The sequence below is a fragment of the Cytophaga aurantiaca DSM 3654 genome, assembly GCF_000379725.1.
Taxonomy (GTDB): Bacteria; Bacteroidota; Bacteroidia; order Cytophagales; family Cytophagaceae; genus Cytophaga; species Cytophaga aurantiaca.
This window is the reverse complement of record NZ_KB903623.1, coordinates 1-115,343: the sequence shown is the minus strand read 5'-3', so window position 1 is coordinate 115,343 and position 115,343 is coordinate 1. Positions and strand designations below refer to the sequence as shown.

The 115,343-nt window shown below is 36.5% G+C and carries 95 protein-coding genes and 1 tRNA gene; 46 read left to right on the top strand and 50 right to left on the bottom strand.

All coding sequences use genetic code 11. From position 1 onward, the window contains the following. The first annotated feature begins 142 nt into the window (after positions 1-142). The 7 genes from A3EE_RS0103950 to A3EE_RS0103920 all read left to right on the top strand — a co-directional run bounded on the left by A3EE_RS0103950 (position 143) and on the right by A3EE_RS0103920 (position 5,184). The gene (locus A3EE_RS0103950) at positions 143-670 is read left to right on the top strand and encodes a dihydrofolate reductase family protein (RefSeq protein ID WP_083921241.1); all 528 of its coding nucleotides are present in this window, start codon (positions 143-145) and stop codon (positions 668-670) included. A gap of 155 nt (positions 671-825) precedes the next feature. Then, complete coding sequence (locus tag A3EE_RS0103945; RefSeq protein ID WP_018342137.1) at positions 826-1,131, top strand: ArsR/SmtB family transcription factor; 306 nt, start codon at positions 826-828, stop codon at positions 1,129-1,131. Positions 1,132-1,135: 4 nt separating this feature from the next. Then, the gene (locus tag A3EE_RS0103940) at positions 1,136-1,939 is read left to right on the top strand and encodes a sulfite exporter TauE/SafE family protein (RefSeq protein ID WP_018342136.1); all 804 of its coding nucleotides are present in this window, start codon (positions 1,136-1,138) and stop codon (positions 1,937-1,939) included. A gap of 2 nt (positions 1,940-1,941) precedes the next feature. Continuing rightward, positions 1,942-3,327 carry an MBL fold metallo-hydrolase gene (locus tag A3EE_RS0103935; protein WP_018342135.1) on the top strand — a complete coding sequence of 462 codons (1,386 nt, stop codon included), beginning with the start codon at positions 1,942-1,944 and terminating at the stop codon, positions 3,325-3,327. Positions 3,328-3,349: 22 nt separating this feature from the next. Further along, positions 3,350-3,646, top strand: a complete 297-nt coding sequence (trxA, locus tag A3EE_RS0103930) for a thioredoxin (protein WP_026209578.1) — start codon at positions 3,350-3,352, stop codon at positions 3,644-3,646. 240 nt (positions 3,647-3,886) lie between these two features. Then, positions 3,887-4,321 carry a transposase gene (locus tag A3EE_RS22055; protein ID WP_018342133.1) on the top strand — a complete coding sequence of 145 codons (435 nt, stop codon included), beginning with the start codon at positions 3,887-3,889 and terminating at the stop codon, positions 4,319-4,321. A 23-nt stretch (positions 4,322-4,344) separates the two neighbouring features. After that, positions 4,345-5,184, top strand: a complete 840-nt coding sequence (locus tag A3EE_RS0103920; RefSeq protein ID WP_245553801.1) for an IS3 family transposase — start codon at positions 4,345-4,347, stop codon at positions 5,182-5,184. A 130-nt stretch (positions 5,185-5,314) separates the two neighbouring features. On the opposite strand, the gene A3EE_RS0103915 is transcribed toward A3EE_RS0103920, so the two are convergent. Next, a complete protein-coding gene (locus A3EE_RS0103915; RefSeq protein ID WP_018342131.1) occupies positions 5,315-7,240 on the bottom strand; it encodes an OmpA family protein in 1,926 nt (641 codons plus the stop codon). 67 nt (positions 7,241-7,307) lie between these two features. Here A3EE_RS0103915 and A3EE_RS0103910 point away from each other — a divergent pair, with 67 nt between their 5' ends. Beyond that, positions 7,308-7,586, top strand: a complete 279-nt coding sequence (locus tag A3EE_RS0103910; protein ID WP_018342130.1) for a hypothetical protein — start codon at positions 7,308-7,310, stop codon at positions 7,584-7,586. Positions 7,587-7,674: 88 nt separating this feature from the next. Here the strand turns inward: A3EE_RS0103910 and A3EE_RS0103905 are convergent, their stop codons facing one another. Then, positions 7,675-8,724, bottom strand: coding sequence for a PorP/SprF family type IX secretion system membrane protein (locus A3EE_RS0103905; protein ID WP_018342129.1), 1,050 nt, complete (start codon positions 8,722-8,724; stop codon positions 7,675-7,677). 139 nt (positions 8,725-8,863) lie between these two features. Here A3EE_RS0103905 and A3EE_RS0103900 point away from each other — a divergent pair, with 139 nt between their 5' ends. Then, positions 8,864-10,471, top strand: a complete 1,608-nt coding sequence (locus A3EE_RS0103900; protein WP_018342128.1) for a PD40 domain-containing protein — start codon at positions 8,864-8,866, stop codon at positions 10,469-10,471. A 68-nt stretch (positions 10,472-10,539) separates the two neighbouring features. Continuing rightward, positions 10,540-22,125 carry a T9SS type B sorting domain-containing protein gene (locus A3EE_RS0103895; protein WP_083921240.1) on the top strand — a complete coding sequence of 3,862 codons (11,586 nt, stop codon included), beginning with the start codon at positions 10,540-10,542 and terminating at the stop codon, positions 22,123-22,125. Between the two features lie 77 nt (positions 22,126-22,202). Here A3EE_RS0103895 and A3EE_RS0103890 read toward each other — a convergent pair whose 3' ends face one another. Both A3EE_RS0103890 and A3EE_RS0103885 read right to left on the bottom strand, forming a co-directional pair. Further along, the gene (locus A3EE_RS0103890) at positions 22,203-24,095 is read right to left on the bottom strand and encodes an AAA domain-containing protein (protein WP_018342126.1); all 1,893 of its coding nucleotides are present in this window, start codon (positions 24,093-24,095) and stop codon (positions 22,203-22,205) included. A gap of 6 nt (positions 24,096-24,101) precedes the next feature. After that, positions 24,102-24,674, bottom strand: coding sequence for a DUF3109 family protein (locus A3EE_RS0103885; RefSeq protein ID WP_018342125.1), 573 nt, complete (start codon positions 24,672-24,674; stop codon positions 24,102-24,104). A 98-nt stretch (positions 24,675-24,772) separates the two neighbouring features. On the opposite strand from A3EE_RS0103885, the gene A3EE_RS0103880 reads away from it, so the two are divergent. Genes A3EE_RS0103880 through A3EE_RS0103855 form a run of 6 tightly spaced genes read left to right on the top strand, consistent with a single transcriptional unit; the run spans position 24,773 to position 32,540 of the window. Then, positions 24,773-27,022: an ATP-dependent helicase gene (locus tag A3EE_RS0103880; protein ID WP_018342124.1), complete on the top strand. Its 2,250-nt coding sequence runs from the start codon at positions 24,773-24,775 to the stop codon at positions 27,020-27,022. 27 nt (positions 27,023-27,049) lie between these two features. Next, positions 27,050-27,784 (top strand): DUF4290 domain-containing protein, encoded by a 735-nt coding sequence (locus A3EE_RS0103875; protein WP_018342123.1) that lies wholly within the window; start codon positions 27,050-27,052, stop codon positions 27,782-27,784. Next, positions 27,784-29,091: a UDP-N-acetylglucosamine 1-carboxyvinyltransferase gene (gene murA, locus A3EE_RS0103870; protein WP_018342122.1), complete on the top strand. Its 1,308-nt coding sequence runs from the start codon at positions 27,784-27,786 to the stop codon at positions 29,089-29,091. Before A3EE_RS0103875 ends, murA begins: the two co-directional genes overlap by 1 nt. A gap of 7 nt (positions 29,092-29,098) precedes the next feature. After that, positions 29,099-29,497, top strand: a complete 399-nt coding sequence (locus A3EE_RS0103865; RefSeq protein ID WP_018342121.1) for a hypothetical protein — start codon at positions 29,099-29,101, stop codon at positions 29,495-29,497. A 45-nt stretch (positions 29,498-29,542) separates the two neighbouring features. Beyond that, complete coding sequence (locus A3EE_RS0103860) at positions 29,543-30,976, top strand: M48 family metallopeptidase (RefSeq protein ID WP_018342120.1); 1,434 nt, start codon at positions 29,543-29,545, stop codon at positions 30,974-30,976. 16 nt (positions 30,977-30,992) lie between these two features. Continuing rightward, positions 30,993-32,540, top strand: coding sequence for a DUF6770 family protein (locus A3EE_RS0103855; RefSeq protein ID WP_018342119.1), 1,548 nt, complete (start codon positions 30,993-30,995; stop codon positions 32,538-32,540). Positions 32,541-32,568: 28 nt separating this feature from the next. Here A3EE_RS0103855 and A3EE_RS0103850 read toward each other — a convergent pair whose 3' ends face one another. From A3EE_RS0103850 to gldA, 6 genes are all read right to left on the bottom strand, one after another. Beyond that, positions 32,569-33,057: a cupin domain-containing protein gene (locus tag A3EE_RS0103850; RefSeq protein WP_018342118.1), complete on the bottom strand. Its 489-nt coding sequence runs from the start codon at positions 33,055-33,057 to the stop codon at positions 32,569-32,571. 102 nt (positions 33,058-33,159) lie between these two features. Then, entirely contained in the window at positions 33,160-34,284 is a 1,125-nt protein-coding gene (dnaN, locus tag A3EE_RS0103845; RefSeq protein WP_018342117.1) for a DNA polymerase III subunit beta, read from the bottom strand. Between the two features lie 81 nt (positions 34,285-34,365). Continuing rightward, positions 34,366-35,322, bottom strand: a complete 957-nt coding sequence (locus tag A3EE_RS0103840; protein ID WP_018342116.1) for a DUF4340 domain-containing protein — start codon at positions 35,320-35,322, stop codon at positions 34,366-34,368. A gap of 7 nt (positions 35,323-35,329) precedes the next feature. After that, positions 35,330-36,994, bottom strand: a complete 1,665-nt coding sequence (gene gldG / locus A3EE_RS0103835) for a gliding motility-associated ABC transporter substrate-binding protein GldG (protein WP_245553800.1) — start codon at positions 36,992-36,994, stop codon at positions 35,330-35,332. Between the two features lie 5 nt (positions 36,995-36,999). Then, the gene (gldF, locus tag A3EE_RS0103830; RefSeq protein ID WP_026209576.1) at positions 37,000-37,728 is read right to left on the bottom strand and encodes a gliding motility-associated ABC transporter permease subunit GldF; all 729 of its coding nucleotides are present in this window, start codon (positions 37,726-37,728) and stop codon (positions 37,000-37,002) included. A 9-nt stretch (positions 37,729-37,737) separates the two neighbouring features. After that, positions 37,738-38,655, bottom strand: a complete 918-nt coding sequence (gene gldA / locus A3EE_RS0103825) for a gliding motility-associated ABC transporter ATP-binding subunit GldA (RefSeq protein ID WP_018342113.1) — start codon at positions 38,653-38,655, stop codon at positions 37,738-37,740. Between the two features lie 194 nt (positions 38,656-38,849). Here gldA and A3EE_RS0103820 point away from each other — a divergent pair, with 194 nt between their 5' ends. Continuing rightward, entirely contained in the window at positions 38,850-39,422 is a 573-nt protein-coding gene (locus A3EE_RS0103820; protein ID WP_018342112.1) for an outer membrane beta-barrel protein, read from the top strand. Between the two features lie 78 nt (positions 39,423-39,500). Here A3EE_RS0103820 and A3EE_RS0103815 read toward each other — a convergent pair whose 3' ends face one another. The 8 genes from A3EE_RS0103815 to holA form a co-directional block, all read right to left on the bottom strand. Then, positions 39,501-39,896 carry a hypothetical protein gene (locus tag A3EE_RS0103815; protein WP_018342111.1) on the bottom strand — a complete coding sequence of 132 codons (396 nt, stop codon included), beginning with the start codon at positions 39,894-39,896 and terminating at the stop codon, positions 39,501-39,503. 19 nt (positions 39,897-39,915) lie between these two features. Further along, the gene (gene trmB / locus A3EE_RS0103810; RefSeq protein WP_018342110.1) at positions 39,916-40,581 is read right to left on the bottom strand and encodes a tRNA (guanosine(46)-N7)-methyltransferase TrmB; all 666 of its coding nucleotides are present in this window, start codon (positions 40,579-40,581) and stop codon (positions 39,916-39,918) included. 3 nt (positions 40,582-40,584) lie between these two features. After that, on the bottom strand, positions 40,585-41,874 hold the full coding sequence (locus A3EE_RS0103805; RefSeq protein ID WP_018342109.1) for a bifunctional folylpolyglutamate synthase/dihydrofolate synthase: 1,290 nt from the start codon (positions 41,872-41,874) through the stop codon (positions 40,585-40,587). A 3-nt stretch (positions 41,875-41,877) separates the two neighbouring features. Further along, entirely contained in the window at positions 41,878-42,708 is an 831-nt protein-coding gene (locus tag A3EE_RS0103800; protein ID WP_018342108.1) for a hypothetical protein, read from the bottom strand. Positions 42,709-42,752: 44 nt separating this feature from the next. Then, positions 42,753-43,820 (bottom strand): HU domain-containing protein, encoded by a 1,068-nt coding sequence (locus A3EE_RS0103795; protein ID WP_018342107.1) that lies wholly within the window; start codon positions 43,818-43,820, stop codon positions 42,753-42,755. Next, entirely contained in the window at positions 43,821-45,455 is a 1,635-nt protein-coding gene (locus tag A3EE_RS0103790; RefSeq protein WP_018342106.1) for a TonB-dependent receptor, read from the bottom strand. It lies immediately after the preceding gene. Beyond that, complete coding sequence (locus A3EE_RS0103785) at positions 45,448-48,495, bottom strand: tetratricopeptide repeat protein (protein ID WP_018342105.1); 3,048 nt, start codon at positions 48,493-48,495, stop codon at positions 45,448-45,450. Before A3EE_RS0103785 ends, A3EE_RS0103790 begins: the two co-directional genes overlap by 8 nt. Positions 48,496-48,573: 78 nt before the next feature. Next, the gene (gene holA / locus A3EE_RS0103780; RefSeq protein ID WP_018342104.1) at positions 48,574-49,608 is read right to left on the bottom strand and encodes a DNA polymerase III subunit delta; all 1,035 of its coding nucleotides are present in this window, start codon (positions 49,606-49,608) and stop codon (positions 48,574-48,576) included. Between the two features lie 113 nt (positions 49,609-49,721). Here holA and tyrS point away from each other — a divergent pair, with 113 nt between their 5' ends. Both tyrS and A3EE_RS0103770 read left to right on the top strand, forming a co-directional pair. Further along, entirely contained in the window at positions 49,722-51,011 is a 1,290-nt protein-coding gene (gene tyrS / locus A3EE_RS0103775; RefSeq protein ID WP_018342103.1) for a tyrosine--tRNA ligase, read from the top strand. Positions 51,012-51,020: 9 nt separating this feature from the next. Further along, a complete protein-coding gene (locus tag A3EE_RS0103770) occupies positions 51,021-51,605 on the top strand; it encodes an SET domain-containing protein (RefSeq protein ID WP_018342102.1) in 585 nt (194 codons plus the stop codon). A gap of 189 nt (positions 51,606-51,794) precedes the next feature. Here the strand turns inward: A3EE_RS0103770 and A3EE_RS0103765 are convergent, their stop codons facing one another. Continuing rightward, on the bottom strand, positions 51,795-52,133 hold the full coding sequence (locus tag A3EE_RS0103765; RefSeq protein ID WP_157446876.1) for a heavy-metal-associated domain-containing protein: 339 nt from the start codon (positions 52,131-52,133) through the stop codon (positions 51,795-51,797). A gap of 122 nt (positions 52,134-52,255) precedes the next feature. Further along, positions 52,256-52,684, bottom strand: coding sequence for a hypothetical protein (locus A3EE_RS0103760; RefSeq protein WP_211208917.1), 429 nt, complete (start codon positions 52,682-52,684; stop codon positions 52,256-52,258). Positions 52,685-53,029: 345 nt separating this feature from the next. Here A3EE_RS0103760 and A3EE_RS0103755 point away from each other — a divergent pair, with 345 nt between their 5' ends. Beyond that, positions 53,030-53,308: a hypothetical protein gene (locus A3EE_RS0103755; protein ID WP_018342098.1), complete on the top strand. Its 279-nt coding sequence runs from the start codon at positions 53,030-53,032 to the stop codon at positions 53,306-53,308. 55 nt (positions 53,309-53,363) lie between these two features. Here A3EE_RS0103755 and A3EE_RS0103750 read toward each other — a convergent pair whose 3' ends face one another. The 4 genes from A3EE_RS0103750 to A3EE_RS0103735 form a co-directional block, all read right to left on the bottom strand. Next, positions 53,364-53,972: a hypothetical protein gene (locus A3EE_RS0103750; protein WP_018342097.1), complete on the bottom strand. Its 609-nt coding sequence runs from the start codon at positions 53,970-53,972 to the stop codon at positions 53,364-53,366. Between the two features lie 124 nt (positions 53,973-54,096). After that, on the bottom strand, positions 54,097-54,735 hold the full coding sequence (locus tag A3EE_RS0103745; protein WP_157446874.1) for an outer membrane beta-barrel protein: 639 nt from the start codon (positions 54,733-54,735) through the stop codon (positions 54,097-54,099). A gap of 55 nt (positions 54,736-54,790) precedes the next feature. Next, entirely contained in the window at positions 54,791-55,630 is an 840-nt protein-coding gene (locus A3EE_RS0103740; RefSeq protein ID WP_018342095.1) for an MBL fold metallo-hydrolase, read from the bottom strand. Then, positions 55,627-56,580, bottom strand: coding sequence for an acetyl-CoA carboxylase carboxyltransferase subunit alpha (locus A3EE_RS0103735; protein WP_018342094.1), 954 nt, complete (start codon positions 56,578-56,580; stop codon positions 55,627-55,629). The genes A3EE_RS0103740 and A3EE_RS0103735 overlap by 4 nt, the downstream gene beginning before the upstream one ends. A 208-nt stretch (positions 56,581-56,788) precedes the next feature. Here A3EE_RS0103735 and A3EE_RS0103730 point away from each other — a divergent pair. Next, positions 56,789-56,862: transfer RNA gene (locus tag A3EE_RS0103730), tRNA-Asp, on the top strand. Between the two features lie 145 nt (positions 56,863-57,007). On the opposite strand, the gene A3EE_RS0103725 is transcribed toward A3EE_RS0103730, so the two are convergent. Next, positions 57,008-58,333 (bottom strand): DEAD/DEAH box helicase, encoded by a 1,326-nt coding sequence (locus tag A3EE_RS0103725; RefSeq protein ID WP_018342093.1) that lies wholly within the window; start codon positions 58,331-58,333, stop codon positions 57,008-57,010. A 295-nt stretch (positions 58,334-58,628) separates the two neighbouring features. Here A3EE_RS0103725 and A3EE_RS0103720 point away from each other — a divergent pair, with 295 nt between their 5' ends. The 7 genes from A3EE_RS0103720 to A3EE_RS0103690 all read left to right on the top strand — a co-directional run bounded on the left by A3EE_RS0103720 (position 58,629) and on the right by A3EE_RS0103690 (position 65,731). After that, positions 58,629-60,146 carry an OmpA family protein gene (locus A3EE_RS0103720; protein ID WP_018342092.1) on the top strand — a complete coding sequence of 506 codons (1,518 nt, stop codon included), beginning with the start codon at positions 58,629-58,631 and terminating at the stop codon, positions 60,144-60,146. A gap of 498 nt (positions 60,147-60,644) precedes the next feature. Beyond that, complete coding sequence (locus A3EE_RS0103715) at positions 60,645-61,172, top strand: hypothetical protein (RefSeq protein ID WP_157446873.1); 528 nt, start codon at positions 60,645-60,647, stop codon at positions 61,170-61,172. Positions 61,173-61,373: 201 nt separating this feature from the next. Next, positions 61,374-62,273 carry a hypothetical protein gene (locus A3EE_RS19970; protein ID WP_018342090.1) on the top strand — a complete coding sequence of 300 codons (900 nt, stop codon included), beginning with the start codon at positions 61,374-61,376 and terminating at the stop codon, positions 62,271-62,273. 198 nt (positions 62,274-62,471) lie between these two features. Continuing rightward, entirely contained in the window at positions 62,472-63,014 is a 543-nt protein-coding gene (locus A3EE_RS0103705; RefSeq protein WP_018342089.1) for a hypothetical protein, read from the top strand. Between the two features lie 217 nt (positions 63,015-63,231). Then, positions 63,232-63,720: a hypothetical protein gene (locus tag A3EE_RS0103700; protein ID WP_018342088.1), complete on the top strand. Its 489-nt coding sequence runs from the start codon at positions 63,232-63,234 to the stop codon at positions 63,718-63,720. 242 nt (positions 63,721-63,962) lie between these two features. After that, positions 63,963-64,796 carry a pPIWI-associating nuclease domain-containing protein gene (locus tag A3EE_RS0103695; RefSeq protein ID WP_211208916.1) on the top strand — a complete coding sequence of 278 codons (834 nt, stop codon included), beginning with the start codon at positions 63,963-63,965 and terminating at the stop codon, positions 64,794-64,796. A 188-nt stretch (positions 64,797-64,984) separates the two neighbouring features. Next, on the top strand, positions 64,985-65,731 hold the full coding sequence (locus tag A3EE_RS0103690; protein WP_018342085.1) for a tetratricopeptide repeat protein: 747 nt from the start codon (positions 64,985-64,987) through the stop codon (positions 65,729-65,731). 447 nt (positions 65,732-66,178) lie between these two features. Here the strand turns inward: A3EE_RS0103690 and A3EE_RS21770 are convergent, their stop codons facing one another. The 6 genes from A3EE_RS21770 to alaS all read right to left on the bottom strand — a co-directional run bounded on the left by A3EE_RS21770 (position 66,179) and on the right by alaS (position 73,305). Then, positions 66,179-66,436, bottom strand: coding sequence for a hypothetical protein (locus A3EE_RS21770; RefSeq protein WP_157446872.1), 258 nt, complete (start codon positions 66,434-66,436; stop codon positions 66,179-66,181). Between the two features lie 199 nt (positions 66,437-66,635). Further along, on the bottom strand, positions 66,636-67,250 hold the full coding sequence (locus tag A3EE_RS0103675; protein WP_018342082.1) for a hypothetical protein: 615 nt from the start codon (positions 67,248-67,250) through the stop codon (positions 66,636-66,638). Between the two features lie 177 nt (positions 67,251-67,427). Continuing rightward, entirely contained in the window at positions 67,428-68,012 is a 585-nt protein-coding gene (locus A3EE_RS0103670; protein ID WP_157446871.1) for a hypothetical protein, read from the bottom strand. A gap of 4 nt (positions 68,013-68,016) precedes the next feature. Further along, the gene (locus tag A3EE_RS0103665) at positions 68,017-69,186 is read right to left on the bottom strand and encodes a TlpA disulfide reductase family protein (RefSeq protein ID WP_018342080.1); all 1,170 of its coding nucleotides are present in this window, start codon (positions 69,184-69,186) and stop codon (positions 68,017-68,019) included. 6 nt (positions 69,187-69,192) lie between these two features. Then, the gene (gatB, locus tag A3EE_RS0103660) at positions 69,193-70,650 is read right to left on the bottom strand and encodes an Asp-tRNA(Asn)/Glu-tRNA(Gln) amidotransferase subunit GatB (protein WP_018342079.1); all 1,458 of its coding nucleotides are present in this window, start codon (positions 70,648-70,650) and stop codon (positions 69,193-69,195) included. A gap of 21 nt (positions 70,651-70,671) precedes the next feature. Beyond that, complete coding sequence (gene alaS / locus A3EE_RS0103655; RefSeq protein WP_018342078.1) at positions 70,672-73,305, bottom strand: alanine--tRNA ligase; 2,634 nt, start codon at positions 73,303-73,305, stop codon at positions 70,672-70,674. 279 nt (positions 73,306-73,584) lie between these two features. On the opposite strand from alaS, the gene A3EE_RS0103650 reads away from it, so the two are divergent. The 5 genes from A3EE_RS0103650 to tnpA all read left to right on the top strand — a co-directional run bounded on the left by A3EE_RS0103650 (position 73,585) and on the right by tnpA (position 80,697). Beyond that, positions 73,585-73,923: a MerR family transcriptional regulator gene (locus tag A3EE_RS0103650; RefSeq protein ID WP_026209573.1), complete on the top strand. Its 339-nt coding sequence runs from the start codon at positions 73,585-73,587 to the stop codon at positions 73,921-73,923. Positions 73,924-74,185: 262 nt separating this feature from the next. Further along, positions 74,186-75,280 (top strand): DNA-processing protein DprA, encoded by a 1,095-nt coding sequence (gene dprA / locus A3EE_RS0103645; protein ID WP_018342076.1) that lies wholly within the window; start codon positions 74,186-74,188, stop codon positions 75,278-75,280. A gap of 199 nt (positions 75,281-75,479) precedes the next feature. Continuing rightward, entirely contained in the window at positions 75,480-76,691 is a 1,212-nt protein-coding gene (locus A3EE_RS22155) for a DnaJ domain-containing protein (RefSeq protein ID WP_018342075.1), read from the top strand. A 3-nt stretch (positions 76,692-76,694) separates the two neighbouring features. Further along, the gene (locus A3EE_RS0103635; protein ID WP_018342074.1) at positions 76,695-79,916 is read left to right on the top strand and encodes a M1 family metallopeptidase; all 3,222 of its coding nucleotides are present in this window, start codon (positions 76,695-76,697) and stop codon (positions 79,914-79,916) included. A 331-nt stretch (positions 79,917-80,247) separates the two neighbouring features. Continuing rightward, entirely contained in the window at positions 80,248-80,697 is a 450-nt protein-coding gene (gene tnpA / locus A3EE_RS0103630) for an IS200/IS605 family transposase (RefSeq protein ID WP_018342073.1), read from the top strand. A gap of 72 nt (positions 80,698-80,769) precedes the next feature. Here tnpA and A3EE_RS0103625 read toward each other — a convergent pair whose 3' ends face one another. The 9 genes from A3EE_RS0103625 to A3EE_RS0103580 all read right to left on the bottom strand — a co-directional run bounded on the left by A3EE_RS0103625 (position 80,770) and on the right by A3EE_RS0103580 (position 90,716). Next, complete coding sequence (locus A3EE_RS0103625; RefSeq protein WP_157446870.1) at positions 80,770-81,663, bottom strand: zinc-dependent peptidase; 894 nt, start codon at positions 81,661-81,663, stop codon at positions 80,770-80,772. A gap of 24 nt (positions 81,664-81,687) precedes the next feature. Beyond that, positions 81,688-82,467, bottom strand: coding sequence for a zinc-dependent peptidase (locus tag A3EE_RS0103620; RefSeq protein WP_018342071.1), 780 nt, complete (start codon positions 82,465-82,467; stop codon positions 81,688-81,690). 187 nt (positions 82,468-82,654) lie between these two features. Continuing rightward, positions 82,655-83,098 carry a hypothetical protein gene (locus tag A3EE_RS0103610; RefSeq protein WP_018342069.1) on the bottom strand — a complete coding sequence of 148 codons (444 nt, stop codon included), beginning with the start codon at positions 83,096-83,098 and terminating at the stop codon, positions 82,655-82,657. A 22-nt stretch (positions 83,099-83,120) separates the two neighbouring features. After that, a complete protein-coding gene (locus A3EE_RS0103605) occupies positions 83,121-83,591 on the bottom strand; it encodes a DUF6495 family protein (protein ID WP_018342068.1) in 471 nt (156 codons plus the stop codon). A gap of 64 nt (positions 83,592-83,655) precedes the next feature. Further along, a complete protein-coding gene (locus tag A3EE_RS0103600) occupies positions 83,656-84,399 on the bottom strand; it encodes a (Fe-S)-binding protein (protein ID WP_033417516.1) in 744 nt (247 codons plus the stop codon). 31 nt (positions 84,400-84,430) lie between these two features. After that, positions 84,431-85,300, bottom strand: a complete 870-nt coding sequence (locus A3EE_RS0103595) for a hydroxymethylglutaryl-CoA lyase (protein WP_018342066.1) — start codon at positions 85,298-85,300, stop codon at positions 84,431-84,433. Then, the gene (gene metF / locus A3EE_RS0103590) at positions 85,300-86,256 is read right to left on the bottom strand and encodes a methylenetetrahydrofolate reductase [NAD(P)H] (RefSeq protein ID WP_018342065.1); all 957 of its coding nucleotides are present in this window, start codon (positions 86,254-86,256) and stop codon (positions 85,300-85,302) included. The genes A3EE_RS0103595 and metF overlap by 1 nt, the downstream gene beginning before the upstream one ends. 735 nt (positions 86,257-86,991) lie before the next feature. Beyond that, positions 86,992-89,685 carry a methionine synthase gene (metH, locus tag A3EE_RS0103585; RefSeq protein ID WP_018342064.1) on the bottom strand — a complete coding sequence of 898 codons (2,694 nt, stop codon included), beginning with the start codon at positions 89,683-89,685 and terminating at the stop codon, positions 86,992-86,994. Between the two features lie 17 nt (positions 89,686-89,702). Further along, the gene (locus A3EE_RS0103580; RefSeq protein ID WP_018342063.1) at positions 89,703-90,716 is read right to left on the bottom strand and encodes a homocysteine S-methyltransferase family protein; all 1,014 of its coding nucleotides are present in this window, start codon (positions 90,714-90,716) and stop codon (positions 89,703-89,705) included. Between the two features lie 304 nt (positions 90,717-91,020). Here A3EE_RS0103580 and A3EE_RS0103575 point away from each other — a divergent pair, with 304 nt between their 5' ends. The 10 genes from A3EE_RS0103575 (at position 91,021) to A3EE_RS0103530 (ending at position 97,765) form a co-directional block, all read left to right on the top strand. Beyond that, positions 91,021-91,959, top strand: coding sequence for a Ppx/GppA phosphatase family protein (locus A3EE_RS0103575; RefSeq protein WP_018342062.1), 939 nt, complete (start codon positions 91,021-91,023; stop codon positions 91,957-91,959). A 6-nt stretch (positions 91,960-91,965) separates the two neighbouring features. Continuing rightward, complete coding sequence (locus A3EE_RS0103570) at positions 91,966-92,601, top strand: DUF4337 domain-containing protein (RefSeq protein ID WP_018342061.1); 636 nt, start codon at positions 91,966-91,968, stop codon at positions 92,599-92,601. 122 nt (positions 92,602-92,723) lie between these two features. Then, entirely contained in the window at positions 92,724-93,638 is a 915-nt protein-coding gene (locus A3EE_RS0103565; RefSeq protein ID WP_018342060.1) for a TolB family protein, read from the top strand. Between the two features lie 86 nt (positions 93,639-93,724). Then, on the top strand, positions 93,725-94,180 hold the full coding sequence (locus A3EE_RS0103560) for a DUF1569 domain-containing protein (protein WP_018342059.1): 456 nt from the start codon (positions 93,725-93,727) through the stop codon (positions 94,178-94,180). Between the two features lie 30 nt (positions 94,181-94,210). Beyond that, the gene (locus A3EE_RS0103555) at positions 94,211-94,621 is read left to right on the top strand and encodes an iron chaperone (RefSeq protein WP_018342058.1); all 411 of its coding nucleotides are present in this window, start codon (positions 94,211-94,213) and stop codon (positions 94,619-94,621) included. Positions 94,622-94,662: 41 nt separating this feature from the next. Then, positions 94,663-95,457: an SDR family NAD(P)-dependent oxidoreductase gene (locus A3EE_RS0103550; RefSeq protein WP_018342057.1), complete on the top strand. Its 795-nt coding sequence runs from the start codon at positions 94,663-94,665 to the stop codon at positions 95,455-95,457. 5 nt (positions 95,458-95,462) lie between these two features. Continuing rightward, positions 95,463-96,170 (top strand): hypothetical protein, encoded by a 708-nt coding sequence (locus tag A3EE_RS0103545; protein ID WP_018342056.1) that lies wholly within the window; start codon positions 95,463-95,465, stop codon positions 96,168-96,170. 421 nt (positions 96,171-96,591) lie between these two features. Beyond that, positions 96,592-97,002 (top strand): VOC family protein, encoded by a 411-nt coding sequence (locus tag A3EE_RS0103540; RefSeq protein ID WP_018342055.1) that lies wholly within the window; start codon positions 96,592-96,594, stop codon positions 97,000-97,002. Positions 97,003-97,013: 11 nt separating this feature from the next. Continuing rightward, on the top strand, positions 97,014-97,304 hold the full coding sequence (locus tag A3EE_RS0103535; RefSeq protein WP_018342054.1) for an RNA polymerase alpha subunit C-terminal domain-containing protein: 291 nt from the start codon (positions 97,014-97,016) through the stop codon (positions 97,302-97,304). After that, complete coding sequence (locus A3EE_RS0103530; RefSeq protein ID WP_018342053.1) at positions 97,301-97,765, top strand: OmpA family protein; 465 nt, start codon at positions 97,301-97,303, stop codon at positions 97,763-97,765. Before A3EE_RS0103535 ends, A3EE_RS0103530 begins: the two co-directional genes overlap by 4 nt. Here A3EE_RS0103530 and A3EE_RS21765 read toward each other — a convergent pair. The 3 genes from A3EE_RS21765 to A3EE_RS0103515 are packed head-to-tail and all read right to left on the bottom strand — an operon-like array spanning position 97,760 to position 100,341. Further along, on the bottom strand, positions 97,760-97,939 hold the full coding sequence (locus A3EE_RS21765; RefSeq protein ID WP_157446869.1) for a hypothetical protein: 180 nt from the start codon (positions 97,937-97,939) through the stop codon (positions 97,760-97,762). The two genes, A3EE_RS0103530 and A3EE_RS21765, sit on opposite strands and share 6 nt — an antisense overlap. A gap of 28 nt (positions 97,940-97,967) precedes the next feature. Further along, entirely contained in the window at positions 97,968-99,650 is a 1,683-nt protein-coding gene (locus tag A3EE_RS0103520; RefSeq protein WP_018342051.1) for a L,D-transpeptidase family protein, read from the bottom strand. Between the two features lie 22 nt (positions 99,651-99,672). Next, positions 99,673-100,341 carry a murein L,D-transpeptidase catalytic domain family protein gene (locus tag A3EE_RS0103515; protein WP_018342050.1) on the bottom strand — a complete coding sequence of 223 codons (669 nt, stop codon included), beginning with the start codon at positions 100,339-100,341 and terminating at the stop codon, positions 99,673-99,675. A gap of 175 nt (positions 100,342-100,516) precedes the next feature. On the opposite strand from A3EE_RS0103515, the gene A3EE_RS0103510 reads away from it, so the two are divergent. Further along, a complete protein-coding gene (locus A3EE_RS0103510; RefSeq protein ID WP_018342049.1) occupies positions 100,517-103,216 on the top strand; it encodes a cation-translocating P-type ATPase in 2,700 nt (899 codons plus the stop codon). 74 nt (positions 103,217-103,290) lie between these two features. On the opposite strand, the gene ppk1 is transcribed toward A3EE_RS0103510, so the two are convergent. From ppk1 to A3EE_RS0103475, 7 genes are all read right to left on the bottom strand, one after another. Next, positions 103,291-105,429, bottom strand: a complete 2,139-nt coding sequence (gene ppk1, locus A3EE_RS0103505; RefSeq protein WP_018342048.1) for a polyphosphate kinase 1 — start codon at positions 105,427-105,429, stop codon at positions 103,291-103,293. An 84-nt stretch (positions 105,430-105,513) separates the two neighbouring features. Then, positions 105,514-107,472, bottom strand: a complete 1,959-nt coding sequence (gene gyrB / locus A3EE_RS0103500; protein WP_018342047.1) for a DNA topoisomerase (ATP-hydrolyzing) subunit B — start codon at positions 107,470-107,472, stop codon at positions 105,514-105,516. Positions 107,473-107,559: 87 nt separating this feature from the next. After that, a complete protein-coding gene (locus tag A3EE_RS0103495; protein WP_018342046.1) occupies positions 107,560-107,919 on the bottom strand; it encodes a CoA-binding protein in 360 nt (119 codons plus the stop codon). Positions 107,920-108,062: 143 nt separating this feature from the next. Beyond that, positions 108,063-109,649, bottom strand: coding sequence for an NAD(P)/FAD-dependent oxidoreductase (locus A3EE_RS0103490; RefSeq protein ID WP_018342045.1), 1,587 nt, complete (start codon positions 109,647-109,649; stop codon positions 108,063-108,065). Positions 109,650-109,737: 88 nt separating this feature from the next. Further along, positions 109,738-110,220, bottom strand: coding sequence for a hypothetical protein (locus A3EE_RS0103485; protein ID WP_018342044.1), 483 nt, complete (start codon positions 110,218-110,220; stop codon positions 109,738-109,740). A gap of 58 nt (positions 110,221-110,278) precedes the next feature. Further along, entirely contained in the window at positions 110,279-112,147 is a 1,869-nt protein-coding gene (locus tag A3EE_RS0103480; protein WP_033417497.1) for a toxin-antitoxin system YwqK family antitoxin, read from the bottom strand. Next, the gene (locus A3EE_RS0103475; RefSeq protein ID WP_018342042.1) at positions 112,148-113,140 is read right to left on the bottom strand and encodes a tryptophan 2,3-dioxygenase family protein; all 993 of its coding nucleotides are present in this window, start codon (positions 113,138-113,140) and stop codon (positions 112,148-112,150) included. Positions 113,141-113,332: 192 nt separating this feature from the next. Between A3EE_RS0103475 and A3EE_RS0103470 the strand changes: the two genes are divergently transcribed. Together A3EE_RS0103470 and A3EE_RS0103465 are read left to right on the top strand one after the other, a co-directional pair. Then, positions 113,333-114,511: an acyl-CoA dehydrogenase family protein gene (locus tag A3EE_RS0103470; RefSeq protein ID WP_018342041.1), complete on the top strand. Its 1,179-nt coding sequence runs from the start codon at positions 113,333-113,335 to the stop codon at positions 114,509-114,511. Positions 114,512-114,611: 100 nt separating this feature from the next. After that, positions 114,612-115,244: a MarC family protein gene (locus A3EE_RS0103465; protein ID WP_018342040.1), complete on the top strand. Its 633-nt coding sequence runs from the start codon at positions 114,612-114,614 to the stop codon at positions 115,242-115,244. Positions 115,245-115,343 lie beyond the last annotated feature (99 nt).

Sequence of the window (115,343 nt, the reverse complement as noted above, 5' to 3'; positions counted from 1 at the left end):
ACATCTTTCTGATTAAACAATATTGCAAAACGCAATGTATACAGGAAATAAAATATACAAAAAAAGATCCCTATAATTATCATACACGTAATTTACAAAACAACAGTCAACAAGATATTGTATTTCAAAATAAATTTAAATCATGAGTCGAAAAGTTATATTGTATATCGCAATGAGTATAGATGGATATATTGCTAAGCCCAATGATGATCTCAGTTTTTTATCCATCGTTGAAAAAGAAGGGGAAGATTATGGATACGCAACCTTTATTAAGACGGTTGACACGGTTATTTTGGGAAGAAAAACCTACGATTGGATAATGGCCCACGTACCAGAATTTGTCCATGCAGATAAAGAAACCTTTGTAATCACACGAACAACAAAATCCAGTATAGACAACACGCATTTTTATACAGACAACTTAAAAGAACTTATTCATAAACTTAAAGCAGCGCAAGGCAAAAACATCTTCATCGACGGAGGTTCAGAAATTGTAAACGCTTTACTCAAAGAACAACTCATTGATGAAATGGTTCTTTCTATAATACCTGTTGTATTGGGCAGCGGTGTACGATTATTTAATGATAACAATCCGGAACAGCAGTTCTCGCTTGTCTCCTCTCAAGCATTCGATAAAGGTTTGGTGCAATTGCATTATTCGTTCATTTAATATAAACCGTTTATTCCCAAAAGTATATTCTTCAAGAATCACTTTTTATAGATCATTAAAATAATTTATTAAGGGGAAAAATAATTATTTTTTTAGTATTGGAACTATTAATATATGAATGTATGTTCATATATTAGAATATTAAGAGAATAATCATGGCAATTAAACATAAAATATCACCCGAAAAATTAGAGAAGGCTGCTTATATATTAAAAACAATTGCACACCCATTGCGATTATCAATAATAGAACACCTAACAATAAAAGAAGAATTATCAGTAACGCAAATTTGTGAATTATTAAATGCAGAACAATCCCTAATATCACACCACTTACAAAATTTAAAACTCAAAGGATTACTTGTTTCCAGAAAAGCGGGTGTTTCCATAATTTATTCTTTAAAAGAAAAGGGATTAATCGAAATCATTCGCTGTGTAGAAAAATGTAACTGTAACATGTAACATTATGGAAATTATAGGCATTGTAGGAATATTAATCATGGGTGTGGTAATAGGTTTACTGGGCAGTGGCGGATCAATCATAACATTACCAGTATTGGTATATGCATTTGGGATGCCGCCACTATTGGCTACAACCTACTCTTTAATCATTGTAGGAGTTACAAGTTCATTTGGGGCGATAAGCTATATAATTAAAAAGGAATATGATATAAAAATAGCTCTTCTGTTTGCTATCCCTTCATTAGTAATTATATTCCTTACTAGAAGTTATTTAATGCCAATGGTTCCTGAGACAATAAATTGGGGAACACATGTCAACATTAGTAAAAGCAATCTAATTATGCTCTTATTCGGTATATTTATGGTTGCAGCATTTTATAGTATGATTACAAGTAATGTACATAACTATAAGCAAACCGATACAGATAAACACTTAGGATTTATTCCATTTGAGGGAGGTCTGGTCGGATTTATTACTGGAATAACAGGGGCCGGAGGTGGCTTTTTAATTATTCCATCATTGGTTATTGCAAATAAAACACCAATCAAAACCGCAGTCGGGACATCATTACTAATTATTAGTATAAATTCAATCATTGGTTTTGTAAGTGATATAAACAGCATACATATAGATTGGATTAAAATAATCAGCTACTCCATATTTTCAATCATTGGTGTTACAATTGGAAGCAGATTCAATCATTTAATATCACCAGTAAAATTAAAATCGCTATTTAGTTGGTTCATTCTTTTAATGGGCATAGCGATTATATACAAAGAAGTAATAACACATCAATCCATTCATTAAATATGAAAATCGAACAATTATATACAGGATGTTTGGCTGAAGCAGCCTATTACATTGAATCGGAAGGTGAAGCAATCATAATTGATCCATTACGCGACATACAACCTTATATACAAAAGCTTGAACGTAATCATGTCAAATTAAAATTTATTTTAGAAACGCATTTTCATGCAGATTTTGTTTCAGGACACATTGACCTTGCTGAAGCAACAGGTGCCATTATTGTATACGGACCTAAAGCTGCAACAACGTTTAAAAGTCACATCGCTCATGACCGTGAAAAACTTACTGTTGGCAAACTGACAATTGAAGTATTGCATACACCCGGCCACACTCCTGAATCAAGCTGTTATTTATTATATGACGAAACAGGAAACAAGCATGCAATTTTCACAGGCGATACGTTATTTATTGGCGATGTAGGAAGACCCGACCTTGCCATTAAAAGCGATTTAACCAAAGAAGATCTAGCGGGTATGTTATATGATTCACTGGAAACAAAAATCAAAACACTCCCCGACTCTATTCTTATTTATCCTGCACATGGAGCAGGATCAGCTTGCGGCAAAAACATGAGTAAGGATACCTTCGACACCTTAGGCAATCAAAAGCTTACGAATTATGCGCTAAAAGCGAAAGATAAAGCGACGTTTATTAAAGAAGTATTAAAAGACCTACAACCTGCTCCTTCTTACTTCAGTGTAAATGCATTGATGAATAAAGAAGGGTATAAAAATACCGCTGAAGTGATCAAACAAGGAAGCATAGCACTTGATGCCGATGCATTCGAAAAAATGCAACTACAAACGCATGCACTATTGCTTGACACAAGAGATCCTGTAACGTTTAAAGAAGGTTTTATTCCTGGCTCAATCAATATTGGTCTTGATGGACAGTTTGCGCCATGGGCAGGTGTATTGATAACAGACAATACCCAACCCATCTTACTCATCACCGAGCCGGATAAAGAAAAAGAAGCCATAATCCGTTTGGCACGTGTAGGCGTAGACAATGTGATAGGGTATTTAAAAAGTGGTTACACAACATGGGAAGTTGCAGGAAAACCTGAAGATCGAATTGAAAGTATAACACCAAAGGAATTTCTAAGCAAAACAGGTGATACACTTGCAATTATTGATGCAAGAAGGGCGTCTGAATATGAAAGTGGTCATGTAGATGGAGCAATTAACCTGCCATTAGACTACATAAATGATTGGACAAATTCACTTGATAAAAATAAAACCTATTATGTGCATTGCGCTGGCGGTTACCGTTCTGTAATTACAGAATCAATTTTAAAATCAAGGAACATTCATAACGTAATTGATGTTGCAGGTGGATATGGTGCAATTCAAAAAGAACTGCAAGAAAGTAAAAACATTAATTAATAATTACATAAACAATACAGCTATGTCATCATTTAAAGAACTGATCAATTCTGACAAACCCGTACTGGTTGATTTCCATGCAACCTGGTGCGGCCCATGCAAACAGCTATCTCCTGTGATTGAAAAGGTCGCTTCAAAATTTAGCGAGCGATTAAAAATCATAAAAGTGGATGTAGACAAAAATGCATCTGCTGCACAAGCCTATCAGGTAAAGGGTGTACCGACTATGATCTTATTTAAACAAGGAAAGATTGTTTGGCGCGGGTCGGGTTATATGGATGAAGGAAAATTGAGCAAGACCTTGCAAGCGTTCGTTTAAGACTACGTAATGATAGACACCAGTCCACGCTTCGCTAAGACTGGTTCCAGTGAATGAAGGGAAGTTGAGCAAGACGCTGCAGGCGTTTGTTTAATTATTAAATTATGAGTTATAAATTATGAATTGTTTGGCCATTTAGATTTGCAACAACAACCAAAAAAAAAGGTTCCGCGATTTGCAGAACCTTTTTTGTTTATAATATGTCTCGTCCTGAAATAGCGATACATAAAAAGTAACGTTATGAAAGAAGAATCAGAGAAACAGTATGTTAGAAGAAGTTCAAAAGACTACAGCTATAGCTTTAAATTAGCTGTAATTCAGGAAATTGAGCAGGGTTTAATAAGTGTAAAAGAAGCCCACGACAAGTATGGAATTCAAGGTAGCCACACGGTTGCAACATGGTTGAAAAAATATGGTAACTTTGACATGTCCAATAAAAGCGACTCAGTTATGCCTAAATCTAATGAACAAAAACTTTTAGAACTAGAGCAAAAGGTGCGCTTACTTGAAAAGCAAAAAGCAGCATTAGAACATCAATTAGAGCGTAGTGATAAGAAAGCGATTTTCTTTGATATGATGATTGATATTGCCGAAGAAGAATTCAAAATCCCAATCAGAAAAAAGCTCTCGCCCGAACAATTAGCCGATTTAGAGAAGAACAAAAAGAAACCTTAACGGGTACTTGTGAATTGCTCGGGATGAATAGGCAAGTTTATTATAGATCAGTTAAATCAAAGCAAAAGAGCCTACAGGTAGCTTGTAAAGTTGTTTCTATGATAAAAGCCATACGATTGCGTATGCCTCGAATCGGAGGTAAAAAATTGTATAAAATACTTTACATAAACCTCAATGAACTTGATGTAGGAAGAGATAAACTGTTTGCTATAATGAAAGCAAATCATTTGCAAATAAGACCTAAGCGACAATATCATGTCACAACCAATTCGCATCACAGATTTAAAAAACATAAAAATTTAATCGAAAATTTATTGATACATAAGCCTGAGCAGGTTTTTGTATCTGACATCACATATATTGGAACTAGGGCATATCCGATGTATTTAGCATTGGTAACAGACGCATATTCTAAAAAGATTATGGGGTTTAATGTTTCCAATAACTTGACAACTGCAGGTGCATTTGCAGCAATGACAATGGCAATAAAGAATCGTTTTTATCATCATGCTGATTTAATACACCACTCCGATAAAGGACTTCAATATTGCAGCAATGAATATCAAGAGCTATTAATAGGCAATAATATTAGCTGCAGTATGACTGAAAAATATGATCCTTATCAAAATGCTGTTGCAGAACGCGTGAATGGTATACTTAAACAAGAATTCTTAGAGGGAATAAGCATTAAGGATTTACAGTTAATGCGTTTATTGGTTGCTGAGTCAATTGATATTTACAACACGGAAAGACCACATTATTCAAATTATTATGAAACGCCTCAACAGATGCATAATCAATCTAAAATCAAAATGAGAACATATAAAAGCAAAATAGCATCACAAAAATGTGATGCTATTTAATAAATTGGTATCCTTGTAAAACTGTATCGCTATTTCAGGACGACACACTATATGAAATGCAATTCTCTTTATACTAAGAACTCTATAATCACTGGTCTAGCACCTAGCAACTGGCACCTAGCACCTATCCTTAATTTGCAAGAATCTTAATTTCAGTTCTTCTATTCAATTGTTTATTTTCAGGGGTGTCGTTTGGAACAACAGGCTTGTCTTCACCATGTCCGATATAAATGATGCGATCCGCACTGATGCCTTTAGCGATTAAGTAATTCATTACAGCGTGTGCACGCGCATCAGATAAAGTCAAATTAGCTTGAGTCTCACCATCACTGTCTGTGTGGCCGGACACTTCAATTTTAATTTTAGGATTCTTACTTAATATATCGAATAATTTATCCAACTCTACCTCTGATTCTTTTCTTAATGTAGCTTTGTTCACATCAAAGAATACGTTGTTCAATACAATCGTTGAACCAATATCCATTTTCTCGAGACAGATTTCATCGTCGATCTCTTTAAAATTTTCCAGCTTGGGAATATCTATATTTTTAGAATGGAATAAATATCCTTTAGCTTCAACTGCAATCGCATAATTCTTTCCTGCCGGCAGGGTAACAACGAACTTGCCAGTAGAACTATTTGAAACATATTTCCCAATCAGTTTACCGGATTCAATATCGGTTACGTTAATATTTCCTTGAATAAACTCTTTCGTTTTACAATCAGAAACGGTTCCTTTTAGCAATACCAATGCAGCCTTGGCTTCCGGACGTTCTAACAAATAAAGATCCTTGTCGCCCAATCCTCCTTCACGGGCAGAAGAAAAGTATGCACGTTTATTATCCGCCGACCAAACAAAATAAATTTCATCTCCTACTGTATTAATCGGGTATCCTAGATTCGTTGGCGGAGAAACAATCAGCACAGGTGTAGTTGACCAATCAATTGTTGATTGAAATATATCAAAACTGCCCATTGAATTATGTCCTTGTGAACTGAAATAAAATGTTTTTCCATCAGCATGTAAGTAAGGTGAAAATTCATCTTCAGCAGTATTTACTTCTTTGCCCATATTTACAGGTGCTCCCCAGGTACCATCTGCGTTCTTCTTAGACCAATATATGTCGGTCCCACCAAAACCTCCTTTTTTATTTGAAACAAAAAACAAATAATTCCCATCCGGCGAAAAGTTGCCGCAAGGTTCCCAACCATCCGTATTAATGAACTTCCCAAACGAAACCGGTTTACCCCAGGATGCACCTGTTAATTGACTATAGAAAAGATCTCCGCCGCCATCATCCTTATATATGATCATAGTTTGTCCTTCAGAGGATAAACCAACGCATGCATCGTGATTTGCAGAGTTAATTGTTTGATCCAGTTGCGTTCCTTCTTTCCAGGTATTGTTTGCTAGTTTATTGGATATGTAGATATCTTCGAAATAATGTCCATCCATTTCAGATACCAAACCTCCTGTAGAATTGGGTCTTCTGGAAGTATAAATAATCGTCGATTCATCTACACTGATAGCCGGATTATAATCAGGATAGGCAGAATTGATTGTTTTACCCAAGTTGCTAATTTTCATTACAACAGGTTTACTCATTAATAATTTTGCATTTTCACAATAACGCAGGTAACGATTCGTCTGAGCTAATAATTCTTTATCCGCCGGTCTTAGTTTGGCTTTAAAGGATTGTAAATTTAAAATTGCCTCGTCAATCTTGGCATTTGCATGATAAGATACCCCTAAATAATACTCAAGCATTGGATCTTCAATACCTGCTTTTTTAGCTGGCAACAAATATTTTAAAGCTTTATCGTAGCTGTAGGTATTTATATAGCATAAAGCAATCGAATAATTTATCCCAGGATCTGTTGGCACAAATGCATAAGCAGCAAGGTATTCATCAAGCGCCTTGAGGTAATTTGCTTGATCGTAATACATTTTGCCTTCTTCTAAATGATTGCGCGCCTCCTTAGGAATGGATTGTGCAACTGCCAAATTATTACTCGCAATGAGTATAATTGCTAAAATATAAATGTACTTATACATCGTTTTTAATTTGTAAGAAAAACTTATTGTGCTAATTTGCGTTACATATACAAAAACGCATTTGTGAATGAAAAGGTTATTGATTGGAAGTCTATTGTTAGCATCTTTAGTTTCTTGCGCAGGTAAGAAGCAATATTACATGAGTAAGCAAGAAAAATCAAATCAAAAAGGCTACCATGCAAATAGTGCGAATAAAGTAGTAAACGAGAACGCAAAGAATAAAGCTGCAAATCAAAAAGCTTCAGAGAAAAACAGACAGCAAACAAATGCTGCCGCTGCAGAGAAGGCTAAAACAAATGGTAAAGCTAAAAAGCATAGCGGTGAGTTTAAATTCTATTTCCATTAATTCGTTTATAATATACACATACAGAGCATAAAAAAAGTCCCACGTTTATAACATGGGACTTTTTTATGCTCTGTAATCAGATAATGATTTAGTGTTTATAGAAACTCGGACAAGGTAAGCGTCTCATTGGTTTATGTTTCTTAACCGGTTTATGAATGTACGTGATGTTAAATTCATGCGATCCACCAGGGCCTGCTGCCGTCAACTTAGAGATTGTTAAGTCATAGCTATATCCAAAACTCCATGTTTTATACATCCATCCTACCAGAAAAACCACAGACTCTCTATTCGGTATCTTATAATTGTTATCGTAGTGCTTAACAGGTATACCTCTATACCAAACGCCCGCCATTAACTGATTGTACATACCATAAAGTCCCAAATCTAATTGATCCGACTTGCCTTGAGATTTATAATGAAATGTAGGAGTAATACTTATTTCCGTTGCATCTTCTGTATAAGCAAGATACTTTCTTTGTGAAAGAGGTATTTTATAGCCCCCTGTCAACTGAAAATTCATTGGTAAATTATCTTTTGTTGCTCCTGCAAACGATTGAACAGGCGTGTTCAAATGCTCTACAGAAAAACCACCCCAGATGCGATCTGAATATACAACGGTTCCAGCACCAACATCTGCATATAATTGACTTTGAATACCTGTAGGATGAGTTCCACCGCCTTTGTAACCATTCGGATCATCAAATTGGCTTGGGTATCTTAAGCCTGTATAGTCGAGTGTACGTTGAATGCCGGATGCTTGTAAGCCTAATCGAGCGGTAAACTTTTTAGAAACAGGAATTTCGTATGAATATAAAAAAGAGAATTGTGTTGAAGCATATACACTAGAGCCCTGAATATCATGTAAAACTTGAAAACCAATGCCACTTTTGTATTTATCAAGATATGTATCTCCAGATGCATAATATGTTTTATAGTTCGCATCTAAGCCAAGCCATTGTAAACGGGTATGAACAATTCCCCGAGGTGCATGTACACTACCTGCAAATGCTGGATTATGATACAAGGGAACTGCGTAAAACTGAGAAAATTGAATATCTTGTGAATAAGCATTATTATACCCAAATGAGGTAAATAATGCCGTTAATATGAATATACGTAAATAAATTTTACTAAACATGAATATTATATTTAGAATGAATCACGACCAAATATACGTAAATATACACCCGTAAACCTCAATACGAAATTTATTGAGAATAGTTTTTTTAGAGGTTTAGTTTCTGTTAATTTGTAATACGTCTAAAATTTCGAACATAATGTTTTCAAAGAAAATCGGTTCAATATTTATACTTATCATAAGTATTGCATTATTCAGCACCAATGTTTTTTCTCAAACATCTCTTTCCAGGGTTGAATTAGAAACAAATGCTGATTATACATTCAAAAGCAAAGATTATTACCATGCATTGCCCTTGTTTTTAACCCTCGATAGTTTATATCCTAATGTTCCTAAGTATATATTTCCACTTGGGGTATGCTATATTAACACAACTGGTGATCAGAAGAATGCATTGAAATATTTAGAACAATGCAAATTAAAATCAAGCCAATATCCTCCTACATTACATTATTATCTTGGAAGAGCCTACCATCTTTCTCATCGTTTTGATGATGCCATTGTTGAGTATGAACTTTGCCTTTCTCATTTATATAAAAAGAAGAAACAATATGCCTATATAATAAAGGATATATATAGAGAAATTGAAATGTGTGAAAATGGCAAGCAATTAATCAAAGATGAATTGATAATTGACATCCAGAATTTAGGCCCGAAAATCAACAGTAATTATCCTGAATATGCTCCCGTTTTAACATTAGATGAGAAAGAATTAATCTTCACATCCTGCAGACCTGAAACAACGGGTGGTTTAATTGACACGGAAGACGGATTGTATTTTGAAGATGTTTACATCTCTTCAAAAAAAGATTCGAGCTGGTCTACAGCAATAAATATGGGCTCTTCAATAAATACTATAGGGCATGACGCAAGTGTTTCCTTAACCCCGGATGGCCAGCAATTATTAATTTACCGCTATGAAAATGAAGCGGGTTTTCTTTTATCAAAATTGGATGGAGTAACATGGCTACCTGCAGAAGAATTGTTGGGTGAAGTAAACTCAAAATTTTATGAGCCATCAGCATGTCTGACAAAAGATGGAAGTTTTTTAATTTTCAGTAGCAACAGGCCAGGTGGTTATGGTGGACTGGATTTGTACATTTCAAAAAAACTAGTAAATAATGAATGGGCCAGACCTATCAACCTTGGGCCTGTCATCAATACAAAATACGATGAAGATTCACCTTTTCTTCATTCCGATGGACGTACATTATACTTTAGTTCTAACGGACATAACTCGATGGGAGGTTTTGATATGTTCGTTTCAAAATCGTTGTCTGATTCAACAATATCATGGGATAAGCCTGTGAATGTTGGCTATCCATTAAACTCAGCGCACGATGATATCCACTTTAGTTTGTCTGCTGATGGCAGACGTATTTATTTTGCATCTATACGTCCTGAAGGATTTGGAGATCGGGATATTTATATGGCTACGATTGAACAAACAAAAGTATTGGATGTATTGGTAATTGTAGGTGTAATTCAGGATTCTATTTCTAAACAGCCAATTAGTGCATCTATTGAAGTTGTAGATACTGGCAATAATTCAATTGTTGGTATATATCATTCTAATAAAGTAACAGGAAAATACATTATGGCATTGCCAGAAGGCGGTAAGTACAGAATATCAATACAATCTCCGAATTACAAAGTTTGTGATGACGTAATTACAACAAAAGAATTGAGTGGATATCAGGAACGTGAAACCAACATTAATCTCTGTCCCGACATCATAAAAGAATGATTTCTCACAAAAAAGGAACATTTTCACTCACATTCTCGTAAAGTAACACAAACTAGTACTACGTACTTATGAAGACACTATATACTACTTCCCAACTTCAAACCAAAAATATCCTAAAGGCGCTTTTCCAAATTCCGTTGCTATTTATAAGTGTGTTTGCTTTTGCAGAAGGTACTGCACAGTTAACACCTACCTTAGCTTCTGATAACCAGGGTGTATTGCAAATTTGGGATAACGGTGATGTTACCAGAAATTCATCTACGTTTGGCTGTCCAGGAACAAAACGTTTATATTTTAATATTTGTAATCCTGAAGAAGCTTATTTTGGGATGAACTATGAAACAGCAGATTTAGCTGCTCCTGCAACACTTTGGTATAGAATTATTTCTCCAAGTGGTACGATTGTTTTCCCAACTTCAGGCACAGGTTGGCAACAAGTAACAAATGCTGGAGCTGGTTCAATTTCAAGTTGGGCACAAGCAGTTGCAGGTCCAAACAATATCGCTGGTGGAACGGGTGGTTATACACCTTTACATTTTACACCAGGTGAACAAGGTGACTTTTACATAGAATTTTACAGGAAAAGTAATGCAGGGATGCCTGCAACTAATAAAGTTTTTGACGAATCGGTAGCATTAACTGCCGCCGATATAGCACTAATAAATGGACAGCAAAAATCAAAAACCCGTATTCGTTTTTTTGATTTAACTGTATCAGACCTACCTTCCCCTACAGCTGCACAGCTTGTGGCTGGTTCAGGCTTAGGTGGAAATAGAATTCTTGGTAGATTATTCTCAAAAACATGGGATATAAATGTGAATGCCGGAGGCAACCCATTTATCTGTAAAATGTTTGTATACTCAACGGATGGTATTGTAACGGGTCTTGATTTTAATAGAATCAGGCCTTTTGGGTTTGCAATTTCATGTAACCCTACAGGTGTTGCGCCAACAGGACCTACCGCTACGATTAGAAGGTCTGTTGCAGGGAATTCTACTTACGCGGATTATAGGATATTTCTAAACAATCCAGATATATGCTCTTTCCCTACAGGGATTTTTGGTGATATCCTTAATAAAAATAATATTACCGTCACGGGTTGTGATGTAAACAACCGATGTATAAATATTGTTGTTGATAAAGCCGGTGGTACAGAATTACTATTAAATTTTAATGGCGTACCGGGATATCAATTTGGTACAAGCGATGTACTGATTAAACAAACCTTGGTTGTTGGTGCAAACTGTATTCCGTGGGATAGCCGCGATGGATTAGGAAATTTAATTACACCAGGTACAGCGCTGGATATGCGACTTGATTATTTCAATGGTATAACACACTTACCTTTATTTGACGTAGAAAATCATCCATATGGATATATTGTATCTCTGGTAAGACCTGCCGGCCCGCCACCATTGCTTTTCTGGGATGATACCGGTATAGGCGGAGGAAGTAATCTTGCTGGTTGTACAACAGGTATCCCAACAGCAACTACAGGCTGTCATGGTTTTGGTTCTGTTACGGCAGGTGCTATGCCTCCATCAAGTAATCCAACTACAGCAAACTGGGGTGATAATAAAACCGTCAATACCTGGTGGTATGCTAATTACATAAATGTAAATGCTACCTATAATGTACCGGGGAGTATAAGTGTTGATGCAAATACTACAACTCCTGGCACTGGTTCTGCAAACGATATTAATAGCTGTACAAATGCCGACCCTATCTCTTTGAATGGTGCACAAACCGGTGCTGGTGGGGCTACATGGTCTGTTAAAGCTGGTGTTACAGGAACTTTTGCAAGTGCAACTTCTCCTGTAACAACGTTTACTCCTTCTACTGCTGACTTAGGTAAAGCATCTATATATCTATACCTTACATCAACAGGTAACGGAGCCTGTCCAGCCATAAAAGATTCCATCAAAATTACATTTATAGGTGGCCCAACTGTTACACCAGGCGGTCCGCAATCGGCCTGTGCCAACAATCCAACCATGACATTAGCCGGTAACTTTACGGTGGCTCCTGGAATTATCTGGACAGGTGGTGCAGGTACATATGTACCAAACAATACAACTAAAAATGCAACTTACACTCCTACTGCTGCAGAGATAAGTGCAGGTTCAGTTACATTAACAATAACAACAACCGGTAGTACATTATGTCCTGAGGCATCCGGTACTGTAACTTTAACATACACGCCTGCACCAACAGTTAATGCGGGATCACCAGTAATAGTATGTGTTAACAATCCTGTTGCAACGGTGACTGGTACAGCTACGAATCAAACCGGCGTTACCTGGACCGGAGGAACCGGAACATTTGGAAGTCCTGGAGCTTTAAGTACTACGTATACTCCTTCTGCTGCTGAAAAAACAGGAAATCCTAAAACAGTAACTTTAACATTAACTGCAAGTAAAGTCGGCTGTAATTCTGTAACATCCAATGTGAATGTTACTATCAATCCGTCTCCAATTGTTAGTGCCGGTATAGACAGAACCATTTGTAAAAATGATTCTGTAAATCTCGCAGGTACAGTTACCAATGCAACCGGTGGTATCTGGTCTGGCGGTACAGGTAAATTCACACCGGATAATACGACACTTACAGCAAACTATAAACCAAGTGCTGCTGAATTAGCAGGTTCAAGTGTTGTTTTAACACTTACATCAACTGGGAACGGAACTTGTAATCCTGTAACAAGCAACATGACCATCACGTTAAATGCGGCTCCGACAGCGGTTATTACTGCTCCGGCTTCCGTATGTGATAACAATCCTTCCTTTAATTTATCAGGTACATTTTCGGGAGCTACAGGTATAAAATGGATAGGTAATGGCGGAACATTCTCTCCGAACACAACTGTCAGCCCTGTTACTTATACCCCTTCTGCCGGTGAAATTGCAGGTGGTCTTACAGGTGTTGTTTTGCAAACAACAGGAGGTATTTGTCCTCCAACTTCAGATACTGCCCTTGTCAGCTTTAACCCTGCTCCTACTGTTGACGCAGGTTTGCCAATTTCAATTTGCGAAAACAACCCTACAGGAAAATTAACGGGATCTGTTGTAGGTATATCAACTGTAACATGGTCATCACCAACCGGAGGTTTATTCTCCGCACCAAGTAATCCTGTAACAAATTATACAGCTACAGCAACTGATATTACTAATGGATCGGTAACATTAACGGTTACTGCTAATAAAGCCACCTGTTTACCTGTTGTCGATCAGGTTGTGGTTACAATTACGCCCAAACCTACAGTAAATGCAGGACCTTCAAGAAGTGTTTGTAGAAACAATCCAACAGCTACATTTAATGGAACAGCAACCGGACCTACAGGCTTCGGTGTTAAATGGACTACCGGCGGAGATGGAACATTTGGCACATCTACTTCTGTAAACACAACATATACAGCAGGTCCAAACGATTTAATTGCAGGAACTGTTACGTTAACGTTAACTACAACCAATAACGGAAATTGTTCACCAGTATCCGCAACGACTACAATGACGTTTACTCCTACTCCTGTTGTAACACCGGGAACTTATACGGTATGTTCAAACAATGCAACAGTTAGTTTAAATGGTTCAGTTACTGTAGCATCAGGCGGACAATGGGTTGGTGGCGCAGGAACCTTCACACCAAGCAGAACTGTATTGAACCCTACCTATACTCCTACTGCAGCTGAAATTTCAAGTGGATCTTTAAATTTAACTTTACAATCAACAGGAAATGGTAATTGTACTATGGTTTCAGGAACTGCAACCATTACATTTACAGCTTCACCTACCATAACACCTGTAACACCTGTAAATGTCTGTGCAGATGCTCCGACAGCATCTATCTCTACAACAAAAACATTGGCAACAGGTGTATTGTGGTCTGGCGGTTCAGGAACTATTACAAGTCCTACTGCTTTATCTACCACATATGTACCAACTACTGCAGAAGTAAATGCGGGGTCTGTATCATTGACTGTAACAACTACAGGTAATGGAACTTGTTCACCCGTATCATCTAATGTACAAATACTAATCGCGCCAGCACCTACTGTAAATGCAGGATCAAATCAGATAGTCTGCGGTACGGTTGCTACAGTCTCTAATTTAACAGGAACTGTTACAGGTGCAAGTGGTGGAACATGGACAAAAGTATCCGGTACAGGAACGTTTGGAAATGCGAACAATACATCAACTACCTATACACCGTCAACCTTGGATGTAACAAACGGATCTGTAACATTGAAATTAACAAGTACAGGAAACGGATTATGTCAACCGGTATCTAATACCATGACAATTACTTACACTCCGGTACCTTCCATTAATGCAGGAGCCAATCAGATTGTATGTTCAACAGAACTTCCAATAAATCTTTCTGCAACGGGCTCTCCTGCTAGCTGGGCTACAAGTGGTGGTACGTTTGGTAATGTCAATTCATTAACAACTACGTATAATCCATCTGCTGGAGAGATCTCTGCAGGTACGGTTACCTTATCTATCAGTACAATTCCAAGTGGTGCATGTCCAACAAAGACGGATCAGATCACCATTACAATCCCGGCAGGTCCTATTGTAAATCCAGGTGCTGCAAGTCAAACAATGTGTGGAAGCTTAGCTGCTTACCCATTAAATGGAACTGTTACAAATGCAACCGGTGGTATCTGGACAACAAACGGCACAGGTTCATTCACTCCGAATGCCAATACACTTAATGCATCGTATACACCTTCCACTACTGACAGAACAAATGGCTCTGTGCAATTGACACTGACATCAACTGGTAATGGTTTCTGTCAACAGGTTGCTAAAACAATTACCTTAACAATCACGCCAGCAATTGTAGTAAGTGCAGGCCCTAATCAAACACTTTGTGCAGATGTTTCCGGCATTACATTGAATGGATCTGTTACAACAGCAACAGGTGGTATTTGGTCTATCACTTCTGGAGGCGGCTCAATAGCTTCTCCGACAAGTTTGGTTACTACCTACACTCCTACAGCAGGAGACATAACAACAGGTTCGGTATCCTTCTTATTAACTTCAACAGGAAATGGCGGCTGTCCTGCTGTGACAAGTACCGTAGCCCATACCTTAACACCAGCACCTACATTGAATCAAGGTGGAAATCAAACCATTTGTGGTGATAGTGCTTATGTACAATTGGGAGCAACGTTCACTATTGCAACCGGCGTAAAATGGACAAGTAATGGAACAGGAACATTTTCACCTAACAATGTAACTGCCAATGCACATTACATCCCATCTGCTGCAGATAGATCTAGTGGAAGTGTTACATTGACCGCTACTACTACTGGCAACGGTACATGTAATCCGATTGTAAAAACACTTACAGTGACAATTACTCCTATTGTGACAGTATCTGTTCCTTCAACACAAACAGTTTGTGAAAACAATTCTACTGTAACTCTTAATGCAACGATCGTGACAGCAACTGCTGTAAACTGGACTACATCCGGTACAGGCACATTTGCGAGTCAAACTTCCGCATCAACAACTTATGCACCATCTATAGCTGATATTTCATCCGGCTTAGTAACCTTGACTGTAAAAACAACTGGTAATGGAACATGTAAAGCTAAATCAGCTCAGGTACAGGTAACAATTGCGCCGGCACCAATTGTTGATGCAGGTTTACCGCAAACTGTTTGTTCAACAACATCTGCTATTACATTGAACGGTACAGTACAAAATGCAAGTGGTGGTACATGGACTTCTAATGGTACCGGTTCATTTGCCAACGCAAATGCACTTTCAACTACCTATACACCAACTCAGGCTGACACAACAGCCGGATCCGTAATCTTTACATTAACTTCTACCGGTAACGGAACATGTACACCTGTTAGTAAAAATGTAACGATTACATTTAAGAAAATTGCAATTGTTGAGGCTGGCCCATCTCAAACTATTTGTGGAGATAGTGCTTATGTACAACTTGCAGGTTTAGTTACAAATGCCGGTGGTGGTATCTGGACTAAATCGGGAACAGGTATTTTCTTCCCAAGTACAATAGATCTAAATGCTGTATATTCTCCAACTGCTGCAGATAAAACAAGCGGTTCTGTTACACTTACATTAACATCAACAACTAATGGTGTTTGTCCTCCTGTATCAGACAATATGGTAATTACAATTACTCCTGCACCTGTTGTTACAATCAGTTCAGATCAAACTGTGTGTGCAAATAGTGCTGTTACAAGTGTAACAGGTGGATTCACTCCGGCTGTTGCTGCTTCAGGTGTTAAATGGACAACTTCAGGCTCTGGTGTATTTGGAAGCCCTACTTCAACGACAACAATTTACACACCTTCTGCCATTGATAAAGCGGCAGGATCTGTTGTATTGGCTATAACTACTACAGGTAACGGAACATGTAAACCTGCACAAGGCTTCTTAACATTAACAATCACACCTGCTCCAATATTAAATGCAGGCTTTGATAAAACAATCTGTGGTGATAGTTTAGGTGTTAAATTAGATGAGGCTACAGTTACGACTGCTACAGGAGTACTATGGTCTACAAACGGCAGTGGTGTATTTGGACCTAATAATACAACAACTCAACCTACCTACTTCCCATCTACTGCTGATAAAACAACAGGCCTGGTTAAACTTGCTGTAGTAACAACCGGTAATGGTTTATGTTTACCTGTGCGCGATACAATTCAGATAACAATAACACCAATACCTACAGTGAATGCAGGTTCAGATATATCTATATGCGCAGATACAAATGGCGTTAAATTGTCTGGAAGCTCTACCATTGCCGGTGGTGTTAAATGGACAACATCTGGGTCGGGTATATTTACACCAAGTGCATTGGTAACAGGAGCTAATTACATTCCTTCAAATGCTGATACAACTGCAAAATCCGTTACATTAACATTGACAACAACCAATAACGGAACATGTAAAGCAGTTCATGATGATATACTAGTATCAATAGCACCTAAACCTGTAGTTGATGCAGGTGTTGATAGAACAGTTTGTGCGGATGTCGATCAATTACTTTTAGGAGGCATTGTTAACAATGCAACCGGAGGGGCATGGACAACTAGCGGTAGCGGTAGCTTTGCACCTAACAACTCAACATTGAATCCCAACTACTCTCCTTCTACTTCTGATTTAACAGTAGGAACCGTTGTATTGACCTTAGTTTCAACCGGGAATGGTTTATGTAAACAAGTCTCCGACAATGTTACATTGAAATTCAATCCGGTAGCTACAATTTCTGCTGGTAATGATCTTCAGGAATGTAATAGTGTTACAACTGTGAACATCAATGGTTCATCAACAAATATTTCCAGTGTAAGCTGGCAGATCATATCCGGAAACGGTTCTCTAACTACTACTACAAATATTGCTACTTCATATAATGTTTCCCCAGCTGATGTTATAGCAGGAAGCGTTACATTAAAAGTAACAGGTACTGCATTCAGTGGTTGTTCAAACGTTTCAGATATTGTTACAATTACGTTTGTTGCCGCTCCTCCAATAGATGCAGGAAATAGCAAATCGGTTTGTAGCACAGATTTCCCAATTGCATTACAAGGATCAGGTTCATCTGCACAATGGTCTGGATATACGGGAACATTCAGTCCAAATGATCAAACATTAAATGCTCTCTATACACCAAGTGCAGCAGAAGTTACGGCAGGAACTGTTACATTAACCCTTACTACAACAAACAATGGTGTTTGTACACCAGCTGTTGACAATGTAACATATACTATTTTAGATGGCCCGGTAGTTGGTGCAGGTACTGTAGCACAAATCTGTGCAAACTCTCCTTCTGTTAATTTATCAGGCTCTACGAATGGAGTAAGTTCAACAGGTGTAACCTGGTCTACTTCCGGTTCTGGTACATTTACAAATGGAAATACTATTAGTCCAACTTATACTCCATCCCAATCTGATAAAAATGGCGGAGAAGTTGTTTTAACAATTTCATCAAGTGGAACAAATCCTGCATGTAAAGTAGCAGCAGACACTGTACACTTATTAATTGCACCTGCTCCTAAAGTAACAACAGGTGTAGATCAGATTGTTTGTGGAGATGCTGCAACTGTAAATATCAGTTCAATATTCTCTAATGCAACAGGCATACAATGGTCAAATGTAACAGCTAACGGTACGTATAGCAGTACAACTTCAGCAAATACAACATACAATGTTGCAATACCTGCAGATACGACTGCCGGTTCGGTTACAATACAAGTATCAACTACCGGACAATTAGCAGGCTGTCCTGCAGCGACTGACCAGATGCTGATTACATTCACGAAAAAACCTGCTGTTTCTGCAGGCTCGCCGATTACAGTTTGTACAGATACAACATCTATTCCATTACACGGCTTGGTTTCCGTAGCAACAGGCGGAACATGGTCATCGCCATCGGGAGGAACATTCACACCAAATGCAAACTCGTTGAATGCTCAATACATTCCTTCAGCTTCAGATAAATCATCTGGTAATGTTACGCTTACTCTGACTACAACGGGTAATGGTACATGTAATGCGTATACAAACGATGTTGCTATAACGTTAAATCCAAAACCAACAATCGGAGGTTCTGTTCCGCAGGATTCAATCTGTACAGGAAATACAATTACTGCTACAGCGAATGTAACCAATACAACTTCACTGATCTGGAAAACAACAGGTACCGGTACATTCAGTACAACTACGGGTTCACCAACAGTCTATACACCATCTTTAGCTGACCAATCAAATGGTGGCGTTATTATATATGCTTCTACTGTCGGATCTAATCCATGTAAAGAAATTGAAAAATACTTCTCTATCACGATTCTTCAATCCCCAGCGTCTCTTGTAAATGCAGGCTTTGACCAAACGGCCTGTGCGGATGCCCTTTTCTACCCTCTTAATGGAATTGTAGGTGGACTTGGAGGAACAGGTATTTGGACAAGTTCTACCGGTCGTGGTACTTTTGATCCAGATCCTACAGATTTAAATCCGACTTTCATTCCGGATCCATTAGATATTGCTGCAGGAGGTATAACAGTTAGATTAACTTCTACAAATAATAATATTTGTGCTCCAAGCTTCGATGATATGGTATTGACAATAACACCAACACCTACAGTTAGTGCAGGTACACCATTGCCTCCATTGTGTGCAGATACAGCTTACATCCAATTAGCTCCTACTATTACAAATGCATTGGGTGGTGAATGGTCAACATCGGGTACAGGGATATTTTCTCCTAGTATTTCAGACTTAAATGCGGTGTATGTCCCATCTGCGGCAGATAGAAAAAAAGGAAGAATAACGCTAACCTTAGTAACAACAGGTAATGGAACATGTAATGCGTATTCTAACTTCTTAGATCTACGATTTACTCCAAAACCAACGTTATCTCTTGGACCGGACAAGCTTGTGTGTGCAGATAAATCCGTTAACTTAACTGCAGCAACAACTGTGGCTACCAGCGTTAACTGGACTTCTTCAGGTTCGGGTATTTTTTTCCCTGCAGCAGGACTTAGCACACAATACCTCATGTCGAATGCGGATACAACAAATAAAGTATTCAACGTGTTTGCTAAAACAACAAATCAGGGTTTATGTAAACCGGTTTATGACACCATAAAAATTACTGTACAACCTGTACCGGTAGTACTTGCATCAGCAGATCAGGCTATATGCGCAGACGCAGGTACCATTCAGGTAAGCGCAGATATTAACAATGCTACAGGTGTATCATGGACAACTAACGGTACAGGAACATTCTCTCCGAACTCTTCAGGAAATCCGGTATCCTACAATGTATCTCAAGCAGATGCAACAACGGGTACAATAGAATTATATGCTACTTCAGCGAATTCCGGAATTTGTAGTTCAAGAACGGATACGTTAATTGTATCCATTGCTCCTATTCCGGTTGTTTCTGCAGGTGCTCCTATTATATGCGAGACTGCTAAGGGAGCTGCATTAACAGGTACGGTTACAAGCGCATTGACAGGATCAACTACATGGTCAAGTTCAGGTGCAGGCGTGTTTGCAGTAAATAATTCTACATTAACTGCTACATACTATCCTACAGCTGCCGATATCACTGCAGGTAGAGTAACCCTTACTCTTACAGCATCTAATTATGGAACATGTAATGATGTAACAAGCAATGCAATATTATTGATTGAGCCACTGCCGATTGCAAATGCAGGACAGGATCAATTCTCTTGTGTTGGTAGTCAAATCACTGTATCTGCAAATAATACGCAGGCTGGTGTAAGTTATGCATGGACAGATAATACAGGTACGATTGTACAGCCTGCAAACTCTAAGTCACATACATTTACTGTTGGCGGCAATACACAACGTATTCTTGAAGCAACAGATCCGAAAGGTTGTGTATCCAGAGATACAGTAAATATTGTAACATTCACATTGCCTTCGTTCACCTTGTCACCAAATCCGGCATGTTACAGTGAGAATTTATTAGTTCAATCTAATCCTGCTCCGCAACCAACTGTACCTGGTATATATCAGTGGTTCAACAACGGAAGTATTATGACAGGACAAAATAAAGACTTCTTAATTGTACCGGATACTGGCACATTTAAAATTGAATTTGCTTTTGCAAACTGTAGTTCAACCGGTCAGGTAAAAGTGAATCCTGTTCCAATTATTAGTAAGAAAGATATTATTGCCTGCGGAAATGGTGTCTTTACGGCGAGTGCATTCCCTGCGAATGCAACAATCACCTGGAGTTTAAATGGAGCTCCATCGGGTGCAGGTAATACATTAAACATTGTTTCTGTACCGAATGACACAATCAAATACGACTTGCAAGCACAGAATCCAATTACAGGCTGTATCGCACATGATAGTGCTTATGTTATAGGACTTCCAATACCACAAATGGTGTCACTTGATTCTACTTCTTGTCAGGGATTGACGGTTAAATTAACTGCAAGACCAACAAACATCCCTAACTTAGATCAATTCCTGCAATTGAGCTTTGATTGGAGAAAAGATGGAGGAGCAATCTTTGCAACAGATTCTACCATTATTGTAAATTCACTTGGTACATATAGAGGTGCAATTTCAATCGATCAATGTAAAGACACTTCAACCAATGTAATTGCCTTTGCAGCGTATCCTACCTCAAGTTTGCCGGATCAATATACATACTGTCCGGATACGGATCATACTGTAACATTAGATGCAGGTACTCTTCCGAATACAACTTACAAATGGAACAGTGAATCACCTGTAACTACAGGAATTAAGATTGCATCACCAATAGAGGATACAATTTATGTTGTTCGAATCACAAACCAATTCAATTGTTCTATAACAGACAAAACAACTATATTCTCAATATGTGCACCACACATTGATGTACCTACAGCATTTACACCTGGAACAGCTGGTGGCGATCAGTTCTTCAGAGGTTTTGGTAAATACGAACAAAACTACAAGATCATGATCTTTAACAGATGGGGTGAAGTAATCTTCATGTCAACGGATAAAAATGCAACATGGGATGGTAATTATTTAGGTGAACCAATGCCATCCGGAACGTATCCATGGATCGTGACATACGAAGGTAGAGCTCAATTCAAAGGACCTTACAAACAAACAGGTTCGGTAACAATTATCAGATAATAAATATCGATCAGATAAATAATAAAAAAGGTCTCGTTAATAGCGAGACCTTTTTTATTAAATGAAAGTAATAATCATCAACTGATATATTCCCAAGCAGAATGATATCCATCATGCATTTCAACATACTCCTGAAAGCCTGCATAAAATTTTGAAGTCGATAAAGTAGAAGAATCACCAATAACAATAAGCTTTTTACGGGCACGTGTAATTGCTACATTCATTCTTCGTAGATCTTTAAGGAAGCCTATCTCCTGCTTTCCATTAGAACGAACAAGACTGATAATAATGATATCCTTTTCCTGTCCTTGAAATCCATCAACAGTTTGTACCTGAATATTTTTAGAAGTAATGCTTTGTTCTATTAATTGCTCACGCAAATATTGGATCTGTAATTTATACGGACTAATAATACCTATACTCGCATGTTTATACTCATTTACTATTGATTGCAATATTGTCAACACCAGATCAGCTTCTTGTTTATTACGAATCCCAAAAGGAGCTCCGACCAGTTCTTCTTCATATCCGGTGCCGGCGGTATCTATAAATTGAACGACAGCTTCATCTAATTGGTGATCTTTAACACTAGCATGTGCTTCTAATTTATTTTCATAAAACCATTGTGAAGGAAACTGCATGATCTTCGTATTCATCCGGTATTGGATCGCCAGCATTTCAGAAATACTTTCAATAGGCATTAATTTTTCGAGTAAACTAATTGCCAAGCCTTTCTTTGCGGCATCTTCGGATTTTACTGTTGGGGGCAGTTGTAAATGATCACCGGCTAAAATGACTTTCTTTACTTTTTGTATAGGGATCCAGCACATAGGTTCCAGTGTTTGTCCGGCTTCATCAAAAATAAGTGTATCAAATTTATCCTTACCTATTTCTCTGTGCATTGATACAACAGGCGTACATGTCACCACTTGATTTTTCACAAGAACATTCTGCTGTAAAAATTGCAGATGATCGTCTGCTTGTCCTCTAAGATTTTTTGCTTCCTTTAAAATAGCTTTACGTTGTTCACGCTCTTCCCGATCAAAATTTCGTTTATATTTATTTGCCATACGAAAGAATTCTTCCGCACGTTTTTTTAATTCTTTTACCAAGCCAAATTGTGCATGAGTTGTAACCTGTCTCTCCAAACAATATTGAAGATTTTGTTCGGTAATTTTAGATGGATTGCCCAATCGAACCACCGGAATACCTCTATTAGCAATACGTTCAGTAAGCACATCTACCGCAGCATTACTTGATGCACATACTAAAACCCGCTCACCCTTTTCTACCAGAGTCTTTACAATTTCAACAATAGTTGTTGTTTTTCCTGTGCCCGGTGGGCCGTGAATGATCGCTATATCCTTTGCCTGAATGGCCTTGAGCCAGGCTTTCTTTTGAGAATCATCTAAGGTTGAAGGAACAGGATAATCCTCTTTTTCATCAAAATCAGCTTCTTTTTCACCCAAAATCACATCTCTCAAACGAACAGAATCTTTGGTCAATCCTTGCTCCCCGCCCCAATAATCAAGCGTTGAAAGCATCGTCTCGTAACTATGCTTATCAAAAAGTTTATCCATTCCGATCTTTCCATCCGAAAGCCAATCCGGCGCCTCATCTTTCATTAATTGAACCGTAACCTGATTACCACCCGAAGCAGTAATCACACCATCAACAAAATCTTCTTTTGAATTGCTGTGCTGATGATTGGAAAAGATCCGGACTTTATCGCCTGAATAAAAAACATTGGGTGTATCAAACTCATACTTTCGTTCAACCTCAATATGTAAGCGCTCTGCAAAGCCGTAATATTCAGATTTTATAAATAGCGGATACCAGGTAATGCCTATTTCTTTCCGTTCCTGAATGGATTGCTTTGATAATTCCTCTTCGTAAATCTTAGCATCTTCGTTCATTTCTATTTTCAAAACATTTTTCAATGTTTGAAAATATTCCTTCGCTATACTCATTATGATTTACTTTTTCTTTTCATCAATGGTCTTACATAACTCTGCATACCATGATTCACCGTACTTACGGATAAGAGGCCCTTTTAAAAATTTATAGATTGGAACACCTAATTCTTTTCCGTTTGAACATGCCGGTTTACAAATACTCCAGCGATCATAATTCAATGCATCAAACTCATCGTATTTTGTAATACGGATCGGATATAAATGACAGGAGATCGGCTTTTGAAAATCAACTTTCTTTTCAAGATATGCCTGCTCAATCCCACATTTCAATATGCCTTTCGGATCATAAATGGCGTAAGCGCATTCCTTATTATTTCCGATCGTTGGCGTTACTGGCTCTCCTTCTTCATCCGTTACGGAAGTTCCTTGCTTTTCAATTGCTTTAATTCCTTCTTTGGATAAATAGGGCTTTACAATCGGGTAAATTTCTTCCAAAATCAATGCTTCTTCTACATCCAACGGTGCGCCCATATCTCCTTCCACACAGCAGGCTCCTTTGCATTTGATTAGATCACAGACAAAAAATTTATCAACGATATCTTCGCTTATAACCGCATTTCCTAAAGAAATCATACAATTTTATAATTTATCAACATATCAATACTATACACAAAGATAATGGTTTTAAAGGGGATTAAATCGTAAATTTATCCATTAAATAAATTGAATAAATGAGTTATCTGGATTCATTAAATGAAGTTCAACGACAGGCAGTTGAACAGACCGAAGGACCTGTAATGATCATTGCCGGTGCAGGATCAGGAAAAACACGTGTTTTAACATACCGCATTGCTCATTTAATCAAAAAAGGTGTCGAGCCTTTCAATATATTATCTTTAACATTTACCAATAAGGCTGCCAAAGAGATGCAGCACAGAATTCAGACCGTTTGCGGCAGTGAAGCCAGAAACGTTATGATGGGTACATTCCACTCTGTCTTTTCGAAAATTCTGCGTGTCGAATCCAGTCGCCTAGGCTTCCCTAGTAACTTCACGATCTACGATACAGAAGATTCAAAAGGTTTACTGCGAACCATATTAAAAGAACAAAACTTAGATGATAAAGTATATAAACCGAATACGGTTTTCAACAGAATCAGTGCTGCAAAAAACAGATTAATTTCCTATACAGAATATATTGCAAATCCAAATTTTACAGCAGATGACAGAGCAGCGTTGCGACCGGAAATGGGTAAGCTTTATAAAACCTACCAGGAACGTTTGATCCGTGCCGGCGCAATGGATTTTGATGATTTATTATTTTACACGTTCAAATTATTCAATGAACATCCGGATGTACTGAACAAATATCAGCACCGCTTCAAATACATCATGGTGGATGAGTTTCAGGATACCAATATTGCACAGTACAGCATTACAAAAAAACTTGCAGCAATGAACCGCAATATTTGTGTGGTTGGTGATGATGCACAAAGTATCTACGCATTCCGCGGTGCCGACATTCAGAATATTTTAAATTTTGAAAAAGATTATTCAGAACTAAAGGTTTTAAAACTTGAACAGAATTACCGTTCAACAAAAACAATTGTTGAAGCAGCTAATAATGTTATAACTAAAAACAAAGCACAGCTAAAGAAAGATGTATGGACATCCAACGAATCTGGCGAAAAGATTCATCTATACCGTGCTGCCAGTGACAATGAAGAGGGCCGCATCGTTGCACAAGCGATCTTTGAAAGCAAAATGAATCTGCAATTGCGTAATAATGATTTCGCAATTTTATATAGAACAAACTCTCAATCCAGAAGTTTTGAAGAAGCGTTAAGAAAACTGAACATTAATTACAAAGTGGTTGGTGGTATGTCTTTTTACCAACGTAAAGAAATTAAAGATGTATTGGCGTACTTGCGTTTTGTCTTAAATGATCAGGACGAACAAAGCTTTAGGCGCATCGTTAATTTTCCAAAACGTGGTATTGGTGATACAACCATTGCAAAAATATTTGTGATTGCAGATGAACAGGGTGCAAGTGTTTGGGACGTTTTGTGTAATGCAAAAAGTGTAATGACTGGTCGTTTGACTACCGTGTTTGAAGGTTTTGTTGATATGATCAAATCATACAAAATTTTAGCTCAGACAAAAGATGCATTTGAAGCAGCTAATGAAATAGCAAAGCAATCGGGTTTATTAAAAGAATTGTATGAAGATAAAACAGTTGAAGGCATTGCGCGATATGAAAACGTACAGGAACTTTTAAATGGTATCAAAGAATTCGTTGATCGTCCGGATCAGGAAGACAAATCACTTGGAACGTACTTACAGGAAATTTCTTTATTAACAGATACAGAAGATAAAAATGAAAAAGATTCTGTAACCCTCATGACCATTCACTCTGCAAAGGGGCTAGAATTTAATCAGGTTTTTGTTGTTGGTATAGAAGAAGACTTATTCCCTTCTGCAATGATGTTGAATAGTCGTGCAGATCTGGAAGAAGAACGTCGTTTATTTTATGTTGCAATTACACGTGCAGAAAAAAGATTATCCTTAAGTTTTGCAACTTCCCGTTATCGTTTTGGACAATTAAAGAGTTGCTCACCAAGCCGCTTTTTGGAAGAAATAGATCCAAGACATTTACAGATGACGAGCATCACAGCCAATTCTATAAACAGTCAGGAGCAATCGCCGGCATTTGTAGGTATAAAACCTAAAACAACAACTGCCACAGTAATACAGACAAAAGCAAAAGCAGCACCTGCCTATACCCCTTCAGCGGATTTTAAACCAAGTGACACAAGTAATTTAGCTGTTGGAATGAAGGTAGAACACCCGAAATTTGGGTTTGGGGAGGTAAAAAATATACAATCTAACGGTAATGACCGTAAAGCATTGATAGATTTTAAAAATTTAGGAGAAAAAACGCTAATTCTTAGCTTCGCAAAACTGAGAATTCACGAATCTTAGTTAACTTGAGGGATTAATACTACACAAATGACATTAATTAAAGGAGAACCGGGAACGGGTATCGTATTAAAAGAATACGGCAAAAACATACAAAAAATTGTAGACTGGATTTTAACGATTGAAGACAGAGATCAACGTACCAGATATGCAAATACATGTGTTGAATTGATGCGTCAATTAAATCCCGGCGTTAGAGATACTGACGAGCAAACAACAAAGCTTTGGGATCATCTTTTTATCATGTCTAATTTTAAATTAGATGTTGATACACCACACCCAATGCCGGATCTTGCTGTATTAGGTAAGAAGCCAGATCGTGTACCATACAATCACAACAACCTTCGCTATAAACACTATGGCAAGAATATCAATCTATTGATTGACCAAGCGATACTAAAAGAGGATGGTGTTGAAAAAGACGACGCGATCATTTACATTGGTCGTTTAATGAAACGTCTTTACAGTACATGGAACAAAGAAAATGTTGACGATGAAGTAATCGTTGAGCATCTATCAGAGCTTTCTAAAAAGAAACTACAAATTGACATTGCGAAAGTAAAAGCAGAACGCTTGTTTGATACCGTTGGCGGAGTTGTTGCAGATAGCAGAATCCCTAGCAGCTCAAGCAGCCAATCAAGATCAAGTAACAACTCTCGCAGATCAAATTCAAATGGCAACGGCGGCAACGGCTATTCCAACAATAATGGTGGTAATGGCAGCAGCAATAGATATCAACAAAATAAACCAAGAAGAAGAAACTAATGGCATCTTTTGAAATTACGGGCGGCACCAAATTACGCGGTGAAATCACTCCACAAGGAGCTAAAAATGAAGCATTACAAATACTTTGTGCAGTTCTAATATCTCCTGAACCAATTGTTATTCATAATGTGCCAAACATTATTGACGTTAACAAACTCATAGAATTATTAAATGATATGGGTGTTTTAGTTACAAAAATAACTTCTTCATCTTATCGCTTCGAATCAAAAGATATCAATTTAGATTTTTTAGATACGGAAGATTTTAAAAAGAAAGCTTCTGCCCTACGCGGTTCGATCATGATCATTGGCCCATTGCTTGCTCGTTTTGGGAAAGCAAAAATGCCAAAACCAGGTGGAGATAAAATTGGAAGAAGAAGATTAGATACACACTTTATTGGTTTACAAAAGCTAGGTGCATCATTTGATTATGATTCAAACGACAGTTTCTATAACATCAGTGCATCTGAATTAAGAGGTTGTTATATGTTATTGGACGAAGCTTCCGTAACAGGTACTGCAAATGTTGTATTGGCTGCTGTAATGGCAAAAGGCGAAACAACGATATACAATGCAGCTTGCGAGCCATACCTGCAACAATTATGTAGCATGTTAAATCGAATGGGTGCCAAGATCAGCGGTATCGGCTCAAACTTATTAAAGATTGAAGGCGTAGATTACTTGGGAGGAACAGAACATACGATTCTTCCTGACATGATTGAGATCGGCAGTTTCATTGGACTTGCTGCAATGACAGGTTCTGAACTAACGATCAAAAACTGCAGGATAGATATGTTGGGTTTAATTCCTTCTGTATTTCAGCGTTTAGGTATCAAATTAGAAATCAGAGGGGATGATATTTATATTCCGGAACAGGAATATTATGAGATCGACACATTTATTGATGGTTCTATCTTAACTGTTGCAGATCAGATCTGGCCAGGCTTCACTCCTGATTTATTGAGTATCGTATTGGTTGTAGCTACACAAGCAAAGGGTTCTGTATTGATCCACCAGAAAATGTTTGAGAGTCGATTATTCTTCGTAGATAAATTAATCGACATGGGTGCTCAAATTATATTATGTGATCCACACAGAGCAACTGTAATTGGATTAGGCAAGCAAGTATCCTTACGCGGTATTTCAATGAGTTCACCGGATATCAGAGCGGGTGTATCTTTATTGATCGCTGCGATGTCTGCGCAAGGAAAATCAACCATACACAACATCGAACAGATTGATAGAGGTTATCAGAATATTGATGAAAGACTAAATGCACTAGGTGCAAAAATCAAACGTTTAAACTAAAATTTTTATGAGCACTTTTAAGAAAATTGTCGGCATAGTAGTTTTATTAGGAGTATTATTTTTAGCATTTATGATGTTCGGTTCTTATGGCGAAGGCTATAGAGCGGGTGCATTAACTAAAGTGGCTAAAAAGGGATTCATTTTCAAAACCAATGAAGGCGAAATGTATACCGCTACCGTAATCAACAGCAGCGGGGAACCGGGCGATGCAGACGGAAGTGGTGTGATCAACAACATCTGGTACTTCTCAATTAAAAACGACGATGCGCTGATTAAACAATTAGAAGATGCTTTATTAAACGGACACAGAGTAAAGCTACATTATCATCAAAAATTCTGGAAGCTATTCTGGGTTGGCGACAGCAAATATGTGGTTGACGGTGTCGAAGTGATTCAAAGTAAATAATACTCCTGATATTAAAATTACCCCTAAATTTTAAATTAGATTTTCATGCGAATATTTTTAACAGCATTAGTCATTCTTTTTTATTCAGGAATTGCGAATGCTCAAACAACATACATTCCGCTCAAAAGTGATACGAATGGAGTTTATGCATTAAAAAAACAAATATTGGCAGCAAAAGATGCCGATATCAAAGCTATTGTTGATGTTAAAAACAAAGTTGAACTTCAAAAAATTTATACCGAACGGGCAACAGAAACAATTACTGAGCTTGACAGCAATTATATCTTACTAAAAACTCCTGTTAATTTATACGCTAATATTATTTTCCAGGAGATTCTTAATAAAAATCCTGAATTAAAAGCGCGCAAACTTCGTCTTTTTATAAATAAAGATGCAGAAGCCAATGCCCTATCAACGGGTGATGGGACAATCGAAATAAACCTTGGACTGATTGCAATGCTCGACAATGAAAGTCAGTTGGCCTTTATTATCTGCCATGAAATCTCTCATTATATTTTAAATCACTCCAATTCAAGTATTCAGGATATTTTGATAGATTATAATTCAAAAGAAACCCAGGATAAAGTAAAAGCGATTGCTAAAAATAAATACAACCAAGCTACAAAACTTGACGAGTTACTTACCAGCATTACATTAAAGCATAGAAAGATCAGTCGCTTTCATGAAAAGCAAGCCGATTCATTGGGCTTTTTATATTTATCCAAAACGATCTATAATGAAGCTGAAACATTGTCAGCTCTTGCTATACTTGATCACATAGAAGACGAAGAAAATAAAGTTCAATTGGATTATTCAAAAATCTTCAACTTTACTGATTATCCTTTTAGACCGGAGTGGTTGAATGAAAATGATATGATAACCATATCACAAAAGAAAACGGACAAACAATTACTGTTAGCAGATTCGTTAAAAACACACCCGGACTGTAAAATCAGAATTGTTTACATTCAAAAAATGTTACTGCAGCCGCCGGTAAATAAAAAAGTTTTCTATCAGGACAAAGATTTGTTTTATCGGATAAAAAATATTTGCCAATATGAAGTAATAGAATATTTATTTTATTCCAGACAGTTGAGCGAATGTATTTACAGATCATTAAAATTACAACTTCAACACCCCGATGACAGTTATATAGCAACTCAAATCGGAAAAAGTATGAACATAATAAATGCTGCTAAAAGTACGCACGAGGTTGGTAAATATGTTCCAACTGTCTCAAAAAAATATTATCCGAATCTCTATGATTTAACAACACTTTTAAAAGAATGGCGCACAACAGATATTACAAATATCAACATGCGTTTTATGCTTCAATACTATGAAAAATTTAATGACGAAGAATATCTGTATACGTCCTATTTAGCGGCCAAATCCAACTACGATACAACAACTGCTGATTTAATTAAAAATGATTATTTAAACAAATACCCAACTGGTACTTATTCTACTAAATTTTAACCCCTAACAAATACTTATGAGAATTTTAGCTTCCCTGTCCCTTTTATTTGCTTTATCGTTATGCAGTTTAGCACAAACAAAAACGATCAATAACATTAAAAAAATGCAGTCTTCAGCCATTAACTACATCATGAAAGACAATGTAGTTAGCGGGTATGTAGTATTGTACAAAGTAGACAAAGTAGATAAAGTAAATTCAACGTATCTATTATCAATACTTAATACAAATCTTGAAGAAACCGCTTCCAAAACACTGGTTGAAGCAAACGCACTTTTCTTAGCAGAATCAGATTTTAATGGCGAATCGATTATGTTAAAATTTGTAGACCCTAAAAAGAAAATAATAAAATATTACTGCTATGATTTGAATGCAGAATTACTTTTCCAGAAAGACGAAATCATAACTTCTACATGGGAACTCTATTCATTACAGGCATATGCAAATTCGGAATCAGGTATCGAAGTTTCAACATTGGTTGGAATCGAAAATTCAGGATATGTGAACTATGGTATTGTGGATAATAAAAAAACGGGATATCAGATCTCATACACTTCAACAGACGGTAAAAAAACATGGAAAGTCGGAAGTGATGTAGCTTCTAAAGATATGATATTTGCTTCTTTTCTTGAACAAAATGAAAACATCTTATTATCAACAATTGTAACAAAACCTTCTTTATTTTCCAATGATTTGAAGTACACTGTCTCAGGTATCGATATAAATACAGGAAAAGAACTATTTAATGTATCACTTGATGATGCAACGCACAAAGCTCAGCCTTTGGAAGCTTTTTTTGATAAAGCTGCAAACAAAATCAGAATTATGGGTTTGTACTTCGACCCAAAAGATAATATGGTCAAAGATTTGAGTAAAGGTATGTTTAACGTTTCTATCAGTTTAGATGGTAAAGTAACATCTTCCGCATATATCGGCTGGCAGGAAGGCTTAAGCAAATATTTCAAAGTTAAAGATAATGGCAAAATTGAAGATATCGGGTATTTCTTTTTTCACAATATTGTTAAGCTAAATGATGGTTCATTCTATGCAATCACTGAACAATACAAAAAGAAATTAGATGGTGTAGGTATGGCATTAGCAGCAGGTGGCAGCAGCAATGGAATGCCATGTAATATTGTTATGGAAGATATGTATATTATGGAGTTTACATCAGACTTCAAATTAAAGGAAGTTACAAAATTTGATAAAACCGTATCTAAATTTTACTTTGACAAAGAAGGAATGATGGATGCGCAAACACTTGCATTGTTTGTTAAAGCAGCTGGTGGATTTGATTATCAGTATACACTTATCAATAAAGATGACTCTCGTTTCTTCGTTTCTTATCTGGATTATGTGAAAGACGAAGAAGATAAAAGATATGGCTACGAATTATGTTACATCGTTAAAGGAATCAATGAACCTTTCACAACAGATAAAATCAAATTAACGTCTAAAACAAAAACAATCCGTACACTAGCTGCTAAAACTGGTTATGTGATGATTTATGAATACGACAAAAAATTAAAAACAGTTGATTTGAGATTAGAAAAGATCAACTACTAATTTTATAATGTGTATTGAATAAAAAATTTTATTCAATACACATTTCTTTTAACAAAGAATCATAAGCCGGGAATTCCCGGCTTATTTTTTTATATAAAGCCAATTCAAAGTCTCCAAAATCAAAACCCGGCGCTACCACACAGCTTACCAATACAAAGCCCGCCTGATCTTTAACACGCGAACCAAACCATGCTCCTGCCGGCACTGTAATATGTAACGACTCTCCTTTTTCAATATTTGTACCGAGCAATTTTATTGAAAGTTTATTTTCATGCAGAATAATTATCTCCAATACAGTCCCTCCATGATAGAACCATTGCTCATCTGATTTAATGCGATGCAGATGCGACTTTTCATTATTTTTCAATAAGAAATAAATAGAAGTTAAAACACTTCTTACTCCATCAAATCCTTGCACTAGTATCTGTTCACCTGAACGATACATTTCCTTATAATAGCCGCCTTCCGGATGTGGCAATAAATTCAATTGTTCAATATAATATTCAGCTGTAAGCATGTGATGAATTATGAATTATGAATTATGAATTATGAATTATTTAAATAAAAAATCCCGACTATTTTCATAATCGGGATTTAGTTATTAATTTTTTAATACTTATTACGCGTAGCTGTTTAACATTACAGGCATAACAAGCATCAATACATCTTCGTGTTCGTCTTTATCTGCAGGAGTAATGATACCTGCTCTGTTTGGAGCAGAGAAATGCATTGAGATCTGAGGTGTATCTAAGTTACTTAACATTTCAACTAAGAACTTTGCATTAAATCCAATCTCCATATCCTGACCTTCAAACTCACATGACAAACGTTCGTTTGCTTCGTTTGAGAAATCTAAATCTTCAGCAGAGATCTGCAATTCGCTTCCTGCTAATTTCAAACGCACCTGATGCGTTGTTTTGTTTGCATAGATAGAGATACGCTTTAATGAGTTCATCATATCTGTTCTTGCGATTGTAAGAACATTCGGATTGTCTACCGGAATTGCGTTTTCGTAATCCGGGAAACGCTCATCAATCAAGCGACAGATCATTTTAATATTATTGAAACTGAAGAATGCATTTGAAGCATTGTATTCAATTTTAACATTTGTATTTTCTGAAGGCAATGAAGCTTTTAATAAGTTCAATGCTTTTTTAGGAATGATCAATGTATTCGCCATTTCAGATACAATGTCTGTACGTCTGTAACGAATCAAACGGTGACCATCTGTTGCAACAAACGTAGCATTTGATTCTGTTAATGAAAGGTAAACACCTGTCATTGCCGGTTTCAATTCATCGTTACTTGCAGCAAAGATTGTTGAAGAAATTGCACGATTCAATATCTCAGTTGAAATATCTACACTGTAGCCATTCTTAACACCTGGTACTTTAGGGAAATCTGTAGCATTTTCACCAGACAATTTATAACGACCGTTATCAGAGCTGATCTCAATACTGTATGTTTCAGGATCGATTGTAAATGTTACAGGTTGTTCCGGTAAGCCTTTTAATGTATCCAATAAAATTTTAGCCGGTACTGCAATGCTGCCTTTTGCTTTCGCTTCAACTGCAATTTCAGTAATCATGGATGTTTGAAGATCAGAAGCTGAAACAACAAGCATTCCATCTCCTATTTCAAATAGGAAATTCTCTAAAATAGGTACAACTGGATTAGTTGTAATAACGCCGTTGATAGCGGTTAATTGCTTTAGTAAAGCATTTGAAGAAACGACAAATTTCATCCTTGAAAGTTTTTATAAATAAACCAAAAATATTAGTGTAAAAATAATTAATTGTTAACGAAAATTCTAAGGAAAAATGGCTTATTTATCCATAAACCATTGTTTCCTTACCAATAAGCGATAGAATGTTTCCGGGTTCAACGTTACCAACTCTCCGTTATCCACAACCTTCGCATACAATAATTTTGTTCCTGGAAGTGCTTTATATATCTGAATGGTTTTTGACTGTGTTTTATCGTGATCGACAATAGAAAGCGTTACTTCAGCACTCTGAGTTTTCAACAGGAATTCCACAGAGTCTTTCTGCTTATCCACAAGGATATTATCAACATTTACACGTTGAAACAAGCTTAAATAAGTATATAACTTTGTGGAATCTACCGATTTCATGTCTACAACTTCGTAGCTGTTCATTTTTTGTTGAATAACAAACCCATCTTTAGGAGAAGAAGCATATTTTAATGTAACCTCCTGAATGCTGCCAGGTATATTTCTAAAGAGCGCTTTATTTCTCCAGTCTCCGGCCTTTATCTTAAACAGATCTGTCAGATCACCTGTAAAGCCCGGCACGTAGATAATATAAGGCTCGGCATCCTTTGAACTGATGTAATAGGAACTATTATTATCATTATCATTTGTAAGCACCCAAAACTCTTTCGTTGCTTCTTCTGTACTCACTGTTACATGTACCCCTTCAGAAAGCAATCTCTTGCGTATTTCATCCTTTACTTCAGAAGCCACCGGCATCTTAACATCCATACGCCCCAAACCTAACTTCATCGTTGTAATGAAATCCTTACGCACGTCGTACTTAGAATCTATAAACCATGTATTGTTTGTTTTAGGTGCCACATAATGCGTTTCGCCATTTGCAGTAAATTCTACTTTTACCAGATCTGTTGTATCAATAGCAATAAACTCCGCATACACAGGTTTGCCCGATTGATCTTTACTTACAGAAGTCCAAAATGCTAAAGCTCCTGTTACTACAGCAACTAAAAACAATACTTTTACGCGCGTTGTAATTCCTGATAACATATAATTATTATTGAGCGTTGCGTGGAGTTCCGTATTTCTTTTTGCGCCAGATAAAGCGACCAATACCGTATAATAAAACCAAAAGAATTGGCACAAGAATATTTACTACCTGCCAAAACTTTTTATCATTTTTAATTTTCTGAGCATCTAACGGACGCATCACTACCTCTTTCTCACGAACGAGTAACAGTTCTTCTTCCATTAAATAATCGATTGCATTCAATACAAATTCTTTATTGGAGAATATGTAGCGCATATCACGATCGTAACCCAAAGGGACAGGCATATCACGTTTTGCATCGTAATCGTTGCGTATCATGTCCAGATCAGCACATACAACAATCTTAGATGGTGCAGATGTAGCTGCTGCAACAACGCCTTCAAACGGAGCAGGTTTATTTTTATACAACGACGTAAATGAACCTTCCAACAGGCAAACAACAGGTTTGCTGCCGCTTGAGAATGATTCCGGTACTAGATCTTTTTTTAATTCATCCAGATCGATCTGAAAAGGAACCTGTACCTCTTTGGTTTGTGCTGAAGTCTGTACTAAAATCGTTTTCTTTATACCTACCGCTTTAACTGTATCAATAGAACCTGCAAAGCGAAGAACTACTGCATCCATATTTTTAACAATCGGGTGCGAACCAAATTGATACACGACCGGATAATACGGAAAATTAATTGCTTGAACTTCTCCGTTCAATCCTGTTTGAATGACAGTCTTTGCACAGTTCATATCTTCTACAACAGACTGATTCATGCGTACACCATACTTAAACAGCAGATCGTCCAGATTTACATTTTTGCTCAAGCCAAATGTTTCTCCATTCTTCAAACTATCTTTACGGATATCAATGGCATCATAAGCAAAGAATGCTTTACCTCCCGAAGTAATGAACTGATCCAGAATGAATTTCTCTTTTTCAGTATATGCTGTTTTCGGTCCGATCACCATTGCCATATTCACACCTTTCAATACAGACAAGCTATCCAGCCGAACACGTTTCACAGCATAGAATTCATTAAGCGTACTTACAACATCTTCTAAATTTTCTTTTGCAGGTTCACCATGTCCTTCAATAATGGCGATTGTTTTAAACTCTTTTATGCTAAGTTTTCGGATTGCTTTCAATAATTCAAATTCAACACCTTCTACAGCCTGATTCAACTGCTCTTCATCCGATTGTACTTTATTACCTTTTAAAAATTGAACCGGGGTTTCGTTTTGCTTATAACTTACAATTGCACCAGGGAAAATAATCTTCTCTGTTTTCTGTCCGTTCTTTTCATCCAGAAAATATTTAGGCTGAACACCTCGCTGTGCAATCAGCGTAAATCCACGATCACGCATTTGCTTGTCTTCTTCAGCAGACGGATCAATAAAACGATAATCTAATTTTGTATTTGAATATGCTTTAAACTGATCAAGTTTTTCTTTAATGGATTTTTTTAGTCGATCGTACTCCGGACTTAATTCTCCATCTAAAAATATCTCTACGTATACATCACCATCCAATGAACTCAATACTTTTTGAGAAACTGGAGAAATGGAATAACGTTTATCCTGTGTAAAATCCAGTCGAAAGAAATGTTCCGACAAAATAATATTTACAAATACCAATATGGCAATCAGAAATATATATTCGAGTATATCGTTTTTTTTCTTCACGTTGCTTACCACTTTCTACTCCCTAAAATTATTTTTGTCGATAAAAGCATAATGCCGATTACCGTCAGAAAGTAAAATACATTTCTGGAATCAACAACACCTTTACTCAATGCATTGTAATGATAATCTAACCCCAAAGGCAGTAAGGATACTGCAGAGCCTTCCCAAAGATCGAGGCTTGCCAAATGATTAAATCCATTATAGATCAAATAGCATAACAAGAGAGCTACAATAAATGAAACAATCTGATTGGTACTTACAGATGAAGCAAAGATACCTGCGGATGTATACACACAACCTAATAAAAACAAACCGATGTAAGAAGAACTCACAGCAGCTGAATCAATATTACCTACGGGCTTCCCTAATTTATATACGGAGATGTAATACAGAATCGTTGGAATTAACGCAAAAGCAACAAGCGCGCATGCCGATAAATATTTCCCCAACAACAATGACCAATCACTGATCGGCTTGGTTAATAAGAGTTCAATCGTTCCATCTTTTTTTTCTTCTGCGAATGAACGCATCGTAATTGCAGGAATCAACAATAAAAATGCTAAAGGTCCGTATGAAAATAAGGTATCCATTTCAGCATAACCATAATCCAGTATACTGCTTTCCGGCAATACCCACATGAATAGACCTATAAAAGTCAGGAATACTAAGATTACTAAATATGCAATCAGGGAATTAAGAAAAACGGCTATTTCTTTTTGAAATATAGTCAACATAGAATTCAATTATATTTTTGAAGTCAGTTCTCTGAACACACTTTCTAACGACTGCTCTTCTACCTTCATTTCTATCAGTGTCCAGCCTTTGTCAGCACAAGCCTTAAATATCAACGGACGTGTATCTGCATCAGTTGTTACAACAAGTTCATACACATTCGCCTGAATATGTTTTGCATCTGAAACAAATTCAAATGATCTGAACTGATTGATATCAACCTGCTCTGTAAATTCAATTCGGATAATTTTTACAGTTGTATTCAGATTGCGAATTTCTGCAATTGTTTTATCTGCTACAATTTTACCTTTATTAATGATGATCACCTGATCGCACAAAGCCTGCACTTCCTGCATGATATGTGTAGAGAAGATTACTGTTTTATCTTTCGCAATACTCTTGATCACTTTACGTATCTCAAGAATCTGATTCGGATCCAGACCTGTTGTGGGTTCATCTAAGATCAATACCTGCGGATCGTGAATCAATGCCTGCGCCAAACCAACACGCTGACGATATCCTTTAGACAAGGCGCCTATTTTTTTATACTGCTCAACCGTTAAGCCACACAGTTCAATCATATCAGCAATACGTTTTTGTAAAGCAGCACCTTTCATGCCGTACAAACCACCTGTAAATTTCAGGTATTCCTGAACGTACATATCAAGATATAATGGATTGTGTTCCGGAAGATATCCGATCTGTTTTCTTACTTCAATTGGTGAAGTCACAACGTCATACCCGCACACTTCAATACTACCTTCAGTTGGTGGTATGAAACACGTGGCAATCTTCATTGTTGTTGACTTACCGGCACCATTAGGACCTAAAAAACCGGTTATCTGTCCTTTGGCTGCAGTAAACGATATTCCATCCACAGCGCGCTGTGTTCCATATATCTTAACTAAGTCTTTTACCAACACCGACATACTATAGGGATTTTTTCAAAAATACGCATATTTTTCGAGTTTATCCGTGTTAAAATCAAGCATTTCTTAACATTGATTTGATCTGTTAAGAGACATGTGGTAAAGAGCTATTATTTAACTTAAAATAATGCTTTTAACCGATTTTATTTACGCGAAATTCTATATCTTGACTTATTATTTATTCCATAAAAATCATGAAACAGATACTTTTATTATTGGTCGTATTTGCAGTTATCAGCAATGCCAACGCTCAAAAAATTTTCACATTCGGACCGATGGTAGGATATACAACTTCTACGCTGGACAATTCGACCTTTACAAACAACAGTGCCGGCTCAGGTTATGCATTGGGTGGATTCCTACGGTTTGATATTAAAAAATGGTATCTGCAGCCCAATGTCTATTACTTAAGTAGTTCTTCTTCGTTTGATCATAACCAATCAACTACAGATGCGCATTTAAAATCTGTAAATGCAGACCTTTTATTGGGTTATCGTATTTTCAAATTTACTGATTTAACTTATATACGTGTATTTGCAGGGCCGAGCTATTCCAATATAAACTCATTAAAATATAAAAACGGTGATCCAACATTAAACCCAAATTATTCCTCAGACAATGTCTTATTGAATGTCGGTGCAGGTATTGATGTGTGGAAATTCACGTTCGACTTAAAATATCAAAGAGGCCTAACCGATATTGACAACACATCTAACAGCATGCATACAAATGCATTCCTGATTACGGCAGGATTTAAGATTTTGTAATTGAACTTTAATCCATAAAAAGGAAGCCTTGAAATAAGATATTTCAAGGCTTCCTTTTTATGGAGAATTTATAAGTTATTATTCTACTCTAAATATAAACGTAATGGTTCCCTTTGAAATAGATGCTGTAGAAGTATTATCTCGATTTTTAATGAAATCCATTTCAAGAATTTTATCTTTACATTTTCCAGCAAGCTTATCACTAATTGTCTGCTTAAGAACTTTAAGATATAATAAATCACCATCACTATTAATTCTTATTTCATAACAGATCATACCTGTCTCCTTATCCGCATTTACAACACTTGGTTGGCTCTCAAGATGCCAACCATCCATTGATAGTGGCCGTCCAGAAGTATCAACCGTCTCTGAATAATTATATTTTGGCTTATCAGTAGAATTATGCTGAGCATAAGTGTGAATAGATATAATACTAAAGAAAATGAACAGAAACAATCTAAGAATACTCTTCATGATAAAACATATTTAGCAATTACAATGGTAAGAAATCAAACTTCAAATAATTGATCGATACTCCTTGGTTCAAATAGGTTTTTTCATAGGTTGTCTGAATGCCGTAATGTTCAGCTAACAAATCAGACTGATATAGATCGTGTGTAAATACCAGGTTTGAAATTTTAAGACTCGGTTCCTTTAAAACTTCTAAGGTATGATCAAACAATATCCTGTTATCGGTTTTAAAAAACACTTTACCTCCTTGCGGCATTAATCTACGGTAAATATTCATAAAGCGTAAGCCTGATAAACGTAACTTCGCTTCACTCTCCCTAGGCTTTGGATCCGGAAATGTGATCCAGATTCCTTTCACTTCACCTGGTTCAAAAAACTCTTCCAGATTTTGCAATTTCGTTCGAATGAAAGCTGTATTGGTAAGGCCTGCTTCAATTGATAACGAACTTCCTTTCCACAATCTGGCGCCTTTAATATCCAAGCCTATGTAATTCACATCCGGGTTCAATGCTGCCAAGCCCGTTGTGTATTCTGCTCTGCCGCAACCAACTTCCAATACAATCGGATTCGTATTTTTAAAATACTCTTTCCAATTTCCTTTGTAAAATTTATAGTTATCTTTTTCAGGTTGAAAAAGATTATGTACTTCATCGTTCCATTTGAAACGCATTAATTTTTTACGTGCCATTATTTAATTCAATGATAATTCTCCCAATACATATAAGCTCCCGCCTACCCAGATCACATCGTCTGCATGAGAGGCATTCTTTGCTGCCAACAGGGCCTCATTCACATTCGGTATCGTAATACCGGAAAGACCTTGCTGCTGCGCCAACTGTTGCAATTCTGTTGCTGATAGTGCGCGTGGATTATTTGCCTGACAGAAATAATAAGATGCGGATACAGGAAGTAATGATATAATGTGTGACACATCTTTATCTTTAACCATACCAATTACTATATGTATTTTTTTATTTAATGAATTCAATTGATCCATAGAAAGGATCATGCCTGCTTCGTTGTGCGCTGCATCAAGGATCACAAGCGGCTTGTCCGATACAACCTGCCAACGCCCTTTAAAACCAGATTGCTTTTGCACCTGTTTTAGTCCTTCAAGAATAGCTGTTTCAGAGATATTCCATCCACTGTTTTTCAATACATCCAGCACACTTAATACACCAAGTATATTTCTGCTTTGATAAATTCCCTGCAGATCTGTTTTAACATCCATACTTTTTTGAGTAGGAATATTTTTAATTTCCAAAACAGATGCACGTCCAACATTCAGCAGATCACTACATTCATAATACTCATACGCCTTTATTAACGGAGCATTCAGACTTAAAGATGTATTTTCAAAAACTTCTATAATATCTTGCTGATATTCTGAAACAACTACAGGTGTATTCTGTTTAATGATACCTGCCTTTTCTGATGCGATAGCTGTAAGTGTATTTCCTAAAAACTGTGTATGATCCAGACTCACGTTCGTGATCAAGGAAACTTCCGGGTGAATGATATTGGTAGCATCTAATCTACCCCCCATACCCGTTTCAACAATAGCAATATCAACCTGTTGTTTTGCAAACCAGTTAAATGCAAGTATGGTCGTTATCTCGAAGAAAGAAGGTTTGAATTGTTCGAAAACAACAGTGTTATTTTCAACGAAATTGACAACTTCGGCTTCGGGAATTTCAACACCGTTGATGCGGATACGTTCAGTAAAGCGATGTATGTGTGGAGATGTATAGAGACCTACTTTATAGCCTGCAGTTTGTAAAATAGCAGCTAGCATACTAGAGCTGCTGCCCTTTCCATTGGTACCTGCAACATGGATAGACTTGAATGCGAGATGTGGATTATTGAATGCTTCTGAAATACCAAGGACATTATCTAAACCTGGCTTATAAGCTAAACCTCCTTGTTTTTCAAAAGCCGGGTATTGGGTGTAAAGAAAATGAATTGTTTGGTTGTAATCCACGTATTAGTTCACTACGAATACAAAGGTAATTGTGCCGGTGTAGGTGGAATTTTCGTCAGAATTTGTATTGTCTCTATTTTTAACGAATTCCATTTTTTCCTTAATTTCACTTTTGCATTTTTCAATCAAGGCTGCATCGTTAATGGTTCTAGTTTTAATTACGACACCTACCACATCACCTTTTGCATCGATTTTAACAGTAAAAACAATATTGCCACTTTCTTTATTGGGATTCGCAACTTTAGGATCCGCATCTAAATGCCAGCCAGCCATATTCAATGTTCCGTTACCTTTGCCGCCAGTACCTTCGTTGTAATAATTCTGACTATTCAGACTCCCGGTTTGACTGCCTTGATTACCTGGTTTACCTGTAACGCCATCACCACCGTCAACACCAGGCTTATTCAATGCCCCCATCTGTGCATTCGGATTGGTCGCTGGTTTTGTAGTTGGTGTAGGAGTAGGTTTAGTTGTAGGTGTTACTGGTGTAGAAGCTGCAGGCTTTTTAGTATCGTCTACTACCGTCTCTGCATTTGGATCTGTTGTTGTAAGATTTGCGTCGTCTGTTGAAGCCTCTTGAGGTTCCTGTGCTTCTTGGGGTGTTTGATCTACTTGTGTAGTAACCTGATCCATGGAGTTATTATCTCCAGACCCAATTTCATCAAAACCGAAATTTACAATCTCACCCGGTGTTCCACCACCTGCTTCGGTATTCACTTTTTTAAGAACAATCCAGAAGAAAAAACTGACAAGCAGAACAGCATGAAAAATCAGCGCATAAATAAGGCCTTTGCGTTCGTATTGTTTGTCTTCCTGTTGTGAAATTGCACTCATGGTTTAAAGAACGAAATGTGTTCAGATAAATTATTACAATGCGATTAATATTTTTTCACCCAGATACCGCTATACGTACCTTGAAGATTCGTAAGTTCAGCATTGGCAGCTTCTAAAGATTCAAACGACCCTACTGCAACCTTATAAAAGCCTGCAGCATCTAATGGAAGTTTTGCTGCTGCTTTGTTTTCCGTTTGCAGTTTAGAATATAAGTTATCAGCATTGCTTTCGTTTTTGAAAGCACCTACAATGATGTAATATTTACCAGCTGTTGCTTCAGATGCAGCAACAGTCGCAGGCTTTTTATGCTTAACTTCTTTTACCGGAGCAGCTTCTATCACTTCCGGAGTAACTTCCGCTACAACAGTATCTACAGCAGGCATTACTTCTTCGTTGCTAACTTCAGCTACTGAATCAACAACAGCGATTGTTGCAATAGAATCAACTACAGCAATTTCTTTTTTAGACCCTAAAGATCCAAAGATGTTAATTCCGCCAAGTGAAACATCCGATTGTTGATTGTATACCACAACACCTGCAGCACCTATTAATACAACCAAAGGCATTAATATAAACAGAACTTTTGCTAAAACAGTTGTTTTGCTTTTTGCGCCTTCTTCAGATTTCTCTTTTGAAGAAACTTCTTTCGCCTTGCGGTGATTTGGAGAAGTAGTCATATCGAATGTGTTGCGATCTATTGGTTTAAAAATAAAATCCGTTAAGCCAAAACTGTCTGATGAGAAATTAATCGTAAAATCGGGTTCAAACTCTAATTTGCCTCCAACATTGTAAAAGAAACGACCAATGCCGTTGCAGTTGTAGTGTTTAAAAACAGAAAGAGAGGTATTAAACTGCTTTACATATTCATCAATCATAGCAGTTGCTTCCTGAAAAGAAATGCCTTCTTTACGTGAAATCTCAGCAGCTAACAAGCCGTCATTCACTTTAATTTGAGCATTAAAACTCAGTGTACGGCCCGGAGCTGTAAACTTATGGGTAATGGGATGTATATCTGCTGAAGTAGCTAAGGCAACAAACGCACCTAAGCCTGGGACAATCACACAGTCGTGATTACCAACCAATTCAGCTATATATTTTTCTATATTGATCATTTAAAAGCTATACGTCAACCCAGCTAAAACGTTGAATCCTTTTACCTGGTAATATAAATATCTTTGGTATTTCTGTGACAAGATATTATTTAATTCTAAGAAAGCCGAGAAAGTATTCGAAAATCTATATTCGGATTTCAGACTCAAATCGGCAATATCACTCAATTTAACAGTGCGATTGCTCTCTAAATTACGACCTTGTATGCCACTAATGTAATACATTTCGGCATTAAAGTATATTTTTTTCTGCAAATTATACTGAATTCCTAAAGAAGATTGAAAAGCCGGACGGTGCCAAGCCTCTGCTTGCACGTCTGTTTTCCATGCATTGTACAAGACATTTGCTGAAACTCTCCAGTCTTTATGCAGGTCATAAAACAAACCTCCGTCAAAAGAAAATAGATTTGCATTATCGTACAAGGCAGTAAACTGGCTTGAATCAGAGTTACTGTTTGTAAGGAAGTACTGGTTTCCGAACGTCTTATAACTGATCTGAACTTTATAACTGACATTATTATCAATATTTCCTGAAGAACCTGCATACAAATCCAGTTTGCAGCTGGTTTGATGCAGAGGTACATCCGAACCTAAGTACGGATTTTGTTGTACCAGCGTACGGTAGGTATTTTTATTCATACCACCGCCAATTCCAGCAAACACTGTCACCTTACCCGGAAGCAAGTTGTAATTACCATGTATGGCCGGATAGAGATGGAAGCCATTTGATCCCTTCAAGGTATCCGTTGAATAATTTACGGTTGCACCAACTGTCAGATCCCATTTCTCTTCGATCAATTTATACGTTGGCTTTATCATTAATAAAAAACGGTTGGTAGTTGACGAATCTACACGGTTTGCATTTGAAATAGAAGCTTCAAGTGAAGCCGAACGTATATCATTTATTTTGTATGTTCCTTTTCCGTTCCACATCAATTCCAGCTCATTTGCTTTGCGTTTTGTCGTAAGATAATATACATCAAAGCCTGTATTGTATGTAAACTTATCTCCTACAACTGTTTTATTTGTATTGATCCCGGCATGAAACAATTGATAGGTTTGTTTGATCGAATCTTTGTTGTTGATCGAATCTGCTTGCGGCAAACCATAATATCTGTAACGATCATTGCTGTAAGACACATGCCCGTTCCAGCTGTTAACTTTACCGTATTTGCTACCAAATACTTCAAGTAAATCATGACCATTACCGGAATTCATAAGTGAACCTTTCGAAGATGATAAATGCTTCCCATGTGCACCATACGAATAGGATTTACTTCTCTTATTTGTCAGATAAACTTCACCCAATACGGTACCATAATTACCTGCACCAAGTTTAGCATAATTTGCTAAGATCGGAGCTAGTGAATCTACAGGCATGGTTGGTATTTTAACCTTCGCATCAAAGCGAGGTGGGTTGATAGAGTAATCTTTCGTATCGTATTGTTGCGGCTTCGGATCCTGTTGCGGCTGCAAATCCTGATTCTGTTCGAAGAAACGGTTAGCCGGAACCAGATCTAATTTCGCTTTATCTTCGGTGGTAAATACCGTTGGAGGAATGATGCCATCCGTCTGAGCAAATACACACAACGATGTATTTAAAAGAACTACAGTTATTGCAAGTTTCAGCTTATTCATTGCCCGCTCCCTCCTTCGATTGATTTTTAATAGCCTCTGATGCATTTAATTGATCAAGCCTTTCCTTTGCCAGTTTTTTTATCTCTGCATTTGGCGACTTCTCTACAACAGATGTAAGTGTTTCTTTGGCCTGAAACACTTCATCCTTCGCAATAAAATTCTCGGCAATAAGTAAGAACGACTTACCCAACCAAAAATCATAACTGCTGTAGGTATTATTGAAATCATATAAGGTTTCAATGGATTGCTTGTACTGCTTTTTATCGTATTGAATTTTTGCCAATGAATAATGTGCTTCCGCAGCACTTACGTCCTTCGCACCATTCATACACAATAGGAAGTAATCCTGTGCGGCATCGAAATCTTTTTTCGCATAGGCAACTTTACCCTTATACAGTTGTGCCTTATTCTGTGCGTCAGGTGCAGCCGAACCATGACCGATTACTTTATCCGCATATACATTGCAGGAATCCAACTGATTGGAATCATAAAATGCAGCCATCAATCCAAGCCAGGATGCAGTCTTTTCTTTATTGCTTGATGCTAATTGCTGAAGCTCCGAATAATACTTGATGGTATTCGGAAGATCATTTTGCAAATACGATATATCTGCAATGCGTTGAATTGCTTTTTTATAATTTTGATTTTTAGTTTCTGCAATTTCAATATAAAGTGCTTTAGAAGCTTTGTAATCTTTTGTTCTGAAGTAAGCATCCGCTAAATAAAACTTTGCATCGTCCACTTTCGGATGATCCGGATACTGCTTAATAAAGGAATTAAATGCTGGAATTGCCGCTGCATATTTTTGTGCATTATAAGAAGATTGTGCACTCAAAAACTCAACTTCTTTTAAATCCTGTCCTTCGGGATTTGCTTCTTTATATTTTGCTAATATCGGCGCGAAACTATCCGATTTTTCCTGCATATCAAGAATCTCCTGTATACGCAACAAGGAGTTGTACGCCATGGTAGTTTTAGGATTCTCATCAATTACCTGCTGATAATCTTTGATTGCGTTATCGTATTGCTGCAAATTAAAATAAGATACAGCTCTTTTTTGCAAGGCCACAGGTTTCAATCCATTCAGATCATCCTTCTTATTAATGATTCTTGAATACCCTTCAATTGCAAGCTCAAACTTACTTGCATCCAGATCCAACTGACAACGTTGCATTAACGCATTATCGTAATAAGAAGAATTCGGAAATCTATTTGTCAGCTGTGTATACATGGTATACGCTTCGCTTGTTTTCTTTGTCAGATAGTTGATTGTTGCTTTTTGAAACAAAATATAATCTTCGTCTTCTTTTCTTTCCTGCAATGCCAGATCATAATATTTCACAGCTTCCGGAAAGCGTCTTGTAACAAAGTACAGATCTGCCAATCTCAATTCTGAATCGCGATAATAAATATCTCCTTTACCTTTTTTGTCAGCTTGTAGTGTAATGAATTTCACAAACTGCGGAACAGCGTTATCCCAATTCTTTTGATAATAATATGCATAACCCAATCCATAATATGCTTTTATAACATTTGAATTTTCAAGCGTGCTACCTTTTTCAATTGCTTCTTTGTATGCATTCTCTGCCTCTGCATATCTTTTTTCTAAAGACAGACACTCACCTTTCCAATAAAAAGAATTGATATATACCGTCTTATCAAAACTGTATTTAGAAGATTTATCAAGCACCGTTATAGCACCTGCATAATCTTTTTTATTCATCAATTCAACTGCTTTATAATAGGCAATGCGCTGATAGGTTGTATTGATTCTTGAATTCTGATATTTTAAATTTTCAATATAGGCAAGAGCCTCATCGTAATTTCGGGAACCTAAAAAGGATTCACTCAATAACTCTGATACTTCATGTAAATGCGTGCTTTTAGGATATAACTCCAGGTATGATTTCAATGTTTTTGTCGCATCTGTAAAACGCCCCAACTCTACAGCAATTTTTGCATATAGAAATTGTGATTCTTCTTTTATCGGCGCGCTGAACGAAGAACGCTGCGCCAACTCAAATGCAAGGATAGCCGAAGTCTTATTGTTCGACTTTAAATAACTCAAACCAAGTATATACGCAGATGATTGTCCAAGAGAATCTTTATCGCTTGAAATCGTTTGCAACAGATCAATAGCCTGTTTGTAGTCGGAAGATTTATACGAAGAAAATCCGATACGGTATTTCATATCCGCAGAAAGACTCTTCGCACCTGTTGATGTTAAATAATCTTTGAACAATGGAGTGGCTTTCGCAAAGTTCTCTTTGAAAAAATATGCATCAGCTAAAATAAGTTTAATGTCATTGGTATTGGGACCGGCAGATTTATCAGCAATTACTTTTTCTGCATAAGGAATCAGTTCATCGTATTTACCTTGTCTGTAATATACATTTGCAATCAATACTGCAACCAAGGGCTTGTATTCATTGCTTTCTGCTGCCTTATTCAGATCCGCTAAAGCGGCATCAAAGTCTCCATTTTTAAATTCAATATACCCTGCATAATAATTTGCAGCCGGCATATATCTATGCTTGCTTCCTTTACACTTATTAAATTTCTCTAAGGCAACCGTAAAATCCTTTTTAGTAAAACTGGAATAACCCGATCTGAAATTATATTCATTTGCTTCATCAGACGATAGTTTTGACTCATCTACCATTGCATAATATTCAATGGCCTTATCATACTTTTTATTATTGTAAAAAAAATTACCCAGATCATATCCTGCTCTACCCGATTTTACATGGTTGGGATATTTTTCAATAAAATTACTGAACGCGAATTCCGCATCGTCATTAAAAAGATTTAATGCGCAAAGTGCAACATAATATTCACACTCAATCGACTTGGGATCCTGTGGATTTTCCTGTATGTATTGCTGAAAAATTGCTTTGGCAGCAACATACTTTTGTTTGTCGTACAATTCCATACCATCATAATACTTCCTATCAGAAGCATTATGCGTAGACGTATTCTGAGCATGCACAACCAAGAGCTGCACCACTGCAAAGAATACCAAAATACTTTTTTTAATCATAAATCTATATGAATTATTATCGATCAATACTTTTTAACGCACCAGCGAACAGATCTTATACATCTGTTGTGATTTATTTTAGTGAAGAAGTTTAAAAACCAACTCCTTCAAAATAAATCCATCGCTGACATTCACTACGGTATAGCCTTTAACCATTTTATCTGCTTCGCGAATAGCACGGACACAAGATATACACTTATTAATATCGTTAATTTTAGACGAATTAATATACTCTTTTACAAAAAACGGATGCACACCAACTACTTTAGCCAAACTCGCTTCACTTTTATCGGTAGCGGCATGAATGGCAAGGATCTTTAAATAATACGAAAACAAACTCGACAATACCATTACAATCGGATTGGCCTTCGGATTGGAATCAAAATGATTTACAATCTTATTTGCCTTAATGATGTCACGGATGCTTATCGCCTTCTGAAGTTCAAATACATTGTATTCTTTACTTACCCCAACATATTTTTCGATCAGATCTTCCGTAATCATTACCGAAGAATCTTTGACATTGATCAGAAGTTTATCGATCTCATTGGCCATTCTGGAAAGATCCACACCAATAGATTCTGACAATAAAATAACTGCCTTCGGATCAATTTTATAATTCTTTTCCCGAACGTAATTGTTGATCCAATCCGGAAGTTTGTTGTCGTATATTTTTGAAGATTCAACAAACACCGCATGTTTCATTAAGTGTTTGGTAATTTTCTTCCGTGCGTCTAGCTTTTTGTATTTGTGACAGAAAACTAAAATGGTAGTAGGCAATGGATTTTCCAGATATGCCATTAAAAATTTTTCAGTAGAATCTTTCGTAAGATCCGAAACGTCCTGAGCTTCTTTTATCATTACCACCTGACGTTCAGAAAACATCGGATACTTGCGGGCATTTTGCAGAATGGTAGACACATTGGTATCCTTACCGTATAAGATTGTTTGATTAAACCCTCTTTCCGATTCAGGCAAACAATTATTTTCGATGTAGCCGGAGATCAAATCAATAAAATACGGTTCTTCGCCCTGTAAAAAATATACAGGTGCATATTTACCTTCTTTAAGGTCTTTCAGTACTTTATCCGGAGCAACGCTAGATTCAGCCATAATACCAAAATTACTAACCTTTATGTGGAAACTAAACCAATGTGAATAAATACTTGAAATTTCCGCTTTTGAGGATATAACGTATATTTGTACCTATATAAAATACATGATTCGTGAAAAATTTTGTTGAAGAGCTTAAATGGAGAGGTATGTTGCACGACAGCATGCCCGGGACTGAGGAATATCTGCTTAAAAATCAAACTACAGCCTACGTTGGCTTTGACCCTACTGCAGCGTCGTTAACAATAGGCAATCTTGTTACGATCATGATGCTGGTGCATTTTCAGCACGCAGGACATACACCTATGGCATTGGTTGGCGGTGCAACAGGTATGATCGGTGACCCTTCAGGAAAATCCGAAGAGCGAAACTTCCTTTCAGAAGAAACCCTACGTCTGAATCAGGAAGGCATCCGAAATCAATTGACGAAGTTTTTAAATTTTGATTGCGGTTCAAACTCCGCAATTCTTGTTAATAATTACGATTGGTTTAAAGGCATTGGCTTTCTGGAATTCCTTCGAGACGCAGGCAAAAACCTGACTGTAAACTACATGATGAGTAAAGATTCTGTAAAGTCACGTATGGACAGCGGTACAGGTATCTCTTACACGGAGTTCTCATACCAGTTGCTTCAGGGCTACGATTACTACCATTTATATAAAAACAACAACGTTCGGTTACAGATGGGCGGTTCGGATCAATGGGGTAATATTACCTCAGGAACTACGCTTATTAAAAAAATGGCGGAAGGCACTGCCTTTGCTTTAACAACGCCATTGCTTACCAAAGCGGACGGTACTAAGTTTGGCAAGTCTGCCGGTGGTAATGTGTGGCTGGACCCCAATCTTACTTCGCCATATAAGTTCTACCAGTTTTGGCTGAACAGTGCAGACGAAGACGTAAGCCGTTTCATCCGCATCTTCACGTTATTTTCTAAAGAAGAGATCGAAGCGTTGGAAGCAGAGCATGCAAAGGCTCCGCATGAGCGACTGTTACAAAAGACATTGGCAAAAGACATTACTATTCGTGTTCACTCTGAAGAAGATTATAACATGGCTATTAAAGCCTCTGAGATCCTTTTTGGAAAGAGTGTGATCGAAGATCTTCAATCACTGAATGAAGCTACCCTACTGGCAGTATTTGAAGGTATTCCTTTGATCGAGATTTCGAAATCTATATTAGCTGACAAGCCAACTGTTCTGGATCTTTTAAGCACAATTACAAACTCAGAGGTTTTCCCTTCTAAAGGCGAAGCCCGCAAAATGATTCAGGGCGGTGGTGTAAGTATTAATAAAATAAAAATAAATTCTTCGGAAGAAATTGTAAATTACCCATTATTGCTCGACAGTTATTTACTGGTTCAAAAAGGCAGAAGAAATTATTACATACTTAGATTTAATTAATTTTTGAATATGACTCAAATCAACCATTCGATTGTTGTAAAAAAACAATGTGCCTATAAGGATGAAAAAGGCAAGCGTTGTAAAACAACTTGTACATTAACGCACCCGTATTGCGAAGAACATACAGCATCTGAGCTTTCATTTAAAGTTGCACAATCAACGGTTCCTTTTGCAGGACTTGGTTTGTTCACCTTAAAGAAAATTAAAAAAGGTGCTGTAGCTTTATTGTATGAAGGTGAAAAGTTAACGGTAGATCAATACAACAAACGCTACGACAAATCAGGGCATGGCGAATATGGTATGACCTTGGGAAAGAAACATGTGATTGATGCTCGTGAGACGTCTTCTGGATTGGGTAGATTTGTTTGTGATTATACCGGCTCTGGTAAAAAGGCAAATGTTGAATACCTTGACAATGAAGGTGTAATAGAAATCACTGCAAAAAAGAAGATCAAAGCAGGTGAAGAATTATTGGTTGATTATGGAGATGAAATGCGCGCTGCAATGGGCTTTCAACCTGAGAAACCGAAGAAAGACAAAAAGAAGAAGAAAAAAGATAAGGATAAGGATAAAAAGAAGAAAGATAAAGCATAAAAAAAGTCTCCCGTTAATTAACGGGAGACTTTTTTTATGCTTTACACACAATTTTAATTCTAAAACCTCTTCGCAATCCAAACCGTTGGCTAAAGCCAAACGGCAATGAAAGCCGAGCAGAACTTTATTAAATGTTCTGCTCGGCTTTCATTGCCGTCACATTTATGTTACGGATAAAATAAGAAAAGATCAATGCATTTCTTTTGCATGTTCCTGACAACATTCAGGCAATGCCTTATGTGCAATCGAATCCATTGCTACGCCTTTGGTAGCATGACCAGTAGCAGCAATCGCTTTTTCAATAGCTATACTGGAAGTCTGAGTGGAATCATACGCAACTTTTAAGACACTGGTCTCTTCGTTCCAATCCGCACTACTTACACCTTTTACAACAAGGGCCGTTTTATCAATACGTTCTTTGCACATGTCGCAATTACCGCGAACATAAAATTCAGCTTCAGCGTTGGGTTTGCTTGTACACGCCATTATCATAGAGGCTATAAAAACAATTAGTAGTATTTTTTTCATGATGAATTTAATTTGTTAAGAAAATATGAATTTTATGAATAGTGAGTTGAATCATCTTTGACAACACCACAATTTAAGTAATCTTTGTGAGATTTGGATCTTCATCGAATTTCAACTAAACATTAATGCAATGGAATAAGTTGCTTTTTAGATCTGATCCTTGTTAAACCTTCAACCTTAATTGTATCAGCAAACACGCTATTACCAACCGAATAATCCAAATAAATATACAATTCAATCTTGTCGCTAGTTGGACTTCTTGGATATTCAAAAAAAATGGTTTTATACGGATTAGATTGGCATTCACTAGGAATTTTCTTAAAATCCCTAACATGAATCGTTTGTCCATTACAATCATTTAAAAGTAATCCAGTACAACCAATAATTGTATCTTCTACGATAGAAATATCTAAATTATTTATTACTACAGAATCCGAAAACATTTCAACATTAGTGGCAATACTAAAAAGTGTAAATCTTGTTTCTTCTAATTTCGCTATCAATTGAATATCCTTATTTGAAAATAAAATATTTTGACGAGCAAATTTCATCTTAGAAGAATCATTCAAAAGCATCCTCTTTTCATCTGAAAACCTGTAATAATCATAACCGCTCACACACGAAAATAACAAGAACATTAAAAGAAATGAAATACAAGATGCTTTCATTATTACAACTATCCAATATACAATTAACTATTTTCTGTTACTTTAGACTAACCTCTGTCATTTATCTGAAACAATTATAATACCTTTGTATTATAGATCGAATACTGTAATACAAATCAAGAAAATAATAAATGCGAGAATAAACGTCCCATACATTATGAGATCTGTCTTCATGTATTCTTCATACTTTCTATAGAAATCGCGAACGGATTTTAACCACTGTATCATATGAGCAATGTTACGCTAAATATTGAACTGTTACAAAAAGAATTTCCAAAAACATGGAAAGATTTTAATGAATTTCAGCTGGAGATCAGTGAAATAAAGGATCTGACACACCTTCACTTTGACTCCCTCCCGTTTGACTGGCAGCTTGGCGTGTACCTGCACTACTTTCTGGATTCGGGCATTGACCTGGATATCAGCAATGCGGGTTACGAATATATTCCGGGATTGATTATTGAGGCATTTCGGATACAGGAGAACAATATCAGTCATTTCTCATAAAATAAAAAACCTTCTTCACCATGATCTATGGTACACAGACCATGGTGAACTTCCATTAAGATTTCTCTAAAAGCTTGATTACTCCCTCAGGATATTCATTCTTTTCAGCCAAACCTTTAATAAAACCGATCACTTTTTTCTTATTTTTCGAAAACGTTTTCATTGTATGAACAATATTTATAATCCTATATATGCTTCTCCAATCATTAGTTTTTTCAATTGACACAAGCAACATTTCTATATATTTGCCCTCATTTTTATTATGAAGTGCTATCAAATTCATCAATACTTGGTTGTAAATAACTTTATAATTATTCGTTGAAATAAGTTTTAGCATCATCTTTTCATAAACCACTTGATTACCTTTACGCTCAAGTGAGGAATCTAACAAATAATCTAAAGCAGCCAGCTTTACTACATAATGACGAGATTCAAATAAATAAGAAAAATATCTATCATATAGTTTTTTATCGTAAAACTTTAACCATGCCGCTAAATCTATTAGATCAGATAAGTATAAATGATTTTTAATGTTTAAGGCTTGCAAAATAAAATTGTGATAATAATCACGATAATTATCCTTAAAATCATACTCTTCAATAAAATCCATTCTTACATCATAGCTACGATTTTCAAATTTTAATATTATTTCGTCTAGCTTCATTAGTCAGAGTTTCTGTTTTTTACCTTCTACAAAATAATGTACTTATATTTTCATTAAACTAATTTCCTCATAAAATAAAAAACCTTCAATAAGAAGGTTTTTTATTTTATGAGGACGAATAATTTTACAGTTCTTTCTTTCTTCCAATACTGTAACCAACCGTAAATAAATAGGTTTGATTAAACCATTGCGTCTGCACATTTGTAGTTGAATTCTTTTCATACACAGATGTAAAACCATGCGTCATCCGAACACCTAAGTTCAATCCAAAATTAAACTCGTATTCAAAGCCTGCCATAATACCTAAATCATAACGATTAAGGCCATCCATTTTATTATCGCTTATCTTCTTTACTTGTCCTGCAATAAGCGAGTCTCTTTGAGATGCAACAATCAATGACACACTCGGCCCTGCAAAAAGCTGAGCGCCTTTATAGTGAAACGTTGGAGTAACCGGATATACATCAATACAATAATAATTTGTACGCAACGTCTGTCCAGATTCCTTATGTGTATATCCTCTATTCACATAGTTAAATTCTGTTTTGATCCAGAAGTAATCATTTACTACAGAGTTTACATAAAAACCAACAGTGGGAGTCCATATATTCTTGATAGACATACTGTCTTTAACATCCTTAAAATCGCTGCCGTAATAATTAGGATTAGCGGCACCAGCTCTAAATCCGAAATATGCTTTTTGTGCCATTGCTGTATGTGCCAACAAAGCAATAACAATCAATACAAGTAGATTCTTTTTCATACCAGTCAACATTTATATTCTTATCAACTATTAAAACAATTAAGAAAGCGTAGGGTCATCCAATCAAATCTTTTAGCAAAAAAGCTTCATTCAAACGTACTCCTTTTTCTGTCATTTTTAGATTCACACATTCATTGTATACATCATGTTCTAAAAACACCGTCCAGTTTTCTGCTAATGCTCTATTAAAGATACTTTCTTTTTCCTGCATAGACAATAACGGACGAATATCGTAACTCATAATATACGGCATAGGAATATGGCCTGCAGAAGGCAACAGATCTGCTGCGTATAAGAGCTTACCATTAGCTGTAGATATCAATGGCAGCATCTGCTGTTCGGTATGTCCATCTACAAATACAAAATCCATCCAACTGAAAGGCGAAGTATTATTCTCAATAAATGAAAGCTGTCCGGATAATTGCAGAGGCAATAAGTTTTCTTTTAGAAAGCTTGCCTTCTCACGTGGATTCGGGGTTACAGCCCAATCCCAATGACGGCTATTGCTCCAGTATCGTGCATTCTTAAAAGTAGGAAGAATTGAATCTCCTTCTTTCTTTAATGCAGCACCAACGTGATCAAAATGTAAGTGTGTTAAAACAACATCGGTAATATCCGACGAATGAAAACCGAAAGGTTTTAATAATGTATCCCAGGTTTGAGGAGCGTCTCTGTAATAGTGCTTAAAAAATGATTCGTCCTGTTTATCACCTAAGCCAGTATCAATCAATACCAGATGTTTCTCATGTTCGATTAACAAACAACGAGTGGCCCAGGTGCACAGATTATTGGAATCTGCGGGGTTTAACTTATGCCATATAGACTTGGGAACCACGCCAAACATGGCTCCCCCGTCTAGTTTGAAATTTCCTGCGTTGATCGCAAAAAGTCTCATGCATTATCTACGACTACTCCCATAGAAGAGAATTTCTCAATACGTTCAGAAATTCTTTCTGCAGGAGACTGCTTGTTTAATTTTGCTAAGGTTTCAGAAATAACCTTTTTCATTTTTGTATACATCCACTCCGTATCCTGATGCGCACCGCCAAGTGGTTCTTTAATGATATCATCAATCAACTTGTTCTTAAGCATATCATCAGCTGTTAATCGTAACGCTTCTGCAGCCTGCTCTTTGTAATCCCAGCTTCTGAATAAAATAGACGAACATGACTCTGGAGAAATAACTGAATACCAAGTATTTTCAAGCATCATTACTTTATCGCCGATCGCAATACCTAAAGCCCCGCCAGAAGCACCTTCACCAATGATGATACAGATTACAGGAACTTTAAGCATGAACATTTCTTTCAGGTTACGCGCAATTGCTTCACCTTGTCCACGTTCTTCAGCTTCCAATCCCGGGTATGCACCTGGTGTATCGATCAATGTTAAGATCGGACGATTGAATTTTTCAGCCAACTTCATTAAGCGTAATGCCTTACGATAGCCGTCCGGATTGGCCATACCGAAGTTACGCACCTGACGCTCTTTGGTTTTACGACCTTTCTGCTGACCAATGATCATGAATGATTCGCCGTTGATCTCACCGAAACCACCTACCATTGCCAAATCATCTTTCACACTGCGGTCGCCATGCAATTCCACAAATGAGTCTGTGATACCCGCAATATAATCAAGCGTATACGGTCTTTCCGGATGGCGTGACAATTGTACACGTTGCCATCTTGTTAAATTTCCGTAAATATCTTTTTTCAGAGCTTTTATTTTTGCTTCCAATTCTTTCACAGCTGAACTCACATCAACTTCACTTTCAGATGCTACTTGTTTCATTTCAGCCAGATTTGTTTCTAAATCGGCAATTGGTTTTTCAAAATCCAAATACATGTTTTTACATATAATAGTTTAGACTGTAAAAATACTAAAACAAACGGTTTTTGTTGCTAGCAGGTAGGAAAGAATTAAAATGTTAATAAAATTCAAAAATAGGTTTGGAGTATATCATATAAAATGCTACCTTTGCATCGCAATAAGGGGAAATGCTCCTTAGAAATGCTCAAAAATTGAAATAATCAGAATAAATATATTAACCTTTGGAGTTGTAGTTCAGTTGGTTAGAACGCCTGCCTGTCACGCAGGAGGTCGCGGGTTCGAGTCCCGTCAATTCCGCTTAAAGCCTTAGAGAAATCTAAGGCTTTTTTGTTTTATAGGGGTTCATGAGCGCATCATTTTGTGTGCAGCAAACAGCCATTAAAAAAGGGTTACTGAAAATATCAGTAACCCTTTTTTATATTCTTCAATTTAGCATTTTCAGTTAGTCGTTACGGCGTTTACTCTTCTTCCCCGCCATCTTGCGCTTGTCTTTATAATTGTAATTATAATCTTTTAAATTACTTTCTTTCTTGGCATGAAAAGCTGCTCCCGGAATATATTCTTCCGCTGAAGTTGTAGTTTTTTTTCTTTTGATCTCTACACCATCTTCTTCTTTACCTGCACGATTTCCTTCGATAATCAAATCCTCCGGCAAATCCATAATTTGCATACTATGTCCAACACCCAATTCAACTTTACGAACCATATTCAATTCAATATCGGTTGAATACGTAATAGCTATGGTATTTGGCAATTCATCAACCTGCTTGCGCTCTACACGGTTAATCATCACATTGCGTTCTAAAGGCAGATCAAAATGAAGAATAAATTGTATGTCATCGAAGTTAACCAACGCTTCTTCTTCATTAGAGATTAACAAAACACGCAACTCTTCATCCTGTTTAAATTGCTCGAATGATGTTACGCCTTTTTGTCCGAATGATGGATTCAATATAGCAACAGCAGATTCAATCCTTTTCTCTAAACTTCTCAATAATTTATCCGCTGTGCTCTTTGTGTTCGTAAATACAACAACCTTTTTATAGGTATCGTAATCACGCATCATCAGGTTTAATAAATTCAATTTCGTTTTATAATTCGGCACTTTGTACAACTGCAATGGAACCGTATCTACCACTGCCAACGAATCCAAATCTACTTCAATTGTTGTTGGATACAGCAAAAAGAAATCTACCAGTTTTTGTAGTCTTTCATGTATGATCTCAGTAAAGACAATATGCTGACACTTCGGTAAACTTTCAGCGATATTTTTAACAACTGTTTGCAAGCCTTGTTTCACGATCAGATCAGCATCATCCAAAATGAATGATTTGATCTGGGATAAATTAATTGCAGACTTAATATACATACCCTCTACCCGATCCGGCGTACCAATAACTACATCAATCCCCTCTTCAAGGAGTTCACGTTGTCCTTCCATACCCATACCCGGATATACACCTAAAACACGTATATCAAGATTTCTTCCCAACAATCTGAATTGTTCCTCTAATGCTTCCCCATTGGTTCTGTTTGGAACCATGATCAATACACGCGGAGCTATTTCGAAAGCAAATTTTAATTTCGCCAATACACCTAAAACAAGCGCTGTTGTTTTACCACAACCTTCCGGACCTATAATTACCAGATCCTGTCCGCCAATAATGCGAGACAACGTTTTTTCCTGAACTTCTCTTGGACTTGTAAATCCAAGATCAGCCATTGCTGTATTTAATTGCTTATTTAATTTTAAACCTTCTAAAGACACGGTATTATATGTTTAATGCGAATAATTTCTCCGATACACATCATTCTGAATATCTTATTTAAAATGATGATTTTACAAAAATACGAAATATTTAGCGGAATAAACGCTGTGCATTCGCTTCATTGCTACAGCTTAAGCCTTTTTATTACATTCACCGACGAATTAAGTGATATATAATTAAACACGGCCCATATTAAGTTGTGATAACGAATCTAAAAACAGCACTACTTTTCATACATTTTATGTATCTTAATTCAGTATAATACGTTCATTTTAGTTCAAAAAACACTACCGTATGAAATTTTCACATGTATTACTTATTGCTTTTTCATTTTTTTCACAAGCACTATCCGCACAGGTTGTTGTATTAAAGAATCCGATCAACACCTCTATGTCAGATGATTTTAATCCAACTGTAAGCGGGAATGGAAAAACATTGATCTATGAAATGGTTTACTATAACACAAACAAAGCAGATGTAATGATCTCGTACCAAACCAATGGCGTTTGGTCTGTACCTGTTGTAGTACCTGGTGTAAATACAGCAAGTGAAAAATTAACGAATGGCGGTTACTTTATCAATCATGCCGGCACAATGATCTTATTTCATTCAAACAGATACAAAGGCATTGGAGGTACTGATATCTGGTATGTTGAAAAGAATGCAACCGGAGGCTGGTCTGCACCAATGAATTTTGGAAAGCCTATCAATACAACGGGTAACGAGCTTGACCCATCTATTTCTCCGGATGGTAAATTTATGTATTATACTGTATTGAGCGACAAGAAAACAGCAGGTGGATTACCTTGCGGAAAAATCATGATGGTTGAACGCATCAGCTCTACGTCATGGAAAGAGCCTGTAGCATTGCCGGCCCCAATCAATGGCGATTGTGAATGCGGAGGAAAATTACTTTCAGATAATAAAACATTCTTATTTTCCTCGGCACGTGCAGGTGGAAAAGGCGGATACGATTTCTACAAAAGCACCCGTGAAGAAAACGGAACCTTCAGCACACCCATTAATTATGCATTCATCAATACAGCGAATGATGACAAGTACATTTCCATTGCAGCCGGAGGATCTATGTTGTATTCGGATGCACCTGGAAAAGGAAAAAATGAACGTGACATTATCATCTCTAAAGTACCTGAAGACATGCAGCCCGGTATGGTAAAATTATATCAGGGAAAAGTAACGGACATCAATACGAAGAAACCATTAGCAGCTCAGATTACGGTAACGCATATTAAAACTGGATATACAATGACATACAGAACAGCTGCAGATGGAAGCTTCTCTGTACCTGTCCCCGCTTCCGATGATTATGATGTTGGAGTATTCCCTGCTTTGCCGGGTTATGAATACATTTCGTTTTATGATCCCAAATCTCCTGTATACAAATACGAAGAGAAAAATGTTTCGTATGAATTGAAACCTGCAGTAAAAGGCAGTGAGATCGTGCTCACTCCTATTTCAATAAATGATGATTTTGAATTGGATACGAAGTCTGAACTTGAGTTGAACCGGGTAAAGTTATTCTTAAAAATGAACCCGACACTTAACATTCACATCAGAGCCTACACCGATGCTATCCTGATGGATAGTGTACAACATTCAAACTTCGATAAAGAAATAATCAACACAAGCGACTCAACTGTTTCTTATAGCAACGATTACACTGAGGAAGAAGCCGGAGTGATTTATAATTACCTGGTAAAAGCCGGAATTCCTGCAAGCAGAATTACTTTCAAAGGAATGGGATTGAATGGAGAAGAACGAAAAAAGAAATATGTATTGACGGTACAGTAAGAGATTAAAAAACCAGATTGAATAAGGTTGCAGCGCTGCTTGTGTTGCAACCTTATTTTTTTATTTTGTAATGAGGAAGTTTTTTGGCCTGAATAAAACTATTTCAAGGTATGAACCAATTATATTGACATGGATTATAGGCGGATTGTAGGCGGATCATACCCGGAACATCTATGGGATAAAGGTGGGACATAGGTGGGCTAAGGGTGGGATAACCATGGGGTAACCATACTTTAAATGCTACTATGAGCTGTGTGTTACCTTCCTAAACCTGAGTGATTCATCCAGACTATTTTGATTTATTCTAAAAAGAATGGATATTTAGACGCTAGCTGATTTTTGAAAGAATAAATGTTTTTTTGTTTTTAAAAATTCAAAATTTGGTAACCGTTTTATAAACGTTTATTAAACGGATAGTAAACGGTTCGGCTAGAAACATATGAAATATACATGCAAGTAGGTGCGTGTATATACTAGTTAGCACCAATTAAAGTAAACATGAAAAACAATTTTAGATTTATTTATTTCTTATGCTTATTGCTTAGTATAACTAATTGTAATGGACAGAATTTAAATAAACAATCAGACTTTAAAACAAAAATCGACTCTGTATATAGTAAAATACTTAAAGACTCAACTCTTGTAACGGGTTGGTATTATATTAGTGATACTATAAATGGTTATGAAAGACAATTGGACAAATCTGATGAGGTATATTATATTGTCCCTATGCCAATAGTTATTAAGGATAATTTTTATAGTGTGGAGATTTTTAAAACTAATTTTAAAGGATTATATCCTGATTATGTAGGTCTTGAAATAATGCTTGATGAATATGGAACAAATGTCTGGTCCATTGCTACAGAAAATGCAATCCATAAAAGACTTGCCTTGATAATTAACAATAAATTAGTTCATGCTCCAAAAGTAAATGCCCAGATTCCAAATGGGATGACTACATTGAACCGTGCTGAATATAGTTTGAAAAATATTAAGGAATTTAAACTGTTAATTGATAAAGAATAAACTGGTGCTAACAACAGCTAGTAATTAGTGCAATTCCGTTTGTTAGGAAACATCAGTGCATTACAACCGCATAAATAATTTGTAAATTAAGGCATGCTTTCAGTAATGGTGTGGAAACTGAAAAGCATTAACATTTGCACCAATTATAAGCATAGACGTTAGCAACAATACTAATGCAATAAATAAACCAAAATAAAACACATGGATACATCTTTAAAATTAATAAAGCAGCAACTACAAAATATACTTACTCGACTAGTGTGGAATTCTACAGCCGCAGGTAATGGACAAACAATGACCTTTTCTGGACTGAATAATATTAGAACTGTAGTAAACGATATGAAAACTCTAAATATTTTTGACGGAATTGTTGAGTCACTAAGCAATTCAGTTATTTTTACAACAGCCAACGATCAAATGACTGTTCAGATACAAGAAGGACGTGATATAGTTAATAATCTCTCATTATTAAAGACCCTTAGCTTAAATTTTTTCAATGTGCTACTGACAACTGTTCCTGCGGAAGATATTAATTCAATTAATATAAAATTACCACCAGTTAACGATTTTGACGAATTGTCAAAAGTTTCAAGAGAGATTCATTTAGCATTAACACAGGTAATTTTCAATGATGACATTAATGGACAAACTAAAATTGTAAGTGTTGAAAACGGTTCAATTTGGCTTAATGTTTTTGTTGGGGCATCTGCTGTAACTGTAATAGCAAGTCTAGTTTGGGCGTCAGCTGTCATTTATAAGAAAATTTTAGAAGGGCAAATGCTTGCTCAACAAATTAGAGGACTTAAGGTTAAAAATGACAGTTTAGAAGATATATTAAAAGCTCAAAAGGCGGAAACCGATTTAATGATAGAAGCAGAAGCTGAACATATATCATCTCAACACTTTCGAGAAAATACACCAGAAAATATTGAGAGAATCAAGAATTCAATTACCACATTTGCAGAACTAATAGGTAAAGGTGCTGAGATACATCCAGCACTTATTGCACCTGAAAATGTATCGAATCTATTTCCAGACCCAAGTAAACTAATTGGTGTTGAATCTAAAATCAAAAGAATTGCAAACCTTGGAGACAACTAGAAGTAATGTTGCTAACAATAGCTAGTAATTAGTGCAAGTCCGTTTGTTAGGAAACTTCTGTGCCTTACAACCGCATAAATAATTTTATATTAATGCATGCTTTCAGTAGTGGTGTGGAAACTTATAAGCATTAACATTTGCACCAATTACCAGCAACACCGTTGTAGGTAATTTTAGATAACTCTTACATTTAAGAATATGGGGACAGTTACTGGTCTAATTGCGAAGCATAACAATAAGATTTGCTTTTTAAAAGGCATTTATATTACGGATACAGATTCATTACTATCTGAACACTTTAAAAATATAAAGTCTTATTCGGAATATTTTCAAACAAATTATGAGGGAAATGTAGACAGAAAAAATTGGTTAAGATTTTCAGATAAAGAAATCAATGCTTTAAATGTTAATTATGTTTCTGATTTTGCAGTTGACCAAATAAATAATTCAAATACTTTAAACGAAAGTTTGCCAGATAATTTTTATGCTATTGGATTAAATTATGACTGGGAATATGATGAAAAATTTATTAAGTACGAATCTTGGTCTACTTATAGAGAGTTTAGTGAAGCGCTTGATAAAATAGCAGTTATGAGTTCATTAAATATACACACCAAATCTAACATATCTGAATACGATTTAATTCTGCATGAATTAATTATGAAATTTATTGGAATAAAACAATCAATATATACTATCTACAATCCCTCTGAAATTGCAATAATTTCTGGCCCATATTAAAAAAAAACCTACAACGTTTAACATACAATTTATAGCGGTTCGTTTGTTGGGAAAAAGTAAGGCTCTATCCTACTCCGCCAAATTCCTGCGGAATTCTGATGGTAAAATAGATTATAATTTTCCGCAGCAATATTTGTCTACTCTGTTCCTTTAAACTTCTTATCTTTAAATACCGCTACAAATTGCATGTTAAACGTTGTAGCACATTTGAGAAAATATGAAATGGTTCAAGTTAAATAAAGAAAAAAAACAGTTTCCGCATATGATTGCTATTTACCTAAGCAATGAATATGACAAGATTCTAATAGCTCCCTTCTTTATTGATGAATCATGGGTGCATTATGAGCAAGAAGAAATTGAAATCTTGAAATTTGATGTCAATGATGAAATTCTTGGTGAATCAATCAAGCGAAACCTAAATAAGTTTGAACAAAAAAATGCCGACTTTACTAGTAGAAATAAGAAAGATTGGCCAGCTTTTAAAGCAAGTAATTTAAAAACAGTAAAAGAATTTGAATCTAAATTTTTAAGAATTTCAATTTCAGGACTTAATGAAGCGAATCTAATTCTAGCATTTGATGCTGAAACTAAATCTAAAGATGAAATTGACTTTAGAACAACTATTTCGGCTTATGCGGACAACAGTGCATTAGGTTATAGATTACGTAAACTGTTTAAAGCTCAACTTGAAAGAAAAATTGAATAAAAAAACGTGCTACAACAATACATACAATTTATAGCGGTGCGTTTCTCAGGAAACAGTTGAGCTCTTTCCTACTCCACCAAATTCCTGCGGAATTCTGATGGTAAAATAGAATATGGATTTCCGCAGCAATTTGTCTACTCTGTTCCATTAAACTTCTTATCTTTAAATACCGCTACAAATTGCATGTTAAACGTTGGCAGTAATGCTAGAAAAACACTTTGGATAAAATCAAATTGACAGGAATGAATTCAACACTAATTGAAATGGCTAAAATTGCCGACAGATTTTCATTACCTGAAAGTGTTCGACAAATTATTGAGACACAAAACAAATTCAAAGCTCTACTTCCAAAAATTGATATACCAACTTATAATTTCCCTAAGTTTGATATCACAGAGTTTAAGCCATTTTTAAATTCCGAGTTACTTGAGAATTTAAGGAGAATTGGAAATATTGGCGAAAGGTTAAAGAATAATCCAGAATTACAATTTGGATTTATAACAGACCTCGAAATTCTGAATTTAAAATCTGCTGAGGAATTTAAAGAAAGTTTAGTTTCTGATTTAACAGATGAAGATATTAAAGCCAAAGAAGAAATTTTAAGTGAGAATCTGGTTCCCTATTTGAAAGAACTTGGACTTGAAAATATTTGGTATGGTGCAAATTTCGCACTTGAAAATGATTCAAATCCTGACCGATTAAGGCATTGCCTAATTTCTTTGCGTACAATTTTGGAGCATTTAATTGACGACATTCTTGCACCAGTTGAGAAATTGAAAAATGCAGAAATGTTTGAGAAAGAATTTCGTAAATATAAAATTGGTAAACAAAAGCTGATTCACATACGAATAACAAGAGAGCAGAAAATTGAGTTTTTTACATCGCAAATCAAATTTGGAATGTTGGATGATTTTACAAAAAATGAAATAAAATATGTTTGTGATTGTTATTCTATTTTGTGCAATGTTCACCAACCAAATGTAGGAATTACAGAAAATCAAGTTAGAAGCTTAAAAGTTAAAACAGGAATAACGATTTGGTTATTGGTATACATGAATGAAATAATAAACGAATAAAGCAATACACACAACAATAGCTAGTAATTAGTGCAAGTTCGGCTTCAAGGAAATTTTAGTGCGTTAAAACCGCATGAATAATTTGTATATCAAAATATGCTTTCAGAAGTGGTGCGGAAGCATTCAAGGATTAACATTTGCACCAATTACAAGCACAACCGTTACAGGCAATTAAAGTCATAAACAAAATGATCAATCTGATACTTATTTTTATCTTAATTGTTGTTCCAACTATTTCAAATGGACAAGAACTATTTGAAGAAATCTCACCACTCCCTCCCTTATCAGATGAATTTTGTACTTCATTTAAGTATAATAAAAATTTTTATCATACAAATTACTATCTAAAACCTGAGGTTGTAATTAACAAAATAGATTCACTTTTTAATCTATTTACACATGATAATTCTTTAGATCATTGTGATTCCGTAAAAATGTCGGAACAATTAATTCAAAAGTCCTTTTTATTAAATCAAACAAATAAATTGCAATTATCATTTCAAACGTTGTTGATAGTAAAAACATATAATTTAAACAGAGAATACCTTCAATATGCTTATGGTAACTATTATATAGCAAAAGGAGATAGTAAATTAGCTGAGAAATATTTAATACCAATCTCAATTGATTCAGCAAATAAATATTATAATTCAGCAAACGAAAGTCTCGCAGATTTTTATTTTTCCAAAATGAAATATGAAAAATCTATAAAATGCCTTGACAAATCACTGAATTACTTTGAAAATGATTATCTCAAAAATAATGATATGCCTGTATTACCTGAATATATTATTTATATTATATTGAGAGGTGATTGCTACTATAAACTAGGGAAAACAGAATCAGCTTGCATGGATTGGAAAAAAGCTGCTACCTATGATACTTATAAATTATTCGAAGAAGAATTAAATAAAAAGTTATTAGAATGTAAATAAAAACATGCCTGTAACACTAGGTTGTAGCAATTTTATAAAAAACATATTCGTCCTATATGCTTCGACAAATCCTACTAATTACGACAATGTGTGCTGCACTGAACGTTTTCGGTTGGGATAATAAAGGTCGTAAGAGCAGTAAACATTGGAGTAGCTGGTCAGTTGATACCGCTTCCTATAAAGATGGTATGGAAATAATAAAAAAACGGCAGCGATATTTAAGGAATCAACATAGTTGGAGTCATCAAACAATAATTTTCAAATATGATTTATGTAATCATTTAATACAAAAAAGTAAGGAATATTCTGAAGCGAAATGCTTCAGTGGAAATTCTAAAATGATTTATGATAGACATTATAAAAGAAATTGTTCAAAGTGATAGACAGAAATTAAAATATACTAACAATAAGTAACATTTATTCCGCCAAGGTTGATAAATAAAAATATCAATTATCCTCTTTAGCAGCATTAATCCTTCGCACCAACTCCTTTGTCTTCTCATTGAAGGTATACGAGAAATATGTAATATATTCATGCAGGCCCCAATTATAACTTTCAAAATACTGTTTTTTAGTATCGTCTTCAATTTCGATGCTATATAAATTGCGGGCTACGAGCTTCACTCCTCTTATATCTTGCAGCTTTATTTTTTTCTTACCGAGATATAAATATTGATCGTCAAATTTTGCCGGATACGAAATCATAATATGAAAAAATTTCCGTAAAACTAACAAGGGGAATCCTATAAAAAAGACGAAAAATAAAAATACTATATTAAAAGATGTTACGAAAAACAACACAATCAACAAAATAAATATAACTGACAATATGATCCAAAATACTTTTCGAATAACAGCAAAAATTGAAGATAGATTAACAAGCATATAACTATTTATTAAAAAATTAAATAAGCATAGAACATTTCTTAATCAATTCAACAAAACACACGACCAAGATAAACATTAAAATATTTTTTTTATTTTCTGAATACTGCAACCACAAATTCCTTTTTCTCATAAGTAATATAATAAGAAAACCGAACGCCAAATACCAACCCATAGAAAAATCAGGAATAATTACATTTACACTATAAAGTACTTCTAAGCATAGAGGAATTAAGAAAAGTACAATTAAAAGAATCTCTGCTAATTCCATATTTCCAGACTCTTTATTATGCTTTGCCTCTATCCACAAAGCCAATGCAGGAAACACATTTGACAAAATTGCTACTACAGAAAAAATCTTAATAAACATATAAAATACCTCATTCGAAATATTAATACTAAAGCCAATTAAAGTTAATCTTTGAACAATAAACAATATAAACGTTAAAAAAAACAAATCTTTTTTCTCTGAAATGATTGTATAAAAAACAGCTAAACTTAATATGAACCCATGTTGAAAAAATATAACCAACCCATCACGTGACCCTAAAATGGGTAAAAGCGCTGTAAATATAATTGCGCCAATGATACCATATGATATTTTGTCTTTTATTTCTTTTTTCAACTTCAACATAAAATATTCATTATAGGTAGAAGAAACTCAGCATGTCTGTCTATTGATATGAATAAAATAAATTCATATCCTTTTCAAAAACCAGCGCCCTTAAATTGGCTGTCGGCCGTTGGCACAACAGCGGGTAGATTTGTAGTTGTGGTAAGAGTGGAAAATTATAACAGCAGTAAGAATATTTTAAAACGAAATAAACTTCGCGCTCACCTGGATCACATCCACAAACGATACAACCAGCAATAAGATCAACAGCTCTTTCTCTGAGTCTTTGTAACGCATCCAAAGATTGTTGTTGTAGATCAATGTTGAAATCAGAAAGCAGGTACCAAACGAGTAATACATAGAGTATTCTGTAGTAACTGCATAGCGGGTTGATGAGATCAATAAAAACAACACCAGCAAAAATTCCAGCATTTCAAAAGTCTTGAATTCTTTGCTGTGTTTATACGCCAACACACCAAAAGCAATGGCCGACAATAAAAAAGGCAATGCAAACAAGGCTTTGATATAGGATACATCTATACCGGGAGCCAACAACTGTACAGCCGATAATGCAATAAAGGACGCAAAAGTTAAAAAGAAAAGATCTTTCGATTCTGCCGTAACCAAATATAAACCTGCCAATAAACCCACAAACAGCGCACGCAACGTAATAAGTAATCCCGTATCAACTGTTGTTACAAGCGGTACAATTGCTGTCAACAAAATAGCGATAATTAATCCATAGGAGATCTTATCTTTCAACTCTTCGTTTATTTTCATCATAGCCTTATTTCAATAACTCCTGTAACTTTTCTTCCAATGCACTTCCGCGCAAATCTCTCGCAACTACAACACCGTTGGGATCTAATAAAAACGTTGCCGGAATTCCTTCTACCTGATACAAACGTACCACAGAAGATTCCCATGCTTTCAGATCGCTTACGTGTGTCCACGTTAATTTATCTTTCTCAATTGCACTGAACCACTTCTCTTTGTTATCGTCCAGTGACACACTTAAGATATCAAATTTCTTTCCTTTAAATTTTTGATATGCCTTCACAACCGTTGGAGACTCCTGACGGCATGGGCCGCACCAGGAAGCCCAGAAATCAAGCAATACATATTTACCTCTAAAAGAAGATAAACTTACCATCTTCCCTTTTGTATCCGGAAGAATAAACTCTGGAGCTTCCTTCCCTATTGCTGCAGGATTACCTTTTTCTTTCGCAACTTTTTGCTCCAGATAGGTTTTATACTGCGTTACATTTGTAACCAGACTTGCAGTATATTTATATGTCGGTTGCTTTTGTTTAATAGCCGTAGTGACTGTTTCAATAAATGGAAAATCATTTTCCCAATCTGCATAACTCAACATACTGAATACAATGGGAGAACCTGTATTCGCAGTGATAGACTCCTGTATGTATACTTTCATATCTGCTTCCGTAGCCTTGATCTGATTCATGCAATTGGTTGCAAAGATCGAAGATGTATTCACTTCTTTCATTGAATCCAACATAGCAGACAATTCACTATGTGTTTTAGTGAAGGCCATCATTTTTTTATTAAAATCAGCAAAGGTTGAGTTGTCTTTACTTCCTGTATACACAACTGTTTCAAGCAGATCATTTGCATCTGCTGTAAAAACAAGCGGATCTGAATTTACAATCAATGGCAAAAAGCTCTCATCTGCAAATCGAAGTCTGTAAATATCCACTTCATCCGCTGAACCTTTAAATTCAAATTCTCCAGCCTTGCTTAATTCAACAGAATCAATAGAAATCCAGCGTTTATCGCGCATTTCTTCTAAATGTACATATCCACCTTTGCTATGGCTTACGGTACCTTTAATAGAATATTCAAAACTTCCCGGCTTTGTTGCTTTTTCTTTTTTATCTGAACATGAAACAGTCCAAACCAATACAAGCAACAGATAAACGATTGAAATTCTTTTCATACTGAATTATGCTTCTAATACTTGTTTAATTAATTCGGTAGCAACTTTAGGATCTGCTTTACCTTTGGTAGCTTTCATCAGATCTCCCATAAACATAGACAGGATACCTGTCTTGCCGCCTTTATATTCTGCTACTTTAGCCGGATACTTCGCAATAATTTCCTGAATCAATGGAATCAATTCATCTGTATTGCTTTGCTGAACAAGGTTCAATTCTTCCGCAATCTGTAACGGTGTTTTTGAAGTTCCTTTTAATAACTCAGGGAAAATAGATTGGTTGGCAATCGTGGTATTTACTTTACCGGATTCAATCAAATCCACCAACAACGCAATTTGCGTCGGAGCAATTTTTAAATCTTTTACGTGTAAAGCCAATTCATTCAAATGTGATTTCACTGCACCGGTAACCCAGTTAGAAGCCAGCTTGTAATTCTTTGTATGTTTACACACTTCATCAAAATACAATGCGATCTCTTTGGTATCTGTTAATACCTGTACATCGTATTCGGATAATTTATATTCACCTGAAAACTTTGCATATAATTCCTGTGGCAAGGCAGGCAAGGTTGCTTTGATCTCTGCCAACCAGGCATCACTTACTGACACAGGTTGTAAATCCGGCTCAGGGAAATAACGGTAATCGTTTAATTCTTCTTTGGTACGCATACCATGTGTAGAGCCGTCTTCTGCATCAAACTGACGGGATTCAGAGATTATCTCCTCTCCTTTTTCAATCAATCCAATCTGACGTATAATTTCAAAATCAATTGCACGCTGCACGTTACGTACAGAGTTCATGTTTTTAACTTCTACTTTCTTACCGTATTCTTTTGCACCTTTCAACATCACGGAAACGTTTGCATCGCAACGCATAGAACCTTCTTCCATGTTGCCATCGCAGATCTCCAGATAACGAACCAGTTTTCTAATCTCAGACATAACAGCGTATGCTTCTTCCGATGTACGGATATCCGGTTCTGTAACAATCTCGATCAATGGTGTACCTGCACGGTTGTAATCCACAAGCGTGTCAACTTCGCCTGCAAGGTGCATGTTTTTACCAGCATCGTCTTCCATGTGAATACGATTCAGACGAATGGTTTGCTGATCGGTATTTTTTAATTTTATTTTAATATTTCCCCCAATACAGATGGGCGCGCTATCCTGCGTTGTCTGAAAACCTTTTGGAAGATCGGGATAGAAATAATTCTTACGATCGAATGACGTATAGCGATTGATTTCAGAACCACATGCCAAACCCATTTTGATCGCATACTCAACTACCTTCTTATTCAAACGTGGCAATGTACCCGGGTGACCAAGTGTAATAACACTTACGTTTGTATTGGGCAAACTTCCAAACTCTGCAGAATCTGAAGCAAATATTTTACTCAGCGTAGACAACTGCGCGTGAACTTCTAAACCAATAACCGGTTGATATTTATCTATAATTGACTGATCCATAATTCTTCTCTATCTAAACAATTAAGCATTCACCTGAATAAGATCCTTTGCTTTCGCAATCACTTTATCCAAACCATTAATTTCTTTACCGCCGGCAGTAGCGTAGAATGGCTGTCCGCCGCCTCCACCCTGAATTTCTTTCGATAATTCACGGATCATTTGTGATGCATTCAATCCTTTGTCTGCAACAAGATTATCCGAGATCATTACGGCAATGTTTGGTTTACCATCTACATTTACAGCAAGCACCAACAATAAATTATCTACTGTTTGTTTCAGATCGTATGCCACCTGACGCATGGCATCCACAGATGGCAATACAAGCTTCGCACGAATCAGATTAATATCGCCAACTTTTTCAACGGTATCTTTTAATGACTTCGCAATGGCTTTTGATTTCTCTGCCTGATATTCGTCTAATTGTTTTTGCAACACAACACGTTCTTCCAATAAATCTTCCAGCGACTTCACTAAGTCTTTTGGATTCTTCATCAGTTCCGTAATCTTAGCAAGTGTTGTTTGCTGTTCGTCCACAAATACTTCCGCAGCAGTTGCAGTCAATGCTTCAATTCTACGCACACCAGCAGCAACCGATGATTCACTTGTTATCTTGAAGAAACCGATCTTACCTGTAGAAGCAACGTGCGTACCACCGCATAATTCACGAGAGAAGGAATCATCAAACGTGATCATACGAACATACTCACCGTACTTTTCACCGAACAATGCCATAGCTCCAAGCTTCTTCGCCTCTTCGATTGGTACATTGCGTCTTTCGTTCAATGAAATATTCTCACGAATTTTTTCATTCACGATCAATTCTACTTTCTTCAATTCTTCTTCTGTTACTTTAGAGAAGTGTGAAAAGTCAAAACGCAATACCGATTCGTTTACTAATGAACCTTTTTGATTCACATGCGAACCCAATACTTGTTTCAATGCTGCATGCAACAAGTGCGTTGCAGAGTGATTGTTTTCTGTAAGTGAACGTTGCAAAACATTTACTTTACAATCAACAGACGCTTTTAAGTCTGCCGGTAATTGTTCAGTAATATGAATGATCAGGTTATTTTCTTTTTGAGTAGCAAGCACTTTAATTTTTTGAGCACCTTGCGTCAATGTACCAGTATCTCCTGCCTGTCCGCCGCTCTCTGCATAGAAAGGCGTCGTATCCAATACCAATTGATATTGATCTTTGCCTTTTGTTTTAACCTGACGGTATTTAATGATTCTTGAAGTAGAAATTAAATGATCGTAACCTACGAATTCAACTTCATCATCTTCTGTTACGATTGTCCAGTCGCTTGTTTCAACACTCGCTGCTTTTTTAGAACGTTGTTTCTGCGCAGCCATTTCCACATCAAAGCCTGCTTCATCCACTGTCAAGCCGTTCTCACGAGCGATCAACTGGATCAAGTCTAATGGGAAGCCAAATGTATCGTACAATTCAAAAGATGTTTTACCATCAATGACAGTAACTTTCTTCGTTTTTAATTCTTCTCTGATCTGCTCTAATTTACTCAAGCCAATATCAAGCGTACGTAGGAAAGAGATCTCTTCTTCCTGCACAACCTTCGAAACAAAGTCCTGTTGAGATTTTAATTCAGGGAACACATGCGCTAATTGGTCTGCCAATACAGCAACCAATTTATATAGAAACGGTTCTTTTAAATTTAAGAAGGTATATGCGTAACGCACCGCACGACGGAGAATACGACGGATCACATAACCAGCCTTATTATTCGACGGAAGTTGTCCGTCTGCAATAACAAATGAAATGGCACGGATGTGATCTGCCATCACGCGCATGGCAATATCTGTCTTTTCATCCGCACCGTATTTGATTCCAGAAGCCTTCGCTACGAAATCGATCATCGGTGTGAATACGTCGGTATCGTAATTTGATTTCTTTTTTTGAATCGCCATACACAGACGCTCGAAACCCATCCCTGTATCAACGTGCTTGTCCGGAAGTTCTTCAAGAGAACCATCGGCTTTACGATTGAACTGAATAAATACGTTGTTCCAGATCTCTACAACCTGCGGGTGATCGTTGTTCACCAATGTTTTACCATCAACGGCTTTCACTTCTTCGGCTGTACGAAGATCGACGTGAATCTCTGAACACGGTCCGCACGGACCTTGCTCGCCCATTTCCCAGAAGTTATCTTTTTTATTTCCTAACAGAATGCGGTCTTCTGCGATCCATTTTTTCCAGAAGTTATATGCTTCCGTATCACGTGCAAGCTTCTCTTTATCGTCGCCTTCGAAAATCGTTACATACAAACGGTCTTTCGGAAGTTTGTAAACCGAAGTCAATAATTCCCATGACCAGGCAATAGCCTCTTCTTTGAAATAATCTCCGAACGACCAGTTACCAAGCATTTCAAACATGGTATGGTGATAGGTATCAATACCCACTTCTTCCAAATCGTTGTGCTTACCGGATACACGCAAACATTTTTGTGTATCGGCAATACGACGGTATTTCGGAGTTTCATTTCCTAAGAAATAATCTTTGAATTGATTCATACCGGCGTTGGTAAACATCAACGTCGGATCATTTTTATTTACGATCGGTGCGGAAGGAACAATTTGGTGGCCTTTAGAGGCAAAGAAATCCAGAAATTGCTGACGGATTTCGGCTGAGGTCATAAACGAAGACATACTCAAACTAAGGTTTTCAACATTAAAACTATAAGATTCAAATTTAGGAAAAAACCACGTCAAAAGCCCGATTTTATGCAAGGGATTTAATATTTCATAGATTTTTAAGAATGTGAAACCACTTCAGAATGAAGGCTTTTCCACAAAGACTCTTGAAATGTGGAAAAGAAATAAAAAGCGAAAGGATTTACACTGGAAATGTACCGTTTGGAATATGTATTTTTGAACTGTATCGGTTCACGTATTTATACAAACCCAGCTATCAAATTGCCTTACAAAGAGAAAGATATAGAGAAAAAATATTTTAGCATTGGCGAAGTTTCGACCATGTTTAAAGTTGCTCCTTCCCTGATCCGTTTTTGGGAAACAGAGTTCGATATATTCAAACCTCAGAAGAACCGTCGCGGCAACCGTCAGTTTACCAAAGAAGATATTGAGAATTTCAGACTCATTTACAATCTGGTAAAAGAGCGAGGCTATACACTTCAAGGCGCAAAAGAAATGCTCAAAGTAGATCGTCACAAATCGAAAGATAAACTGGAGTTGTTAGAATCTCTTCAGAAGGTCCGTGATTTTTTGGTTGATTTGAAGAAGCAGATGGAATAAAGTTTTAAGTAATAGGTTTTAAGTTTTAAGAATCGTTACTTTTAAAAAGCTTTACGTTTTAATTGATAGGTTTTAAGATTCTTAGCCTTTACATTTTATTCGTTTAAATAGTACCCTTCTGTCTTTCATTTAGAACTAAAATTTTTACTCTTACTATTTTAAGATACTCATATACAACGTGCCTCTTTCTTAAAACTTATTACATAGAACTTAGTACTTTCTTAGAACTTATTACTTAAAACATAAAACTTTCCTACCCGCTATGCAGGAAAAAATTTACCAGGTTGCCGTGGGCCTTATCCCTGGCGTTGGTGCAGCTACAACTAAAACGCTGATCAGTTATTGCGGCAGTGCCGAACAGATTTTCAAAACACCCAAAGGTAAACTCAAAAATATTCCTGGGATTGGAGATATAACCATTCAGAATATTCAGGATACTACTGTTTTACATGATGCAGAAGAAATTGTAAAACGATCAGAAAAACTCGACACACAACTTCTTTTTTATACCGATCCGGATTATCCGAACCGCTTAAAACAAATTCCGGATGCTCCTACTTTATTGTACTACAAAGGAAGTGCAGCTGTGAATCCTGTTAAATCCATTGCAATTGTTGGCACACGCAAAGCAACCGAATATGGTAAAAGTGTAGTACGTAAATTACTGGAAGAACTGGCTTCATACAAACCGCTTGTTGTAAGCGGACTGGCATATGGAATAGATATACAGGCCCACAGAGATGCACTGGATCTTGGTTTGGAAACCATCGGTGTAATGGCTAACGGCACAGATATTATTTATCCATCTGTACATAAAAACACCGCTGCAAAAATGATCGAGCAAGGCGGATTGATGAGCGAATATACCTTCGGCTCCATCGCTGAACCCATGCGCTTTCCGGCACGAAACAGAATTATTGCAGGTATGGCAGATGTAACCATTGTTGTTGAAGCAACGCAATCCGGCGGCGCATTGATTACCGCCGATATTGCAAACAGCTACGATCGCGAAGTAATGGCCGTGCCCGGACGAATAAACGATATTACTTCTGAAGGCTGCAACAATTTAATTAAGCAAAACAAAGCGCACACCTTAACAAGCGCTTCAGACCTGATCGAATTATTAAATTGGGATATTGAACCAAGTCAGAAAGCAAGTAAAAACATAATCCTCTCTGAACTTGAGGAAGAGGAACTCATGATATACGCCGTATTGGTTGATACAGAAGGCATACACATTGATGAATTAAGCTGGAAGTCACAATTACCCATGCACAGAATCAGTTCTGTATTGTTGCAGATGGAATTTAAAGGCCTTGTAAAAGCACTCTCCGGTAAAAAATTCACGCTGCGATAATGGACTATTTTCAAGTTTAACAAAACCTCCAAGGATTTATGATTACATATAAATTAAACCTTCACACATACTAATAATCCTTGGAGGTTTCGAATAAAACTCACATTTTTTTCATTTGGTTGATAAAAGCAGTTTCTTTCACTTTGTGAACTTAACTGCTTTTTATATCTTGATGCTTTACAAGGTTTAAAAGAATCGTATGGCATCAACGTTTTATGAAGTATTAGGAGTATCCCGTTTTGCATCTGATGCTGATATAAAAAAAGCGTTTAAAGAGTTAGCAAAAAAGTATCATCCGGATAAACATCCCGGAGAAAAATTTTACGAAGAACATTTCAAAAAAATAAATGAAGCATATCAAACCTTGTCGAACCCGCAGGCAAGACAACGATACGATCTTCGCATCAATTATACACAAAGCACACCTCCGCCTAATCAACAACAATATAGACGAGCTGCAAATCAACAGCGTCCAGCTTCGCAGGCACAAGCCCCCTATACGAATTATAAAAAACCACAAGCAAGTCGTTCAGCATCATCACAAAAAAAACTAAATAACTATTATGTTTATATGGGCATTGGTGCTTTTGTATTCATCATAGGATGTGCGTGGTTTTATAATTTCATGAATGCGTATGCTTCGAACGAGTATTACACAGAAGGTTTAAAAGAAGAGCAAAAAGGCAATAACGTAGAGGCAATGGGCTACTTCTTTTCATCCTTAGAGAAAGATCTAGAAAATCCAAAGGTGAATGAAAAAGTCGGTGATATATACAGCAAGCTCGCACACAACAATTCGATTGAATTATTTTATTTCGATCTGGAATTACAAAAAAAGGCTGTAGATGCAAGTCTGGATGAAGAGAGCGCCGATCTTTACAGAAAAATGAAAAGTATAGATTCTCTTGCTGCGATGTATTACAACAGAGCATTTGAAAATTACGAATCCGATGAAGACAAGCGCAGAGTTGGCCTTAAACGGATCCGGACTGATATAAAGATCGGAAATTTTAGAGAAGCAATGGTTGCAGCCAGTCAAATCAATAACTATCCGGATGCAAAACGGGACGACAGTGTATTATACTATCAGGCTGAGATCAATTTTCAAATGAAGAATTATACTGAAGCCCGTCGTCAATACATGAGCTTCTATGGATTACATCATAAGTCTTCTGATGCGCTTATCCGATCAGCTTTGTGTCATTACAATGAAAGCAACGAAGATTTTGCTATCGGTCAATTAAACAAAGTCATTGCACAGTTTCCCGACAAAGGAGAAGCATATTATTTTAAAGGAGAAATTGCCCGACGTAATCAGGATTCCATTTCATCCTGTACGCTATTCTACAAAGCAGATAGCTTAAATGTCTTAGCGGCAAAAGCTGCTGTTTATAAATACTGTGAAAACTAATTTATGAAATACCTATTTATAAGTTTCTTATTCATTCTTGCATATACCACAACTGCACAGAACAATATCACACCTTCTTTTAGATCGAAAGAAAATCCGCATTACTGGAAAAACAAAATCCCAAGAGCAGATTATTGGCAGCAAGATGTACATTATACCATTGATGCGACACTTGATGACTCATTGAATACGATCACCGGAAATTCATTTAAACTTGTCTATTGGAACAACTCTCCAAACGATTTGAATGAATTGTATTTCCATCTGTTTCAAAATAGTGCTCAACCGGGATCTTATTATGAAAATTTAAATCAGAATAATAAAATACCGATCAAGTATGGCAAGTATGAGCAGGAAGGTTTAGGTACAATAACTGAAAACATACAGGTCAACGGACAACCTGTAAAAATCGAATTAGATAACACTATACTAAAGGTATTTTTAAACAAACCTTTGCTCAGTGGAGACTCATTGGTTGTAACAATGAAATTCACTACGTACTATGACAATGGCAGTATGCGCCGGAGAATGAAGTTTTATGAAACCTTTAATACCAAACATTTTGATGGTGTTTTCTGGTATCCTTCTATTTGTGTATACGACAAAAAATTCGGATGGACGACCGATCAGGATCTGGACAAAGAATTCTATCACGACTTTGGAACGTTTGATGTATCTCTGACGCTTCCTCAGGAATATATATTGGATGCGACGGGTGTAATGATGAATGAAAAAGAAGTTTTACCTGATACCCTTCGTGCGAAGCTTGACATTAAAAACTTTGCAAACAAAAAATTCGGAGAACAACCATCTATTATTATTCCAAAAGTAAAAGGTAAAACCAAAACGTGGATCTTCCATGCAGACAACGTACATAATTTTGCCTTCACTGCTGACCCCTTATACCGCATTGGTGAAACGTCATGGAACGGTGTACGTGTGATCACACTTGCTCAGGAACAGAGTGCTTCGAAATGGCAGCAATCCGGAGAATACACAGCACGGATCATCAAAACCTACTCTACCGATTTTGGCATGTACGACTGGCCAAAGATCATCATTGCAGATGCAAAGGATGGTATGGAATACTCCATGCTTACCTTAGACAATGGTACCTATCCGCAGCATCAGTATCTGCTATCGCATGAAGTAGGTCATATGTGGTTTTACGGAATGGTCGGTTCGAATGAAACCTACCGTGCGTTTATGGACGAAGGATTTACACAATTCTTAACGGTGTGGTCTATGGATAAGCTCTTGGGTGCAAAACGCGCCCGTGCCCATACCAATAAGTTCATCGAAAAATATCTTGATTCTGCAATTAACAGAAACGATTACTTATACGCACCTTACTTAAATCATGTAACCGAAAATTTTGATGAACCATTAAACACACACTCCTGCGCCTTCAATGGAGCTGTGCGTCACAGCGGTAATTATGGATTGGTCTATTTCAAAGCCGGAACCATGTTATACAATTTAAAATATGTATTGGGTGATTCGCTGTTTATTGGTGCAATGAAACATTATGTTCAAAAATGGAAATTTGCACATCCCTATCCGGAAGATTTCAGAGATGCAATTATTGAATACACCAAAACAGACTTAAACTGGTTCTTTGATGAATGGTTAGAGACTTCTAAAAATATAGACTACAAAGTAAAATCTGTCAAGAAAATTTCTTCAACCAATCAACACTTCAAATACGAACTTACCTTTGAACGCATTGGCAGAATGCAGATGCCCTTAAAATATATTGTAACATTTGAAGATGGCACAACAAAGAAATTTTTGATTCCCAATACATGGTTTGTGCCACCAACAAAAGACAGTGTATTAACTAAATGGTATGGCTGGGATCTGCTTCAACCAACTTATACAACCGTACTCGAAACAGATTCAAAAATAAAATCTGTGATCATTGATCCGGAAATGCTGCTTGCAGATTCTGATAATTCGAACAATCAATGGGGAAAGAAAACCAACAGTACCTGGCAATTTGATCACAGAGTACCTCAGGCAAAAAGCTGGAAGTACCGTCGTAACTATATACGACCGGATATCTGGTATAATGGGTTTGATGGTGTGCAAGTAGGTGTTCATGCGGAAGGAAAATATTTCAACAAGTACAATTACCATGTGAGTGTGTGGGGCAACACTACTTTAGGCCAGAACTTAAGAAATTCTACAGACCTTAATCCACAATACATTGCCTTTAATGCTATCTATAACAGACAGCTTAGCAAAGTATCCAGAGAAATGTATGCGAATACACAATTGGCGTACAATGCGGGCATTTGGAAAGGTATTGTAGGATTGGAAAAAACATTCCGGAAACAAGATCAGTCTAATCCCCGATATACAAAGGTTTCTGTATTTGCGAAGTATTTGGTAAATGAATATAATTATCAGCCCTATCTGTTGTATCCAACGGAATGGGGTGTTCGAAATCAATCTACACAATGGGTGAATGCATCGTTCAATATTTCTATTCTGCGAAAATACGTTTATACAAAAGGCAACGGAACAATTAACATCTCTATTCGTGCACCATTCATTGCCAGCGATTACAACTATTCTCAGATCACAGGTGAAGCAAAAAACAATTATGCACTTACTAAAAAGCTTGATCTAAAAACACGAGCGTACGCGCAGCTTGGCTTAAATGATGTACCGCTTGAAAGTTCTTTATATGCAGCCGGTGCAAATCAGGAACAACTGATCGACAACAAATACACACGTGCAATCGGGTTCATTCCATTTGATTGGCTGAACTATCAAAACACAACCAATCATTTCCAATACGGAGGCGGATTGAATCTACGAGGTTATGCAGGAAATGTATGTACAGAAAAAGTTTCTTCTTCTAACGGCGACAGTATTGTATATGCATACAACGGACAAACAGGAGGCTCAGTAAATCTGGAATTGGAGTTCGATAAATACATAAAAATTAAGCCCAAAGGTTTTACAAAAAACATTCATTTTGATATGTATGGCTTCTTTGATGCAGGGATTTTAAATTATAAAGTAGTTACGAAGAATTATTGGAGTAGTTTCAGAATGGATGCAGGCTTAGGCACTGCAATGACGATCAAATTTACTCCGTACGACATCACTCCTCTTGTAATCCGTGCAGACTTCCCTCTCTGGATCAACACTCCAACTGCCGGAGAAAATTATGGAGATTTTAGATGGGTGTTGAGCGTGAATCGGGCGTTTTAGGGTGCTACTTACTTAATCTTGGGGCGATGCCTATATACTTTTCTAGGGGCGATGCCCATCAGATCCTAGGGGCGATGCCCCTAGCTATGCTATTTCAGGCTTACAGCCTGATTGTCTTTTCATAGCAAAATTTCATTATAAAAGTTAACAGTACAATAGAATAATTAATACTAATTTTACTACCTAGCCTGTAAGGCTTGCATATCATAACTAGGGGCATCGCCCCTAGGATCTGACAAGCGAGGAGCATTGCCCCTAGTTATAATTTGTAAGGCTTTCAGCCTTTTCTTTTTTCATAGTTTAATATATTTTCATCAGCTAACTTTTTAAAATGGGACAATCTTTATCGCAGATGTATATACATCTGATCTTCGGAACTAAAAACAGATACCCTTTTATTTCCGAAACAATTGAAGCGGAATTGCATCAATATATTGCTGAGATACTGAAAAGTTATGCATCTCCTGCACTAAAAATCAATTCTATGCCAGATCACATTCATATACTTTTCCGTTTATCCAAAAATCACACCTTAGTAAAGGTCGTAGAAGAAATCAAGAAACATTCATCTAAATGGATGAAAAGTAAAGGGATTGATGGCTTCACCTGGCAAATCGGTTATGGAGCCTTCTCTGTAAGCAGCTCAAATATTGAAGTGGTTTCCAACTATATCTTAAATCAAAAGGAACATCATAAAACTATTTCCTTTAAAGATGAAGTTGAAAGCTTTATGAAAAAACATCAACTTACAGAATATGATTCAGTATTTTTCTGGGAATAAAAATCACCACCAAGCCTGAAAGGCTTACATATCAAAACTAGGGGCATCGCCCCTAGAATAACACTCTACGACCTAAAAAAACTTCGCTTCATACTTATACATCCCCAATGGATCCTGGCGCAAAAGCTTAGATAAGGCTAAATACATAGCAGGCTGATTGGCATGAAAATGTTCCGGGCGTTCAAAGAAGTACTCTACCGCTACTGCAAAATACAGATCGCGATCAACCTGATCATAATCGTTGTATTTTGATTTACCGCTTTGGATATATTTTTCTGCTTGTTGCTTATACAGTTTATCAAATGTTTTAAAAGTGTGGCGGTTAAAAATACCTTTCTGGCTAAACTGATACTCTAAACTCAAGGCCATAGCCATGATTTTCAATCCGGGATTATATCCATCCGTTATTGATGAATACCCGGCTGAGAATGTCTCCCAGCAAATTTCAATTTGTTTTGTTTCTCTAAACGTATTTAGATTCGTAACGTCTTTAGCTGTAATATTGATCGTATTGAAACTGGATAAATAATACGATTCTCTACCAAACAATATTTGTATAGAAGTTGCTGCAATCATCACCTTCATTTCTTCTGTAATTTCAATTTCATCCGTTGAAACAAACTTTTTATTAATCAAAAAATGATTTACACGCTTTCTGAATTCACGTCGGGCATTTTGATTCAATACTTTATAATATGGAAACTTTTCTTTAAGAATTTGTTGACGTCCTTCACTCAATGGATCAAAATATAAAAACAGTTTGAATAGTTTATATTCATACGCTTTGCAATAATGATAGAGCGACACAGAAGCGAGTAATATAAATGGTAAAAGAAGAGCAATTATCCATACATAAGTAGGATAATGTCTTGTATCACGTCCTCCGCGAGTATACCCATAATATCTTGCAGAAACGCTAAAATTAATTACAAACAATAAGATTGATGTTATAAAAGAACGTAACATAATCATTCTATAAAATAAATTCAATTAATTAAAAAACTTCTCTTTGTACTTATACATCCCAAGTGAATCCTGGCGAAGCAACTTAGACAATGCCAAATACATGGCAGGCAGATTGGCCTGAAAATGTTCGGGACGCTCAAAGAAATATTCTACAGCTACCGCAAAATATTCGCTACGATCTACTTTACTATAACTATCGTATTTAGACTTGCCGCTTAAAATATATTTTTCAGCTTCCTGTTTATACAAACGATTAAATTCTTTGTAGGTCGATTCGCTAAACAATTTATTTTCACCAAATTGATGCTCCAGATCCAGAGCCATTGCCATCGTCTTAATTCCAGGATTAAAACCATCGGTTAAGGATTTATATCCTTGTTCAAATTCGTCCCAGGATATTTGAATGGATCTGTTTGTGTGAAGTTTATCAAGCTGTACCGGAAAGTTTTTAGAAATTAAAATCGTATCAAATTTTGAAAGATAATATGCTTTCCGTTTAAAGAGGATCTGAACAGCAGTAGCAGCAATCATGACCTTCATCTCTTCAGTTATCACAATATTGTCAACAGATTCAAATCGTTTATTCGTAATAAAATGCTGAACGCGATTTCTAAATTCCTCCTTATCTTTTTCATTCATTTTTATGTAATAGGGAAATTGCAAATCAAGAATACGTCTACGTTCCTCATTTAATGGAACAAAATATCGGAACGTTATATATTCCCACAAATAATATTCATTTTCTTTGCAATACTTTAATATTCGAAATGAAAAAATAATAATCAGAAGTATGAAAAATTGCATGAGGTTTTATTGTTTAAACGGTTCGTATTTAGGGAGAAGAATGATTGGATTTCTTTTCTCTTTAGAATTTATAGCCTTTAAATAACTTTCATATTCATAGCCGGAATCAATATGTTCGTAGTACTCTATTTTTTTCTTCCAAGACATTTCATAATATTCATTAGTAGCATTTTTTACAAAGTCGTTTTTAGCTGATTTTTTTTTGAGCAACAGTAAGTTTGTTATCAATTGCTTTCTCAAAAACATATCCTATATACGCATATATCTTATTGTTAACAGGTTTGCCAAAATCTTCTCTATAACTAAAATCTTCATTCTGAAACATCATAAGCGTATCTTCCGGAGTGTAATCGAAGGCTTTAGTCGTATCATAAACCGGACAAACCAAAAATAATTGATACATCAAATTATCTTGGGTTTCAAAAGAAGTGAAATATTCTTTTTTCTCATGCGTTGCCCTAATATACTTTTTGATTTTATAAAAAACATGCAAATGAACCGTATCAATGTATGATACATCTTCGAGATAGAATAATGTTGTATCTGCAGATTGTTTTTTTTGTGCCTGTACAGAAAAAACAGATAAAAAACATGTAATAACTGTAAACAGATATATGGGTAGTTTTTTCATATTAAAACAATAGAGAATCTATTTACAACTTCAAACACAACGCCTTAAACAAACCACCGTCCGATATGGTACAGCCCGCCTGTATCATATCAAACAATTCACGTTCTCTTGTTTTAGAATATGATTTGGAAGTTGTGCGTACAATTAATTTATCCGGAGGGTTAATTGCTGAAGCTTCTATAAATGCTGAATCTAAAAAATTCACAGCAGAATCGTCTTCCGATTCCATTGCAACCAATACCAATTTATCTGTCAAACATTGAAATGCGTGTACAAAATTTTCTGCACGATATTCCAGATACATTACGTTTCGCATAATTCCTTCAAAAACCACATCACTGAACAATTCAATGATCTGCTCTGCCCCATCTTTATCTTCCGCTTTCATCTTAACCCAATCCTCTGCTGTAATACCATTCAATACAAGGTATTCAACAAATTCTTTTTCAAGTTCCGTCAGTTCTTCAAAAGTTAATAGACGATAGGTAGGCATAAAATTTGAATTATAAATTATGGATTATGAATTATAACAACGTGGTATTGTTAGTGCATTCATTTTATTTCAAACCACTTGCAAGCACATCACAGATATGCATGGTTTTAATCGGCAACTTGTTGTGTTTGATATAACCATCTAAATGCATTAGACAGGAAACATCTGTAGATACAATAATGGATGCGCCTGTATCCATTGCGTTACGCACTTTCTGTTCGGCCATACCTACTGAAATAGGTTCAAACTTAACGGCAAACGTACCGCCAAATCCACAGCAGGTTTCATTATCTTTTAATTCAAGAAGTTCTAAGCCTTTTACATTGTTAAGTAACGTACGCGGGCCTTCCTTGATCTTACATTCTCTCAATGCACTACATGAATCGTGATACGTAATCTTTGCATCTAAAGCCGCACCGGGTATAGAGGTAACACCCAGGATCTTTGTTACAAACTCGGTAAATTCAAACGTATTTTGTTTCACGCGTTTGTAATCCAATATATAGGATGTAGAATCAAACAAACGGCTGTAACTGTTGCATACCATACCTACACAGGATGCAGACGGAGAAACAACATATCTATTAGGAGTTGAAAAATCTTTTAGAAACTTCACCGCAACTTCTTTCGCTTCTTCAAAGAAGCCTGCATTAAAAGCAGGCTGGCCACAGCATGTTTGCTTTGGATTGTAATGCACTTCACAACCTAAATGTTCTAATATTTTCACCATATTAAAACCTGTTTCAGGATATACCTGATCAACAAAACAGGGAATAAAAATATCAACGACAATTTTTTTAGATCTCATGTGCGTATATATTTTTGCAGCCATTGCCGCGTTATCTCATAAATATTTCAGATGCCTGTTTCAACGCATCATTGAAGTATCTCCGATCTATCCCTGAAGGAATGGATCGTGATTCAAGTTCGTCTAATAAAACTTCTGTATTAATATTTCCAACCAACTCATCCTTCGCCATCGGACAACCGCCAATACCCAAGATCGTTGAATCAATGCGTTTGCAGCCGGCATCCAATGCTGCCTGTATTTTCAGCTTAGCAGTTTCCGGTCGCGAATGAAAGTGCGCACCAAATTCAATATGCGGATACGAAGCCAATAACGTTCTGAATAAACTTCTAATCAGTTCAGGCTCTGAACTTCCAATGGTATCTGATAAGGAAATTGTTGTGATCTCTAATTGATCCAGTTGTTTTACAAAATCAATTACGGTTGAAGGTGAGTATGCTTCACCGTATGGATTTCCAAAGCCCATGGATAGATACACCACTAAGTTTTTCTGATGACGGATACATAAATGCTGAATCGCATCTACAGTACGAATGGCTTCATCAATGCTCTTATTCGTATTTTTTTGCTGGAACGTTTCTGAAAGCGATAAAGGAAAACCTAAATAATCAATCTCCGGATAGGTTAAGGCCTGCTCTGCTCCTCTTTCATTTGCGATGATGGATAATAATGCTGCGCGATCGCCATCCAGATTTAACAGATCCAGCACATCGGCTGTATCTTTCATCTGCGGAATGGCTTTGGGAGACACAAAACTTCCAAAATCAATGGTATGAAAGCCGGAACGCAATAAGGTATTGATGTATTTCGCCTTTACTTCCGTAGGAATAAAGGGTAAAATACCCTGCATGGCATCCCTGGGGCATTCAATAAGCTTGATATGTGAAGCAATGGTCTGCATTAAAATACCTGTGAAGCGATGGATTTAACTGTATCAGACTTACCCATAGAGTAATAATGCAGTACAGGAACGCCTGCCTGCATCAATTCTTTTGATTGCTGCACAGCCCATTCAATACCAACCTGACGAACCTGCTCGTCATCCTTACATTTTTCCACTTCCTTAACCAATGCTTCAGGCATTACTAAATGGAAAATATTAGGCAGTATTTGTAATTGTTTTTTTGTTGTTAAAGGTTTGATACCAGGCAGAATTGGAATCGTAATTCCATTTTTTCTGCACATAGCAACAAAGTCTAAATACTTTTTATTGTCGAAAAACATTTGTGTTACGATATAATCACTACCGCAAGCAACTTTATGTTTTAGGTTTTGAATATCAATTTCCATTGAAGGAGCATCCATATGCATTTCCGGATATGCTGCAACACCTACACAAAAATTTGTAGGAGTCGGATTCAATAAATCCTCTTCAACATAAATTCCATTATTCATATCTTTGATTTGTGAAACCAATTCAGAAGCATAACTATAGCCACCCGGTTTTGGAATAAAACTTCCTTCAAATTTTATTGGATCACCACGTAATGCCAAAACATTATCAATTCCCAAAAATTGAAGATCAATCAATGCATCTTCTGTTTCCTGCTGATTAAATCCACCGCAAATTAAATGTGGAACGGCATCTACCTTAAAACGGTTCATAATTGCCGCACAGATCCCAACCGTCCCAGGACGCTTACGAACAGTGATCTTCTCTTTGGTACCATCTGCACGTTCTTTGATCTGATAATCTTCTCTGTGGTAGGTAACATCGATAAATGGAGGTTTAAATTCCATCAATGGATCAATAGCATCAAAAATCGATTTTATATTTTGTCCTTTAAGCGGAGGTAGTATTTCAATTGAAAATAATGTTTTGCCTTTTGCTTCAGCAATGTGTTCGGTAACCTTCATTTATTCATTCATTAGTAATACTACAAAAGTACATAAATCATCCCGAATCCTATGCACGTAATTCAATTCCTTCTATACGAATGATCAACTTTACTAACACTCATGAAAAGATTATTCTATGTACGTGGTATGATTTACAATTCACTTCACGTAGCAGAGTTATGCACATCACTCAACTGATTTATAAAATATTTTTCACGATGAGGTTATCAACAATTTGTACTTCAGAAATATTTTACAATTTGATTCAGATGATTTTTTAATTGATATATAAAAAAAAATTCTACCGTTGGGCAACGATAGAATTTTTAACTTTAGTCAAGCAAATATGTTTATTTAATTACAAAAATGAATTAACCACTATTTGCGATTGGATAATCCTAGGAGGTATTATAAAACTAAATTAACTAAAAAAGCCTCAAATTGCAATAAAATGCGATTATTATTATTTCTTCCAATGGAAACTCTATATACAAATTATATAATACTTCATTAGAAAAATACAAATTGAAGATTGCATTCATATAGCAACAATTTCAAATACAAGAACTTATAGCGTAATAATTTTATTTTTAAAAATTGATTTTACCAATCCCAACAGCCAAAGTAAATAATTGTACTATTCCGATATCCCATTTTGAATAATGCCCTCTATGAATTGATTTTCTTAATAAAAAAAAGAAATCCCTGTCCATTTGGATGAACAGGGATAAAATTCAAAAGTTTGAATATTTATTAAACGTCGTAGGTCAAATTCGGAGCCAGCCACTTTTCCATGGTCGAAAGGTTCATATTTTTTCGGTTGGCATAGACCTCAACCTGGTCTTTAGCAACCTTACCCAAGCCAAAATATTTGGCATCCGGACTGGCAAAATAAAACCCTGAAACAGAAGAAGCCGGATACATCGCCATACTTTCAGTAAGAATAATACCCGTAGTTTTTGTTGCATCAAGCAATTTAAACAGATCCGGTTTTTCAGTATGATCCGGACAAGCAGGATAGCCTGGCGCCGGACGAATACCGTCGTATGATTCTTTAATCAGTTCTTCGTTGTCCAATGTTTCATTGGATGCATATCCCCAATACTCTCTACGAACCTTCGCATGCAGACATTCTGCAAATGCTTCCGCTAAACGGTCTGCAATGGCTTTCAGCATAATGCTGTTATAATCATCGTGGTCTTTTTCAAAACGTTCCAGATGTGGCTCAATACCCATACCAGCTGTTACTGCAAACATACCGATGTAATCTTTTTTACCGGATTCTTTCGGAGCAATAAAATCCGCTAAGGAAATATTCGGAACGTCTTTACCCTTTTTACCTTGCTGTCTTAAGAAGTGAAACTTCTTCGTCACTTCCGTTCTTGATTCGTTGGTATATACTTCAACCGTATCATCGTTTACAACAGATGCAGGATATAAGCCATACGCAGCATGTGCGGTAAGCCATTTCTCTGCAATCACTTTATCCAGCAATGCATTGGCATCTGCATACAACTTCGTTGCTTCAACTCCAATCACAGGATCTTTTAAAATCTTCGGATACTTGCCTTTTAACATCCATGTCTGGAAGAATGGAGTCCAATCTATGTATTCACGAATCTCAGCTAGTGAAAAATCATTTAAGGAATAGGTACCCAATTGTTTCGGAGTAACTATTTTAGCCGCATCCCAATCAACTGCGTATTTATTCGCACATGCTTCTTTGTACGTTACATAATTTTTATCTTCACGCTTGTTCGCGTAATCTTCACGAAGCTGTGTATATTCCGCTTTAATTTCTTTTACAAAGCCTTCGCTTGCATCATCACTCAACAACTTACTCGCAACAGGTACGCCTTTGGATGCATCCAATACGTGAATAACAGCACCGCTGTAATTCGGGTCGATCTTAACAGCAGTGTGTATACGGGAAGTCGTTGCTCCACCAATCAACAATGGAATTTTGAAACCTGCGCGCTCCATCTCTTTCGCCACGGTAACCATCTCATCTAAAGACGGAGTGATCAAACCGGAAAGTCCGATGATATCAACTTTTTCACGAATGGCTGTTTCTAATATTTTAGCAGCAGGCACCATAACACCGATATCCACGATATCATAATTATTACACGCCAACACAACACCTACAATATTTTTACCGATATCGTGTACATCGCCTTTCACCGTTGCCATCAATATTTTACCGGCATTGCGCTGATCACCGTTCTTTGCTTTCTCTTCTTCGAGGAATGGCATCAGATACGCAACGGATTTTTTCATTACACGTGCACTCTTTACTACTTGGGGTAAAAACATTTTCCCTACTCCAAACAAATCCCCTACTACGTTCATACCGGCCATCAACGGACCTTCAATCACTTTTAGCGGGATCACATATTTCTGACGGGCCTCTTCGGTATCCGCATCAATAAATTCAATTTCTCCTTTTACCAGAGCATAGGTTAAACGTTCTTCAACGGTACCTTTTCTCCACTCCAGATCTTTAACCTGAACTTTATCTGTACCTTTAACACGGTCTGCATATTCCAATAAACGTTCGGTTGCATCGTCTCTTCTATTCAACAATACATCTTCAACGCGTTCCAATAAATCTTTCGGAATGTTTTCATACACCTCAAGCATGGCGGGGTTTACAATACCCATATCCATACCTTCTTTGATGGCATAATACAAAAACACAGAGTGCATTGCTTCACGTACGGTGTTATTTCCTCTGAAAGAAAACGACACGTTACTTACACCACCACTCACATGTGCACCTGGAAGATTTTCGCGGATCCAGCGTGTAGCTCTGAAGAAATCCAATGCATAATTCTTATGCTCATCAATCCCTGTTGCTACCGGAAAAATATTCGGATCGAAAATAATATCGTTCGGATTGAAGTCAAGCTTATCGACAAGCAAACGGTATGAACGCTCGCAAATAGAAATACGTCTGTCGTATGTATCAGCCTGTCCGTCTTCGTCGAAAGCCATTACAACAACCGCCGCTCCATACTTTTTAATTTTACGTGCCTGCTCTAAATATTCTTTTTCACCAGCTTTTAAACTGATGGAGTTTACAATACCTTTTCCCTGAATACATTTCAAACCAGCTTCGATCACATGCCATTTGGATGAATCGACCATCACAGGTACACGTGAAATTTCAGGTTCAGAAGCCAACAGATTTAAATAGCGAACCATTGCAGCCTCGCTATCCAACATCCCTTCATCCATGTTCACATCGATCACCTGCGCGCCGCCGCGCACCTGATCCAATGCAACTTCAATTGCTTCTTCGTATTTATTTTCTTTGATCAAGCGTAAAAACTTAGCTGAACCTGTAACATTGGTACGTTCACCAATATTTACAAAGATTGAATCTCTATCAACAATAAGTGGTTCTAATCCGCTTAATTTTAATTTACCAATTTTGTAACTCATTATCCTTACTTATTCAACTACGCTTCTACTTCTTCTAATTTACGTGGAGCAAATTTTGCAGCTACTTCTGCCATTGCTCTGATGTGGTCTGGCGTACTACCACAACATCCTCCTAAAATATTTACCAATCCTTCTTCAAGGAAAACTTTTATCTGCTCTGCCATCTGCGCAGGTGTTTCATCGTATTGACCAAACTCATTTGGCAAGCCGGCATTCGGATACGCACTTACAAAGAACGGCGCTTCTTTCGCTAATACTTGTAAATACGGACGAAGTTCTTTCGCACCTAAGGCACAATTCAAACCAACAGATAATAGCGGTCCGTGTGAAACAGAAATTAAAAACGCTTCGGTTGTTTGTCCTGAAAGCGTTCTACCGCTGGCATCTGTAATGGTAGCTGAAACCATCAACGGAACTTCTTTCCCTGTTTCTTCAAACAATTCCATGATTGCATAAATAGCAGCTTTGGAATTCAATGTATCAAAAATGGTTTCAACCAATAACAGATCTGCACCACCTTCAAGCAATCCGATCGCCTGATCTTTGTATGCTTTTGCCAATTCATCAAACGTTACTGCTCTGTAGCCCGGATCATTTACATCCGGAGAAATAGAAGCCGTACGGTTCGTAGGTCCGATCGCGCCCGCAACATAACGCTGCGGTGATCCCGGATTCTTTTTCATGAATTCATCTACTGCTTCTCGCGCAACTTTTGCACCATAGTAGTTGATGTCGTACACCATATGTTCTAAGCGGTAATCTGCCTGTGCAATGGTTGTACCGCTAAACGTATTTGTTTCAATAATGTCTGCGCCCGCTGCTAAATATTCGGTATGAATTGCTTTGATCACATCCGGACGTGTAAAACTCAACAAATCATTATTTCCTTTTAACGGATGATCGTGATCTTTCAATTTATCGTTTCTGAAGTCTTCTTCTTCCAATGAATATCGTTGGATCATGGTACCCATTGCACCATCCAAAATCAAAATCCGCTTGGACAATTCACTTCTAATATCTGCCTTTGTCATAACTATTCCTTTCTACATAAAAGCCTGAATTACAAACCTACACACTTGTTGCCTGAAAGACAACTCATTTAAATGAAACTTCCTACATGAATCATACAACACATTTGCGTTGAATTTAATTTCAAATCCATAACATTCAATCTTTTAGAAGCATTTTGATTCGGCCGTGGTGGAAAACTATACCATTCGTTGAACCTCTAATTATCAGCATTTTCATTTTAACACAAAGACTGTAAATCGCTTTTAAAAGCAAGACTATCTATGTATTTTTGATAGAATATAGTCTACTACTAAATACGACATCGTGAAACTTGCTGCAGTTGATATTGGATCAAACGCTATTCGTTTCCAGGTAAGCAAAATCCTGGAATATAATGGCATGATAATGTTTAAGAAAATGGAATACGTGCGTTTCCCGTTGCGATTAGGAGAAGATGTATTCCGCCTGGGAATGATCTCTGCAGAAAAAGAAATGAAGTTTATCAAACTTATTCAAACATTCAAGAATTTGTTTGAATTGTATGAAGTAGATGATTACATGATTACTGCAACATCTGCTATGCGTGAATCGAAGAATGGGAAAGACATTGTATTAAAAGTAAAGGGTCTTGTTGGTGTTGACATCGACATCATTGACGGTGATAAAGAAGCAGAATTAATCAATACGGTTTTACATAACGAACTTGATGACAGCAGCTACATTCACATTGATGTGGGTGGTGGTAGTACAGAGTTAAATTTATTTGTAAACAGAAAAAAAATTGCAGCACGTTCTTTTAAGATCGGCTCTGTAAGAAGATTGCAAGGATTGGATGCTCCTGAAGAGTGGGCAGAAATGAAACAATGGGTAAAAGATAACATCGACAAGCTACCGAAGCCGGTTACAGCAATTGGTACAGGCGGTAACATCGGTAAGATATTTGAACTTGGTTCCACAGAAAGAAATAAAAAAGACAAGCGAATCATTTCGCTTAAAAAGATTGAAGAAGTTCAGCATAATGTTTCTCAATACAGCTACGAAGACCGTATCAATGTATTGATGTTAAACAGTGACCGTGCCGATGTCATCATTCCTGCATCTGAAATTTATACGAGTGTAATGGAATTTGCAAAAGCAAAACACATGCTTGTTCCCGAAGTAGGTTTGAAAGATGGTTTGATGTTGATGTTGTATGAACGAAATAAGCATTTACATATAACAGATTTGGATAGTATCAGAAACGTAAACAAATATCAGAAGTAATATTTTATGGAAACAAATGAGGAGGGTACTGCACCGGAAGCTAAAAATTTAGAATTATTTATTGGTGTTGTAATCGCAGTTTTTGCAGCCGTATTAGCAATCAATGACCTGGGTGCAGGCCGTTATGGTGACGATGAAATGATCGCACACAACAACCAAACTAAAATGTACAATTGGTATCAGGCTAAAAGTATTAAAGGAACTTTAGCCGAAAATCAGCTGGACTTGTTGAATACATTAGAGAAAACAAACTCGATCAAAGAAGAACATAAAAATGTTGTTGATTCTTTTAAACTTGCAAAAGCGAAGCAGATCAAACGTTATGATTTGGAGAAAGAAGAAATACTAAACGGTTCTGCAAATATTGACAAAGAGAAGTGGGCATTAAAAGATGAAAAAACAGGTGAGAAAGGCACTACAATTGGCGCTAAAGAATGGGATGAGGAAGCTGACAAATTAGGCGACGCTGGTGATATGTACGACCTATCAAGTTTATTCCTTCAGATCTGCATCGTATTTGGTGCGATCAGTTTAGTGATACAGCAAGCATCTACGCGTAAAATATTCTTTTACTTAATGATCGGCATGGGCATTGTTGGAACGTATTTTACGATCCACGCTTACACCATAGCAATGGGATAAGTTCTACGTAATATTTAATAAGTTTTAAGAGAGCGGCTGTTGATGTAAATTGACAGCCGTTTTTATTTTAAGAAATAGTTTATATTTGCTATAGACCAACCAATAATCAAACTATATATCATATGTTTTTACGCTTAGCTTTTTTAATTAGTATTCCCTGCTTTCTTTTAAGTTGCCAATTAGAAAAAACAGAAGAAGTCGTGTTGGTACAAAGTACCTTAGAAATATTCTCTCTTGATTCAGGAACAAGACAAGTAATTTACCAGGCCGACGGAAACTTTGAAGCACCCAACTGGTCAAGAGATGGTAGTTTTTTATTGTTCAATATGAAAGGAGAAATTTACAGAATCTCTCCTGCAGGCGGCAATCCTGTTAAAGTAAACACAGATTTTGCAACACGTTGCAACAATGATCACGGTATTTCTCCAGACAATACAGAATTGGTTATCAGTCACCATGAAAAAGAATCGGGCAAATCGATGATTTATGTACTTCCGATCGAAGGAGGCGAACCCAAACTGATTACCCCAAATGCTCCATCCTACTGGCATGGCTGGTCGCCGGATGGAAATACACTGGCCTATTGTGCAGAGCGCAATGGCGAATACGACATCTATACAATTCCTGCGAAAGGTGGACAAGAAATTCAATTGACAATTGCAAAAGGTTTAGATGATGGGCCGGATTATACAGCAGACGGTAAATATATTTATTTCAACTCCGTACGCTCGGGTAAAATGAAGATCTGGAGAATGAAGCCCGATGGTTCGGATCAGGAACAGGTAACTTTTGATGAATACAATGATTGGTTTGCACATCCGTCGCCAGATGGAAAGTATATTGTTTTTGTGTCGTATGCACCCGAAGTGGAAGGTCACCCGGCAAACAAAGATGTAACCTTGCGTTTGATGCCGATTGATGGCGGAGAACCCAAAGTAATTGCGAAATTATTTGGCGGACAAGGCACAATCAATGTTCCGTCATGGTCGCCCGACAGCAGACGCTTTGCCTTTGTGAGCTATAAATTATTGAATTAAAATTAAGATGCTTATTAATAATTTGAATTATAAAGCATAACTTAATATAACAGTAAATTATTAGATCGTACTTAATATACACACTGATGAAAAGCATTTTCAATAACGCTGTAGTAACTGAAACATTAAATCGTATCGACAATCTAAATACAGATTCAAAGGCTTTGTGGGGAAAAATGTCTGTGAGTACCATGCTTGCACATTGCAACGTACCCTACGAACTGGTTTATGAAGAAGAGAAGTATCCTAAACCCAATGCCATCATGAAATTTTTTCTGAAGGCTTTTGTAAAAGATCAGGTTGTAAATGAAAAGCCTTACAAAAAAAACTCAATGACCTCTCCTACTTTTATCATCAAAGGCCAAAGAGACTTTCATAAAGAAAAAATACGGCTGAGCGATCACATCAGAAAAACACAGGAATTAGGAGAATCGTATTTTGATAACAAAGAATCACACTCGTTTGGTATTCTTACAAAAAATGAATGGAATAACATGTTCTACAAACATCTGGATCATCATTTAAAACAGTTCGGCGTATAATACTTTAGTCTACGATTATTTTTTACCAATATGCAGAAAGCTGAAAACATTGACGAATACATTGCTTCCTTTCCGGAAGAAACGCAGAAGCTCTTAAGTCAAATGCGAACTGTAATCAGTAAGGCAGTACCTAAAGCACAAGAGGTGATCAGTTATGGTATGCCGGCATTTAAACTGCATACTGTATTGGTATATTTTGCTGGTTACAAAAATCATATAGGCTTCTACCCTACTTCTTCCGGAATCCGAGTATTTAAAGAGCAGTTTACTGAATATAAAAGTTCAAAAGGAGCTGTACAATTTCCATTAGACAAACCATTACCTGTAAAACTTATTAAAGAAATAACAATCTTCAGAGCGAAAGAAGATATTGCAAATGCTGAGATTAAAGCTGCAAAGAAAGCTGCTGTAAAAAAGGCAAAGGCTGTTATCAAAAAATAAATTTCAAATTACACCATCTTCATCTTTTCATTTCAATCAGTATGGATTTAAAACTCTCAGATAAAATAGCCTTTGTAAGCGGCTCTACAGCAGGCATAGGCTTTGCAATAGCCAAAAGACTTCTTACGGAAGGTGCTCAGGTCATTATTAATGGCAGAACAACTAAGAGTATTGACGAGGCTATTCTGGAATTAAAGTCTGCTGTTCCACAAGCAAAAGTATCCGGTATTGCTGCAGATTTTTCAAAGGTTGAAGATGTGAACAAACTTATACAAGCTCTTCCTGAAATCGACATATTGATTAATAATGCAGGAATCTTCGAACCTAAAGCTTTTGTTGATATTCCGGATGAGGATTGGTTTCGTTTCTTCGAAGTAAACGTAATGAGTGGCATTCGACTATCCAGGCATGTTTTTCCAAAATTGTTAGAAAGGAATTGGGGACGAATTATTTTTATTTCCAGTGAATCTGCTGTATTTATTCCAGATGAGATGATTCATTACGGAATGACAAAGACTGCACAGATTGCTGTTAGCAGAGGATTGGCCGAACTTACGAAAGGCACCAACGTTACAGTGAATGCTATTTTACCCGGCCCAACAAAATCAAAAGGTGTAGGTACATTTATTGAAGATTTATCTAAAGCGAACAATACTTCTATTGAAGAGGTTGAAAAAGACTTCTTCAAAAACATGCGACCAACATCTTTGATACAACGCTTTGCTTCTGTAGAAGAAGTAGCGGATACGGTTGTATATTACACTAGTCCGCTTGCCTCCGCTACGAATGGAGCTGCGATTCGTGTTGAAGGAGGTTTAGTAAGATCAATTATCTAAAATATATGAAAAGTCAATTTTCTACTTTTTTAATTTTATGTCTTGTTATATTTTTTTACGCATGTGCAGAAAAACATTCGAATGATCCAAAAGTTACAGCAAGTATTTTAATCGCTTCGGACACAACTCCGATTGCTGTTGATACCAATCAATATCTGTATGATTTTATAAAGATGGTGGAAAAAGATCAGAAGCTAGACTATAGTTACGGTTTAACACTTAAGCCCAATGAAGATCTTTCAACTACAGAAGATGATTCTTATTTATGGAGGTTTTTGAAAAGGACAAGCCAACCAATAAAAACAGAAACTACAAAAAATACTTCTTTAATACAGGACTCAACACAAACAGTTGTAAAAAGCGATTCTATCAAAATATTAATCCCCACAGAACCGTTTACAATTTCATCAACTGTGTTTCCAAATCCTATAGAAAGTGAATGTCTGACTAAAGGTGATATAAAATACATACTTGCTGAAAAAAGGAGACTCAAAAACTTCAGATGGGACAATCAGAGACTGGGTTTTAATCTCGAGAATACAAACAACTGGTACGTCTTCTCCTTGCCTTATTTTTCAAAAGATAAAAAGACTGCTCTTATATGTATACGCTCCTTATGTAAGCCTTTTTTATGTGGCGATGGATATGTATTACTTTATAGATTTGAAAACAATCAATGGACATCCACAAAAGTAGATAGCTGGATCCATTAATTAGAATCTAACCTCTATATTTTATATGAGAGCAGTACGCTTTATCGCATCCTTTACTTTAACCGCTGGTATAAATTTCTTAACTTTTTATACGTTCAAGTATCATGATATTTTTTTCTTAACGCCCATAATATTTATATTATTAGTTACAGGATCTTATTATTTAATATCCCGCTATAAAAACAATTCAAACATAACTCCCATAGCATATGGAATCATCTATAGTTCAGCTTTGATACTTGTTTTAATTATTGTTGTTTTATGCTATGTGGCTTATCTCTATAGTCGTTAAATATACCAACGAATCAACAACCTGTCGTATCCACCCTCTTACATTGTCGTTTTTACTCATAGTTAATAGAACAACTAACACTACTTTTGAATAGAAAACAGTATCTTCATTCACCAACCACTTACAATTATGACAAAAGACATCTGGATCAATCTACCAGCAAAAGACATTAACAAATCAAGAGATTTTTTTATTGCTATTGGATTTAAACCCAATGAAGGTCCAGGTAACAGCGAACATTCTGCAGCAATAAAAATTGGCAGTAAAAATATTATTCTCATGTTGTTTGAAGAAAATATGTTCAAAAAGATTGTTGGCAGAGATACTACAGACACATCAAAATCTTCAGAAGTATTATTCTCATTTGATGCAGAAAGCAAAGAAGAAGTTGATGAACTTGCAAAAAAGGTAGAAAAAGCCGGTGGTATATTATTTTCTAAGCCGGCGGAAGTACAAGGCTGGATGTATGGCTGTGGCTTTTCGGACTTAGATGGCCACCGCTGGAATGCACTGTACATGGATTTTAGTAAAATGAAGTAAAATTATAATGTATGCAAGAGAAGAATACATTGCGTACCTGCAAACAAGGGCATTCGTATTACAAAAGTACGGATTGCCCTACTTGTCCAATTTGTGAAGCTGAGAAAAAACCAAAAGAAGGATTTCTATCTACATTAAGTGCACCTGCCCGACGCGCATTAGAATCTATCGGAGTTAAAACAACCCATCAATTAGCTAAGTATAGCAAAAAAGAAATTTTATCTTTACACGGTATGGGGCCAGCTTCCTTACCTAAACTCACGGCTGCTTTGAAAGAAGTAGGATTAACTTTTAAAGAATGAGAACAGCTTTATTATTTATTATTCTGTTATCTGCATACACTACGAATGCTCAATCAAATTCTTTCAAACTTACAGATAGCACAGTAGTAAAAAATGCAATCTACACTTGTCCCATGCTCGACTTTTACAATGGGTGTAATAATAAATTCAATAAAATTCAAATTGATAGTATTAAGAACTTTCTACGAATAAATAAATCTATTAAAATTCAAATTGCATGCCACACCGATCAACGGGGCAGTTCGGAATACAATAAACTACTAAGTGAAAAATATGCAATGCGCTTAAAAGAACTATTGATTGATTCAACCATAACTGACAATAGAATAACAACAATTGGATATGGCGAAAGCAAGCCCATAGTTGATATTAAAATAATTGATAGCTATAAAACAGATAAAGAAAAGCAGATTGCGTATGAACGAAACAGACGCATTGAGATTATAATTACTGACTTATAAGTCGCCCTTTGCAATTAACGTATCCATGATTTTTTTATCCTTTCCATAAATATCTTTAAAGAAGTATAAACGAGAATCATTTTTTTTAGAATAACACGTAAAATAGGTAATCATTACCGGCATTTTTTCTTTCAAAACAATCACATAATTTTTCTTATCCCGAATAATTTTCAAGAGATTTTTCCAGCAATTATTCAGCGTATTATCTTTTCAGTCCTTCGATGATTTTTTTATCGCTGCCATACACATCATAAAAAAAGTACAGGTAGTTATCACCTCTTTTGGTGTAGCAGGTAAAGTAACTGATCATGATGGGCATTTTATTTTCCAAAGCCATGATATAATTCTTTTCAGACAAAACAATTTCATCAATTTGTTTTTGCGTAACACCTTGCTGCGACAATAAATGTTCTGCAAATTTTAATGGATTATGCAACCGTATACAGCCATGACTGTATGAACGGATATCGTTATCAAACAAATATTTTGCAGGCGTATCGTGCATGTAAATCGAATATGGATTCGGGAATGAAAACTTCACCTGCCCTAATGAATTTTGAGGACCTGGCTTTTCTTTTATAGTAAATGGAAAATAACTATCTGAATATCCAGCAAAAGATGCCGGTGTAGCGATTTCTTTTTCACCATCATACAGAAACATATTGTGTTTTGCTAAATAACCCGGGTCTTTTTTCAATGAAGGCAGCAACTCTTTTACAGCAATGGATCTAGGTACAGTCCAGTATGGATTGAATTCTACATTTGAAATGGTTGCTTGAAAAACAGGTGTCTGGCTCAATTGCTTCCCTACAATAACCGTTTCATTATAAACTAATTTCCCATTCTTGAAATGAGACAGGGTGTAATCCGGAATATTCACTAATATATACTCATCCGGAAAATCATTAGAGAACCAGCGACAACGTTCCATGTTGGCACGTATGGTATTACGAATTTCAGCAGGTGTATAATTCAATTTAACGATCGTGGCTTTATCTATAATACCTGTTGCATGCAAACCTACATGTTGCTGAAAGATCTTAACAGACTGATACAACTGTTCATCAAATATATTATTCAATTCACCTGAATTATACTGCGTTGTAGCATGCAATTTCTTTTTCACTTCAAGAATAACAAACGACGTATCTCCTTTTATCAGCTTCTTTCCTATGTATGAAATTTCTTCTGCCACATACCCTTTTGCAATTAAAGAATCTACATCGACCAATGCATTTCTCAGAGAATTATAAAAAGCGATCTGCGGTCTGAAACGAACAGGGATCTCATCTACATTTTTATTAAAATAGATCACAAGAAGAGAATCTGTAATTAGATCTTTTGATGGCCGTTGATAATTCCACTCCGGATAGATTGCCACCGGATCAACTTTTCCGAAATGTAAATGATGGGTATATTTATATATAGCAGCAGTAAGCATGAGCTCCAGATCCAGCGCTTCTGTCTCATCTATTTTACCATCTTCCTGATACGTTTTATAAATAGATTCAAGCGTTTTGTAATTATACTCATCCGGATCCAAGCCATCGTATTCGCTATCTTTTAAAACAGCAATAGCTTCTTCTACTCTTTTTTGATTGACCCAGAAAGGTTGGTATTCATTTTTCTTATATAAGGTAAAAATAGAATTTGTAGCATTATAAATCGAACTCTTTGCTACAATACCGGTGGCATTGGTATCTGCAGTTTGTATTTTATTCGTAATAAAATCTTTACTTGTTTCAAATCCATCTTTGGTAAAAACAGCAACAGGATCTTTTATAATTTCGGGAACGTTAACTGTAGTCTTTGCAGGAACAACTTTTTTCGAACACCCAACAGATACACCTGCAACAATAAGCAGTACTAATATATTTTTAAGCATATACTTAAGTTACTAAACTTAATCAATGCAACCAAACTGAATTGTTTAAATAATTAACATCCGGATAATAATGAAAAATCAATGCATTGTTTGTTATCTCTGCTGCAATCGAGGCAAAAGTATATGCCGGTAAAGCCGGACAGCCAAGACTGCGCCCTAATCTTCCTTGCGTTTTACATAACTTTTCATCTGCATAATCAGCTGTATGCATTACGATAGCACGCTTACGGGCATTATCATTAAAACCTTTATCAAGACCATCCATTCGGATAGATAAGCCATGCTGACCAGTATATGATTCTGATAAGATAAAAAATCCAAGACTGGATTTATTAGATTCTATTTCATTCGAAAAACTCGTTGCAAAATTTTCACCTGTGTATTTTCCATGACACACATAATCAGTACATACAACAGAAGTATCTGTAAGATCAATCAGATAAAATCTTCTTTCTGTAGATGGTTTTGAAAAATCCACAACTGCTAAATATCTGAATTTCTGATGTAAAGAATCCCGAATAGAATTAAACCCTTTTATAGCATAGTTATAAACAGAAGGATTAATACCAGCTGCAATAATTGCCTCAGGAATATTTTCATCTTTCTTATCGTTATCTGATGCCTCAGACTTCACAAAAGGAAGCATAAGCACCATCCATACAACAACGCATATTTTCTTAAATACCCCCATTTTAGCTTGTTTTGGAACTATATATTAAACAAAATCGGCACAATTTTAATTCCATAATTAATAAAATATTAAAATATAGAGAATATGGCAATAAATCCATTTTTTATGTAGCGATTATCTCAGCTATTAATTATATATATACTTTATAATAAACCTTTGCAATCTAATTTTAGCTATGAGTATTAAATATCCAATTGAAAATGCTTTCACCCTTTCTCCTGATGTACTTATTAATGATTTACAAACACATACAGAGAATGGTTTAACAAATGCTGAAGCAGAAACCCGTACAAAAGAGTTGGGGCAGAATATGTATCAGGCGCAGAAGCAAAAAAATATCTGGCTTATTTTTTTGCTTCAATTTAAAAGCCCGATTGTATATTTATTGATAGCAGCAGCCGCCGTTTCTTTATATTTTAAAGATATTATTGAAGCTGCTGCAATCCTTGTTGTAATTCTGATTAATGCCATCATTGGTTTTTTCATGGAACTACAAGCTCGCAGTTCAATGAATGCATTGAAAGAAATGGATGTAATCAAAACCAATGTGATCCGTGATGGTAAAAAGCAAGAGATCCCTTCTGAAAATATTACACCCGGAGATATCGTATTACTTGAAGCAGGTGACATTGTACCAGGTGATGGCCGCATCATTGAAGCCAATCAGTTAAAATGCGATGAATCATCTTTAACAGGTGAATCATTGCCTTCTGAAAAAAAAGCAGAAGAACTTCCGGCTGAAACGTCCTTAGGTGATCAGCACAACATGGTTTTTAAAGGAACATCTGTTGTTAATGGAAACGGAAAAATAATTATTACAGGTATTGCTGAGCATACGCAGCTTGGTACCATTACATCCCTTGTAGAAAAATCTGAGGATCAAAAAACTCCTTTAGATAAAAAAATAAATTCCCTAAGTAAAAAACTGATCTGGATAACATTGGCAATGACCGCCATCTTTGCTGTTACAGGTGTAGTCCAAGGGAAAGAATGGGTATTAATATTTGAAAGTTCTATAGCACTTGCCGTTGCTGCTTTTCCCGAAGGCCTTCCGATTGTTGCAACCATAGCTCTTTCACATGGTATGCTTTTAATGGCCAAACGAAATGCGATTGTAAAAAAACTTTCTGCTGTTGAAACATTAGGTGGTACGAATGTTATTTTAACAGATAAGACAGGCACACTAACCGAAAATAAGATTTATGTAGAAACGATTTCTTTTCCTGAAGAAAAAATACCCATTAAAATTGAGAATAATACTTTGATCTATCCGGATAAACAGATTGAAAAGAGTAAAGACAATTTTGAAAAAATGCGATTAATAGGTGCTTTATGCAACAATGCGCCACTCGAAAATTCAGAACAAAAAGACGATACCAAACCTGCTGCAGGGGATCCGATTGATATTGCACTGATTCTATTAGCTAACGTTTCCGGCACATCTGCAAAGGATCTACATGCACAATTTGAACGTATTGGTGAAGTCCCATTTAATTCAGACATAAAAATAATGGGAACGTTACATAATTCTTCAAATGGGAAATTTGTTGCAGCGAAAGGTTCCGTAGAACATCTGTTAAATAATTGTAACAAAATTCAATACGGCGGAGAGATTAAAGATTTGAATGAAGAACAGAAAAAATTAATTCTGGATGAATCTGAAAAAATGGCATCTGAAGGGCTTCGTGTGATTGCTTTTGCATATAGAGAAGGTGGCGACATCAATACAGATAATTATTTATCTGAACTGATCCATGTAGGTATGATTGGCTTTCTGGATCCGCCGCGTACAGATATTAAAGATGCTATTCTCCGTTGTAGAAATGCCGGTATCCGAATTGTAATGATCACAGGAGACCATCCAATGACGGCATTAAATATTGCAAAGAAAACCGGACTGGTAGATGAAAACGAACAAAATGTAATCATTGGTAAGGATCTACCGGAAGCAGATAAAGTAACAGATGAATGGCGACAAAAAATTCTTGCAACATCTGTATTTGCACGCACTACACCCAAACAAAAATTAGAAATAGTTGAAGCATTCCAAAAAGAAGGAAATATCGTAGCTATGACCGGTGATGGCATAAATGATGCCCCTGCATTAAAGAAGGCTGATATAGGCATTGCAATGGGATTACGAGGAACACAAGTTGCAAAAGAAACGGCTGGCATTGTATTAAAAGACGATTCGTTTACATCAATTGCAGAAGCGGTAGCACATGGAAGAGAGATTTTTGACAACATTAAAAAATTCATCATCTATTTATTCTCATGCAATATAAGTGAGATTTTTATTGTAACTATTCTTGGTTTTATTGCACCACTTTCTACATTATTACCTTTACAGATTTTATTTCTAAATATGGTAACAGATATCTTCCCAGCCCTTGCACTAGGCGTTGGTAAAGGCGATGAAAAAGTAATGGAGAAACAGCCTCGTGATTCAAAAGAAAGCATCATTACTAATAAAGATTGGATAAAGATAGCACTATACGCCGCACTAGTTTCTGTATCTGTTGTTATAGCTGTAATCTACTGTGATCACATCAAAGAATCAGATCATAAAATTGTTAACAATGCTGCGTTTCTTACACTTGCATTCGCACAATTATTTCATGTATTTAACATGTCTTCCATGAATTCAAAATTGATTCTGAATGATATTACAAAAAATAAATTTGTATGGTTTGCTACCTTGCTTTGTATAGCTATTATGATTACAGTATTTGAAATACCTTACACAAGGCTTGTACTTGGTCTTGAACCGTTGCCTAAAGAAGCGTGGATTGCTTCTATCCTATGCAGCTTAATTCCGCTTATTGTCATTCAGACATACAAAGTAATCTTCAAGCTGATAAAGAAAAATAAATAATTAAAGATCAAACAAAAGAGCGCGCTTACCGAAATATTCGATAAGCGCGCTCTTTTCGTAGACTATGTATTTAATTAGAACAATTTCACTTTAAGCACCTTCTTTTTATCCAAATGATAAAAATCTTTGTGTACATCAACAATTGGTTCGCCTTCAACCGGAATATTTTTTACATACACATCATCAGACGTTAGCGTGTATGAATTGGTATTATCCAACAAATTCAAGTGCAATATTTCAAGTGCAATTTGCTTAGACAATTTATCTGCAATAAGGAATAAGGATTCAATACGCCTGTCAAAACTTCTCACCATCATATCTGCACTACCGCCATATACTTTAGGATCTCCTTCATTATGAAAATAATACAAACGATTGTGTTCAAGCAAATCTCCAACAATGGAACGCACAGAAATATTTTCACTTAAACCTACTTTACCCGGACGCAGACAGCACATACCACGCACAATTAATTTAATCGGAACACCTGCTTGTGAAGCTACATACAAGGCATCCATTGCATCTTTATCCTGCAGCGAATTGATCTTAATTACTATTCCACTCGGTTTTCCAGCACGGGCATTGTTTGCTTCGTTATCGATCAATTCAATCAACTTACGACGCATATCACCTGGCGCTGTAATGATATTCTGATAATCACCAGGTTCAGAATGTCCGGTAATTACGTTGAAAAATTCGCTGATATCCTGCGCATACACTTCGTTCGTACTAAGCAAACTGATATCGGTATATAAACGTGCTGTATCTTCGTTGTAGTTACCGCTCGACATGTGTACATAGCGCGTAATAGACTCGTTCGAATTTTTACGAACGATCAGCATCAGTTTGGTATGTGTCTTGTATTTATTAAAACCATAGATCACAAAACAGCCTGCCTTTTGTAAACGCTGAGCTTCTTTGATGTTATTTTCTTCATCAAAACGTGCTGTTACTTCAAACAATACAGAAACGTGCTTACCATTTTCTGCTGCTTTCAATAAGGCATTTGTAATGCGTGAATTTTTAGCTAAACGGTAGATGGTAATTTTGATTGCCAGTACACCTGCATCTTCTGCAGCCTGCTCAAGCAACTCTAATACATATTTAAAATCATTGAACGGATGATGCAACAAGACATCATTTTTCTGAAGATATTTCAAGAGATTCAGAGATTCTGATTCGTCATTGACTGTTGGAAGTGCAAGCGCAAGAGGTTGCACAGGCGGAGATAACTTATGCTGATAATTTTTAAACTCTGCATGGTTTACAATTTGCCACAAGCAAGTAAAATCCATCAAGGTCGGTGTAATAAAAATATTGCTTTCATCAATGTGATACCGACCAAGCAAAACCTTCATCATCCAGGATGAATAATTTTCTTCTATTTCAATACGAACAACACGTGCAGTTTTCCGTGTCTTAATTTTCTTTTTGATCTCATCAATAAATGCTTCATCTATATCATCGCTTTCTTCTACTGAGAAGTCGCCATTTCTAGTAATACGAAAAAGATTTACAGATAAAATTTCTACGTTTCTAAATAATTTAAAGATGTTCCACCGAACAATTTCCTGAACAGGAATAAATAGAATTTTATCGTCGCGTTCAATTTCAAAAAACCTTGGAATATTGGTTGGTAGCTGAATCAGCGTTAATCGTCTTTGCTCGCCAATAATATTACGATTGATTGTTACTACACCAAACACCAACAATTTATTCATCATGATGGGAAACGAATGATGGTTATCATACGTCATCGGCGTAAGCATCGGAAAAATTGTCTTCTTGAAATATGTTTTTACTATTTCATTTTCTTCTGATGATAATTCGTCTTCTTTTGAAACAATAGTAAAATCATTTTTTTCGAATTCAGGTTTTAATTCATCCGTAAAAACAGTTACCTGTTCTTTACAGAAATCCTGAAGATCCTGAAACAATACGCGTTTAAAAGGACCTTCACGTAAGCCTGAATAATCAATGCGCTCTCTATCGTAATCTAAATAGTTATATAAACTCCCTACACGTATCTGAAAGAATTCATCTAAGTTTGAAGAAGTAATAGCAAGAAATTTCAACCGGTCAAAAATATTCCGGCGGGCATTTTTACTTTGATCTAAAACCCGGTAGTTAAATTTTATCCAACTTAAATCGCGACTTATATAATTAGTAGAGACTTGTGTCCCTTTGGCATTTATAGAATCTTTGATAACCATACATGTAGAATTACAATGCTAAATAAAACGAAAAAAGGGGTTTATTCAACCCCTTTCGTATTATTTTTATAATATTATTTATTCTTAAATATCAATTTTTGCATAACGGGCGTTCTTTTCAATGAAGTCTCGTCGTGGAGCAACCTCGTCTCCCATTAACATAGAGAACAAGTGATCGGCTTCTGCAGCCGATTCAACACTTACCTGTTTCAAGCTTCTTTTCTCCGGATCCATTGTTGTAGACCACAATTGTTCCGGGTTCATCTCACCCAAACCTTTGTATCGCTGTATACCAACCGAATCTTCTTTTCCGTCTTTCGCTAATTCTTTAACAGCTACTTCACGCTGTTCTTCTGTCCAGCAATACTTCTCTTCTTTACCTCTTTTTACCAGGTAAAGCGGCGGTTGCGCAATATATACGTGTCCACCGTCTATAAGTGCACGCATGTAACGGAAGAAGAATGTCAGAATCAAGGTACGAATGTGTGAACCATCAATATCCGCATCCGTCATGATGATCACTTTATGGTAACGAAGTTTTGTTAAGTTCAATACTTTTTCGCCTTCTTCTGTACCAAATGATACACCCAACGCAGTGATCATATTCTTGATCTCGTCGTTTTCGTAGATTCTATGTTCCTGAGCTTTTTCAACGTTCAGAATTTTACCTCTTAGCGGAAGAATTGCATGGTATTTACGATCTCTGCCTTGTTTTGCAGAACCACCGGCAGAATCCCCTTCCACCAGGTATATCTCGCATTTTTCAGGATCACTTTCAGAACAATCGGCCAATTTACCGGGAAGGCCTGAGCCGGATAAAACGTTTTTACGTTGTACCATTTCACGCGCCTTACGGGCTGCGTTTCTTGCCTGAGCAGCTAAGATTACTTTTTGAACAATAATCTTCGCTTCCTTCGGATTCTCTTCAAGATACGTATTAAGCATTTCGCCAACCACTTGATCAACGGCACCCATTACGTCAGAGTTTCCTAATTTTGTTTTTGTCTGACCTTCAAATTGTGGCTCCTGAACTTTAACAGAGATAACTGCAGTAAGACCTTCTCTAAAGTCATCACCTGTTACTTCCATTTTCAATTTTTCAAGCATACCCGATTTGTCGGCATATGATTTCAACGTACGTGTTAAGGCTCTTCTGAAACCTGCAACGTGCGTACCACCTTCAACGGTGTTAATATTATTTACATAAGAGAATACGTTCTCTGAATAAGACGTATTATACAACATGGCAACTTCTACAGGAATAGGACCTTTGTCGCTTTCCATGTATAACGGACGTGGAATCAATCGCTCTCTTGTTGAATCAACATATTCAACAAATTCACGCAAACCACCTTCTGAATGAAACGTTTCGATCTCAGATTTACCATCAGCATCTACTTCGCGGTGATCCTGAAGTGTGATGCGAATTCCTTTGTTCAAGAAAGATAATTCTCTCAAACGGTTGGCAATGGTTTCGTACTTATATTCTGAACTCGTAAAAATAGAATCGTCCGGAAGGAATTGAACTTTCGTTCCATGGATTTCTGATTCACCAATTTCTTTTACATCATATTGAGGAATCCCCTTTTTATATTCCTGTTGATGAACTTTACCATGACTGTAAACGGTAACTTTCATATCTGTAGAAAGTGCATTCACGCAGGATACCCCCACACCATGCAAACCACCGGATACTTTGTAACTGTCTTTATCAAATTTACCACCGGCGTGCAATACTGTAAGTACAACTTCAAGTGCCGATTTGCCATATTTGGCAATTACACCTGTAGGGATACCACGACCATTATCCGTTACCGTGATTGAATTATTTTCGTTTATTTCTACCGTAATGTCGGTACAATGACCAGCGAGTGCTTCATCAATGGAGTTATCTACAACTTCCCAAACTAAGTGATGTAAACCTTTGATACCGATGTCGCCAATATACATGGCTGGTCTTTTACGTACGGCTTCTAGACCTTCTAAAACCTGGATACTATCCGCTGAATATCCAGCTGCATTTTGTTCAGTAATCTCGCTCATTTTCTTTAGGTAGCTATAATGTAAAAATACATTTTTTTAGCCGCATTTGATAGCGAAAATTTAGTTTTTATCCACATAAAATGGAACTTAAAATGTTCCGACTGAGAGCATTACAAGGGTGCATCCAATAACAGGTTCAATTCCGTTTTTTACAAGAATTTCTTCCAGTTCTTCATTCTCTGTTCCGGGGTTAAAAATGACTCTTTTAGGGTGCAAAGAGAGGATGTATTTATACTCATCCAACTGATTCTGCGGATTGATATACAATGTAACTGTATCAATATCTTCCAGAACCGGACGATCATTAATTATTGCTTTACCAAGCACTTCTCCTTTTTTTCGTCCCACAGGTATGAATTCATATCCGTGGCTTTGTAAGCGCTCTGCAGCAAGGTATGCGTATCTATTTTTTTCCGGAGTTGCTCCTAAGATCAATGTTTTTTTCATGTTGAAATAGCTGTTGTTTATACTATAAGATAAACAAAAAAATGCAAAATATGATTCAAATATTTTCAATCAGTAGAGACGCAATTTATTGCGTCTTAAATTATAAAGAATCATATGTAAAAAAGACGCAATAAATTGCGTCTCTACGTTGCCAACCCCAACCCCTGAGCGATCCGTAAGGCACAGCTCTCACCGTCCATCGCAGCCGACATAATGCCGCCTGCGTAACCTGCACCTTCGCCGCAAGGATACAAGCCTTTTAATGTAACGTGCTGCAAGGTTTCTTTATCACGCGGAATAAATACCGGCGACGATGTTCTACTCTCTACACCGATTAATAAACCTTCGTTACTTGTATACCCTTTGATTTTATGTTCGAATTGTTTTAAACCTTGTCTTAAGCGCTGTGCGATCATATCAGGCAACACATCATCCATCTTTGCGCTCTTTAAGCCTGGCTGATACGAACAATCAGGCAATGAAGAGGAATATTTATTCTGAATAAAATCAGCTACCCGTTGTGCCGGGGCGGTTTGTGTTTTACCTCCAACAGCCCATGCATTCTGTTCCACACTCTTTTGAAACTCAAGCGCTGCGAAAGCTCCGTGCTTAGCGAACTCTTTGATATCATCCAGTTCAACGGCTACTACCATGCCTGAATTCGCAAACTTTGAATCGCGTTTGCTTGGCGACATACCATTCACTACCAGTTCACCCGGCGCTGTAGCTGCAGGCACAATAAAGCCGCCCGGACACATACAGAACGAATACACACCGCGTTCTACTTTTTGATATTGTGTTTGGGTAACCAAAGAATAAGCTGCGGCAGGAAGATAGTCGCCACGATCACCTGAGCAATGGTATTGCACCGAATCGATCATAGTCTGCGGATGTTCGATCCGCACGCCTAAGGCAAACGGTTTTGCTTCAATATGAATTCCTTGTTCGTGCAGCATATAAAAAATATCACGTGCCGAATGTCCCGTACAAAGTATGGTTGCTATGCCTTCTATTTTTTCATTGTTGTTTGTAATGACTCCTGCACACACACCATCTTTGATGATCAGCTTTTCAACGCGGGTATCAAACAATACTTCTCCCCCGTAGGCTTTAACTGTTTCGCGCAGATCTGTAACCAAAACAGGAAGTTTATTTGTACCAATATGCGGATGCGCATCTACAAGAATATCTTCTGTCGCACCATGTGCCACGAGTACTTCAAGCACTTTACGGATATCTCCGCGCTTTTTAGAACGGGTATATAATTTACCATCGGAGTACGTGCCTGCCCCGCCTTCACCAAAACAGTAATTTGATTCCGGATTTACAACATGATCTTTATTAATGGCTGCCAGATCTCTTCTGCGCGAACGCACATCTTTACCGCGTTCAATCACGATCGGTTTAATGCCGTATTCCAATAAACGTAAGGCTGCAAACAAACCTGCCGGACCGGCTCCTACAATTACTACCTGATGTTTGCTATCGTTTGCAGATTTATATATTTCTTTATGTAGTGCTAAAAGCGGCGGAAGCAATTCTCCTTTATCATAAACTTCTACGCCTATACGCACCAATACCTGACGGCCACGTGCATCTATAGAGCGTCGTTTAATTCGGTATTGAAAATCGAGAGATTGATAGGAAGTCTGAGCTTTGATTGCTCGTTTTATTTGTTCATCCAGAACAGCGTCTTCAGGGCGAAGCGCAATTTCAACCAGTTTACTCATGGGTAAGGTGTTTATCCTTAAATCATTTAATTAACAGGCTGCAATATACGGGAATTTATTAAGCGATTCTCTATAAATAATTAGGTGTTTATTTTTCTTTTCGAAACAATAAACACCTGTTATCAATCAATATGGTTGTGTAATTTAGAGCATTTCCAGTTAGATATATATTCATTTTTACTCGCTTCTTTTTCATTTGAATAAAAGTCAACTGACCTTCATATGAATCATACTTAATATTTCCATCATACCAATTACCAGAGATATAATAAGTACCAATAATAGTAATGGTTGAATCAGGAATTGGGTGGCTAACATTTATTCTAACTGAATTCATTGACATACAAATATTCAACTCTTTTATATACTCATATCCATTACGCTTATTCATTTTAAATCGTGAGCAGCAGTATGAATAATTTAACATCATAGAATCATTTCTTAATTCAAAATGAGCATATTCTTTTTTATGCTTACCCCAATAAGCCCCTTTTGGCTTTTTAATTTTTAGAGACTGGGCAAAACAGTTTATCTGAATAATAAGAAGAAAAGTAAATGAGAGTAATTTCATAAGCTCATATATACAACCGTATCAAAATATAACATTTACTTCTCTTTCTGCCTAAAGCCTACTTTTTCGGAAATTTGTAACCTATCGTAAAGCCAAAACGGAAAGGAATGGCCAAAGCCTTACTATAAACTCCTGTAAAAGCTTCGTTGTATTGAGGTACATTACCCGACCAATTGTCGGAAACAGCGCGATAACCAATACCTATACCTCCATATATATCAACCGTCCAACCTTTCTTGCGTTGATCCAGCATAATGCGATCACCTACTAAAAAAGAATATTCAATACGATGTTGTATCTGCTCCAGATGTCTTGCCGGTGGCGGAGTTGGCTGACTGAAATCAATGAAATTATTTTCGTAAACAAAATATCCATACCGAAGTTCGTGAGCAAAATACAGCATTCCGTACTCTTGATCTTTCTGATAAAATTTTTGTCGAATATAAAGTTCTGCTCCTTTATAAAAGGTTGTATTTGTAGGCAACTTCGCATGATTATTAAACAGTGGTCTGTAAAACAACAAACCTCCGATCTCAAATCCCATACGCTCCTGAATATAATATTCAACACTTACTGGAAATGATGCTGCTAATAAGTAAAATGGATTAGAAGAAAGAATTAAAGCGCGCGCCTCATTTACCCGAGGTGTAAAATATCTGGATTTCTTTTTGGGAGAAACATATTTAGGTTTTACTGAAGATGCTAATGTATCAACTCCTCCTTTTACACGAACAGAGTCTACACTTAAATCCGGCGTTTCATTTTCATAAAACGTTTTATAATATCCTGCAATACTACCATCTTCATTATATAAAGTCCATACGCCTACTTTATTGCCATTATCAAGCTGACCTTCCATTTTTATTTTTCCGTCCGGATAATATCCTTTATAAAGCCCCTTTCCTCTCACATAAACACACGTACCTTCAAGCTCGCCATTTTCCAAATAATAATTCCACTTCCCTTCGTGTTTATCATTTATGATTTGTCCTTCAGTACGCAACGCACCTGCTTCATAATACTCTTTGTAGATACCTTCACCGTTTACATAATTGGTTTCGCCTTTAAACTGTCCCGATTTATAATATATTTTCCAGGAACCATCTTTATTCCCTTCATTCATATTCCCCTCAGCACTAACAACACCATTATCATGATAATACTTCCACAATCCTACTGTTTTTCCACCCTGATAAAAACCTTCACTTGCTATTTGACCATTCGGGAAATAATACGTCCACTTACCAACTTTCACTCCACCTACTTCTTCACCCGTAGCTAAAACAGAACCGTCTTCGTGATAATATGTCCATATCCCAACACTCTTTCCATCTTCAATTCTTCCTGAGGCTTTTAATTTGCCGGATGGATACAACTCCATGTAATCTCCTTTATCAGCTTCATAGGTAGCCATCGCCTTAAGTGTTCCATCTTCGTAGTAATAATTCCAGCTGCCATTTCTTTTATCATCAATAAATGAACCTTCGCTTCGTACTTTTCCATTTTCATAATAATACTTCCACTCGCCTGTTTTATTACCCGCTGAAGAAGTACCTTCCATACTTATTTTCCCATTTTCATAATAATATTTCCAGACACCCTCCTTCTCGCCCAACAACATTGCGCCTTCCATCTTATTTTTTCCATTCTCATAAAAGAACTGCCAGTAGCCGTTCGCTTTGTTTTTCTTATAACTCCCTGTTGATTTTTTTTGTCCGTTTTGGTAATAAGACACATAGGAACTGTCACGAACCTGTCCATTTTTTTTCAACACAAAAAACTCTTCTTTGATCTGCTTTTTGTTGGAGTCATAAAACGTTTGAACCTTTTCGTATTGCTGCGCAAAGGATAAAAAAGAAAAGCACATACAAACCACCATAAAAATGATGCGTTTACATGTGCTTTTAGAAAAAAATATAGCTTTCACTTATACGTGTTTTGCTGCTTGAATTTTAGAAATAACTTCTTTTTCAACCCAATTTTTTCCCCAGTTATCCAATTCGTCTTTTGAATATAAAGCAGGAAAAAAGATCACCTTTTGAAAACGTGGAGGCAAATATTCTTTCCAGTTTGTACCGCCGGTAGCTTCAAGGAAATTTTTATTTTTGATCAAATGTCCCAGAGCATACTTATAATGCATTAACGGCCAATCAATATTGATATGCTGATCCAATTGTTTCAACGCATCCTGAATGGTTACATTGGCTTGATCTTCTAACGATAGACGCTTAAATACCGACCACACATTGCGTGATTTATATTCATACGCCAATTGAATCAGTTTAGATGTATATTCTTCTTCAAACTGACGAAGGGTTAATGTTTTTTGCCCGGTCTTGGTATCTGTTGCACCTTTCTTCCAATACATTCCTTCAAACAATTCTTCAATTGTTGAATAATCATCGTACTTATCGCGCAGATCATTATGAACCAGATTGATCAGATCTGTGCAGGCTACTTCAACCATTCTGTACTGTACTGATTGAAAGCCCGATGCGGGCGTTAATGCCACTCTGAACTTTAAAAATTGATCTTGATCCAAGCCAACTGAAATAATATCAAATGAATTAATCAATTGACCAAAGTACCAATTGCAACGTTCAATGCGTTTCAAAAATATTGGAGCAGTAATACTCTCTGCCGTTTTAACCTGATGCAATTCATGCATCACAAGTTTAAAATACAATTCTGTAATTTGGTGATATACAATAAACACCATCTCATCGGGATATGGTGTTCTTGGATTTTGTAATGTCAACAAACTTTCCAAACGGATATAATCCCAATACTTCAAATAATTTGAATGCAGCAACCCTTCCAGATGTGTTGAAACATCCTGACCATCTTTTTCAAAATGTCCGGTTAACTGTTCAATCAATTCATGTATATTATTCCCGGTATTGGTCGCGTGCCCGTGCATCGTTTCTGTTTATTTTTCGTTAGTATATCATAAGACCTTTACCGGCACTTATGTATTTCATTTCTTCGTAAAAAGTAACCCATTGCTACTTCATATGTAAGATTGTAAATATGAAGATTTAATTGATGAAATCAAATGGAGAAAGTCATCAAAACCGTAATAATTTGATATATTCATGTAGAGTTTAAAGCTATGAAAACAAGCACCTATACCCAACCGGATTACTACAACATCGATGACCTTTTAAGCGAAGAGCATAAGTTGATCCGTCAATCTGTACAGGCCTTTATGAATAAAGAAGTTAAGCCGATTATTGAGGATTATGCGCAACGAAGCGCCTTCCCTGAACATTTGGTAAAACCCTTTGGAGCATTAGGTATATATGGCCCTACAACGCCCGTAGAATATGGCGGCGGCGGACTGGATTATATCTCCTATGGCATTATGATGCAGGAAGTTGAACGGGTAGATTCAGGTATGCGTTCCATGGCATCAGTACAGGGTTCACTGGTAATGTTTCCAATTTTTAAATATGGAAGTGAAGAACAAAAAAACGCTTACTTACCTAAACTTGCTTCGGGCGAATTATTGGGATGCTTTGGATTAACAGAGCCTGATCATGGATCGAACCCTGCAGGTATGACAACCACATTAAAAGACATGGGCGATCATTATCTATTGAATGGCGCTAAAATGTGGATCACCAATTCACCTAAAGCAGACATTGCTGTGGTATGGGCCAAAGACGAAGAAGGGCGAATCAAGGGTGTGATTGTAGAGCGTGGCATGGAAGGTTTTACCACACCTGAAATACATAATAAATGGTCGTTGCGTGCAAGTATCACCGGCGAATTGGTATTCGATAATGTTAAGATTCCGAAGAAAAATGTATTGCCAAAGGCTGATGGATTAAGCGGACCGTTGAAATGTTTAGACTCGGCACGATATGGTATTGCCTGGGGTGCATTAGGGGCAGCAATGGAGTGTTACGATATTGCAAAGAACTATGCCATGGAACGCATTCAGTTTGGCAAACCCATTGCAAGCTTTCAATTAACGCAAAAAAAATTAGCAGAAATGCTTACAGAAATAACCAAAGCCCAGTTACTGGTTTGGCGTTTGGGTATGTTAAAGAACGAAGGCAAAGCAAGTACTGGACAAGTATCTATGGCAAAGCGAAACAATGTGGACATGGCTTTGAAGGTGGCTAGAGAGGCACGTCAGATATTAGGAGGAATGGGCATTACAGGTGAATATCCAATTATGCGACATATGATGAATTTAGAATCTGTTGTAACGTATGAAGGAACACACGATATCCATTTACTTATTACCGGGCACGACATTACAGGTATTAATGCGTTTAAATAGTTATGAATTATAAATTATGAATGGGCATTTGTTCTCTGAAATAATTTATAATCATCCGTTATTACAATTCATAATTCATAACTTATAATTTATAATTATCATGCTGATCGATTGGAGTTTTGTGTTGATTGTGTTTACAGGTCTTTTTGCCATTATCAATCCGATTGGCAATGCACCTATCTTTATAAGTCTTGCCGATCATTTAAGTAAAACCCAACAAAGAGCCATTGCATTAAAAGCAGTCACTGTAGGATTTATTATCTTAGCTATTTTTGTTGTATTCGGTTATGCCTTGTTCAATATTTTTGGCATTAGCATTCAAGCATTTCGTATTACAGGTGGTTTATTGGTATTGAAAGTTGGTTTTGATATGATCAATTCAAAATCCAAAGATTCGGCAGAAGTTACAAAAAATGCCGAAGTTACAGATACAGGATTTGCTATCTCTCCGCTAGCAACGCCCATATTAGTTGGACCCGGAACACTTTCTACAGCGGTAAGTTTTGTTGGCGTAGGTAATAAAATCGAAAACAGCATTATCATCATACTATCTTCCGGGATTATATTGTCGATGACTTATTTTGTCTTTATCTATTCAACTACCCTTGTTCGCATCATTGGCAAAGAAGCATTAAATGTTGTAACGAAGATTATGGGCTTACTAATAGGTTCTATTGGCATACAAATGATGATTACTTCCATCGAAGAGCTTGTTCATAATTATAAATTATGAGTTACAAATTATAATTAAAAAGTTGAACCATTAAATAAAATTTCATAATTCATAATTCATAATTCATAATTCATAATTCATAATTCATAATTCATAATT

Coding starts and splice junctions, on each gene's coding strand:
- A3EE_RS0103935 (WP_018342135.1), top strand. CDS start 1,942: ATGAAAATCGAACAATTATATACAGGATGTTTGGCTGAAGCAGCCTAT.
- A3EE_RS0103695 (WP_211208916.1), top strand. CDS start 63,963: ATGAATTCAACACTAATTGAAATGGCTAAAATTGCCGACAGATTTTCA.
- A3EE_RS0103580 (WP_018342063.1), bottom strand. CDS start 90,716: ATGACAAAGGCAGATATTAGAAGTGAATTGTCCAAGCGGATTTTGATT.
- A3EE_RS0103860 (WP_018342120.1), top strand. CDS start 29,543: ATGCGAATATTTTTAACAGCATTAGTCATTCTTTTTTATTCAGGAATT.
- holA (WP_018342104.1), bottom strand. CDS start 49,608: ATGGCTGAATCTAGCGTTGCTCCGGATAAAGTACTGAAAGACCTTAAA.
- A3EE_RS0103900 (WP_018342128.1), top strand. CDS start 8,864: ATGTTTTCAAAGAAAATCGGTTCAATATTTATACTTATCATAAGTATT.
- A3EE_RS0103545 (WP_018342056.1), top strand. CDS start 95,463: ATGAAAAGTCAATTTTCTACTTTTTTAATTTTATGTCTTGTTATATTT.
- A3EE_RS0103690 (WP_018342085.1), top strand. CDS start 64,985: ATGATCAATCTGATACTTATTTTTATCTTAATTGTTGTTCCAACTATT.
- A3EE_RS0103490 (WP_018342045.1), bottom strand. CDS start 109,649: ATGAGTAAACTGGTTGAAATTGCGCTTCGCCCTGAAGACGCTGTTCTG.
- A3EE_RS0103560 (WP_018342059.1), top strand. CDS start 93,725: ATGAAAAGCATTTTCAATAACGCTGTAGTAACTGAAACATTAAATCGT.
- A3EE_RS0103770 (WP_018342102.1), top strand. CDS start 51,021: ATGACTCAAATCAACCATTCGATTGTTGTAAAAAAACAATGTGCCTAT.
- A3EE_RS0103465 (WP_018342040.1), top strand. CDS start 114,612: ATGCTGATCGATTGGAGTTTTGTGTTGATTGTGTTTACAGGTCTTTTT.
- A3EE_RS0103895 (WP_083921240.1), top strand. CDS start 10,540: ATGAAGACACTATATACTACTTCCCAACTTCAAACCAAAAATATCCTA.
- A3EE_RS0103570 (WP_018342061.1), top strand. CDS start 91,966: ATGGAAACAAATGAGGAGGGTACTGCACCGGAAGCTAAAAATTTAGAA.
- A3EE_RS0103920 (WP_245553801.1), top strand. CDS start 4,345: ATGAATAGGCAAGTTTATTATAGATCAGTTAAATCAAAGCAAAAGAGC.
- A3EE_RS22155 (WP_018342075.1), top strand. CDS start 75,480: ATGGCATCAACGTTTTATGAAGTATTAGGAGTATCCCGTTTTGCATCT.
- A3EE_RS0103815 (WP_018342111.1), bottom strand. CDS start 39,896: ATGAAGAGTATTCTTAGATTGTTTCTGTTCATTTTCTTTAGTATTATA.
- gldF (WP_026209576.1), bottom strand. CDS start 37,728: ATGTTGACTATATTTCAAAAAGAAATAGCCGTTTTTCTTAATTCCCTG.
- tnpA (WP_018342073.1), top strand. CDS start 80,248: ATGGGACAATCTTTATCGCAGATGTATATACATCTGATCTTCGGAACT.
- A3EE_RS0103765 (WP_157446876.1), bottom strand. CDS start 52,133: ATGAAAAAAATACTACTAATTGTTTTTATAGCCTCTATGATAATGGCG.
- A3EE_RS0103520 (WP_018342051.1), bottom strand. CDS start 99,650: ATGCTTAAAAATATATTAGTACTGCTTATTGTTGCAGGTGTATCTGTT.
- A3EE_RS0103790 (WP_018342106.1), bottom strand. CDS start 45,455: ATGAATAAGCTGAAACTTGCAATAACTGTAGTTCTTTTAAATACATCG.
- dnaN (WP_018342117.1), bottom strand. CDS start 34,284: ATGAAATTTGTCGTTTCTTCAAATGCTTTACTAAAGCAATTAACCGCT.
- A3EE_RS0103750 (WP_018342097.1), bottom strand. CDS start 53,972: ATGAAGCTAGACGAAATAATATTAAAATTTGAAAATCGTAGCTATGAT.
- A3EE_RS0103735 (WP_018342094.1), bottom strand. CDS start 56,580: ATGTATTTGGATTTTGAAAAACCAATTGCCGATTTAGAAACAAATCTG.
- A3EE_RS0103745 (WP_157446874.1), bottom strand. CDS start 54,735: ATGAAAAAGAATCTACTTGTATTGATTGTTATTGCTTTGTTGGCACAT.
- A3EE_RS0103720 (WP_018342092.1), top strand. CDS start 58,629: ATGAAATTTTCACATGTATTACTTATTGCTTTTTCATTTTTTTCACAA.
- A3EE_RS0103530 (WP_018342053.1), top strand. CDS start 97,301: ATGAGAACAGCTTTATTATTTATTATTCTGTTATCTGCATACACTACG.
- A3EE_RS0103665 (WP_018342080.1), bottom strand. CDS start 69,186: ATGAAAAGAATTTCAATCGTTTATCTGTTGCTTGTATTGGTTTGGACT.
- A3EE_RS0103555 (WP_018342058.1), top strand. CDS start 94,211: ATGCAGAAAGCTGAAAACATTGACGAATACATTGCTTCCTTTCCGGAA.
- ppk1 (WP_018342048.1), bottom strand. CDS start 105,429: ATGGTTATCAAAGATTCTATAAATGCCAAAGGGACACAAGTCTCTACT.
- A3EE_RS0103880 (WP_018342124.1), top strand. CDS start 24,773: ATGAGTTATCTGGATTCATTAAATGAAGTTCAACGACAGGCAGTTGAA.
- A3EE_RS0103885 (WP_018342125.1), bottom strand. CDS start 24,674: ATGATTTCTTTAGGAAATGCGGTTATAAGCGAAGATATCGTTGATAAA.
- A3EE_RS0103605 (WP_018342068.1), bottom strand. CDS start 83,591: ATGCCTACCTATCGTCTATTAACTTTTGAAGAACTGACGGAACTTGAA.
- A3EE_RS0103475 (WP_018342042.1), bottom strand. CDS start 113,140: ATGCACGGGCACGCGACCAATACCGGGAATAATATACATGAATTGATT.
- metF (WP_018342065.1), bottom strand. CDS start 86,256: ATGAAGGTTACCGAACACATTGCTGAAGCAAAAGGCAAAACATTATTT.
- A3EE_RS0103740 (WP_018342095.1), bottom strand. CDS start 55,630: ATGAGACTTTTTGCGATCAACGCAGGAAATTTCAAACTAGACGGGGGA.
- A3EE_RS0103670 (WP_157446871.1), bottom strand. CDS start 68,012: ATGATGAAAATAAACGAAGAGTTGAAAGATAAGATCTCCTATGGATTA.
- trxA (WP_026209578.1), top strand. CDS start 3,350: ATGTCATCATTTAAAGAACTGATCAATTCTGACAAACCCGTACTGGTT.
- alaS (WP_018342078.1), bottom strand. CDS start 73,305: ATGACCTCAGCCGAAATCCGTCAGCAATTTCTGGATTTCTTTGCCTCT.
- A3EE_RS0103715 (WP_157446873.1), top strand. CDS start 60,645: ATGAAAAACAATTTTAGATTTATTTATTTCTTATGCTTATTGCTTAGT.
- A3EE_RS0103855 (WP_018342119.1), top strand. CDS start 30,993: ATGAGAATTTTAGCTTCCCTGTCCCTTTTATTTGCTTTATCGTTATGC.
- A3EE_RS0103865 (WP_018342121.1), top strand. CDS start 29,099: ATGAGCACTTTTAAGAAAATTGTCGGCATAGTAGTTTTATTAGGAGTA.
- A3EE_RS0103540 (WP_018342055.1), top strand. CDS start 96,592: ATGACAAAAGACATCTGGATCAATCTACCAGCAAAAGACATTAACAAA.
- A3EE_RS22055 (WP_018342133.1), top strand. CDS start 3,887: ATGAAAGAAGAATCAGAGAAACAGTATGTTAGAAGAAGTTCAAAAGAC.
- A3EE_RS0103550 (WP_018342057.1), top strand. CDS start 94,663: ATGGATTTAAAACTCTCAGATAAAATAGCCTTTGTAAGCGGCTCTACA.
- A3EE_RS0103635 (WP_018342074.1), top strand. CDS start 76,695: ATGAAATACCTATTTATAAGTTTCTTATTCATTCTTGCATATACCACA.
- A3EE_RS0103840 (WP_018342116.1), bottom strand. CDS start 35,322: ATGTTATCAGGAATTACAACGCGCGTAAAAGTATTGTTTTTAGTTGCT.
- A3EE_RS0103890 (WP_018342126.1), bottom strand. CDS start 24,095: ATGAGTATAGCGAAGGAATATTTTCAAACATTGAAAAATGTTTTGAAA.
- A3EE_RS0103800 (WP_018342108.1), bottom strand. CDS start 42,708: ATGAGTGCAATTTCACAACAGGAAGACAAACAATACGAACGCAAAGGC.
- murA (WP_018342122.1), top strand. CDS start 27,784: ATGGCATCTTTTGAAATTACGGGCGGCACCAAATTACGCGGTGAAATC.
- A3EE_RS0103820 (WP_018342112.1), top strand. CDS start 38,850: ATGAAACAGATACTTTTATTATTGGTCGTATTTGCAGTTATCAGCAAT.
- A3EE_RS0103620 (WP_018342071.1), bottom strand. CDS start 82,467: ATGCAATTTTTCATACTTCTGATTATTATTTTTTCATTTCGAATATTA.
- A3EE_RS0103675 (WP_018342082.1), bottom strand. CDS start 67,250: ATGTTGAAGTTGAAAAAAGAAATAAAAGACAAAATATCATATGGTATC.
- gyrB (WP_018342047.1), bottom strand. CDS start 107,472: ATGAGCGAGATTACTGAACAAAATGCAGCTGGATATTCAGCGGATAGT.
- A3EE_RS19970 (WP_018342090.1), top strand. CDS start 61,374: ATGGATACATCTTTAAAATTAATAAAGCAGCAACTACAAAATATACTT.
- trmB (WP_018342110.1), bottom strand. CDS start 40,581: ATGGCACGTAAAAAATTAATGCGTTTCAAATGGAACGATGAAGTACAT.
- A3EE_RS0103950 (WP_083921241.1), top strand. CDS start 143: ATGAGTCGAAAAGTTATATTGTATATCGCAATGAGTATAGATGGATAT.
- A3EE_RS0103600 (WP_033417516.1), bottom strand. CDS start 84,399: ATGAGATCTAAAAAAATTGTCGTTGATATTTTTATTCCCTGTTTTGTT.
- A3EE_RS0103470 (WP_018342041.1), top strand. CDS start 113,333: ATGAAAACAAGCACCTATACCCAACCGGATTACTACAACATCGATGAC.
- A3EE_RS0103905 (WP_018342129.1), bottom strand. CDS start 8,724: ATGTTTAGTAAAATTTATTTACGTATATTCATATTAACGGCATTATTT.
- A3EE_RS0103940 (WP_018342136.1), top strand. CDS start 1,136: ATGGAAATTATAGGCATTGTAGGAATATTAATCATGGGTGTGGTAATA.
- A3EE_RS0103700 (WP_018342088.1), top strand. CDS start 63,232: ATGAAATGGTTCAAGTTAAATAAAGAAAAAAAACAGTTTCCGCATATG.
- A3EE_RS0103760 (WP_211208917.1), bottom strand. CDS start 52,684: ATGAAATTTGCTCGTCAAAATATTTTATTTTCAAATAAGGATATTCAA.
- A3EE_RS0103485 (WP_018342044.1), bottom strand. CDS start 110,220: ATGAAATTACTCTCATTTACTTTTCTTCTTATTATTCAGATAAACTGT.
- metH (WP_018342064.1), bottom strand. CDS start 89,685: ATGAGTTACAAAATTGGTAAATTAAAATTAAGCGGATTAGAACCACTT.
- A3EE_RS0103910 (WP_018342130.1), top strand. CDS start 7,308: ATGAAAAGGTTATTGATTGGAAGTCTATTGTTAGCATCTTTAGTTTCT.
- gldA (WP_018342113.1), bottom strand. CDS start 38,655: ATGTCGGTGTTGGTAAAAGACTTAGTTAAGATATATGGAACACAGCGC.
- A3EE_RS0103705 (WP_018342089.1), top strand. CDS start 62,472: ATGGGGACAGTTACTGGTCTAATTGCGAAGCATAACAATAAGATTTGC.
- A3EE_RS0103875 (WP_018342123.1), top strand. CDS start 27,050: ATGACATTAATTAAAGGAGAACCGGGAACGGGTATCGTATTAAAAGAA.
- A3EE_RS0103785 (WP_018342105.1), bottom strand. CDS start 48,495: ATGATTAAAAAAAGTATTTTGGTATTCTTTGCAGTGGTGCAGCTCTTG.
- A3EE_RS0103610 (WP_018342069.1), bottom strand. CDS start 83,098: ATGAAAAAACTACCCATATATCTGTTTACAGTTATTACATGTTTTTTA.
- A3EE_RS0103915 (WP_018342131.1), bottom strand. CDS start 7,240: ATGTATAAGTACATTTATATTTTAGCAATTATACTCATTGCGAGTAAT.
- A3EE_RS0103515 (WP_018342050.1), bottom strand. CDS start 100,341: ATGGGGGTATTTAAGAAAATATGCGTTGTTGTATGGATGGTGCTTATG.
- A3EE_RS0103595 (WP_018342066.1), bottom strand. CDS start 85,300: ATGCAGACCATTGCTTCACATATCAAGCTTATTGAATGCCCCAGGGAT.
- A3EE_RS0103495 (WP_018342046.1), bottom strand. CDS start 107,919: ATGAAAAAAACATTGATCTTAGGAGCAACTCCGGAAAAAAATAGATAC.
- gatB (WP_018342079.1), bottom strand. CDS start 70,650: ATGGATCAGTCAATTATAGATAAATATCAACCGGTTATTGGTTTAGAA.
- dprA (WP_018342076.1), top strand. CDS start 74,186: ATGCAGGAAAAAATTTACCAGGTTGCCGTGGGCCTTATCCCTGGCGTT.
- A3EE_RS0103535 (WP_018342054.1), top strand. CDS start 97,014: ATGCAAGAGAAGAATACATTGCGTACCTGCAAACAAGGGCATTCGTAT.
- A3EE_RS0103565 (WP_018342060.1), top strand. CDS start 92,724: ATGTTTTTACGCTTAGCTTTTTTAATTAGTATTCCCTGCTTTCTTTTA.
- A3EE_RS21770 (WP_157446872.1), bottom strand. CDS start 66,436: ATGATTTCGTATCCGGCAAAATTTGACGATCAATATTTATATCTCGGT.
- A3EE_RS0103510 (WP_018342049.1), top strand. CDS start 100,517: ATGAGTATTAAATATCCAATTGAAAATGCTTTCACCCTTTCTCCTGAT.
- A3EE_RS0103755 (WP_018342098.1), top strand. CDS start 53,030: ATGAGCAATGTTACGCTAAATATTGAACTGTTACAAAAAGAATTTCCA.
- A3EE_RS0103625 (WP_157446870.1), bottom strand. CDS start 81,663: ATGTTACGTTCTTTTATAACATCAATCTTATTGTTTGTAATTAATTTT.
- A3EE_RS0103795 (WP_018342107.1), bottom strand. CDS start 43,820: ATGATCAATATAGAAAAATATATAGCTGAATTGGTTGGTAATCACGAC.
- A3EE_RS0103945 (WP_018342137.1), top strand. CDS start 826: ATGGCAATTAAACATAAAATATCACCCGAAAAATTAGAGAAGGCTGCT.
- A3EE_RS0103850 (WP_018342118.1), bottom strand. CDS start 33,057: ATGCTTACAGCTGAATATTATATTGAACAATTGAATTTATTGCCACAT.